The organism is Paraburkholderia phymatum (assembly GCF_038900715.1).
GTDB lineage: Bacteria > Pseudomonadota > Gammaproteobacteria > Burkholderiales > Burkholderiaceae > Paraburkholderia > Paraburkholderia phymatum_A.
This window is the reverse complement of the sequence record NZ_JAYMRZ010000023.1, coordinates 57,672-144,103: the sequence shown is the minus strand read 5'-3', so window position 1 is coordinate 144,103 and position 86,432 is coordinate 57,672. Positions and strand designations below refer to the sequence as shown.

Here is an 86,432-nt window from a genome sequence, read left to right as displayed (position 1 = left end):
AAGAGTACGCATCTCTTCGAGCGTGTTGTGAGCCAGGCTCCGGCCATCTCGTTTCATGGGCGACGCTCTCAATAGCAATCGCTCAAGCATAGGTCATCTGTCCGCAAAATTCCTGACTTATGAGTAATTCCTTATCGCGACAGAACCGACAAAAACGCCACACAGCAGGAAAGCTTCTACGCGAAGCTGCCGCTACCCGACATTGCCGACATCATCCGGTTTGTGAATGAGCGTTGCGGCTTCCTGTCGACGATGACGCCCCTGCAACCCCGTTACGCGAAGAAGATCGCCGACGCGGACAGCTTGATGGCGGTGATTATTGCGCAGGCCACCAATCTCGGCAATCTCGCCATGTCCCAGACCTGCGATATCCCGTATCACACACTCGACGAAACATATCGCCAGTACTGCCGTCTGGCCACACTGCGGGCTGCCAACGACCGGGTTGCCAACTTCATCGCACAATTACCGATCTTCGAGTACTACATTTCTATTTAGCGGAAACCCGACATTTCTATTTGGGACCTACAGCCGTTGTCTCCGCCAAGTTCAAATGTCGCGTCTCCCGCTAAATAGAAATGTCGGGTTTTGCTGTGCTTTTTCTTATGTTTCTGGGGTGGGGCGGCGCAGCCGCCCCCCGTTCCCGCATTGATTTGGCACTGACTTCCAGAACAGCATGATTGAGGTCGGCAACGTCAATCGCCCGCTGTTTCTTCAGCCCGATGAGTGCCTGCTTCGCCCGAACCTCTTCACCGCAATGCGTACGTGATGGCGAGCCCGATGCGCGACGCTCGTCACGCAGGGCCTGAATCTGCCGTGCCACCTCGAGCGCGCTAGCCAGTCGCTTGTTCTCCAGCTCCGCACCCTGATCGATGCGCGTGATGCGATCGTATTGCCGGTACGGCAGCGCGACACCGCTGGCCTGGATCTCGATCACGCCATCGGGATATTCAACGACCTCGACGTACTCATGGATCAGCCCACGGCAATCAGGCGTGTCATCCAGCAGGTACATCACGCGGTCGTACTGCACGGTCAGCGCACTGGAGACCTTGCGCGGCACGCGATACGCGAGGATCTGGCGCAGATCCTCGTCGGCCCGCAGCAGCCGGTGCGCGTCATGATCGCTCCTGGGTGGCTTGCCGAACCGCCGGTTGAAGTCTGCGATGAAGGAGGGCGCATACGCATTGGCCGCCTCCCGGGTGCTGATGCCGCGCAGCCGCAGCTCCTTCACGAGACGATCCTGCAGCGTCAGGTTGGCCCGCTCGACGCGTCCCTTGGCCTGGCTCGTGTTCGCACAGAATGCGTCGACGTTCAGTTCGTACAGGGCCCGGCCGAACTGCGTGACGCCTTTGCCCGCCGTCTGCGCGCGCTGCTTCACGTAAAAGACGCTGGCCTTGTCGCTGTAGAACGCCACCGGCTTGCCGTGCGCGTCCAGATACTTCGCCAGCGCCTCAAAGTAGCTGAAGGTCGACTCCGTCGCCGTGAAGTGCAGCGCCATCAGCCGTCCCGTCGCATCGTCGATGAACACCAGCAGCGTGCACGCCGGCGCCCGGTCCTCGAACCAGCGGTGATCGCTGCCGTCGATCTGCACCAGTTCGCCCAGGCACGCGCGGCGGTTACGCGGCTGGTAGACCTTCGGTGGGCGTTCCCGGCGCGGTACCCACAGCCCCGCGGCCCGCATCAGCGTACGCACTGTCTCGACGGCCAGCCCGATGCCATGACATTCGCGCAGCTTCTCGCACGCCAGCGTCGGCCCAAAATCCGTATAGCGCTCGCGGATCAGCGCCAGCGCCCGCTGTGCCTTGCCGGGTGGCAGCTGATGGTTGCCCGGACGGCCACGCTTGCCCGACACCAGTCCGGCCACGCCGGCCGCCTCATAACGCCGCACCAGCCGCTCGACCTGGCGCACGCCCAGTCCCAGCCGCTGAGCCGCCTGGCCCGGCTTGAGCCGGGCCTCGGTCACCGCCTGAATCACCTTGAACCGGTCTACCTCGCGCATCGTCATCGTGATCGTCCCAGTCGCGTTCATCGCCGGCGCTCCCTGATGGCTGTCCGGCGCTCAAACTACCCGGAACACGACATTTCTATTTAGCGGAAACCCGACATTTCTATTTGGGACCTACAGCCGTACCGTTGATAATTCGCTTTATGTAAAATCGCGAAGATATCCTAAACATATAAGTTCGCCCTGTTATTCGACCTTGATTGTTCCTCGCATCACCAAGGTGTCAAAGTCGGCACGAACCTGACGGAGCAGCGCCCTGACACGATCCACGTCCGACGACGAGAACACACTTCGACCTTTCATTACCCCGCTCCGGTGTTTTCCAGTGCTTACTGCGACGCGGCGAATCGCCTGCGCAAGTGGGCGCGCAGTTCACTTTCGGTCGAGGCATCGACGTCCTTGCCCGCGTCAAACCAGACATCTGCGTAGGCCTCCGCTCGCGCCTCATTGACCCCTTCCTCTGAGGCGAATTGGCGAGCTATACGCCGTGCGTGGTCAATGTCCTGCACTTCGTTCGTCATCTGCTTCTCCCGTTTTCCGAGTGTTAGTCGCTCAGTTCCAACTTGCGCGAGAGGTGCGCCGCTAATCGGGGGGCGTTCGTGCGATGCTCCACGCCTGAAGCAGTCCATCAAAGGACGGGGCCGCAGGCGCGGTCTTGAGCGCCGGTAGGGCCTGTCCGGTCAGCCGGTATTGAACTCTCTCGTTCGGTCTGGCGCCCGGTCGCTTGATTCGCTCCAGCACTCCATGCCGTACACCGTACTGAACTGCATCTGATGCATCGCGCGAATTCATCACGCCATTGGCCACGATCTGAGCAACAGTCGCGGGTTGATGCTCACGCAACCAGCGAACAAGTTTCTCAACGTTGCCGTGTGCTTTCATCGTTGCGCTCCGTACGACAACCGGTTTTCCTACCCGACGAGTTGCAAAACGGTGAGAAGCGACTCGAGCGCTTGAATGCCAACAGCAGCAGCTGCGAACCCAGCTCCGCACGCGTTATATCGGCCAGCCTTGGCGAACGCCTCCGCTTGCTGCATGCCCGTATCCCAACCGGTCGGGATCTTTATCCGAGCCGAACAGCCCCAAAAGAATGCTGACAGTGCCCCGAAGGCCATCGTAGAGATTGCAAATACCGTTTGCATGTTGTTTTCCCCGAATTTTCCTAACCACCGGCAAGAACAGACTTCATCTGTTCGAAGGTCGTACGTACCAAGCCCGTGACGTTCGTCAAAATATCGCGGCCGGTATCCTGCCCGAGGCGACGAACCCCAATGCGAGCCTCGTAAATTTCATCTTGCGCAGCGCCATTAAACTCAATGTGCTTGATCCACTCTTCCTCGTCATCGAGCACAGGCCGAACGTCATCTCTTTTGCTAAGGTAAGCCACCAAAGCCTCCATAGCGACGAACCGCATTTTCGTCTTGCCTCCCTCTTTGAGCACTTCGAGAAGCCGTTCATTTGCGATCGCATTCGGGATAAGGGCGATTTCCGTCAAAACGGTGTAGGGCTGATCCTTGTCTTGCTGAACATAAGTTAGAAATATCCCTATTTGCCCGTCACGTTTTCCGCTCCGAATTGACCAGTCTGTGTGATTATCGGCGCTTACTGATCGTGCCAGCGATGCGTTCGAGATTTTGGCGACCCCTTCGAGTACGGTACGCAATCCCGCGTCAAAATCCGTTCTGAAGTCCGCGTAAAATTTATCGCGGAGAAACATCGGCACAGCGCAGTCTTCTAGGAGAATTGGCATCACTACAACGCGCTTCTCGTCCAGTTCTCGAAAAAGTCCAGCTGTTAGTTCCTTTTTGCACCACTCCGATTCCACCGAAGCTTTCGACAGGACAACCAGCAAGGCACTAGCGCCTTCAACCGCACTCTGAACCTTATCGATCAAGGAGTCGCCGAGCGACAGTTCCCAGCGATCCAGCCAAACATGGACTTTCTCACGGACCAACTGGCCGGCCAAATCATCGACGAACTCGCGGTTCGCGTGGGAGTAGCTGATAAAGATTGGCATGTGTTTTCCGTGGTATTTCGACCCGAACTAGACACCTTCAGACCATCGCAAGCATTTCGCCCAGAATCGCCTGACGCTTGAGTCGGTCAGTGGACACCTCTCCCAAATCTTGACAAACACGGACGATCTTTTCAAACACGTCCGTTGCTGGTTGGCCGTGTTGTCCCATTACGTCGATAATCTTTTGGGCCGCCTTCTCAACCTGCTTTGAGTTTAACGGCAGGATCTCTGCACCACACAATATCGCGCGCACCAACGGCATCATGTGCCACTTAAAGCGCTTCATGTTTTGCGGGACAGTGCTATTTCCTACCAGCAAGTTAAACCTGTACATCGTCACACAAGCGGCATAGAACACCACTTCTTTCGTGGAGTCTGCGAAGATTACCTCTGTTAGCTCCTCGTACATTTGCTTGGGATACCGCGCGGCTAGTTCGGGCCGGTTGCAGAACATGGCTGCGACGCACTTGGCCGCGTTATGCAGGGAAAAAATTCTGGTCGCCGGAATGTCTTGACCGACGTACTGCCGGTCCCTACGTTCCAAATACAGGCGACTCTCAGCACGGTCATAGGTGTTGTAGTACTGCTCGACTCGCTTGATAATCGGTCTCAACGACAGGAATTGCGTGTCTTCGACTTTTGTCTGGCTGTTGGTCGCGCGCACCAGTTCGGAAAACACGTCCTCAAGCTGTGTCTTTACGACCTTGATGTTTACCATGATGTCACCGAGAAAATCACGGTTCTCAAAGAGGACGTTCGACGTCTGACAGCCGTTCACAATCTGATAGTTCGTCAGATGCAGCGTTGTGCCCTGAAGCTTTACGTCGGGGCAGACTATTGTGATGCCATTGTTAAGTACCGGGAAGCGGCTTGCTGCGTCTGAGGCGAGTGTTGCAGCTATCGACTGGTTCACTGGGTTATCGTGGCCTAAGAACGAGCGAACGTTTTCCTCGAAAACCTGAGTTCGTAGGTTGCCATCCTCAGTTACAAGCAAGTTGCTCACGAAGTCACTGGCGCGTACCACGGCGAGATAAGCCTCATCAATCCCGGCGATGTTCGGGAGCGCTGCAGTGCTGAACGCCGGCAAGCTTGAGTTGATACCTGAATATGTCCCGACCCATAAACGGGTCAGTTCATCGCGATCAATGAACCGCACGTCGATATCATGAAACAGGCCGAGCGCTGCAAGCTGGGCCAGAAAATCGGTGAGGGCCGTCTCAAGCGCATGAGGCTTTTGATATTGTCCAGTGGTGACGAAGCGCGCCGTAAGCGATGGTTTGCCGTTGCGCACCTTAGGTACTTCTTTCAGGACAGTGTCGAACATCTGTCGGGCTTCGGACAGCACTTCATCAGTCGCCGCATACGGTGTCTGCGTCGCAAACCGAAGGATCCCCTCTTTGAATTTGAGAAACTCACCAAGATCAAAGCTCTCAGAGCGTTTCGCCTGCACGAACAGAACATCGACGTCGTGATTTCGGCGCTGGGATCCGAAGATCGCTTGCGCATCCTCGACGGATGCCGTCACTACTTCATCGATCACGATCGCCACGCCGTCCATTCCTTCGTCACCCGGCCCCGTACATACGTCATCTAGATCAAATGCGGCACTGAAGCGACTGGAAAGCACGCAATAGGTCGCGAACTTCTCGAACTGTGTAGCTTCTTCGTCCGCCTCGAGTCCAAAGCTCTTAACGAAGCTTTCCAAGTGCGCTTTCACGATCCGATGCATATGTGTCTCCACGAGAAGCAAGAATGTTTACTGGAGCCGGTTGATCGGCTGACGCGATCAGCAGGTGCGGACAGCATGACAAGTCACATGTCCATTTCGGTACTATTTATCCACGCTGCTAAGTCAACTGCCCGGGACCGCGTTCGTCATACTTCTTCATGTTGGTGTTTTCCTAAACCTTTCTACTGAAGACGGCATCACACCCCTTCCACGTGCCGCCGTCAGGCCCCAGCTCATCCGTGTAGCCGCGATCGAGGAACCATTGCAAGGTATCGAGCCATTCACCCATTCCGTCAATGCCAATGGTCCGATAGGCGTCTCCGGCTTCATTGCGCAGCGCGATTTGCATGCGCGGGTAGGTGGCCCATTCTGCAACGGTGGCGATCTTCAAGCCGCGTACAATCTCATGATCGAATGACGCGACCGCGACCCCAGCCACAAGTCGACTTTCCAACGCTGCTTCTCGCTTTGGAATGCGCTCTTCCGAGACAAACCGTGTGGTCATTTGCCCCCATCGAATATCCATAAGTAGCGCTTCGGCATCATCGAGCAGTTGCTGGTCAACGGTAGGTTCGGACGCAATCTTATTAATTGCTTCGAAGACGACTTGGTGACTACGTTCGACAACTTTGCGAGTTGCTCGTACCTTCCCTGTTGCAACAGCTTCGTTGTACTCCTTTGCCAGCGCCAGAAGCTGTTCGCGTATTTCTGTCATCTCTTCACCTTTTCCCGTAATTTTCCGATCTAACTTGCTGCTGGGGGCCCCTGATCGGCTGGATATGAGGGTGACATATGCTCGCCCGTCACACGCCACCGAGCCGCGATCGCGGCTGCACGAGAGTCTGCGTCTAGCAACGCTGCACCATTCGGAAACAACCTGACGTGATCAGCGACAAAAAAGCTAAGTATAGTAACAAGCATGCTCATCAACCCTCGCACCATTCGACGCTGTTGGTCTAGTTCAAGCGTCTGTGAGATTTGCAGAATGCTCAGCCAACTGGAATGCGAATAACCGCAGAGATACCCATACGCATTGCGAATATATTGCGGATGGAATCCGGCTCCGACACCGATCTCGACCCAAGATTTCCCCCCTCGCCACTCTCCGTTGAGGATCCGCTTTTGCGCCTGCTTATCACATGCCTTCCAGCGTATGTGGCTCTCAATTGCTGCCTTCAACTCTGCTTGTGAGACCCTCTCGTCAGCGATTTTGCGCCTGCCTTGTTCCGTCGTCGGAACCATCTTCTGGCGATCCGCAAACCCACCGTACTTCCACAACAGATGTCGAAATCTTCGCACGTCTGGGTCGTCTTGCCCGTACACGTGAGCGAATGTCAGGTACGTCTCAAGAGCTGCGCGCGTGAGGACGAAAACCGAACTGTGATCGACATAAGACTCGGAATCTAGTCCTCGCGATACGTACGGGACTGGATTTGCTGCGTTTCGAATCGAACATAGATGCCGGTAAAACTTGATGGCAAGAACTTGGGCATCATTCATCCAGACAAGATTTGAAGGGATTGGCACCCCCGCCATCGCGTGGATCAGACTGGCAAAGAAGTCCAGTAATCTCTCGAAGTCATCATCGACGTCGAAGTGCACGGTCGCCCTCCATATGCGCGAGCAATAATGTTTTCGTAAATACCGTAAGCCCACCGTCGGCCACCTGCGATTCGCGGATTTTTCTAGCTGTTTTCCCTAGCCGTCCTGCGCTGGCGATCGCGCCGCGTTCACGACACGTCGAATTTCGCTATCTGCTGGCTTTTCAGAATAGTGCGACAGATTGATCACTGTGACGCCCTCCGTCACATCCTCGAAATTTTGTGCGTCAAGCGGGCCGAAATGGCTCACGCCGAAGGGCGTGATATCAGCAAGCATCCGCCCCCCTGGAGTGCTGTATGCCACCATGTAAGCCTTATCTTCCATGCTTTCCTTGTTTTCCGACCAGTCTAATTAGTGACGGCAACGATAGCGCTACATGCCGCCCTGACGTTATCGATTTGCTTTTCAACTTCGTCGCGAATCCGTGAATCCGCCAGTTGCGCGCTATCCGAGGCCATTTGGGTCACCTGAGCCTGACAAAGCATCAGCATGGGCTCGCCAACCGCTTTTAAATCAACTGGCTTGCCACTGCCACGATGAACCAACCCTAAAACACCTTCTAGCGCCTGTAGCGCATACTCGACTGTTAGCTCAGAACCATTGATGGACGCTAGCTGAACAGAATCGTCGTTATGACCAACAAAGTGAATGCGATCGAGCATCGCGTTCCGTGCGGTGATCGCATTGTCGATATGCAACCGTTGCTGTCGCAGCACTTCACTTGGCGAAGCGGCAACAGCGCCGTTAGCGATGAGTGCGAGCAACGCCGCGAATGCGATAGCCTGATTGCGCATGGGTTTTCCTGGTTATTTCGATGCGGCGGCCTCAGCGGCACGCACGTCATGCAGTGTCTTTCTTGCAGGCTCGAACGCTTCGAGACCATTCCCGGCCCCGTCCGTCCCGTACAGAACGATTCGAAGCACGTCGAGCGTGCGAGCGGTCGTCGTCGTATCCCAGCCCTCGTTCACAAGCTGACTTCCCAAATCGCAAAGCTCGTCCTCTGCTTCCTTGAGAGCCAAGCGCAAGATTTTTCAATGTCGTTAGAGCCTGCCATCGCTTTTTCCTGTCCTGTTTATCGACGTACATGCGCCGACCTTGAAACAGACTATGCCGTAACCGGCTACGGTGTCAAGCTTTTATACCCGGCTCGGGTAGCTGCTGCACAAGGTACTTCAGTGCAGCCCGCCGCGAACCTTTAAAGCTCGTCGCGGCCAGCGCATCGAGCTTCGCCAGTTCGTCGGCGTCAAGATGCGCCTCGACGCGTCCACCGCCCGCCTCGGCCAGCGCCTTGCGCTGCCGCTCGACGCGATCCTTGCCCGTATAGTCGTAGTTCGTCGGAACCTGCTTTCTCGAAACCATTTCGTACCTGCAATAAAGGCCTCAGACGCGGCCTGAGTCGATTCACGGTTGCCCGGCACGGCGGGCAACGATGAAGCGGCTACTCAATCACATCCATCTTCGCGTGGACCGCGTTTGCGAGAGCCAAACTGAGCTTGCGAAGGAATTCCGCCTGCTCATCTGGCACGACGCAGTTGCTCCCGTAGAACCCTTCAGAATTCATGCGGGTATTGCCGAGTTCGTCAAAAAAGGCGGCGCACACGACTTCCCCATCTTCTCCGCTGTACGTTTTCTCAATGAATCGGAGTCGGCCACCGAGTCGGGTGACGGATGTACCATCCTTCAGCCACACGTGGTCATAGCGCATCACGAGTGTTCGTCCATGCAGATCGGCATACACGGCCCCATCCGTTTCCCGAAAACGAAGTCCGATATTTTGGAGTCCACCAGGCAATGCAAGCGAGAGTAGTGTCTGCCTGGCCGAGGCATACGCCTTGTCCAAAGTCAGCGCGCGTTGAGCTGCGGCGACCGTTCGCGAATACTGTAGATCCAACATGAGCGTTTTACGTCCTATAGCGAAAAGCCGGCTCCCGGCCGACCGTGCGGGGCGCTCGCGCGCCGGTTAATTTTCCGTTGTCAATTGACACGGTTCCACTCGGCGTAGATCGCGCCAAACACCGTGGGAACCACCTCGTGTCCCTCAAGCGAGACCGGCCGATCGTCTTTGGGATAGCCCATCGCGGGCGACGCCCGAAGCATGCCGAGCATTCGAGCGCTGTGTTTGCCCGTGGCGGCGACCTCATCGAGGATTTCCGCCTCGATCTTATGAATCAGCGCCCATGTGAGTGTTCCAGCCGCCCGGTGGCGTCGCACGGCCGCAGGCACAGCCGCTTTAAGATCCGCGTCAGCGGCGTACATCGCGTCCATTCTTTCTCCCTCTTATGTCTGGCCCACGCGACAAGCGCGAGCGTTTTCCGGTGTTAGTCGCTCAGTTCAAACTTGCGCGAGAGGTGCGCCGCCTGCGCCACCCGTAGCTGCGACTGGCGATCTCCTTCCGTCAATGTCGCAGGGCGTCCTCGACCCCGTTTCGCTTCTGCCATCAAATCACCCCACTAACAATCGACGCCAGCCGCACAGGATCGCCCTCAATCAGCTTTTTAACGGCAGCTAGGCTGGAAACTCCAATCAATTCTTGGATCAGCTTCAACGAGCGCCCGTCGCGGTGCAGGCGGACGGCGAACGTTCGCCGGGCAGCCGATGCGTTGCCATTTTCGATCCCAGCTTGTTGGTGCAATCGCCGCATGATTTCGGCCAACGTTTCACACGAGTAGCTGACGGCACCTGTGCCGGTCACGCGTCTCGTGAATGCGAACGGCTCACCCCTCACCGGTCAGGAAGAGAGGGCTTTGTGGATCAAGGCCCCTGAATGCGGCGCGACTGGTCGTGATAGCTTGGCGCTTCGCGAGTCGGAGCGAGAGATATTCGTCAATCGCCGCGCACGTCTTTTGACTCGCCCATACGAGCGGTCGGCCCTTCCCGTTGAAGGCAATTTCTGGCCGCACTGTTGACTCGACCCGAACCTCACTGTTCGGCTGCAAGTAGTCGCTAACAAGGAGCTTCGCCGCCTCGTTAGGCATAACGCCCGTACCGTAGAACACAAGCAGAAGCGCCACGTCTCGAACCGAATTTTGGCCTGTGATGCTCGCGACTTTGAGAGCATGCCGAAGCTGATGAGACTCGATAACGGGTGGTTTCGGCATCCTGTAATAAACACCAAAAGCGGTTTCATTACGAGACAGTATGCCCGCTCCATATGGCCCGTGCAATCGGCAAGCCTTCGCCGTTGCAGACTTCCTCGGAAAAACCGGCAGGCGAAAGAAAGCCGGCCCGCAGGGGCCGGCGAAGTGATCCTGCCCATTCCGAGGGGCCGGGGCAGAACCTGAGAGAGGTGACAGGATACCGGCAACCATCGGACGGCAATCCGTCGAAAAGACGGTCGATCTGATGCCGTTTCTCTTCATTACCAGCCGGGCCGCTGCGACCCGCGCGCCTTAATTCCGCCCTGCCCCCGCGAAGACGCGCCGGCATTGATGCGCACCGCAATCTCGCTCGTGCGGTCGCCCGGTTACGCTCGAATGGGACGGCGGTGTGACCTTTGAGACTTCGAAGGACTAGCAAGCCTGTTGCGCGGCTCGAAGTCCCGGTTGTGTTGCGCGAAATCGGGCCACGAGCCTTTAGTCACCGAGTCCGGATATCATGACCGCCTCACTCTGAGGCAACCTATGTGCTATTCGGCCCAGATCGAGGCGGACTACAAGAAGTACGTCAGGACGTTCGGCGCGCGGATCAGCATCCGCGAGTTTGCGCAGCTCTACTGGCAGCGATTGCAGGACAGCACGATCCGCATCCCAAAGGCAGTGGACGCATGGTTTGCCGCGCCACAGAGTGACGAAGAACTCCGCATCGTGGAGCTGATCGATTCCTTCAACCAGGCGCAGACAGAAAAGCTCGAGCAGGAACTGTTTGAGCAGCGCACTCGCCTCGCGAAGGCCGAACGCGCGTTGCAGGCGAAGACGACCAAGTCGGCCGCTGAAAGCAAACGTATTGCAACCAACAAGATCGACGCGACGCTTCGGCGCATCGATGATGTTCAGCGGAAGGACCTGCAAGAGCGCGACGCACGCTTTTTCCCAAGCGGATATGCGCCGGTGATCGTCATGGAGAACGGTGAGCGCGTGATCAAGCCGATGCGATACCTGTGTCGGCCAGCAGGCAAGCCTGCATCCTATGACAAGCGATACCCCGGTTCGTACAACGCTCGCTCCGACAACCTTGAAGGCTACTGGAAAGGACTCTTCGGCCGCTCTCACGGCCTGCTGGTAGTGAATGCTTTCTTCGAGAATGTCCGCCGTGCTGCGATGGAACACCGTGAGTTAAGGGATGGCGAGCAGGACGAAAACGTCGTTTTGGAATTCAGGCCAAACACGTCAGAATGCATGCTGGTTGCCTGTCTCTGGTCGCACTGGCAGTCACCCGGCGAACCGGACCTCTTCTCCTTTGCCGCGATTACCACTGATCCACCGCCCGAAGTGGCAGCAGCTGGTCACAACCGCTGCATCATCCCCATTAAGCCGGAGAATGTCGACGCGTGGTTGAGTCCACAACCGGGCGACCTTGCGGCGCAATACGCGATCCTCGACGATCGTGAACGGCCCTACTACGAACACCGACTGGCAGCCTGACGTCAACGGTGCGATCTGGGCGTGCAGCGTGGTCCGAGCGTTAGACCCATATCATCCGAAGCTGGGCAAGCCTTTGGTCTCGACGGGCATGCAGGATGCATGTCGGCCGCCCTATGGATTACGACGGTCAATTGATCAGTTTCTACGTAGAAATTCAATCATTTTTGCACAGACACATTGGCGTCGTACCCACAGCCCACGACGGTCCACTCCTTGACAGGCTCGAACTAGATGGAGCGCGAAGCACAAGGTAAGTATCTATGCGTAACCAGATCGTCTCGCGAGAAACCTTGGCCAAAAATCTTGGGCGCTTCTCCGGATGATCCGACCAGTGCCAGCGAACCCAAAGTTGTAGAATCGGGCGATCGCTTATTACATCCAGCTTTATGTTTGATATCACGGACGATCACATTGCCCGCCTAAACGATGTTGACCTTCGCGAACTCGTAGCTCGCCTATGTGAAGCGGAACTCGAAAGTCTGGAACTTTCGCCGGCGGCAGTCACTTGGGGCGGCAATCAGACTGCATCTGATGGTGGATTGGACGTGAGAGTTGCACTGCCGAACTCCGCAGCGATCGATGGATATATTCCTCGCTTGCAGACGGGCTTCCAGGTTAAGAAGCCGGACATGGCCCGTGCGTCTATCCTCCAAGAGATGCGACCGGATGGTGAAATCCGCCCCGCCATTGCTGAACTCGTGCGCGCAGCGGGAGCCTACGTCATCGTCAGTTCCGCGAGTTCGGTGTCAGACAGCGCATTGCGGAACAGACGTAATGCCATGATCGAAGCGCTGGACGGCGTCGCCGACGCTGCAAATCTTGCGACGGATTTTTACGACCGCCGACGGATGGCCTCATGGACGAATCGTCACCCTGGGCTCGTTGCGTGGGTTCGTGAGCGTGTCGGCTCGTCTGTAAGCGGCTGGCGTCCGCATGGAGCATGGAGTGCCACGGCTAAAAGTGCCGGCGCCGAATACCTTATGGACGATACGTTGCGTGCTGATCTCGACACGGCGGAAGGGTTTCAGACTTCTGCCAGAGACGCGCTCGATGCCATCAGTAAGGATCTTGCGGCGCCTCGAGCGGTCGTTCGACTGGTAGGACTTTCCGGGGTCGGCAAGACACGATTTGCACAGGCGCTGTTCGATCGACGCATTGGCACTTCGTCGCTACCAGCGTCGCTCGCCATCTATACGAATTTGACGGACGAGCCCGATCCCCCGCCCGTGGCGCTGCTCACCAACCTAATAGCAAACGGCAAGCGCGCCGTACTTGTCGTTGATAATTGTCCGCCTGATCTCCATGAGCGCTTGACCGAAACTTGTAGGCGTGAGAACAGCAAGGTGAGCCTCCTGACCATCGAGTACGATGTCCGCGACGATCAGCCAGAGGGGACGCACGTCGTTCGACTCCATCAGGCGTCGGCCGGTCTCATCACCGATCTTATCCAAGGGCAATTTCCACACCTTTCTAGGGTGGATTCCGAGACCATTGCCAGAGCCGCCGGTGGAAATGCCCGGGTCGCGCTTGCACTCGCAGAAACTGTCGAGAGAGGGGGGTCGGTTGCTGGCTTGTCCAATGAGGCGCTCTTCGATCGTCTTTTTCGGCAGCGCCAAGATCGGGACAATGACCTCCTGCGCACCGCACAAGCCTGCGCGATGGTGTATTCCTTCGACGGAGAATCGCACGACGGGGAGTCGGCCGAACTCCCTCGCGTCGCAGCCCTCGCTGGACAGACATCCGAACAGACCTATCGGCATGTGAACGAGTTGCTTAGGCGGGAGCTCGTGCAAAAGCGCGGCGTGTGGCGCGCCCTCCTGCCCCACGCTTTGGCAAATCGGCTCGCATCTCGCGCAATTGAAGACACGCCCTACAGTCTTATCGAAGAACACCTTCTGACTCATCCGCGTCTGGCCCGGTCGTTCTCGCGCAGACTGTTCTATCTTCACGAACAGCCAAAAGTTGTCGCAATCGCAGACAACTGGCTTGCTCCTGACGGATGGCTCGGAAGTGTCGCCGAGCTGAACGATCTCGGCCGCGCAATGTTCGAGAATATCGCGCCGATCAGTCCTGAGGCTACACTCACTGCACTCGAGCGCGCGATGGGCGGAGGCGCATCGACACAGTTGCGCTACTGGACGCGCCGAATCAACATACTTCGGGCCCTCGCCTATGAGCCCGCGTTTTTCCGCCGAAGCGCAGAACTTCTTGCCAGGATTGCGACCGAGCCGGACAAGACCGCTGCGGATGCCTTCCTCTCGTTATTCCAGATCAGATTGTCAGGTACATGCGCGCCGATTGAACTGCGGCTCGAAGTTATAGCAACACTTCTGCACTCGTCAGAGGAAGCTGCACGCAAGCTTGGCCTCGATGCGTTGAACCGAACACTTCAAACGGAGCACTTCAACTCGTTTGGCCAGTTCGATTTTGGCTCGCGCTCACGCGGCTACGGACTGCATCCCTCAACAGTCGAAGATATCGCAGGATGGTTCCACCTCGGCCTCCGATTGCTGGATGAGGTTGCGTCGACCACTCCCAGTTTGGCGACCCCGCTGCGTACTGTACTCACACAGCGGCTACGCGGCCTCTGGAAGTACGGATACGTGCATCTTGAGGTCGATGCACTTATGCGCAAATTCGCAGTCGGCACCTTTTGGCCTGATGGCTGGGGCGCCTGCCGCCAAGCGCTTCACTTCCTAGCCGACTCGTCCGATCCGCACCTCTCACGCCTGACGGCGCTCGAGCAAGCCCTCCGTCCCATCACGCTCTCGGACAAGGTTCGTGCGATCGTTCTCCACGAAGGCAACACGATTCACGTCGACGCCTTGCTCGACACGGATGGTCCCACTGAGACATCGCACGATCGGATCAAGGCAGCGGCGTCCAGTCTCGGTGAGTCTGTTGCAGCCGACCGCGCAACGTTCGAAGAGTTGCTGGCAGAGATGTTGACGAAGGGCCGATGGGCTTTCCCTTTCGGTCGGGGTCTCGCGGCCGGTTCGCGCAACCGGCGCCGCACGTGGATTTGTTTCGTTGAGCAGCTCACTGAACTTCCGGCGGAGCGCCGGCGGATCGACGTGCTCTGTGGATTTCTGGCCTGGCTGTGGGAAAACGAGCGATCGCTTGCCGACGAGCTGCTCGATGCAGCGGTGGACGATCCCACACTACGCACTGCGTTTCCTTATCTTCAAGCTTCCGTCCAACTTGATGAGCGCGCGGCAAAGCGCCTCGGCACCGCTCTGGATCTCGACATCGCAGAGATCGGCTCGTATTCCTGCCTTGGACTCGGGCGAACGACAGCCGCATTGCCCGCGGATGCGCTACGCGATCTTCTGCTCGAGATCGCCGCACGCCCCGGTGGACCAAACACGGCGTTGAACGTACTGTTCATGCACATCTGGGGAATCGACCGCACGGCGGCGCTTCCGCCCGAACTCGTCGACGCTGGGAAGCGGATACTTCCGCAAGTCGAGTTCAGCGAAGATACAGCGCACCGCGACATGGAGATTGCGCATGTTGCGAAGAATGTGCTCGGCATGCCTGACGCCCATACCTCTGCCGTCGATTTTATGGACCGGTTTGGTAAGGCTGTTTCGCAACGACGAGCCTCATGGTCAGACTACACCGACACATTACGCGTGTTCTTTGAGCTACATCCTGAAGCAGTTTTGGATGTCCTTCTCCAAGCCCCGCTGATTCAGTACGCAGTCGAGACCTTTGCAGAAAGTTCCAACCGACCAAACCCGGCAGACGCGATCTCCTCTGAGCAGTTGATCGCGTGGTGCGAAAAGGAGGCCGAGCTCCGCTATCTGCAGGCTGCTCGTATTATCGGCTACTCAAAGAGCGACGAGGACGTAGGCGGACTAACTTGGTCAGAGCAGGCGGCGGCCCTTTTGAAGCATGCCCCAGACCCCATCGCCGTGCTTCGAATTTTTGTTGAGAAGATGAGCCCGTATAGCTGGTCTGGTTCGAGAGCCTCGATCATCGAGTCTAATGCAAAGCTATTGTGCAAGCTTGACGATATCTTGCCCGAAACCATAATGCCCTCGGTAAGAGAAGCACAACGTCAGTTGAATGAACACATTGCCGTCGAACGAAGAAGCGAAGCAAACGAAGCGCGCATCCGAGATGAGACGTTCGAATAGGATGGCGTGTCTTTCCAGCCCACGGCGCGAGCTAGGCCGGCCCCTCTGACGAAGCACTCTGCGAGGCCGCCTGTCCTTCCGTACGACTCGATAGGTCGACGTTACCCGCCGCGATTTGCTTCGAGGCCGCTGTCGCCGTTGCAGCTGACCACATATCAAAGAAAGGAAGAGCCATGCAGGAAAGCCAGAGGGACACGATCGAGCACTGGATGCGCCGAAGCACGCGCCTCGCGATAAAAAAGCTGGCACGAAATGACTGCCAGTGGGCCGACAGCCGAGACAGTCATCAAAACGGTTTTTATGTACCACGTTCGTTGATGGACCAATCATTTTTCCCGCCAACGACGCAGCGTCTGGACAAGCCGCATATCTGGGAAACCGCACTGCCAACGCTATGGATTGCCTCCGGTGAGACGAGGCGGTCGCGACTGGTCCGCTACACGAACAAAGGGCGCGAAACTCATTTCACGGGCGTGCCGAAGGAAGAATTTGCAAGCCTCAACCCCGCATCGTTGCTACTGGCGGGCATGCTCGTCGAACCGCAATCTGGCGCAACGTACTGGTTTGTCGTCGTCGACTCGTTGACAGATGACGCAGAATGGCTAGAGACGCTGTACAACATCGGCGCCGATTTTGAGGCCGATATATTCGACGTCGCTGACCCTGCCGCGCAGGAAGCGAACAACACTCTGGCACTGCAGCACGAACTTGAGGCGGCAATCGCGTCCGGGACCCTCGACGAGTTCATCCGAAGCGCCGCCGTGATGCCGCATCCTGCCGCCATGGCGCATAGCGCACAAGAGGAATGGAAGCGTCGTACTGGCGTCGCAACGCTCGATCCTTACCAGCTAGCCGAACCCGGTGACGCCATCATGCAGATTAGCCGTGACGTCGAATTCGAGTTATTCAAGAAACTGGAACTACGACACCGCGCGGCACAGGTCATCCAGCTACTTGGCACCGATGGGCCTGGTGGCCTCGCCGGCGCGGTGGTGCGGGGCTTTGCGCAGTTGAACGCGATCTTCCTCAGCGCCAGTCAGGTACGCAAGTCGCGCGCTGGTCGATCGTTCGAGCACCATATTGCGGCCATGCTGTCGGAAGGCAATATTCACTTCCTACCGCAAGCTGTCCGCGGCTCAACTCGACCAGATTTCGTTTTGCCCACGCTTGATCGTGTCCTCGCGGCCACGGGCATCAACGACGAAGCAATGATCCTGTCCGCGAAAACAACACTGCGGGAGCGTTGGAAACAGGTGAGTCTCGAACAGGTGAACTGCGCCTTTTTCCTTGCGACGGTTGACGACCGTGTTTCCGCCGATGCAATCGACGCGATGGCCGCGCAGGACATAGTCCTGGTTGTGCCCGAATCGCTAAAGCTTTCCAACGACACTGTCTACAAACCAAAGACGAACGTCATCACGTTCAACGACTTCTTCCGCCACGAGATACGCCAGCGGCGTTCGTCGCTGATCCGCTCGGCGTAACGCTTCACCGGAACAGCCGGTCGACGCAGATCGGCCTACCCGCTGGGTCAAATGAGTGATAGGATGTCACGCATTTGACCCAGCATAACGAGAACATGAAGAACGCCAGCGACGACCTTGATTTGATCCGCCGGATCCTTGAGGTCTACGACCAGAAACAAGTTGCCGAAGTTTTGAACGGTGTTTCACCTGACAGCTGGTGCCGCGAAACGATCAACCGCTGGATCAATGGCAAAGCATCACCCAAGCTCGACCGCAACGAATCTGCGGCTCTGCAGAGCCTTTTACCCAAAGCTTCGTCGAAGCTCGCAGCACCCGGGTTTGATTTCATTGACCTCTTTGCTGGCATCGGCGGCATCCGGCGTGGCTTTGAGGGGATTGGCGGCCGTTGCGTGTTCACGAGTGAGTGGAACGAGCAAGCGGTACGCACCTACAAGGCGAACTATTACAGCGACCCGAAATTTCACCGCTTCAATTCCGACATCCGTGAGGTCACACTCAGCGATCGCGAGGACGTCAGTGAAGCTGACGCGTACCGCCATATCGACGAAGCGATCCCCGATCATGATGTTCTGCTCGCGGGCTTTCCCTGCCAGCCATTCTCGATCGCGGGTGTCTCAAAGAAGAACGCGCTAGGTCGCGCTCACGGGTTCGAGTGCAAGACCCAGGGAACTCTATTCTTCGACGTCGCACGAGTACTTGCCGCCAAGCGTCCAGCAGCGTTTGTACTGGAAAACGTGAAGAACCTCAAAAGCCACGACAAGGGGCGAACGTTCAAGGTCATCATCGAAACGCTCCACGAGCTTGGCTACTGGATCAGCGACGTCGATGCGAGCGGTGCTGAAGATCCCAAAATAATTGATGGACAGCACTTCGTACCGCAGCACCGTGAGCGAATCATCCTCGTCGGCTTCCGCAACGATCTGGGCATCCACGAAGGATTCACATTGCGGGACATCGTGCGCCACTTCCCAAAGAAGCGCCTTACGCTCGGCGACCTCCTGGAGCCCGAAGTCGACGACAAATATGTCCTAACGCCCAAGCTTTGGGAGTATCTGTTCGATTACGCGATCAAGCACAAGTCGAAGGGCAATGGTTTCGGATATGGTCTCGTCGGGCCGGACGACGTCACACGCACCCTCTCGGCCCGCTATTACAAGGACGGCTCAGAGATCCTCGTCGATCGCGGCTTCGACTCGTCGCGTCCAGTGCGTGACTCGCAAAACCTACTTCATCGGCCGCGTCGCCTCACGCCGCGTGAGTGTGCCAGACTGATGGGCTATGATCGCCCCGATGGAAGCGCGTTCCGCATACCAGTGTCCGATACCCAAGCCTACAAGCAGTTTGGCAATTCGGTCGTGGTGCCAGTCTTCGCTGCCGTCGCCAAGCTGATGCGCTCGCGAATTCTTCAGGCGCGCGCACGCGCTGCTCTCGCCGAAGCAGCCTGAAAAAACGGGCCAGCTAGGCCCGTGGCCCATATCGACCAGTTGCTGCCAAGGAGCGGCCTTTGAAAATCAGCCAACTGACCCGCCGCGACGTAATCGACGCGATTATTGCCGAGAAAATGAACTGGTCCGGGCGCTTGGAGGAATCTGAATTTCTGTCGCGCATCTACGTTCTCGAGAACGTGCCATCTACAGACGGCCGCTTCAAGAATGCGGCTGGCGATATCTGGCAGCATCGCGTAAACAATTTCGATTGGGATGATGACTGGGTGTTCTACGACAGCCGCTTCGGCCTTATGAACGGCGACGATGAAATCTTCCTGCGATTCTTGTGCGAGACTCTACACCCGGTAGTCCGCTCAGATGCAACCGAAGCCGACCGCATGTGCCAGCTGTTCAATCAACATCTCCAGGCAGATGGCTTTGAGCTAGTCGAGCGTACGCGCCTGTCGGGTCGCCCGGTCTACGTTGGACGCTTCGTGGGAATCGTATCTACCCCAGGTGTGTCTGCTGCACGTGATACTTTGGCAGGTACGGACCCGAGTTACGTGGCGCAACAGATCACTCGCATGGACGCGGCGGTACTCAACGATCCCGGCCTCGCAATCGGGACGGCCAAGGAACTGGTGGAAACTTGCTGCAAGACGATTCTTAGTGAACGTGGCGTTGCTCACTCCAAAAACGCCGACCTTCCTGAGCTGGTGAAGCTGACCAGTAAGGAGTTGGAACTGACACCTGACGACATTCCGGAGAGGGCAAAAGCCGCGGAGACCATCAAGCGGTTACTGAGCAATCTCGCGACAATCACCCAGGGCGTTGCAGAACTGAGAAATCATTACGGCACAGGTCACGGTAAAGCCATGGGAGCGAAAGGGCTACAGTCCAGGCATGCGAAGCTCGCTGTTGGCGCAGCGTCCACACTAGCCGTGTTTCTCGTTGAAACACACGGCCATCGACCAAAATAGGAATGGTGCGAAGACGTCACGCGATCTGCTTTTCAGGGCCAAGTGACAGGTAGGTCACGTTGAGGGTCTTGATCTCTTCGTACCGGAGCACGAAGACGTCACCTGCGATCGGATAGAAGCGCGCCTTTGCCTTGTCTTCAACGTACTTTGCGCTGTCTACGTCGTACTCTCGGTCACTTTCGAGCTTGCGACGCTGGGCCTGCACGAGAAGTAACCGATCGAGCTGACCATCGGCGTTCACTTCATAGTCGTCGAGGACGCCGGTGTACAGATAGGAGCCTTCCTTGAATTCGACCACTGCAGCCACCGTCGCACCGTCAATAGCGTCTTCTTTCGGGTGGTCGAGGCCGGAAAAGAGGTAATACCACGGAGCATCGCCGCGCGCCCAACCCGCGAGTGGATGGCCCGCACGGTCAAGCTCCAGCCATTGAACCGCCAAGCGCCAAGCCATCGCGGCTACAAGCGCGATTACACTCGTCAGGGCGAAATACCCGGCGCCAGCCATCGGATGCATGTTGAGCCATGCAAGGCGACCGTTCAGATCCGACAGCGCACTCGCACCGCCAACGAGCAGGCGAATCACATCGCCGAACTCGATCTCATAGCCGAACTGCTGAACGCTTAACGCGACGACCGCATTGAAGACTGCCGCGCACAATAGCGCCTTCAGCACGACCGAACTGAAAGGCGCGTGATCGAACGTGTGGACTTCGTTGCGCTGGAAAAACTGGCGGAAGATGAAACCGGGGAGAACAACGAGAAAGAGGAATACAGCGGGAAATGCTACGTTCATGCTCCCGACCCGGCCACCCGGACGAGCTTGGGCTGATAGTAAACAGAGTTACCCTTCGAATCCTTGACGGTGATTTCGACGTTGCTCGGTTCGACAAGTGAAGCTGACGCCAGAAACACGCGCAGCTGCTCGGCGGCCTTCGGGTCCTTCAGGACTTTTTCGAGACGCTTGCTGCGGACGACTTTCATGGATAGCTCCCTACGCGGATGACTGTAATGGTATATGAGGCCGCCGGAAAACGCAGCAAGAGCGAGAACGAATCCGATAAATGGGGTTGCTACATTGCGACGCTGCGGCCGTCGACGTCGCCACTGACTCCGTCGCCGGGCCTCCGCTAGCGAGTAGTTGTCGCCGAACTCTGGCGCCCCGGAGCATCCACGCCCCGGCAAACCGACGATCTGGTTTCCGCTCGCACGCCCATGCTATCGCAGCCTTCAGGCGGCAGCCCGCTGTTACGCGGTTGCCTAGGCGCAGACGCCCTCCCTTGGCGCTTTGGCCGACGTCAGATTACACCCCGCGCGCCCACCGCTCACCAACAAAAGTTGCGTGAGCGAATTTGATTGACGCGTCAATGAATGTCCGGAAATGAAGGGGTAGCCCCAATAGGCACCCCTTCATTTGGGCAAGGTGTCGTCGCATTGATGAATGTGGGTATGAAAGCCACAACTTTCGTGCCCCTTCATTCCTGGACAAACGGTGAGCGAGTCTGCCCGCACTCGTGTTACCCCGCTTCCGTGACTGGCGAGCCTGAAAGCGGTCTCCCGTGGGGACCCCCGGAAGTGACCGCGCGTGAGCACACACAAAATCGCTTTGGGGACGGCAAAAAGGTGAGCTAGAATCAGGTGCATTCTTCACCAGCGGATGGCTCACCATGCAAATGGAAAGCTGGGTCGGGACGATTGAGCGTGAATGGCACCAGTTGCGTGGCGCCGACCCGTCCCTCGATGTTGAAAAGTTTTGCAGGCATGTGCTCGCCGCAAACAAGACCGGATTCCTGTCACCCGAATCGCTCGCCGCAATCGCAAATGCGCTTCTTACCAGCACGCTGGATGGAGCAGCTTATTCTGGGCCGCTGGTTGCTCGAGCGCATTGGTGTGAACCGCCACCCGGCGTGGCGGGTAGCCATGGCCATTTCTCTCGTGACGCCCACAGGCGGTGAGGCGGACTTTGAGACTGGAAACGCGATTCTTGACGATGTGATGAAAGATGAAACCGCGGACAGTCGTCTGCGCGGCATGGCTGCCGCTGCGCTGGCCGATAGCGCACGGCTAGGACGGGGAATGCAGATTGATGTGAGTCGCGCGCGATCGCTCTACGAGCAAGCCATTGAACTGGGACACAAGGCCGCGGCACTCAATCTCGGGCTTTTCTGGGAAGGCCTGTGGGGTGCCGTCGACGACAGATCCGTCCCGGACCGCACGAAGGCCATGCAGAGCTATCGACGCGGCGGAGATGACAAACATTGCCAGCGCCGCCTGGAACTGCTTCGTTGAGGTTTGACGGCCCGCGAGTCGTGCGGCAGGCGGATTTCAGGCTGCACCCGGCGTCAATTGATAAAGGCAAGATTACGGAGAAGAGACTCTCCGTCCTCCGTGATGCGAGGGCGTACTGCTCCTCCCGCGAGTCGCTCCAGTGCGACAAGCTGGTGTTCAAGCAGCGCACCAAGTTCTTCCCGATCCGCGATGTGATCGACGGAATGCTTGGCCAGCATCAATGTTGCAAATTCGTGGGCACTCAGCACGGGATGCTCCTGATGCAACGAGAAAAACGCCCCGCTCAGGTTTTCCAGCGACGGGCGCTGCACGATCACCCACGACCGTGGGCTGACTACCGAGGGCGGAAAGCTTAATCCCGAAATGTGACAGCATGAGGACGGCGTCAAATGCCGACATCGCCTCATCTATAATCAACATGTCCAGAATCAACGTCGCATGGAGTCCTACTATATGAGTCAAACCCGCAGGCGATATGCGGGATCTCGTGACAGCGGCCAACGCCCACCCCGCCACGAGAAAAAATCTCCAGCTAACCGGCAGGGGCGACCGTATGTGAAGGCGCCCTCTCAAGACACGACCGATACTGCCTCCATTTTCAAAACACGATCCTTCCGGTTTCTGGTCGATGCGGTGGGCGCAGAGAATATCGCGATTGCACTTGAATCCAGCATGACGCGCGTGACCGAGCTGATGAACGGCGAGAGATTCACGCCCGAGACCGCGTTTCACATGGAAACCGCGCTTGGGTTGCCGCATGGCTTTTTTGACCAGCCCAACCCTGCGCTCGCGGACGAGACCATCGTTCGTCTGAAGTCACCGCTCGACTTCGTTCAGATCGATGAAGGATTCGACGCAGAGTCCGAAGCACTTGAGCCGGCTCCTGCAGGGACCGTCAACCAGCAACCAGTTCCTGAGAATGGTTCGTCCAAGGAAGGGCAAATGCCAAAGAAAGCAACTGGCGGTTCGTCGAGAGCCGTCAAGAATAGTCGAAGCGAAATGCCTGAACCGCTGAAGGCTTCGCGTCTGAAAGATAAGACGTCTGTTAAAACACCGAAACAGCAACCGCTGGCATTGAGCGACAGCGCCGAGGCGGAGAATATCCGACGCGCTAACCTCCGCCTTCTCACCAGTCGCAACGGATCGAAGGTGCGACTTGGCGTGGTCATGGAGATGAGTGGGTTCAACATCGCCGATCGGCTACATGGCAAGAAGCGCATGGACGCTGTCGAAGCAAACCGGTTCACCCAGCGGCTCGGTTTGCCGACCGGGTGGCTGGATACACCACGCTCCGAAGGCGAAATTCCAGAATCGGTATCGCATATGCTTGCGCCTGCTCCGCGTGGTCGTGTGCCCGCTAAGGAAGATGAGCCGCTTGCGGCCGATGCGAAGCTGGATGCACAGGCGAACGTCCCGCGCGTTCCAGATGATCCGTTGCAGACCGATACGGCAAACGGGAACGAGACGATCGTCGTCCGCCCGCAACAACCGGTCTATGCCATGCCCGGCGACCACGCTGGTCACTCACTTGAAGCAAATGGTGCCGTGGCCGCGGCAGATGCACCGGCGAACCCTGAAGCGCCTGTCGTTTCAGGAATGCCTCAGCAAATGCCTGCGCCACTTGCCTTTGCTCCCGTGACGAGCCTGGAGAATCTTCATGGCATAAGGCCGATCGCGGAAGCATTGCTCAAGACGCTGGCAGGTAAAGCACGCACGGGGCGATTGGACGAACTCAAGGCCCTGGAGCTTCTGCAGCAAGCGGTCCTATTGTGACAAGCTGTTAGCGTCCACGGGTCCGCGCACTGGCCACGAAAATCGCCCGGGACTCAGGGGTTGCAACCGGGCCCTCTTTGGGCGGGCAGGACGCACCCTGAACCGCTTGATACTTTCATTTCGGAGAAGCGTCGACTCGCGGCGCAGACCCATGCCCGGCCCCTGCAAGCCGGATCGTCGCTGCAACGACCTTTTCGGTACCGATCATCGGCGGCATTCAAAAAACAAATGGCCTAAACAGGCCATTTGTTTCGCCGCAACCTGAAGACCTTATTGTGGCTGGATGTTCGCTGCCTGCTTGCCCTTCGGGCCTTGCTTTACTTCGAACGACACCTTCTGGTTTTCCTGAAGCGACTTGAAGCCGCTCGACTGGATTTCCGAGAAATGTGCAAACAGATCTTCCCCGCCGCCGTCCGGCGTGATAAAGCCAAATCCCTTCGCGTCATTGAACCACTTCACAATCCCTGTTGCCATTTCCTGAATGTCCTGGTTTGATGTTACGCGTCAACGGCGCACTGCCTAACGCGAACGGCTCTTTTATCACGACTTCTGCTCCGCTCAAAATCACGAACGTGGCGCACCGAACATATCGCGCGGCGCCACGCCACCAGGGTCGTTTTTCTCTACCCGCTTTCGTCGCCAAGTTATGGTCAATCGAGATGCAGATTGCATATCAACCGGCGCGTCGGTTTCGCAAACTGCGCCAGAAACTGACGGCGACAACAGATACCATGGCTGCCATCAAAGGACGTGAGATACACAGCGGTTTTTTATGTCAAGCGGCGGCACGTCCCCTGCCCTCTGCCAGACAGGCCATGGCGGCTGATCGGCCTTACACAAAGCTTTCCATAAGGCCGACGACCTGCCCGTCAGCTCACGCCTGATGTAGAAGTCTTTGATCTACCCCCTCACTTGCTAGCGGGAACTTGTCCCGCCAGGGCAGCAAAGCGTTAAGCGCGCGCACAACCCTCGTCACGGAATTTTCAATATCGTAATCTGCACAGTGCGTGCATTCGATGCGCGACGCAAGACGTGAAGAGCCAAGGCACTCGCGCTCGCATAAGGCAGCGTTTGCGGGATTCTGAGAGGCACAAGCGCCAGCTTGTCCACTCTGACGGCCCCGCCCACGGGCCGCCGCGAATGCCTTGGCGGCAAGGTGCTCGCGTTCGCATCAGGCAGCGTGGTTTGAGAGAGACCAATGCAGCCGCGCCCACCGACTGCCGCGAACACCTTGACGAGGTCTACACGATTACCCTGTTCAGGGCCGATCGCTCAAAGCATAAAACCCTGCCGAAGCAGGGTTCTGATACTTCGCGCCGAGGCCGTGTCTTATTGCGCCGCCTCCTTGTGCGTCACGTGGTGACTCACTTTATGCATGTGCTTCGTCGTCTTGTGTGCAGGCGCCGGCGTCGTGGCGGCCGTGGCCGGAGCCGTAGCGGTGGCTGCCGGTGCGGTCGCAGCAGGTGCGGAAGCCTGGGCGAACGCGACAGTAGCAAACAGCGATGTAATCAAGGCGGCAGCAAGCTTCTTCATTGGAGTCTCCAGTGGGGGGAACGCGACGAATCATTGCGTCGTCCACTGTCAAAACGCATCGGGCCCGGGTTCGTTGACGTCAGGGAAACGGATTGTTTTGGGAAAGTCACACGCCTCTCATAAAGCGACGCGACCGGGAGCGCCGGGCGGCGTCTTCCCTGATGCCGGGTCTCTCGCGCTGCCCAGGCCGGGCAACAACCGTGGAGACGTTATCCGTTCTCCGCATCGCCGAGCGCTTCGATGGCATCGACGAGGTCCGTCAGGTCTTCAATTTCATCGAGCGCACAGATGGCCGTGTCGAGGTTGTCGATGGACACTTCCGCATTTTGCCCGGGCTCGCCGGATTGCCTGCTCGCGGACATGTTGTCGAAAGCTTCCTATTCGTCGTCGCGTACGGCTTCCAGTTCGCTCCGGATACGTTCGGCTTCCGCCTTCAGTTCTTCGACCTTGACTTTCAGCGCTTCGAGGCGTTGCCTCTGCGCATGGATGATCTTTCGCCGCCTGTCGTTCATGTCAGGTCACCACACGATAGCGGGGCGGGCTGTCCAGTCACGCGCGGGGTGATGAAACCCCGCTTGCCCAAGGATCTCCATGATGAGGACAAGTAGCCGCGTGTGAATCTTGTGGTCGCGGAAACTGCAGGCTGCACTTACCCGATGATCTCGCCGCTCCACCGGTCACGGTTGCGCCAGAACGGACAGAGCGGACAGGCTTCGCCTTCGGGATAGTCGATGCCTTCCTCATGCGGACACCCGATGATGCGATCGACGGTTGCGACCGATCGGGCACCCTGCTGTTCAATGAACCGGACGACCGCTTCGATGGTTTCCGGATCGGTCCTCGCATCGCGAGTTTCACAGAACCATCGCTCAACAGGATCGGCATCCGCACCGTCGTGCGCGACGATGCCAACCGACACCTTTGTCGCCCGCATGTCGTCGGGCCCATAGAAGGCAACGGTTGCGACCGGGTAGCCACAAAAACCCCTGCGCGCTTTTTTCGCAAGCCTGTCGCGGTACCACTGGGCCTTCAATGTCATCTCGCCTCCGTGCCTGTGCCCGGCTCATCGGTGCGACAACGGCGTCAGCGATGGTCCCAGGTCCCCGATCGTCGTGCTCACCGGTGCTGCACTTTCCGCGTCGCCATGTACACTTCGAACAGAGGCGCATGCAGCCGGCTGAACTCCTGGCGCAGGATAATCAGTTCGTGCTGGTCGCCTTCATGCTCCCGGCGCAGGATTTCCCCCAGCAGGGCCATCGCACGCGAGGCCGCCTGGTCGCGCTGCACCCGCGCCTCACCCAGCCGGCCCGCCAGCGCAGGCTTCACCAATACCAGCCACGCGGCAAACCAGGCGTAGTCGTCGACTGCACCGGTGCCGGGAAACTCCGCATCGAAGCGCCGGCGCAGCGCGTCGAGCGAGGCGTCACCCAGTACGGGCAGCAATACCGCGAACCGTGCGGGCGCCAGCCACGCCAGTTCCGCGAGCAGGGGCCATGCGGCATCCAGCCCGTCCGTCCGGTAGCGCGCCTCGGTCATCCACGCAAGCGGTGCCGGGATGCGCGACCATGATTCGATGCGCTCGACGGCAGTACACGCGGCCGCTGCGTCTCCCGCCAGCAGCCACAGCGGCGCGGCATGGTTCAGGGCATGATCGCCGGCGTCGGCGCCGCGAAACGGCAGTGACGCGGCCCGCCGGGCGAGCGTCCGCCAGCTCGGGGCAAGCCAGGACTGAACCGTCTGCGCGGGCAGCACCCGCCTTGCCGCGGGCACTACCTCGCCCTCCAGATGACGGCAGGCCACGGCCAGTGAAGCGTGATCGGCAAAGGGTGCCGTCGATGCGTGTTCGAGTTCGCCAACCAGCACGGTCAGCGCGCGCAACGCACCATCGTCCGGATAGTCGCCCGCCAGCCGTTCGAGGGCCGTGCGCGCGGCCGCCGCCTCACGCCGCTGCAGCGGCGCCAGCACGTCGTTGCGCAACATCACGTCGCGGCTGTCAGCGAAGATATCGAGCTGCTGCATGGTCGGCTGTATCGTCATCGCGCTCAGAAAAGCTGCCCTTCAAGAGCGGCCAGATTAGACCACTTCACGACGCTGCGGAAGGTGCGGCCGTCCTCGTCAACCGACTCGATGATCACGCGCTGGCCGCTCGCCTCGGCGATCACGCGCACGGTCCGCTCGCCGTAGCGCATCAGCGCGCCGATCGGCGGACAGGCTGGGGTTTTCCGTCTCCTGCGCGGGCGGGGGCTATTTGCCATCGGTCTTGCCCCGCTTGCGGCGCGCCGCCGTCTTGCCGGCGGGCGCGGACGCGACGCGCGGCGCACGCGCGGAACGTGCGGGGCGTGTCGCCACGGGACGCGCCGCGGTGGACCCTGCAGGTGCGCCCTTGGTACGGCCCGGCCGGGCCGGCCGGGCCTCGCGGGCGTCCGCCTCACGCAGGGCGGCCAGTTGCTGCTGCAGCGTCACGTTCGTGGCCTGCACCGCATCGAGCCGCCCCTGCAGCACACCCGCCTGATGGCGGGCATCCCCGAGCTGCGCCTGCAGCGCGTCGACCGCACGGCGATGGTCTGCTTCCCGCTTATCGGCGCGCTTCGTCGTCTCGTCGACTTCCTTCTGCAGCTTCGCGGCCGCGCCCCGCTCGCGGTCGATCTCGAGCAGCGCGCGCTTTTCCGTCGCGCGCAGGCGCTCGTCGGACTGCGCCACCGTCTCACGCAGTTTCTCCAGATCGCGCGAGAAGCCGTCGCGCACCTTCTCCAGTTCGCGGTCGCGTGCCGCCGCCTCGTTTTTGAGGCGCACGATGTCGGCTTCCATCGCCTGGCGTGCCGCGTGCCCTTCCGCCTGCGCCTTCTCCAGTTCCCGGACCTCGACCTGCGTGGCCAGCAGCGCCGCGGTGCGCTGCTCGAGCGCCGTTTCGGTGCGTTCGAGCTCGGCGCGTGCCGCGGCGACGCGCTGATCCGCTTCTGCCCGATGACTCTCGACTTCCGCGCGCAGCGCGTCGAGCTCCGCCCGCGCCGACGCCGTCGCCCGCGTCCACAGCGTCGCGACCAGTTCGCCCGCCGCGGCACCGAGATCGGCCGGCAGGTCCGGATGCTCGATGCGCACGCGGCTCTTTTCGCGCAACTCGGCCCAGAACTCGCCGAGCACCGCCGCGGGGGTGCCCATGCTGCCGCGCCTGACGAGCTGGTACAGGCGGTTGGCGGTGGGCGTCTGCCCGAAGCGGAAGAACAGTAGCGCACACACCTCGCGGTACAGCTCGCGCGTCTTCGGAAACGCGGCCTTCAGGCGGTCGATCTCGGCCGCGAGGCGGACTTCGTCGGAAAGAACGTCCGTCATCGGACGGGAAACTGGGTATCGGCGATCAATAATACAACGTAAAACGATCGATAATTGACGATATTTTCGCGCTACACGACATTACGCCCATAATGTCGTCTGGTTGGCGTAGAATCGACAACATGTCCGTCCGGAGCCGCCGATGCCGTCCGCCCTTCCCTCCGTCTCGCCCGTGGAGACGCTGGTGTTGCCTGCCACCCTGGATGGCCGCGCCGACAGCAACCGCGCCGGCGTCGCGCACTGCCAGCTGGCCGCCCGGCACGACCTCGACGCGGTGCGCGCGTGGCTGGCCAACTACGCGATCACGAAAACGACCTTCGACAGCTACCGCAAGGAAGCCGAACGGCTGCTGTTGTGGGCCGTCGTGCAGCTCGGCAAGCCGCTGTCGTCGCTCACGCACGAGGACCTGCTCGCGTTTCGCGCCTTCCTCGCCGATCCGCAGCCCGCGTCCCGCTGGGTCTCGACCGGCCGCGGTAAATATCCGCGGCGCGACGCGCGCTGGCGGCCGTTCAACGGTCCGCTGGGGCCGCACAGCCAGCGGCAGGCACTGGTCATCCTGAACACGATGTTCATCTGGCTGGTCGACGCGGGTTATCTGCGCGGCAACCCGCTGGCGCTGCTGCGCCAGCGCACGACGCGGCCGGCGCCGCGTGTCACGCGCTATCTGTCCGTCTCGCTGTGGGACGACGTCAAGGCGTTCGTCGCGCAACTGCCGCAGGCGACGGAGAGGCAGCGCGCCTGGGCTGCGCGCAGCCGGTGGCTGATGACCCTCTTCTACCTGCAGGGGCTGCGCATTTCCGAGGTGGCCGGCGGCCGGATGGGCGACTTCTTCCGGCGCGTCGGCGCCGATGGGCAGGAGCAGTGGTGGCTGCAGACGCTCGGCAAGGGCGGCAAGCTGCGTACCGTGCCCGTGTCCGGTGAGCTGTTGCAGGAGCTGCGCCGCTACCGGCTCGCGCACGGCCTCCCCGCGCTGCCCGCGCGCGCCGACGAGCTGCCGCTGCTGCTGCCGTTCCGGGGGCCGCCCCGCGCGCTGTCCCGGTCCGCCGTGCACGATGCGATCAAGGCGATCTTTGCGGACGCTGCGGCCTGGCTCCGGTCGCGCGGGCCGGCCTTCGCCGATCGCGCCGATGAACTCGGACGCGCGTCGGCGCACTGGCTGCGGCACACGGCGGGCTCCCACCAGGCCGACGGCGGCGTCGACCTGCGCACCGTGCGCGACAATCTCGGCCACGCATCGCTGAACACGACTAGCCTCTACCTCCACGCGGAAGACGACGCCCGTCACGCCGCAACGGTCGGGCGTCACCGGATGAACTGGGCGCGGGCGACGGAACGTGGGACGCCCGACGACCGCGATCCGCCTGACAGATAGACCGGCCGCGCCATCGGGTCTATTTGCGACGCCGATGTCTTGCCTGCCGTCCACGCCCGGCGCCCGGGCCGATCGCCGATCCGCCGCCACCTGGACACGGCACGTGTTGAGGCGGACGTCGCAACGGGCATTTTCGGCCACCCAGTCCTTAAAACGGGATGCGCTGCCCGCAGGAAGAGCTGACGACGGTGCGCGACAACCTGCACCGTGCCTCAATCGCGACGGTTGCCAGGGCAGAGAGATGAAGTCAAAGGGCTTGCCAGATGGATCGGGCTTTCACCGCACGGTAGCCCGCTGGATTCCCCCGGCAGTTGTCGCAGTTCGGCCCTCAACAGCCAACTCCAAAGTCCTTCGGACGTCCCTCTCCGTGACACGTAACCGACCGTGCGAGCGTCTCGCGGCCACCAAATCCCCATCTAACCGCCAACGGCTCCTGTACACCGAAGAACTTCCCTCGGGGTAGGGCGCATAATGTTCAAACGGCCCCGTAGCAAGGGAAATGCTGTTATGCACTGCGCAAACTGCGGATACGACAACCTCGCCGGAGCCAAATTCTGCGAAGTGTGTGGAGCCATTCTGCCGCGCGCATGTCCTCGCTGTGGGCACGAAGCGACGCCTTCCGCCAGATTCTGCAATGAGTGTGGCTGTCCCCTGACCGAGGCGCCTGCCGCGTCTACTCCGCGTCCGCAGCCTGCTCCAGGACCATCCCCAGCGCCGGTTCATTACACGCCACACCACCTTGCCCAGCGCATCCTCGCCGAGCAGGCGGCCATGGAAGCGAGAGGCGAGACGGCCGGTGAACGCAAGACCGTTACGGCGCTATTCGCCGACATGGCCGGTTCCACCGCGTTGATCCACGACCTGGACCCGGAAGAGGCCCATCGACTGATCGAGCCTGTCATCGCGCTGATGATGGAGGCCGTGCACTACTACGAGGGCTACGTGGCCAAATTGCTGGGCGACGGCGTCCTCGCCCTGTTCGGCGCGCCCATCGCGCACGAAGACCATCCGCAGCGTGCGCTCTTCGCGGCGCTGCGCATGCAGCAGGCGATGCGCCGCCACGGCGATCGCATTCGCCTGGAGAAAGCCATTCCGCTGCAGATCCGCGTTGGCGTCCACACCGGGGAGGTCGTGGTGCGCTCGATCCGCACGGACGACTTGCACACCGACTACGATCCGGTCGGACACACGATTCACATTGCGTCCAGGATGGAAGGGATCGCCACGCCCTCGTCGATCCTCGTGAGCGAGGCGACCCACAAGCTGGCTGAAGGTTATTTCGAGTTCAGGGCCCTGGGGGCGACCCAGGTCAAAGGCATTCCCGAACCACTCCCGGTGTACGAGGTGCTGGGTCTTGGCGCGCTGCGCACGCGGCTGCAACTGGCGGCGCACCGTGGTCTCGCCAGGTTCGTAGGCCGCGAGGCCGAACTGGAGCACCTGAACCGGGCGCTGGATGAGGTCAGGACGGGCCACGGGCAGGTGGTTGCAGTGGTCGGCGAGGCCGGAGTCGGGAAATCGCGGCTGTTCCATGAATTCAAGGAGCGCTCCCGGCGCGGCTGTCTGGTGCTGGAGACGTTTTCGGTATCACACGGCAAGGCTTTTGCCAATTTGCCGCTCATCGAGCTGTTGAAGAACTATTGCCAGATCACCGCCCAGGACGACGAGCGACGTTGCCGGGAAAGGGTCATGGGCAAGGTGCTGACGCTCGAGCGCAGCTTCGGGGATCTCGTGCCTTACCTGCTCCATCTGCTGGGTGTTGGCGAAGCCGGTTCGGCGCTGGCAGAAATGGATTCCCGGATCCGGCGGGACCGCACCTTCGACGCGATCACGCAACTGCTGACGCGCGAGAGCCGCGATCAGCCCATCGAATTGCTCTTCGAGGACCTGCAATGGCTGGACCGCGAGACGGAAGCCTTCCTCGCATACCTGATCGAACACGTGCCAGGCGCCCGGATCCTGCTACTCCTGAACTACCGGCCCGAGTATCAGCCCGGCTGGCAGCACGCGGATCACTGCAGCTCGTTGCGACTCGAACCGCTGGGGCCGGCCGAAGCCCAGGGACTGCTCACGGCGCTGCTCGGGGACGACCTCTCTCTCGTGCCCCTCAGGCAGCTCATCCTGGAAAAGACCGAGGGCAACCCGTTCTTCATGGAGGAAGTGGTCCAGACGCTGGCCGAGGAAAAATCGCTGCTCGGCGATCCTGGCCGTTACCGGATCGAGCAGACCCCGGCGTCGCTGCATATTCCCACTACCGTTCAGGGCGTGCTCGCCGCCCGTATCGACCGGCTCCCTGTCGCGGAGAAGGAATTGCTGCAGACGCTCGCCGTCATCGGCAAGGAATTCCCGTTCAGCCTGATCCAGCGTATCTGCGCTGCCCCCGTTGCGCACACGGATGACGATCTGCGCCAGCTTCTTGCCCACCTGGAAGCCGCGGAGTTCATTTTCGAACGGCCCGCGTTTCCGGAGGTCGAGTATTCGTTCAAGCACGCGCTGACCCAGGAAGTCGCCGGCCATTCGCTGCTCACGGAGCGCCGTAGCGCACTGCATGAGCGCACCGCGCAGGCGATCGAGGCGCTCTTCCCGACCCGCATCGCGGATTACTGCAGCGAACTGGCACATCACTACGGCCTGAGCGGCAATATCCCGAAAGCCGTCGAGTATCTGCATCGTGCCGCGCAACAGGCCCTTCGACATGCGGCCCACCTGGACGCGATGCACCACCTCGGCGTCGCGCTCGAGTTGCTCAAGCGTCTGCCGGACACCCCTGCACGCATGCAGTGGGAACTGACGCTGCTGCTTTCGCTGGGTCCGGCCTTGATGGACGTGAGAGGCTATGGCGCGCCGGAGGTGGCGGCGACCTATACCCGCGCGCTGGCGTTGTGCGAGCAGATCGGCGAGACGTCACAGCTTTTCGCGGTGCAACTTGGACTGAGAATCCACTATGTGTCGCGCGCCGAGTATGCCACTGCGCGCGAACTGGCCGAACGGATGCTCCACACGGCGCAGCGCGCCCAGGATCCGGCCTTGCTCGGTTACGCACATGACGCACTCGGTATGTGTCTCCTCCTCCAGGGGGAGCTCGAAGCCGCCCGCACGCACGCGGAACAGGCGCTTGCCCTCTACGACCCTGAGCAGCATCAGGCACATGCCATTGCTCATGCGCTGGATCCCGGCATCTGGGCGTTGAACATCCTGGTTCTGACCTTGTGGCTTCAGGGTTACCCCGATCAGGCGTACAAGCGAAACCTCGAGGCACTTGCCCTCGCACAAAAGCTTGCCTTTGGTCCAACCCTGGCGAACGCGCTGGCTTACGCGGCCGAGTTGCATCAGCTCCGGCGGGAGTCATTGCGGGTCCTCGAGCACGCCGATGCGCTCCTCACGCTCGCGTCCGAGGAGGGGCTGCCATTGTGGGTCGCGTGGGGAACCTATTTTCGGGGCTGCGCCCTGACCGGGCGCGAAAGCCCCCTGGCGCGAATCGCCCAGATGCGCGAAGGCCTGGCCGCCGCCCGGGCTGCCGGTTCCGAGGACCATCGATCGTACTTTCTGGCCCTCCTGGCCGACGGCTATGGGCGCGCGGGCAACGGCGAAACTGCCCTCGGCACGCTCGAAGAGGCGATGGCGTTCGTGGACAAAACCGGGGAGCGCTACTACGAGGCGGAGTTGTATCGGCTCCAGGGCAGCATACTGCTCGGTGCAATGGACAAGGATGGTTGCCTGTCCGCGTGCAGCGACGAAGCGGAAACCTGTTTTCGCAAGGCAATGGCGGTGGCGCGCCATCAGGGCGCGAGATCGCTGGAATTGCGCGCGGCGTCAGGTCTGGCCCAGCTGTGGCAGCGCAAGGGCAAAATTGCAGACGCCCGGCAAGCGCTGTCCGAGGTCTACGGCTGGTTTACGGAGGGCTTCGACACCGCTGACCTGCGAGAGGCCAAGGCATTGCTTGGTGCACTTGCCCCGATTTAAGGCCGATGGCGGCGTCGATCTGCGCAACGTCGTGCGCGACAAACCCGGTCACGCGTCGCTGACCACGACGAGCCTCTACCCGCACGTCGACGACGACCGCCGGCACCGCGAGACAGGAGAAAAGCATCGCATTGACTGATGACGGGTACGATTGCGCCCGCCGCGCCGCCCTCGGACACCCTGAGATAACCGTGCGCCGTGCAGGCGGGCATCGTGGTCACGTCGCACGCTCCTCGTGGTTCGCCTCCCTCGCTGCTGACGGATTGCTGGCGAAGCCGGCTACGACCGATAACGTCACTGACGGTTAGTTGCAGACAAGATGGGCGGAACTGTTTGATTCGCGCATCGCGCCTCGACATGCTACACGTGCCTCTGCACAGCTGCCGCGCGCCTCAGAAGAAGTCGCTTGCAGCGAAGGCCTGCGTCCGTTGACCTCGACCCGAACTGATCGGTGCCTGCCATCGACCGAGCCGCGCCTTGACAGCCTCGTGTGTCAGAACCGCGTGCCTGCCGCCATGCCAATTGTGATCAGGTTGCCGCCAATATCGCCTTTCCAAGCCGATCGACAATTGATATGCATGCCTAATTATTATGTCGCGACATCGCTAAATTGATTTCTGTAAAATTTAGCGAACGTAGCTGCTCTCAGCTCCGCAGTGAGTGAACGTCAACCAACGAACCGCGGGACGTTTCCTCCAGATCCGCAACGATCCAGTTCAGGCAGCGCTGCGCCAGTTCGTCCAGCTGTCGTCCAGCCAGTGTGATCACCTGAAGCCGGCGCTGCGTCAACAGCGGATTGTCAAACGGGATCGCGGTCAGGCCGTCGATGCCCAGTCGCTTCGCGACGGATACATACCCCGAGGGCATGATCGCCTGCGGTACAGCCTGAGCGAAACGATAGAGCGCGGCGACATAGCGGCTTGTCATCATGGGCACGATCTCGATGCCCTCGACATTGCATGCGATATCAAACAACTGCCGGTTGGTCGTGCCCTTGTCCTGCAGCACGACGGGATACGCAGTGAGATCCCTGAGCGAAACTTGTTGCCTGGTGGCGAGCGGATGATCGACATGCATCAAGGCCATGACCGGCGCTTTCTGCGTGAACTGCACGACGACACCCGGCTCGGGCTTGAAGCTGAATGCGAGCGCGATCGACGCTTGCCCCGACAGTAACAGTTGGCTCGCCCTTTCGGACGACACCACCTCCAGTTCAATGGCGATATCGGGATGCTCGCTGCAAAAGGTACTGAGCGATACGGGCAGAAAGTCGAACGCAAACCCTTCGGTGCACGCGATCGTGATCGTTCGCGCGCGCCTGCGCTCCTCCCCCTGGATTTCATCAAAGACCGCCTGCGCATCGGATAACGTGCGTTGCGCGTGTCGCAACAGCAACCGACCGGCGTGGGACAGCACCATCCCGCGAGCGTGGCGCTCGAAGAGCGGCACGCCAATATCGCCTTCCAGCTTTGCGATATGGCGGCTCAACGCCGAGACCGTGAGGCCAAGCTTTTCCGTTGCGGACGACAGCGAGCCCGCCTGCGCGACGACCGAAAAATAATAGAGAGAGGGCTCGAGCAGTTTGCGCATCTTGAACTCGGGCGACGAGCGAGGTTTGATTTCCACGCAAATGTACCTTGTTTGATTGCGAATACCAACATACCTTGATACGGCTAATCTGGACACACCTGATCGAACACCACGCAGCAGATATGTCCCGACAAAGCGCAATCGCCCGAGTCCGCTCGCATTTCGACAGCGGCGCCTTCTTTAGCACACTGAGCCGCCGCGTCGCGCTCGCAACCGAAAGCCAGCAAGCCGATGCCGCGCCACTGCTGCGCCGATATCTTTCAGAGGAGATCGAAAGCCAGCTTGTCTCGCTCGGCTTCGTCTGCGAGATACTGGAAAACCCCATCCCGGGCATGCCGCCGTTTCTGGTCGGCGAGCGCATCGAGTCGCCGAGTCTGCCGACGGTGCTGCTATACGGCCATGGAGATGTGATCGGTGGCGACGCGTCCAACTGGACGAACACGCGCTCGCCGTGGCAAGTGAAAGTCGAAGGCGAGCGTTGGTACGGCCGCGGCATCGCGGATAACAAAGCCCAGCACTCGATCAATCTCGCCTCGCTCGCGACAGTCTTCGCGGAACGCGGCGAGCTCGGCTTCAATGCGAAGATCATCTTTGAGATGGGCGAGGAAGTCGGCTCGCCGGGGCTCGACGTCATGTGCTCGATGTTGCGCGAACGCCTGCGCGCCGACTTGCTGATCGCCTCCGACGGCCCGCGACAACGCGCGCCCTCGCCCACGGTGTTCCTCGGCTCACGCGGCGCGCTGCATTTCCGCCTCGCGCTGGTCAATGCGTTCGGCGCGCGCCATTCGGGCAACTGGGGCGGCGTGCTCGCCAATCCGGCGACGGTGCTCGCGAATGCGCTTGCGAGCCTCGTCGACGGTCACGGGCGCATCCGTATCAACGGGCTCCTGCCGCCGGCGATTCCGCCGCAAGTGCGCGAACGCGTCGCGCATCTGGAAATCGGCACGGACGAAGGCGATCCTCCCTTGTCACCGAACTGGGGCGAACCGGGGCTGACACCCGCCGAACGTGTATTCGCCTGGAACACGCTTGAAGTGCTCGCGATGCAGTCCGGCAACATCGCCAATCCCGTCAGCGCGATTCCACGCGCGGCGGAAGCGGTCTGCCAGTTGCGCTTCGTCGTCGGCACCGACTGGCATCGCGCGAAAGAACTGATCGAAGCGCATCTCACCCGCGAAGGCTTCGACGGTATCGAAGTGACGATCGAAGCGTCGGGCGCCGCAACGAGGCTCGATCCGAACAACCGCTGGGTCGCCTTCACGGAGCGCTCGATCGAATCGACAACGGGCAAGCCCGTGACGCTGCTGCCCAATCTCGGCGGCACGATCCCGAACGAATGCTTTGCGGACACGCTCGGCCTGCCGACCATCTGGATTCCACACTCGTATCCCGGCTGTCGTCAGCACGCGCCCGACGAGCACGTGCTCGCTCCCGTCATGCGTGAAGCACTGGAGTTGATGACGGGCGTCTTCTGGGATCTGGGCGAGCCCGGTGCGCCGTACAGCAGTTGACGCCGTACCGCAGTGGAGCCGTTTTAGCTCTCCTTCCGACCTCTTGCACGGAACACACACCATGGATTCGACCGTCATCGATGAAGGCGTACCCCGCCCCGACGCCAGGCCAATGCGGCGTCTGATTGTCGCGACGAGTATCGGCAACGCACTCGAATGGTTCGACTTCGCGGCATACGGCTTCTTCGCCGTCACACTGTCGAAGCTGTTTTTTCCCGCGCACGACGAGACCGTCTCCCTGCTGATGACGTTCGGCACCTTCGGTCTCTCCTATGTGTTCCGGCCGCTCGGTGCGTTGTTGCTCGGACGTTATGCGGACCGTCGCGGACGCAAGGCGGCGCTGCTCGTGTCGCTTGCATTGACGACAATCGGCACGCTCATCTGCGCGGTCATTCCGACGTATGCACAAATCGACCTTGCCGCGCCTGTCGGCCTGATGACAGCACGCATTCTCATCTCCTTCTCGACGGGCGGCGAGTTCGGCAGCGGCACCGCACTGATGATCGAGCAGAAGAGCAAGCGCAAGGCATTCCTCGCGAGCTGGCAGTTCTCGAGCCAGGGCATGAGCACCGTTCTCGCGTCGTGCACGGGGCTCGCGCTCAGCACACAACTGTCGCCCGAGCAGATCGAATCGTGGGGATGGCGCGCGCCTTTCATCTTCGGCTTGCTGGTCGCGCCCGTGGGTCTTTATATCCGCAAGCATATCGACGACACACTGCCGGATGCCGCTACCCGCGCAAAGCGCAACGCCCCCGTGCGCGAACTGCTCGCGCACAGTAAGGGCCGCATCCTGCTGGCCGCGGGCATCATGGCCGTGTCGACGGCCGCGAGCTATCTGATGATCCTCTACATGCCGACCTATGCAGTGAAGCAATTGCACTTGCCGGCATCGACGGGCTTCGCCGCGACGGTTGTGACGGGCGCAATCCTGATGATCTTCACGCCGCTCATGGGCCATCTCGCGGATCGCTACGGACGCAGCCGCATGATGGTGATCTCGGCCGTGGTTACGCTCGTTACGATCTATCCGTGCTTTGCGTGGCTGCTGTCGAGCCCGTCGTTCTCCGTGTTGATGGCGATCATGGTGCTGGCCGGCGCGTTGAAGGCCATCTACTTCGGTCCGCTCGCTGCCGTGCTCTCGTCGCTCTTCCCGACCAGCGTGCGCAGCACGGGTCTGGGATTCAGTTACAACATCGGCGTCATGGTGTTCGGCGGATTCACGCCTTGGCTCGTGACCGCGATGATCGGCGCGACGCACAATCCGCTGTCACCCGCGTTCTACCTGATGGCGTGCGCTGTGTTGAGCCTCGCATGCGTCGTGGTCTATCACAACAAGCTCGTCAAGCACATCTGAGCCATGAATCATCTCACCAACGATTTCAGCGGCTGGCTGATGTATCACTCGGTCGGCGTGTATCCGGGCCATCGCGAAGCGATGACGGCAGCGCTCGCGAATTTTGCCGCAACGTGGTGCGCGCCAGACGACACGCGCTGGGACGCCGCGCTTGCCGCACGCGCGCAGCTGCTTTCCGACTGGGCCGCGCTGATCGGTACGCAAGACGCGAACGTGTTTGGCGCGCAAAACGTCACCGATGCCTTTGCCCGCTATCTCGACGGCCTCGCTGACGACGTGCTGCGCAATCGCACCGTGCTCGTCGCGGCGGATTGCTTCCCGAGCCTCCATTTCCTGCTGTCGGGCCTTGCACAGCGACGCGGCTTCACGCTGCGTACCGTGCCCGTACGCCAGGGGGAAAGCTATGTGCGCGACGAAGACTTCATCGACGCATGGACCGGCGATGTCGCGCTGGCGCTCGTGACATGGATATCGTCGCTGACATCGAAGCGCGTGACTCTTGCCGCGATGTGCGAGCAGGCGCGCCGGCGCGGCAGCCTCGCGGCGCTCGATGTCACGCAGGGCATCGGCATCCTGCCGTTCGATCTGAACGACACGCCCTTCGACTTCGTCTGCGGGTCGACGCTCAAATGGCTGTGCGGCGCGCCGGGGACCGGCCTGGGCTATATCGCGCCGCATGCGCTCGAAGCGGGCGCGACCCCTGCCGTGCGCGGCTGGTTCAGCCAGGAAGATCCGTTCAACTGGAACATCGACGCCTTCACCTATGCATCCGACGCGCGCCGCTTCGATACAGGCACGCCTTCGGTGCTGCCTTTCGTCGCGTCGCAGCCGGGAATGTCATGGATGCGCGCGCAGCCTGCAGGCAGCGCGCGGGCGCACAATCTCGCGCTGTGCCACGAACTGATCGCACTCGTCGACGACAAAGGTTATCGCCTGCTCTCCCCGCGCGCCGATGACGAACGCGGCGCGAGCATCATGGCCGAAGTCCCCGCTCATCTCGATGCCGCGAAGATCGTCGTGCAACTGAAGGACGCGGGCCTCTTCGTCGATTCGCGCAGTCGCACGCTGCGCTTGTCGCCGGGCATCTGCACGACCCGCGCGGGACTCGACAGGCTCGCGCGATGTCTGCCGCGATGATCGCGGGCGATAACTTCTCGCGCGCGCCGCGGCGCATGGGAATCGCCTGCGTGCTGACAGGGCCGCCGGTGCGCACGAACATGATGCGCCACCGCTTCCCTTTCCTCACCGATGCGAATTCCCATGAACACTACTTCCGTTACTTCCGCACCAACTGACGCAGCGATCGAAGGCGTGCGAGGCATTCTCGTGTCCATGCCCTGCACCGATCTTCCCGCCACGATGCAGTTCTTTATCGCGCGCATCGGCTTCCGGCTCGACGCGATTTTTCCCGCGGATGGGCCACGCACCGCGATCCTCTCTCGCGACGGCTTCAAACTGCGACTCGGCCTCGATATACGCGACGGCATCAAGACGCTGGACGTCCTCTGCGACGACCCTTCCCAAATGCCCGGCGAAATGCGGGAGCTGATCGCACCGAACGGCGTCACCGTTCGTCTCGTTCACGCCAATCCGCCGATGGTGCTGCCGCCAACGCGCCAGCAGCTCGTACTCGCCCGCGCAAACGACGATGCACACTGGAGCATCGGACGCGCGGGCATGCGCTATCGCGATCTGCTGCCCGAACGACACGGCGGCGCGTTTATCGCCTCGCACATTCGCATTCTCGATGGTGGCCCGGTGCCGGATTACGTGCACTTTCACAAGATCCGCTTTCAGACCATCTTCTGCCGCAAGGGCTGGGTGCGTCTCGTCTACGAAGGGCAAGGCGATCCATTCATGCTCGAAGCGGGCGATTGCGTGCTTCAACCACCCGAGATCCGTCATCGCGTGCTGGAAAGTTCGGCGGGTGCGGAGGTGATCGAACTCGGCAGCCCCGCCAAACACATCACGATGGCCGATCACGACATGGCGCTGCCCTCGCCTGTCTATGATCCGGACCACGATTTCAACGGTCAGCGCTTCGTCCGGCATGTCGCAAAGCAGGCGGTGTGGAAAGCGTGGCAATCGCCGGGCTTCGTCGTGACGGACACAGGCATCGGCGCGGCGACGAAGGGGCTCGCCGGCGTGCGCGTGGTTCGTCCGCAAGGCGAGGGACAGGAAGCCTTGCGCATGCACGATACGGAGTTCTGTTTCTTCTTCGTGCTCGCGGGCAGTCTCGACGTCGTCGTCGTGCAAGGTGACGAGCAATGGCGTCTCTGCGCGGACGACAGCATCGCGATCCCGGGCATGCTTCCTTACGCGTTCAAGCATTGCAGCGCGGATCTGGAACTGCTCGAAGTAACCTTGCCGGCCGATTTCTCACTCTCATGACCCGCCGCTCATGATCGATCACAACACTGTCGCCTTCGTTTCGGGCGCGAATCGCGGGCTCGGCGCGCAGTTTGTCGCGCGCTTGCTCGCACGCGGCGCGGGCAAGGTCTATGCTGCATCGCGCGCCCGTCATGTCGATATCGACGACGCCCGCGTGATTCCCGTCACGCTCGACATCACCGACGACGAGAGCGTGACTCATGCCGCGCGCCTCGCCGCGGATACCACATTGCTCATCAACAATGCGGGCGTGAACCGTCACTCCTCGTTTCTCACGCCCCCGAGCATCGACGATGCACGCACCGAAATGGACGTCAACTTCTTCGGCACGCTGCGCATGACACGCGCGTTCGCGCCGATACTCATCGACAGGCATGGCGCGATGATCAACGTGCTGTCGATCCTCGCGCGCGTGAGCCTTCCCGCGATGGGCTCGCTATGCGCATCGAAGGCGGCGGCGTTGCGACTCACCGAATCGCTGCGTGCGGAGCTCGGGCTGCACGGCGTGCGTGTGTTGGCGGCGCTGCCCGGTGCGATCGACACTGACATGAGCCGCGATTTCGAAGGCCCGAAGCTCGATCCCGCCGATACCGCCGATGCGGCGCTCGATGCCTTGGCAGGCATGGCAGGCGAGGCCTATATCGGCGCGATGGCGCAGGGACTCGCGCAAGGTCTCGCGCTGGATCGTGCCGCCACGCACGCGCAACTTCTCTCAACATCCTGAGACGGATAACGACATGGGCTCTTACATCGACATCGACAGTCACGACGGCAAGCGCTTTCGCGCGTATCAGGCGGCGCCCGCGCACCGCTCGGGGCCAGGCATTGTGCTACTGCAGGAGATTTTCGGCATCAACGGCTACATGCGCGCGATGGCGGACCGCTACGCCGAAGAAGGCTACGTGGTGCTCGTACCGGACCTGTTCTGGCGCATGAAACCAGGCGTCGAACTGGGCTACGGCGAGATGGATTTTCATCAGGCGCTCGGTTATAACGAGAGGCTCGATATCGATCTCGCGGTGCAAGACATCGGCTCGACGCTCAAAACTTTGCACGCACTGCCGATGCAGGCGGGCAAGGTCGGTGCGATCGGCTATTGCCTCGGCGGAAAGCTCGCGATGCTGGCGGCCGCCCGGCTCGATCTCGATTGCGCGGTGAGCTACTACGGCGTGGGGCTCGACGCGTACATCGACGAAGTGCCGTCGATCCGCTGCCCGATGCTCTTTCACTTCGCGGGTGAAGATGCCTTCTGTCCGCACGATACACGCGAACGACTGCTCGCCGCTTTCGCTGACAACCCGCAAACGAAAGCGCATGTGTACCCCGGCTGCGATCACGCCTTCGCCACGCCGGAGCGCGCTCACTATGACAAGCCCGCCGCGACGATGTCCTATTCGCGCACCGTCGCGCTCCTGCGAAGCGTGCTCGGTCCGATTCATGATCTGAACAACTTGTGGGAGCGCCACTGCTACAACGAATTCGCGACGCGCGACGTCGACGCTGTCATGCCGACAATGGTTGCCGAGCCGTACGTCAATCACGTCCCGACGATGACGGGCGGCGTGGGGCATGACGAGTTGAAGCGCTTCTATCGCTATCACTTTGTCAATTCGAATCCCGAGGACACCAAGCTCATTCCGATATCGCGCACCATCGGCGCGGACCGCATCGTCGACGAATTCGTATTCTGCGCAACGCACGATCGGGAGATCGACTGGCTGCTGCCTGGCGTCGCGCCGACGGGTAAGTACTTCGAGGTACCGATGCTCGCCGTCGTGTGCTTTCGCGGCGACAAGCTCTATAACGAGCACATCTACTGGGATCAGGCTTCCGTGCTCGTGCAGATCGGCGTGCTCGATCCAGCCGGATTGCCCGTCGCGGGCATTCAGACGGCCAGGAAGATGATCGACGAAACGCTGCCCACCAATACGCTGATGCGGAACTGGGCGTCGAGCGAGGGCAAGCCGATCTGAACTGACGTTTGGAGTCGTTTTGAGGAAGCGCGATGCCCGGATTCGGCATCGCGCTTTTTCTATTCGCAGACAGAAAAGAAGCCTTGCGATTCTCGCAAACCCAGCTTGATAGATTGCGAATACAAGAACTTTTTCGTGTGGGTAATGTGGCATCAGGAGTCGACGCTGCACGCACTCCATCCGCGATAGGTTCTCCACAAATCCATTACTTCGTCATGCCAATTAAGATCAAGACAATATCTGCTGTCGCGCTTCTCGCTGCCTGCGGCGTTGCGCAAGCGAATACCAGTTCCGTCACGCTGTACGGACTCGTCGACTACGGCGTGAACTACCAGAGCAACGCCGGAGGCGGACGCGTGTTCGGCGGCGCGAGTGGCATCATGCAGGGCTCACGCTGGGGCTTCAAGGGTGTCGAGGACCTGGGTGGCGGCCTGTCGGCCATCTTTCAGCTGGAGAACGGCTTCGATCTCGGCAAAGGCTCCGCCTTGCAGGGCGGCTTGTTGTTCGGGCGGCAGGCGTACATGGGGCTGTCGAACAAGACGTATGGCACGTTGACACTGGGACGTCAGTACGATTCGCTCGTGACTTTCGTCGAATCCCGCATGAATTCGGCGAACTATGGCGGCGGCACCACTGCGCATCCGGGCGATCTCGACAACCTCAACAATAGCAAGCGCGTAAACAACTCGGTGAAGTACACGAGCCCGAGCCTTGGCGGCTTCACCGTGGGCGGCGTGTACGGCTTCGGCGGGCAGGCAGGCGATTTCGCGCGCAATCAGATCTGGTCGGTCGGTGCAGGCTACGAATATGGCAGCTTCTCGGCGGGCGCAGCCTTCATGAACGTGAGAAACCCGAATCAATCGTTCTTTACGGCAACGCCCACGAACGTCGCCGGGACGAACGTCAACAATATGACGGCAAGCCCGGTCTACAGCGGATACGCTTCAGCGCACTCGTATCAGGCCGTCGCCGTCGCCGGCAACTATATCCTCGGCCCGGCTACGTTGGGTTTCGTCTACAGCAACGTGCAATTCAAGGATCTCGGCGATACATCGTCCGGCTCCAATCCCCTCAAACTGACGGGCACCGCGAAGTTCAATACTGGCGAATTCAACCTCACCTATTTCTGGACACCGACTCTGGCGAGCGAATTCGTCTATAGCTACACGCACGGCTCGGGAGCGGGAACGATCGGCAGCTCGGAATACAACACGATTTCGCTGTCGCTCGACTATTACCTCTCGAAGCGCACGGACGTGTATGTAATCAGCAGCACGCAATTCGCAAGTGGCACAGACTCCACGGGCCACGCGGCGCGAGCGACACTCAATGCGCTGACGGCATCATCGACCAACCGGCAGACTTTCGCTCAGATAGGGATTCGACATAAGTTCTGAGTCCGCAGACCGCCGCGATGCGATCTGCGGAGCGTCGGTAGAGGAGCGTCTTGGGTAAGCCGTTGAGCCACGATAGTTGTGTAAATCCGGGGACCGAGGCGGTTCAGAACGCGGAAGGCCACATGGAGAGGCGCGCAAGCGCGAGCGTCCTGACGACACGGCGTGGTCAAAGACCCTGGCACGCACGCTCTTTGCGCGAGAACAACCAGGTTTCTGATCTGTCCAGTTGCACTGCGAACTGGGCCGCATCGAGAAGGTAAGGAGCCGTAGTCCAGGAGGAACGGGCGGAAGAAGTCAGACTCCGCCATAGTGTGGGTATGAGCAGTGCGTTGTTCAGCCCGGAGGTACGGTGCTATATCGGAACGCCTCGCAGACCGAGGAAGGTAGCCGCCAAGGCCGGGCAACGCGTTACCGTACTGCTCGGCCCTCGTTAAACGCGGGGAGCCTGTCAGATTTTTAGTGTGCCGAGGTCATGAGACGATAACGGAAATAACGTCCTATGACCGAAGCAACAGTGACCAGGAAGAGCAAGAACCCGAAGGCGCCGAAGCTGTTCCCCGATGAGCTGATCGATCAACTGCTGGCGCAGGTACAGAACAAGGATGCCGAGTCGATTCTGGGCGAATCGGGCCTGGCCGGCCAACTGAAGAAGCAACTGGCCGAGCGCATGCTCGCTGCTGAGCTGTCTCACCACCTTGAGAGCGAAGCTGAGCAAGGCAAGGATGGCAATCATCGCAACGGGACGAGCCCCAAGACGGTGATCACGCCCAATGGCGAACTGAAGCTGGACATTCCGCGTGATCGGCAAGCCACGTTCGAGCCGCAACTGGTGGGCAAATATCAACGCCGGCTGCCTGGCTTCGACGATCACGTCATTAGCATGTACGCCCGCGGCATGAGCGTGCGCGAGATCCAGGGCCATTTGCTGGAGCTGTACGGGCTGCAAGTATCGCCCGATCTGATTTCAACCGTCACCGATGAGGTGCTGGCCGAAGTCGAGCAATGGCAGCAACGTCCGCTCGAGGCGATGTATCCGATCGTCTATTTCGATGCCCTGCGACTGAAGATCCGCGACGAAGGTACGGTCAAGAACAAGGCGGTGTACCTGGCGCTGGGCATCCGCGCCGACGGCCGCAAGGAAGTGCTGGGCCTGTGGATCGAACAAACTGAGGGCGCCAAGTTCTGGCTGAAGGTCTTCAACGAACTGAAGAACCGCGGCTTGCACGACATCCTGATCGCGGTGGTCGACGGCTTGCGCGGATTCCCCGAAGCGATCGAAGCGGTGTATCCGGCCGCACAAATCCAGACCTGCATCGTGCATCTGATCCGCAATTCGCTGAATCTGGCGAGCTGGAAGGACCGTAAGCCGTTGGCTGCCGCTCTCAAGCCCATTTACCAGGCTGCCACCGCGGAAGCCGCAGCGGCGGCGCTTGAAGCGTTCTCTCAGAGCGAATGGGGCAGGAAATTCACCACGGTCACAGCGATGTGGCAGCGCCAATGGGAGCAGGTCATCCCATTCTTCGCCTATCCACCGGAAGTGCGCAGAATCATATACACGACCAACGCGATCGAGAGCATGCACATGCAGTTGCGCAAGATCGTCAAGAATCGCGGCCACTTCCCCAGCGACGAAGCGGCCAGCAAACTGCTGTATCTGGCCTTGCGCAACCTCGGAAAGGATTGGAAGATGCCACCTATCACCTAGCGGCAAGCAGTCAATCAGTTCGCCATTCTGTTCGGCGAGCGATTCACGAGCGCCATGAGCTGAGATCTTTTAACCCGACCTCAGCACACGAAATTCCTGACACCTCCAACGCGGGGCTTCTGCGCACGCCTTTGCTGGAAATAGCAAATGCATTCCCGCACAGCGCTAAAGCCCAATGTCGCAACGACTTCCTGGCGATGCGCGTCTCCACTCACCAAGACCACAAGCGCGCCCACAATCAGGAACACGACGAACAGTCCAAGGAACAGGCACAGCTACATACGAACCCTGAGTTTCGGCGAAGAAAACAACTGGCTCCGCAGGCGCAACTGGCTAAGCGCGATGACGAGGTAGACCAGCAAGGCAATCGCCCTTGTCGTCGGCAGCCATGACTCGAAGACGTACTTCGGTGCCAGGTTGTTGGCAGCGCAGCCAGCGAAAGCTGGCCATGTCCATCCCCGAGCGTCCCACTGCGTTCAGACAGGTCAGAGGCCTCATAAAACAGCGGTTCGCTCATCGCATTGCATACGACGCGAAATCTGCTGTTCGGATACCTGCCGCGGCTTCGCCGCGACGTAGACTCTGTCGAGTCTCGTCCATGTCTTCTCCCGGATCTTTTGAAAGTGCAGCGGACTTTTGTGTCCGCCTTATCGAAGGGGATGGTCAAGATTCGACGGCGTGTACCCTTGTATCGTCGATTGCGATGCACGTGGCAACGGGTCACGCGTCGAGTTTTTCCACCAGATCGGGCACGGATTCAAAGAGGTCGCCGACGAGGCCGACGTCCGCAACCGAGAAAATCGGCGCTTCCGCGTCCTTGTTGATCGCGATGATGGTTTTCGAATCCTTCATGCCAGCAAGGTGCTGGATGGCGCCAGAGATGCCCACAGCAATGTAGACGTCGGGAGCGACGATCTTTCCGGTCTGTCCAACCTGATAGTCGTTGGGCACGTAGCCAGCGTCGACGGCTGCACGCGAAGCCCCGAGCGCAGCCTGGAGTCTGTCGGCAAGAGGTTCCAGCACGGACTTGTACTGGTCGCTCGATCCCAGTCCGCGGCCGCCCGACACGATGACCTTTGCGGCCGTCAGTTCCGGGCGCTCGAGTTTAGTCAGCTCGCGGCTGACGAGCGTCGAAAGGCCTCTGTCGGGCACGGCCGCAAGGGCTTCGACGGGCGCCGTTGCCGCCGTTTCTGCGCTGCTCGCTTCGAAGGCTGAAAGACGGATCGTCAGAACCTTCACCGGGTCCAGCGACTGCACCGTTGCGATTGCGTTGCCCGCATAGACAGGACGCTCGAACGTGTCTGCGCTTATTACCGCAGTAATGTCCGAGATCTGTCCGACCGCCAGTTTCGCAGCAACGCGCGGAGCGATGTTCTTGCCATAGGCAGTCGCCGGAAAGACAAGATGCGAATACTGATTGCCGATGGCGACTATGTTGGGCTCAATGGCCTCGGCCAACCCGTCTTTCAGATGTTCTGCGTCGGCGTGCCATATCTTCTCGACATCTTCGAGCCTTGCCGCCGCCGCTGCGACCTCAGCTGATCTGAAGCCCGCGACGAGTACGTGAATGGGTTCACCAATTCGACGTGCTGCCGTCAGAGTATGAAGCGTCGAGGCGTTCAGTTCCATGTTGTCGTGTTCTGCAATTACCAATGTCGTCATGGCAGGCCCTCAATTCAGCGTGACTTCGCTCTTGACCATCTGCGCCAGCGCATCGACATCCGGCACGATCACACCCACCGCGCGTTTGGGCGGCTCACTGACCTTCAACGTTTTCACGCGCGGCGCGATGTCGACACCAAGTTCCGCTACATCGACGACGTCGATCGGCTTCTTCTTCGCCTTCATGATGTTGGGCAGCGTTACGTAGCGCGGCTCATTGAGGCGTAGATCAGTCGTCACGACGGCAGGCAGCTTGATACTGACGGTCTCAGCACCACCATCGATCTCCCGGGCAACGAGCGCCACACCACCTTCCACCTGTAGCCGCGATGCAAAGGTCGCTTGCGGAAGATCCGCGAGGGCAGCCAGCATCTGGCCTGTCTGATTCGCATCGCCGTCGATAGCCTGCTTGCCGAGAATGACGAGATCAGGCTTCTCCCGCTCAAAGATCGCGCGCAGGATTCGCGCGACACCAAGCTGCTGGAGCTCGGTGTCGACCTTCACGTGGATGCCACGATCAGCGCCGATGGCCAGTGCCGTGCGCAAGGTTTCCTGACACTGCGTCGGACCAGCCGATATTGCAACGACTTCTCTCGCGTGACCCGCTTCCTTGAGCCGCACAGCTTCTTCGACGGCAATTTCGTCGAACGGGTTCATCGAGAACTTGACGTTGGCCAGTTCGACACCCGTCTGATCGGCTTTCACGCGAACCTTCACGTTGAAGTCGACGACCCGCTTCACAGCAACCAATACTTTCATTTCCGAGTACCTCAGCCTGCTACGATTGAACTGATGAGATGGTGCCCGCTAGTACTTCGTCATATGCGCGCTTGAGCCGCTTCGCGCCTTCCATGATGTCTTCGACGCCAGGCGCTGCGAACGACAGACGCAATGCTGACGTGTCGATCTTGTCCGCGAAGAATGCCTTTCCTGGTACGAAGATGACCTTGTTCGCGATCGCGCGTTTGAGCAGCCCGGATGCATCGATGCCCTCAACGCGAGCCCAAACGAACATGCCGCCCTTCGGCTGGTGCAACTGAATGGCATGACCCAATTGCTCATTCAGCGAGTTGCACAACGCGTCACTCTTGCGCTTGTACATGCTGGTTATACGCGGCAGATGCCGTTCGAGCGCGCCATCTGCGAGGTACTGAGCGGCCGTTGCCTGCGTCCAGGGCGTGCTGCAAAGGTCGACGGTCTGTTTGGCGATCACGCAGCGGCGCGTAATTTCCGCGTGAGCAATCGTCCAGCCCACACGCAGGCCAGGCGCAACGATTTTCGAAAGGCTTGCGAAGTGCACGACCCACTCGCGCGAGTCTTCAACTTCGCTCGTGAGCGCCAGAATCGAAGGGACAGCGTCTTCCGCGAATCGCAGATCGCCATAAGGATCGTCTTCGACGATAAGAAGCCTGTACTTCACGGCCAGCTTCAGCAATGCGATTCGACGCTCACGCGTAAGCGTTGCCCCCGTCGGATTGGCAAACGTCGGGACCGTATAAATCAGCTTGGGACGCGCGACCGTGCCTGACGCAAGCAACGCCGCAAGCGCGTCGACATCGAGGCCGTGTTCGTCGACGGGCACGGTGACGATTCGGGCCTGTTGGAGCTTCATCGCCTGGAGCGTCGCTGGGTAGGCCGGCTGCTCCGTCATCACGACGTCGCCCGGCGCAACCATGATGCGAAGCAACAGGTCCAGGCCCTGCTGCGAGCCGGTGGTGACGAGAAGCTGGTCCGGCGCACATGTCACACCGCGACGAGCCATCAACGCGAGCAGTTCTTGTTTCAGCTCGGGCAATCCGTCGGTCGGACCATATTGCAGACATTGGTTGGAAGCCTGATACGCGCGTGCCTCAGCCGCGCCCAGACCTTCGACATCGAACAGGTCGCTGGCCGGATAGCCGCCCGCGAACGAAATCATGCCCGGCTCGCTCAGGTACTTGAACAATTCTCGAATCGGGGAACCGGAGGGGCTCTGGAAAGGCGCGGTGAATTCGTACATGTTGGTGATGGCCGAGAGCCGGGCGGTCGCGTCGTCCAGGCCGTCGATGCTCGTGGGCGTCAGTTGGTAATTTGAGCCTTCATTGTGGTCAGCCATTACTCGTCCATCAAACGATATCTACGCACCAGGTCATGCCGTTTTCTCATCAACCGTGGCACTACATACGCTGACAGCCAGCTTTATGCGCGTCTGGACACCGTCGGTACTTCCCCCGAATCCGCACTTTTGAAATAGAAGTTGAACCGTTTCGCGAGCAGAAAGAAAAAGACCCGACAGCGTCGGGCCCAAGCAAAAGATACCAGGGAGATTGCCACCCCGGAACGGAGCGGCGCTACGTCACAACTACACGACGTTCTTTTCGACAATGGGACGGTTTTCCAGAACACGGCACCAGCTGAGAGACGACAGATCGAGCGTCGTATACTTGCCTTCGAGAATCAGCTCACTCACACCGCGCCCTGTTGCGGGGCCTTGCTGCAAACCGTGACCGCTATAGCCATTGGCAAACACGCAGTTATCGATATCCGGGTGATAGCCGATGATGGCGTTATGGTCGAATACGTTGTACTCGTAGTAGCCTGACCAGCAGTTCTCGACGCGCAGTGCTTCGAACTCCGGTACGCGGTTAGCCAGGGTCGGCCAGATGATTTCGTCGAAAATGTTGTGGTCGACTTCGTCCAGCGGCAGATCGTCCGGGTCGTTGTCAATGCCGGGCGACGTTCCCGTGATATACGTATTGCCTTCCGGGCGGAAGTACACGCCCGTCGGGTCAATCAGCAACGGCGCATTGGTCAGGCGGGCAGGCGACGATACATTGAAGATGCTTCGACGGCGCGCATAGACAGGGATGTCGATGCCCATCATCTCCGATACCGTGCGCGTCCATGCGCCTGCAGCGTTGACGAGCGTATCGCACGCGTACCGTTCACCGTCGCTCGCAATCACATGAGTCACTTTCCGGCCGCCAAGAACGAGTCCCGTCACATCCGCTGCGATGTAACGTGCACCAAGCGATTGCGCCTTCTTGCGCAAGGCCTGAACGAGGCCATAGCCGTCGAACCAGCCTTCACCGCTGACGCCGTATGCACCAGCGACGATGTCTTCGACATTCAGCCACGGAAACCGTGCCTTCAGCGCGTCTCGCGACATCAGGTCGATGTCCGCACCGAGGCTCTTCTGCAATGCATGGTTCTCGCGCAGCGTCGATTCACCTGCGGGCGTCGCCAGGAACAGGTAGCCGCCTTCGTGTAGGTCGATAGCGGGCTTGTTCCCGCCGACTTCGAGCAGGTCACCGATGTTGCGCAGGAATTCGATGCCATACAGCGACATCTGGATCGACAGCGGCGTCGAAAACTGCTGCCGAATAGAAGCGGCCGATAATGCCGACGACGATTTCGCGTAGCTCGGGTCACGCTCGATGATCGTCACGGAAACCGTCGGGTCCGAAGCGCGCAAAAAGTAAGCGATAGAACTACCGATTACTCCGCCGCCAACGATAACGACTTGAGAACTCACGACTTGCTCCACGTTGCAATTATCTCAGGCGCTCTGTCAGGCGCCAGTAAAACGGAAGGCCGATACGTTCTTCTGTAGAAGTTCGTACCGGCTGATATCGAAGGACGACTGACTTTAATCGATGTTGAAGTCGATGCCTTGTGCGAGTGGCAGTGCCGACGAGAAGTTGACCGTGTTCGTCGCGCGGCGCATGTAAGCCTTCCAGGCATCGGAGCCCGACTCGCGGCCGCCGCCCGTCTCCTTCTCACCGCCGAACGCACCACCGATTTCCGCGCCGCTCGGCCCGATGTTCACGTTCGCGATGCCGCAGTCGCTGCCTGACGCCGACAGGAAGCGCTCGCTTTCCCGCAGGTCCGTCGTGAAGACGCAGGACGACAGGCCGTGCACGGCCGCATTGTTTGCTTCGATCGCGTCATTGAACTCGTTGTACTTCAGCACGTAGAGAATCGGCGCAAAGGTCTCTTTCAGCACGACTTCCGTCTGCGATGGCATTTCAACAATAGCCGGACGCACGTAGAAGCCCTTTTCTTTGCCAGCGACGGCATGGCGCTCGCCCCCGAACACCTTGCCGCCTTCGCGCTTTGCCTGCTCCAGTGCTGCCTGCATGCGATTGAACGACTGCTCGTCGATGAGCGGGCCCATCAACGTGCCATGTTCCAGCGGGTCGCCGATCGGGACCTTGCTGTACAGGGTCTTCAGACGCTCGACCGTTTTGTCGTAGACGCTTTCGTGAACGAAGAGACGCCGCAGGGTCGTGCAGCGTTGACCTGCCGTGCCGACTGCCGAGAACAGGATGCCGCGCAGCGCCAGTTCCATATCAGCCGTATGCGAAACGATGCCGGCGTTGTTGCCGCCCAGTTCCAGGATCGAGCGGCCAAAGCGGCGCGCAACTTCGATACCGACCGCACGGCCCATTTCCGTGCTCCCCGTCGCGCTTACGATATTCGAGCGCGGGTCGGACACCAGCTTCGCGCCGACGGCTCGTCCGCCATTGATGACGCTCGTCAGACCTTCGGGCGCATCGCCGAATTCCTTGAGTGCGTCCTGGAGGATCTTGTCGACAGCGAGCGCCGTCAGCGGTGTCTTCTCTGACGGCTTCCATATGACGGCATTGCCGCACACCAGTGCGAGCGCCGCGTTCCACGACCACACGGCCGCCGGGAAGTTGAATGCCGAAATGATTGTGCAAACGCCCATCGGGTGCCAAGTCTCGGCCATACGGTGACCCGGACGCTCCGACGCGATGGTCAGACCGTAAAGCTGGCGGGACAGGCCGACCGCGAAGTCGCAGATATCGATCATTTCCTGCACTTCGCCCAGACCTTCCTGAAAAATCTTGCCCGTTTCCAGTGTGATGATGCTGCCGAGTGCGCGCTTCTGTTCACGCAGCTTGTTGCCAAGCAGCCGTACCAGCTCGCCACGGCGCGGCGCAGGCACGCTACGCCAGATCTCGAAGGCACCCTGTGCTTTCGCCAGTGCCGCATCGACCTCCCCAACCGACCTGCTTGCAACACGGCCGATCAGTTCGCCGTTGATGGGCGAATGCACGGCGATGTCGCCAGCTTCCGCAACGTGGGAAATGCCGAGTTCCGAGAGAATGGCCGATGCTTTCACTTGATACCCCTTCAAATTTTCGATACGAAATAACAGTACGTCAGGAAACCATGCACACACGCCATTTTGGCTACAACACTCGCGCTCGCGTTTTTAAGGCCTTTAACGCACGCAGCAGCTTCCTGAAGTTTGATGCCGCCAAATCAGTCCGTCTGCAAACACGGGGCGCATTTCGCATGAAAACAGCACGCCATCTCGCATTCGATGCGGTTGCGGCAGCACGAATGCGGCCGGCCAGGCCGCACTCCTTCAATCAACGCCCGGACGAGACATCAGTCCGCCGTCTTGGTCGTCACGGGAGCCCAAGCCACATTCTTGACCTGATACATCGTCGAGCTTGGATTCTTGAGGTCACCCGTCTGCGTAAATGCAATCTTCCCGGTAATACCGTCGTAGTTCGTCGCCTTCAATGCAGCGTTGTATTCCGCCGGCTTCACTGAGTTGGCCTTCTCCATCGCCTTGATGGCAACCCAGGTGGCGTCGTAGGCAAATGGCGCATAGGCAAGCATGTCGACGCCGTACTTCTGCTTGAATTTCACTTCGAAGTTCTTGCCCTTCGGAAGCGTGCCAAGCGGTTGGCCGTACTCCCAGACCGACGCGCCATCAGCGGCGTCACCAGCAAGCTTGATGAAGTTCGCATCCATCACGCCGCCACCGGCCAGGAACTGCGCCTTCATCCCGAGTTGACGCATACGCTTGACGAGCATTGCCGCCTGCGCGTCCAGACCACCGAAGAAAACCAGATCCGGATTCGTGCCCTTGATATGCGTGAGCTGGGCGCTGAAGTCCACCGCCTTGTCGTTCGTAAACTCCCGCGCGACGATGGTCCCGCCTGCGGCCTTCGCTGCCTTTTCGAATTCATCGGCCTCGCCCTGTCCGAAAGCGGTGCGATCGTCGATGATGGCGATGCGTTTGGCCTTCGTCACCGTTGCAGCGTACGTCCCGGCGTTGCCGGCGTTCTGTGAATCCGTTGCGATGACGCGGTAGACCGTGTTCAGTCCTGCCTGCGTGATGGTCGGGTTCGTCGCCGCGGGTGTAATCATCGGGATGCCCGCCTTTGCATAGACTTTCGACGCCGGCAACGTCGTGCCCGAATTGAAGTGCCCGATAACGACTGCGACGTTGTCATCCACGAGTTGCTGGGCGACCTGAACGCCGATTCTCGGGTCGCTCTGATCATCCTGCGATTCCACGACGAATTTGACCGGCTTGCCATCAATCGTCGGATGCCCGGCATTGGCTTCGTCGACAGCCATGCGCACGCCGTTCTCGATATCTTTGCCGTACGCCGCCCCACCACCCGTAAGCGGGCTGGCGACGCCAACCTTGACCACCACCTCTTGTGCGCTCACGCCGCCCGCAACCAGCGGGAGTGACATTGCAACAGCGAGCATACAAGGGGAAGTGCGAAGACGGAAAATCATGGGCATTCCTTTGATATCTGTAGTCGGGTTTAAACGCACTTCGGCGACGATGAACGGCCCCAGCGCGCCTCTCACATTCACGTCGGAGTCGGTGCCAAAGGCATCAGCGTGAAGGCGTGAGCGGATTGTCCGTAGCCAATACCTGTGCATCAAACGATATCTATGCACGACCTGATGCACTTTTATCATCAAGCCTTTGCTGACAATGCTTCGAGGCCTATAAGGCGGTCGTTTTGAAACGTCGGTAGATTCCCGAGGCCGGGCGTTTCTGAACGGTTTGTCACTTGGGAGAGGTCGCAATGCATTGGCTCGGTACGCGGCATCGACGAGGCAGATAACGGCTCGGAGCGTTATCTGCCTGTGTTTCGCTCCCGCTTCATTTAGTTCGGCATGCAATTTATATAGACGAGTAACTCGTCGCCACGATGCGTCGACTTACGACACCGAGGCCAGGTCGCCCGTCACGCGCGGTCAAGGCGCCGACTGGATCGACGGCATATTCTCGAGTGCTTTCAACGCAAGCTGGGCGATGTGCAGTGGCGTCTTCCCTGCCCCCTGCTCGATCTGCTCGCGACAGCTGAATCCATTCGTCACGATGAAGGCGTTGGATGGCACGTCGCGCACCAGCGGCAGCAGCCTGTCTTCCGCGATTTTCATCGACAGGTCGTAGTGGCCGGCGTCGAATCCGAATGAACCCGCCATCCCGCAGCATCCCGTATCGAGCAGCTTCCAGTTCACGCCAAGCTTGTCCAGCAGCATCGTCTCGCCCTTCATCCCGAACAGCGACTTTTGATGGCAGTGACCGTGCACGACCACTTCAGCGTCGAGTTTCGGCCAGTCGAAGTCCGCGCGCGCGACGAAGTCCGAGAAGAGGAAGGTCTGCGCGGATAGTTTTCTCGCCATCACGTCATCGGGCAACTGCTTCAGCAGTTCGTCTTTGAAGACGGAGAGACAACCCGGCTCGAGCCCAACGACAGGCACGCCTGTGCGGACATCGTCGGCCAGTTCATCGACGGCGCTGCGGAGCAAGGCTTTCGCTTCGTCAAGAAGCCCGTAGTCGTAGAGCGGCCGCCCGCAGCAAAGCCGCTTGCGGGGCAGCACAACCTGATAACCGATCTGGCTCAGTACATCGAAGGCGGCCGTTGCGATTTCCGGCGAAAAATGATCGTTGAACGTGTCAACCCACAGGATGACCTTCTTCGCGTGCTTCGGAACGGTTCTACCGTTCGCCATGCCACGCCGGCTTGCCAGCGCTCTGAACGTCGTAGGCGCGAAAACGGGCAGATTGCGTTGCGGCGCGACGCCAGCGAACCACTTGCTGATACGAGCCAAGGGCGGAGTCGACACCAAAAAGTTGATAAGCCACGGAAAACGACTCGCGAATGGCGCCCATTGTCCGATCCTCCCCATGAACATCGCCTGCCTCGGCCGGCGATGCTTCTCGTAGTAGTGTGAAAGAAACTCTGCCTTATACGACGCCATGTCCGTATGCGTCGGGCAATCCGACTTGCAGCCCTTGCAGGCAAGACAGGCGTCCAGTGCTTCCTTCACTTCATGGCTGTTCCAGCCATTCGTGATGACTTCGCCCTGAAGCATTTCCCAGAACAGATGAGCACGCCCACGCGTCGAGTACTTCTCTTCTCTCGTGGCCCGGAAGCTCGGGCACATCGTGCCGCCTTCGAGTGACCGGCATTTGCCCATCCCGATGCAGCGCTCGACTGCGCGTTGCATGCCGTCGCCTTCAGGGCTCGCGAACGTGAGTCGGGTAGTCAGCTTGACCGGCTTGTACGACGGCCCCATGCGCAGATTTTCATCCGCACGATAGGCGTTCACGACCTTGCCTGGATTCAACCGGTTCGCCGGGTCCCAGATGGCCTTGAAAGCTTCCATCGCCTGCATGATTTCGGGGCCGTACATGATGGGCAGAAACTCTGCCTTCGCCTGACCGTCACCGTGTTCGCCCGAGAGCGAACCGCCGAAATCGACCACCAGTTGCGCCGCCTCGCGCAGGAAGCCCCGCCACGTCAGCACCCCTTCAGCGGTACGGACGTCGAACGTGATACGGGCGTGAACACAGCCGTCGCCGAAGTGACCGTAGAGACACGTCTCGTAACCATAGCGGTCAACGAGTGCCTGAAATTGGCGCAGATAATCCCCGAGACGCAGCGGATCGACAGCCGCATCTTCCCAGCCAACCATCGGGTCAGGCTTTGAACGATCGATTGATAGCGATACAGCAGAGGCGCCCGTCTCACGGATCGACCAGATCTTCTGCTGCTTCGCTTTATCTTCGACGACGAGGCCGGTGACACCAACGCCGCCCTCGCCCGCCGCAAACCAGGCGTGCGCATCGTTGGCCTGCTGGATAGCATCGGCAATGGTGTCGGCGCCGAATTCCAGCACGACCCACGCATCGCCAGCGGGCAGCAGCGCAATTTCCTCGGCCTTCAACCCGCGCGTCTGCAGTCCCCGGATGATGCCGCGATCCAGACCCTCGATCGCTATCGGCGCAAAGCGGTTGAAATGAGGAACCGCATCGGCTGCCGTATAGATGTCGCAAAAGCCGAGGACAAGCAGCACGCGGCATGACGGGCTGTGGACGAGCCGGACCTTCGCCTGAAGCGTAACGGCACAGGTTCCTTCCGTTCCAACCAGCGCACGTGCGACGTTGAACCCGTTCTCCGGCAGCAGCTGATCCAGGTTGAAGCCCGATACGCGCCGCCTGATTTGCGGGAACTCGTGCCGAATGCGGTCCGCATAACGATCGCGGAGATCGCGCAGCTTGCGGTAGATCTCGCCGCGACGACCGCCTTGCGCGATGATGTCTTCGAGTTCGGCGTCGGTGGTCGGCCCGACCCAGAAGCGGGCGCCATCGTACGTGACGATTTCGAGCGCTTCGACGTTTTCGACGGTCTTGCCCGCCATGACGCTATGCGCGCCGCACGAGTTGTTGGCAATCATGCCGCCAAGCGTGCAGCGGCTGTGCGTCGCCGGGTCCGGCGCAAACGTGAGACCGTGCTTTTCCGCAGCGTCGCGCAACGTATCGCACACGACGCCTGGCTCGACGATTGCCGTCCTGCTTTCCGGATCGACTGAAACGACCCGGTTCACATACTTGCTTGCGTCGGCCACCACCGCCACGTTCACGCACTGCCCGTTCTGCGACGTGCCACCGCCGCGGGTCAGAAACGGAACGTCCTTGCGACGGCACGCGCCCAGTGCTGCAACGAGATCATTGACGTCGGCGGGCACGACGACGCCTAGCGGTATCTGCCGATAGTTCGACGCATCGGAAGCATAGAGGGCCTTCGAACTGGAATCGAAACGGACTTCACCTCGAATCGACCTCCGAAGCTCCGCTTCGACTTCCTGAAGCAGACTCTTGCTTGCCTGAAACGGTGTGGCGGCTTTCACGTTACTTCGCTGCGTTGGCGGTCATCTTGAAGATACCCGTCGCGTTGCCGGCGTCGAAGCGCAGGTCGGTCTGCCAGCGGCGCTCCTTTTGATCGAACGCGCGCTTGCGCGTAATGAATTCATAGAACGAGCCCGGCACTTCCCGCGTCACGGTCCTGCCGTCGGCGGACCTGAACTCACGCCTGACCGTATCGGCACGGTACGCCGTCTGGAAAACGCGGCCCGAACGCGAACGCTCGACTTCGGGCTTCATGGGCCGGCCTTTCGCCTTCTCGGCATCCGACAATGCGAACACATCGTCCACGCGGTCCGTTGCATGGTTAAAAGCATTGCCTTCCGTCGAAATCCACGCCATCTCGGCGGACTCTAGCAGCAGCGTTGCATAGTCTGCTTCGCTGGGAATGTCGTGCTGACGGGCGAATGCGCGAACGATGACGGGCAGCAATTCCTGAGCCGCCTCGAATGGCAGCGAGCCATCGCGTTCAAGATCCGACAGTTGCGAAATCGCGAGCGGCGTCAACGGGTCCTTCGACGATTTCACGACGTTGGTGACGGCCGTTTGAAATTCCTTCGAAAACCGCTCGGGGTGCAGTTCGCTGACGAAAAACTGCGCGATCTCGTCTGGCGCGTCTTCGTGCGCGTACGCGCGGCCCGTCATGCCGAGCTTGTCCAACGGGTAGCGACCGTTCAGCCTGAAACCCAGCGGACGCAGGATTCGGGTGAAAGCACCTTCGCCCGGAGGCAGCGCTCCGTTATGCGGCCAGCGGACAGTACGAAGCGCCCCATGGTCGAAGTACACCGAGCCACCGTTGGCGATGGCGTCACTCGTGTACGTGCGTCCGTTCGGCGAGCGCTGTAGCAGGTCCTCGAAAAGCGCCATGTTCATGGCTTGCGCCAGTTCGGCACGCGTGACGGTACCGTCCTCCCAGTCCTGCAGGATAGCCGGGACATTCAGCGTCGAAAACAGGAGTTCAGTCTTTTCGTGGCCGAGCAGCTTCGTCAACAGACGTTCTACGTTCGCATTGCGCATCGCTTATCTCTCAGAGCAGACCGCCGCGAAGGCGGGAATGGGTCATCCTTCTGCCTTCCGGTTAAAGGAGAACCTGACGTGATTCGCATTATTGGAATCCTTGCGGACCTCGTAAAGCGATATAAAATTGTCACTTGATGAGTTTTTGGAACCAAGATGCGCAAGTTCAAGATTCCGAACATGGGTGCGCTAATGGCCTTTGAAGCCGCAGCGCGGCACGAGAGCTTCACGCATGCGGCCAAGGAGTTGTTTCTGACTGAGAGCGCAGTGTCGCGGCAGATAGCGACGCTCGAATCGAATCTCGGCGTGCGCCTCTTCGTTCGTGCGAAGCAGCGCGTGGTTCTTACCCGGGCCGGGCGGCTGTACGGCACGCAGGTGCGCCGGGCGCTGGAGAATCTGGACCGCGATACGCTTTCGATCATTGCGCACGGCAGCGGCGGCGGCTATCTCGAACTTGCCGTGCTTCCGACATTCGCCTCGCACTGGCTGATTCCCCGGCTGAAGGACTTCTACGATCGAACGCCCGACGTACGGGTCAACATGGGTGTGCAGACCGGCATGTTCGACTTCGAGGAATCGCACTTCGAGGCGGCCATTCACTACGGCAAGCCCACCTGGCCTGGCACGTCCGCAGATTATCTGTTCGGGGAAGAAGTCGTACCGATCTGCGCGCCGTCGCTGCTATCCAGACCGATAAGAAAAGCGCACGAGTTGCTCAACTATCCGCTTCTTCACTCCACGACTCGCCCCGACGCATGGACGCGCTGGTTTTTCAATCTGGGCATCGAGGACAATTCGACGATGCAAGGTGTGCGCTATGAGTTGTACACGATGCTGATTGCCGCCGCAGCGGCGGGACTAGGAATCGCGCTGGTTCCGAAATTTTTTGTCGATGGGCATCTGAAACAGCAGGGCCTTGTCATTCCGTTCGAAGTGGCCTCCGCGGTTGATTCAGCCTACTACCTCGTTTATCCGACCGAACTCAGCCATGGCAAGCCGCTCGAACTTTTCAGAGCGTGGCTCCTCGAAGAGGCCAGCGCGTACAACGCGATCCACAAGCCGGCGTGACAAGCGCGACACCGCGAGCTGGACACCAGCGCACATGGTCGCGACGTCTACGCAACATCGAGGGGCGCGGTGATCGCCAATGCGCGCGCAAACGGTAACCCGTACCTGCCGATAATCGAAGAACTGCAACAGCACGGGACCTCTTTGTTCGACCGGTCCGTAAATATCCTGGCCTCACACCGCGCTCCAGACCGGGAGCGGGTCTCATTAGTGAGCGCTTGGTCCACAGATCGACTTGCGCCATTGCAGTACAACCAGTTTTCACTTCCCCCGAACCGGCATGATGAACCTCGTTCGTCGCTCGAGCTGAGGTTCCCGACGGGCAGCGCGTTCTTCCTTGAATCACTACGGGTATATCCGATATCAAACCCGATAGTTCGCGCCATCACGCTCAAGCAGCCGCAGCAACGCCGTCCATTCGCGGTCAAGATGCACCGTACCGAGGTAGGCATAGTCATCGTGCTGCTTCGCGGCGTGCTCGCACACCTCGGGAGAAGGAATGACGACCTTCTGTCCCGCTGACAGTGTCGCCACCTGAATTTCGCAAGCCCTGTTCAGATAGAACATGCGTGTGAATGCCTCTGCAACCGAGCGGCCCGTAGTCAAAAGGCCATGATTGCGCAGGATCAGATAGTCTCTGCTGCCAATCGATGCGACTATGCGCTCGCGCTCATCGAGTTCCAGCGAAATGCCCTCGTACTCGTGATACGCCACGCGGTTATAGAACTGCATGCTGATCTGGTTCAACGGCAGGAGACCGCACTCCATCGCTGCGACGGCCATGCCGTACGTCGTATGCAGATGAACGACACACTCGACGTCGTGTCGCGCCTGATGCAGCGCGCTATGAATCGTGAAGCCCGCAGCATTGACTTCGAAGCGATCATCGCCGATCGGATTTCCGTTGACATCGATCTTCACCAACGACGATGCCGTGATTTCGTCAAAGAACCAGCCATGGGGATTGATCAGGAACTGGTCGGTGATGCCGGGCACGCGGGCCGAGATGTGGGTGTAAATCAGATCCGTGAGTTCGAACTTTGCTGCCAGCCGATAGGCTGCCGCGAGTTGCACACGTGTGTCCCACTCGGCTTGGGAAACGTTTCGAGGTTTTCGATTAGTATGCGGATCGGTCGTGGAAATCATGCTGGATGCTCTCCGGGTTCGATAGTCATAACGCGCAGCGATACCGCGCGCTCAGGTTTGTTGTTTCGGTTGCCGTTCAGATCCCGGCTACGAGGGCTGGCACTGCTTCAAACAAGTCGCTCACCAGACCGTAGTCCGCGATGCTGAAGATCGGCGCTTCTTCGTCCTTGTTGATCGCGACGATCACCTTCGAGTCGTTCATGCCCGCGAGGTGCTGGATCGCGCCCGAGATGCCCACCGCGACGTACAGTTGCGGCGCAACGATCTTGCCGGTCTGGCCGACCTGATAGTCGTTCGGCACGTAGCCCGCATCGACGGCTGCGCGGGATGCGCCCATCGCCGCGCCGAGCTTGTCGGCAAGCGGCTCGAGAATCTTCGTGTAGTTCTCGCCGCTGCCGAGACCCCGGCCACCCGACACGATGATGTTCGCCGACGTCAGTTCCGGACGGTCCAGCTTCGTCACTTCACGGCTCACGAACTGTGAGATGCCTGCATCGGCTGCGGCGTCGATCTTCTCGACCGATGCGCTGCCGCCTTCTGCTGCCACCGGGTCGAAGCCGGTTGCGCGCACCGTGATGACCTTGACCAGGTCTTGCGATTGAACTGTTGCAATCGCGTTGCCAGCGTAGATCGGGCGCTCGAACGTGTCCGCGCTATCGACCGCCGTGATGTCGCTGATCTGCGCGACGTCGAGCTTCGCGGCGATGCGCGGCGCGATGTTCTTGCCGTAAGCGGTCGCGGGCGCAAGGATGTGCGAATAGTCCTTCGCCGGGTCTTGCACAAGCGTCAGCACCGTCGCTTCGACGTTTTCGGCGAGGCCCGCTTCGAGTTGAGGCGCATCGGCGAGCAGCACCTTCGCTACGCCTGCAATTTTCGATGCGGCTTCAGCCGCTGCCTGTGCGTTGTGGCCCGCGACCAGCACGTGAATATCGCCACCGATCTTCTGCGCGGCAGCGACCGTGTTCAGCGTCGCGGCCTTGATCGACGCGTTGCCCCCCACGGGGACTCCCTTCGGTGCGTTGTGTTCAGCAATTACCAGAATCGTCATTTCATTCGTCTCCGCTTTCCGCAAAATTCGCGTCGATCAAAGCACCTTGGCTTCCGTCTTGAGCTTCTCGACCAGCGTTTTCACGTCCGGCACCCTCACGCCAGCGGAACGCTTCGGCGGCTCGCTGACTTTGAGCGTCTTCAGACGTGGCGTCACATCGACGCCCAGGTCTTCGGGCTTCACGGTTTCGAGCGGCTTCTTCTTTGCCTTCATGATGTTGGGCAGCGTCACATAGCGCGGCTCATTCAGGCGCAGATCGGTCGTCACCACGGCGGGCAGCTTGAGCGACAGCGTTTCGGCACCGCCATCGACTTCACGCGATACGGTCGCCTTGCCATCAGCCACAACGACCTTCGAAGCAAACGTCGCCTGCGGCAGGCCCGCGAGCGCAGCGAGCATCTGGCCGGTCTGGTTCGAGTCGTCGTCGATCGCCTGCTTGCCGAGAATCACCAGCTGCGGCTGTTCCTTGTCGACCAGCACCTTCAGCAGCTTGGCCACGGCCAGCGGCTGCAGGTCTTCATTCGATTCGATGAGGATCGCGCGATCCGCGCCGATCGCCAGCGCCGTGCGCAGCGTTTCCTGGCACTGCGCGACGCCCGCCGACACCGCGATCACTTCCGTCGCGACACCCGCTTCCTTCAGGCGCACCGCCTCCTCGACGGCAATCTCGTCGAACGGATTCATCGACATCTTTACGTTCGCGATGTCGACGCCCGTCCCATCCGACTTCACGCGGACCTTCACGTTGTAGTCGACCACCCGCTTCACTGGCACCAAAACCTTCATCGTTGTTCCTCTGCCGTCGGGCCCTCAGTGTGCCCGAATTTTACGGAAAATCCCGATTTTTCGCGTCCACTACCGTTCCACCTCCTCACTCGCAGCGCCTCGGCCGCAGACCGAGCCAAACCACGAAATCTCACGAAAACGCTTATAAAACCGTGCTTTACAAAGAAACAGGAGCAATCAAAAATGGCCTGGATACGAAATTCATTTTGTTCGTGTTGACAGCACTGTAAGACGTCACTCATCATATGTCAACGAACAAAAAAATAGCTCTTCCGACGCTTGATGGAGAAAGGAAACGAAGCACTGCCGGAGCGATCGTCGGCGGTCTTTTTCGCCGGGACATACCCGGCGCATGTCATTGGTTAAACAGGAGAATCATGGTGGCCAGTCACGACAACGCACGGGTTGGCGTTGATATCGGTGGGACCTTCACCGACGTTGCGCTCGAACTCGGTGGAACGCTGTTCTCCACCAAGGTGCTAACGGATTACACGGCGCCCGAACGTGCCATCATCAAAGGCATCGGCATCGTTGCAGACAAGGCCGGTATCGCGCTGCAGGATATCGGTGTCATCATCCATGGCACCACCCTCGCCACCAACGCACTCATCGAGCGACGCGGCGCAAAGACGGCCTTTGTCACGACGGAAGGCTTTCGCGACACGATCGAGATGCGCACGGAAAACCGCTTCGAGCAATACGATCTGAACATCAAGCTCCCTCCCCCGCTGATCGAGCGCTGCGACCGCTTCACGCTCGGTGAACGGATCGACGCACAAGGCGGCATTCTGCTCGCGCCGACGGAAGCGCAAATCAAATCGATCGTCGACCGTATCGTGCAAGGCGGCTATGAGAGCGTCGCGATCGGTTTCATTCACGCGTATGCGAACGGCGTGCATGAACGCATGATGCGCGATGCGATCGAGAAGCGTCTGCCTAACGTGTCCGTGTCGATATCGAGTGAAGTGTCGCCGCAGATTCGCGAGTTCGAGCGCTTCAATACGGTCTGCGCGAACGCCTACGTGCGTCCCATCATGAAGTCCTATCTGGATCGCCTGCTCGGCAAGGTCCGCGAAGCGGGCGCAGTGTGCCCGCTTTTTATCATCCACTCGGGCGGCGGCATCGTCTCGATCGAAAGCGCGTCCGCGTTCCCGGTTCGCCTCGTCGAATCGGGCCCGGCGGGCGGCGCGATCTTCGCCGCGCACATCGCAGCGCGCTACGATCTGAACAGCGTGCTCTCCTTCGACATGGGCGGGACCACCGCCAAGATCTGCCTGATCGACGACCTTACGCCGAAGACGGCCAACACGTTCGAAGTCGCCCGCACCTATCGCTTCAAGAAAGGCAGCGGCATGCCCATTTCGATTCCTGTCGTGGAGATGGTCGAAATCGGCGCGGGCGGCGGCTCAATTGCATCGCTCGACGTGATGCGCCAGATTCGCGTAGGCCCGCATAGCGCAGCATCGGAGCCCGGCCCCGCATGTTATCAGCGCGGCGGCACGCAGCCGACCGTGACCGACGCCGATCTGCTGCTCGGACGCCTCGATCCCGCCAATTTCGCAGGCGGCACGATCCCGCTCTCCACCGACAACGCCGCCACCGCGATGGTCGAGGAAGTGGGCGGCGCAATCGATCTCAACGCTGAGGAAGCCGCCTATGGCGTCGCCGAGGTCGTCGACGAGAGCATGAGCAATGCGGCGCGCGTACATGCTGTCGAAAGCGGCAAGGACATCGGCGACTACACGATGATCACCTTCGGCGGCGCAGGTCCTCTCCACGCGGCGCGTCTGTGCGAGAAGAGCGGTATCCGGAAGTTCATCGTGCCGCCGGGCGCGGGCGTCGGCTCTGCGATCGGTTTTCTGCGCGCGCCGTTCGGTTATGAAAGCGTGCGCAGCGCGAGCATGCGCTTCAACGACTTCGATGCCGATGCACTGAACGAGATCGTCGGTCAGTTGAGCGAAGAAGCCGTGCACTTCGCGCGGCAAGGCTCGGGCGATGCGGAACCGCTCGTCGAAATCAAGGCGTTCATGCGCTATGTCGGCCAGGGCTGGGAAATCCCTGTGACAATTCCACACCGCCGTTTCGCCGCCGACGATCGCACTACCTTCGCGGATGCGTTCACGAAAGCCTATACGCAGTTCTTCGGCCGCCCTATCGATGGTCTCGACATCGAAATCGTCAGCTGGGCCGTGAAGGCAAGCTCGCCGATGCCACCCGTCGAGCGCCTGCAACTCGTGACGTCGCGCGATGCCGTAGCCGCTGCAAAGACCCGCAAGATTTTCGACGCGGCCCTGCATCGTTTCGTCGAAGCGGCCATTGTCGAACGCGCTTCGCTGAAGGTGGGCGAATGCGTGACGGGACCTGCGATCATCGTCGAGCCGGAAACCTCGACGCTCGTGACCTCGTCTTTCGATGCGACGGTGCAGCCCGACGGATGTCTGCTCGTCGTCGCCAAAGAACCGAACGCCACCCGCTGATCAGGAGCCAAACCACATGTCCCTTGACAATCTCGACACGATCCACATGCAGGTGATGTGGAACCGCCTGATTTCCGTCGTGGAAGAACAGGCGATGGCCCTGATCCGTACGGCGTTCAGCACCAGTGTGCGCGAAGCGGGCGACCTCTCCGCGGGCATATTCGACAGGCGCGGCCGCATGCTCGCGCAAGCCGTGACGGGCACGCCCGGGCACGTGAACACGATGGCTGAAGCCGTCGAGCACTTCATGAACGACATCGGCGTCGACAGAATGTACGAGGGCGATGTCTACCTCACGAACGATCCGTGGAAAGGCACGGGCCACCTGCACGACTTCACGGTCGTCTCTCCTTCCTTTCACGACGGCGAACTGATCGGCTACTTCGCCAGCACGGCGCACGTGGTAGATATCGGCGGCCGCGGCTTCGGGCCGGACTCGCGCGAAATCTACGAAGAAGGTCTGTTCGTGCCGATCATGAAGCTGATCGAGCGCGGCGAAGTCAACCGCGATCTGATCAACATCCTGCGCAACAACGTGCGTGAGCCCGACAAGGTCGTCGGCGATCTCTACGCGCTGGCGGCATGCAATGAAACGGGCCACAAGCGCCTGCTGGAGATGCTCGGGGAGTTCGACCTGAAAGACGTCGAAGGGATCGGCGAATACATTCTGGCGCGCAGCCGCGAAGCAACACTCGAACGCATTGCCGCGCTCCCGAAAGGCACACAGACCAACGACATGACGCTCGACGGCTACGACACGCCCGTCAGGCTCAACGTGACGCTCACCGTCGGCGACGATCATCTGCTGGCGGACTTCGCCGGTTCTTCGCCGGCCAGTCCGTACGGCATCAACGTACCGCTGCTCTACGCGAAAGCGTATGCATGCTACGGCCTGAAGTGCATCATCGCGCCGGAGGTGCCGAACAACGCGGCATCGCTGGAACCGTTCCGCGTGGCGGCGCCGGCGGGCTGCATCCTGAACGCGCAACGCCCGAGTCCCGTCGCGGTTCGCCATGTGCTCGGCCACTTCGTGCCCGACCTCGTTCTGGGCGCATTGCACAAGATCCTGCCGGACCGCGTGCCAGCGGAAGGCTCCGGCGCGTTGTGGAACCTGCACGTCAGCGCGCGTCCCGTGCATGAAGATTCGGGCCTCAAGGGCAGCGAGATCCTGATGTTCAACAGCGGCGGCACCGGCGCGCGCGCGGAACTCGATGGACTGTCCGCCACTGCGTTTCCGAGCGGCGTGCATGCGATGTCCGTCGAAGCCACAGAGCAGGTCGGACCGATCGTCGTGTGGCGCAAGGAAATGCGCTCGGGCTCGGGCGGCGCAGGCAAGCTGCGCGGCGGCCTCGGCCAGATCGTCGAAATCGGGCCGCGCGCAGGCTACCACTTCCGCTTCAATGCGATGTTCGATCGCATCGATCACCCCGCGCGTGGACAGTCGGGCGGCCAGTCAGGCGCGCCGGGTCGGGTCACACTGTCGGACGGCACGAGGATGAAGGGCAAAGGGACGCAGGCCGTCGCCGAGCATGAACGCGTCACGCTGTCCCTGCCGGGCGGCGGCGGCGTTGGTTCGCCGGAACAACGCGACCGCGAAGCCTTGTTGCGCGACATCCGCAACGAGTACATCTCCGAAGCGCAACTGCGCGACGACTACGGTCTAACGCTCGATGCCCTGAAAGCACCGGCAGGAAAGTAAGGAACAGACATGACCGACATCAGCAAGCCTCCGTTCAAGAACATCCTGATCACGGGCGCCGCGGGCGCGCTCGGCTCTGTGCTGCGCGAATCGCTGCGGCCGTACGCCGAACAACTGTCGCTCAGCGACCGCGCGCCGCTCGGCGAAGTGCGCGCGAACGAGCGTCACTTCGTCTGCGATCTGGCCGACCGCGACGCCGTGTTCGACATGATGAAAGGCGTCGACATGGTCATCCATCTGGGCGGCGCGCCGCGCGAGAACACGTTTCAGATCATTCTCGATTCGAATATCGCGGGCAGCTATCACATCTATGAAGCGGCGCGCCAGGAAGGCGTAAAGCGCGTGATCTACGCGAGTTCCGTTCATGCGATCGGCTTCTACGAATGCACGCAGACCATCGATGCCAATGTGCCGCAACGCCCGGACAGCCTGTATGGCGTGAGCAAGACCTTCGTCGAAAACCTGTCGCGCTATTACTTCGACAAGTTCGGGCTCGAGTCCGTGTGCGTGCGCATCGGCTCGTGTTTCCCGAAACCCGTCGACCGCCGCATGCTGGCCACCTGGCTTTCCTACGACGACTTCTCGCACCTGTGCATTCAGGCGCTGATGACGCCGAGCGTCGGCCATATGATCGTCTACGGCAACTCGAACAACAGCGCGAACTTCTGGGACAACACGCAGGCCGGCTACCTCGGCTACCGCCCGAAGGATTCCGCCGATGCGTATCGCGCCGAGGTCTATGCGAACACGCCCATCGGCGATCCGCGCCATCCCGCCGTGCGTTTTCAGGGTGGCCAGTTCGCTGCCGACGGCCACTTCGAAGATGATCCGAACAACAGGTAAGCGCCGCTAACCCGATCGACTTTCTGGAAGCATTGAGATGGCACAGCAAGCAACAAAGAACCACTACGACGTGGTGATCGTGGGCGGCGCAGTCGTCGGCAGCGCGACCGCGTACTTTCTCGCGACGAACCCGGACTTCAACGGCTCGGTGCTGGTCGTCGAGCGGGACTGGACTTACGCGAAATCCGCGACGGCGCTGTCGAGCGCTTCGATCCGGCATCAGTTTTCGAATCCGCTGAACATCCGCATTTCGCAATTCGGCACCGAGTTCATTCGCAAGTTTCACGAACTCGTGGAAGTTGATGGCGACGCGCCCGAACTCGGTTTCAAGGAAAACGGCTACCTGTACCTCGGCGATGCCAAAGGCGCGCCGATGTTCGAGCGCAACTACGCGACGCAACGCGAAAACGGCGCCGATGTCGCGCTGCTCGATCAGGCGCAGTTGAAAGAACGCTTTCCGTGGCTGAATACCGAAGGGCTCGTGAACGGCGTCTACGGACAATGCGGCGAAGGCTGGTTCGACAGCTATGGGCTGCTTCAAGGCATGCGCCGCAAGGCACGCTCGCTCGGTATCGAATACATCGAAAACGAAGTGGTCGATGTGGTTCGCGAAGGCCCGAGCATCAAGGGCATCAAGCTCAAGAGCGGCGAGAGCATCAGTTGCGGCCTGATGGTGAACGCAGCGGGCACACGCGGCCCCGCGATGGCGCGACTCGCTGGCCTCGACATTCCTGTGGAGCCGAGAAAGCGCTGCCTGTTCGTATTCGACTGCCGCACGCCGCTGCAAGGCACCGTCCCGCTCACGATCGATACGACGGGCATCTTCTTCCGGCCCGAAGGACAGTACTACCTGACGGGCTGCTACCCCGACCCCGATCCGCTTGCGGATGTCGACGACTTCGACGTGATCCATTCCGAGTTCGAAGAAATCATCTGGCCCGCCCTCGCCGAACGCATTCCTGCGTTCGAAGCCATCAAGGTCGTCAATTCGTGGGCGGGCCATTACGACTTCTGCGTGCTGGACCATAACGCGATCGTCGGCCCGCATCCCGAGGTCACGAACTTCCTGTTTGCCAACGGATTCAGCGGACATGGCCTGCAGCAGTCTCCCGCGATCGGCCGGGGCTTGAGCGAGCTGATCGTCTACGGCCAATACCGTTCACTCGATCTCAAACCGCTCGGTTATGAGCGCGTGGTCGAGAACAAGCCCTTCCTCGAAGAAGGCGTGATCTGAACGTGTCATCACTGTTTGCAGAGGTTGAAAACATGACTTCCCATTTGTACCGGACCGCACTGGTTACGGGTGCATCGAGCGGCATCGGGCGCGCCGTTGCGCAGCGGCTCGTCAAAGACGGGCTGCACGTCTATGCACTCGGCCGCGATGCAAAGGCGCTCGATGCGCTCGCGAGCGAGTGCAACGTCACGCCGATCGCGCTGGATCTGCAGGACACGACGCCTTTGCGCGATCTGTTCGAGCGCGTCGAAATCGACGTCGTCGTGAATAACGCTGGCCTGCTGCCTGCCATTGCGAAATTCGGCGAGAGCGAGCTGACGGATATCGACCGCATGATCGATATCAATCTGCGCGCGCCGTTGCGTCTTGCTCACATGGCACTCGACGGCATGACCCGACGCAAGCGCGGTCACCTGTTTTTTGTCGGGTCGAGCGCGGGGCGTTTTCCGCATCCGAACACGGCCGTCTATGGCGCGACCAAGGCCGCGATCAGCATGTTCTGCGATTCGCTGCGTTGCGATCTGCTCGGCACGAAAGTGCGCGTCACCGAGATTGCGCCCGGCCGCGTGCAGACGAGCCTGTATCGCACCGCGCTCGGCGCGCAAGGCGCGAACGAAAAGCTCTACGACGCCCATCGCTCGATCCAGCCTGACAACATCGCGGAACTGATTGCAACGGCGCTCTCGCTGCCCGATGCAGTCGACGTCTCGCGCATGGAAGTTTTCCCGACCGATCAGGCAGCAGGCGGCTCGCAGATCGTCGCCGTCGAGTAATCAACGCATCGTCAAACAGGACATATTCGAACCATGAAGAATCAACGAGTCGTTATCGTCGGCGGTGCCTCCGGCCTTGGCTTGACCGTCGCAAAGCTGATGCTCGCGGATGGTGCTGAAAGCGTCGCGCTGATCGACAGGAACGGGCCGCTGCTCGACGAAACCGTGGGCGCGCTGAAGGCGCAAGGTCACCAGGTATTCGGCGCGGTCGGCGACATCACGCGCAAGGAATCGGCGCAGGAAGTGTTCCGCAACGCGCTGGAAGCACTCGGCCGTGTCGATTGCCTGATCAACAGCGCGGCGATCTATCCGCGCCGCCCGATCCTCGAAATATCCGACGACGAATGGGACCTCGAGAACGCCGTCAATATCAAGGGCACCTATCACATGATGGTCGCCGCGATCGACCATATGCGCAGCCGTCCGAAGGTCGAAGCGCACGTCGCGGGACGCATCGTGAACATTACGTCCGTCGATGCGTTCAAGGCTCATCCGCAGAACGCGCACTATGCGGCGACCAAAGCCGCCGTCGTGAGTCTGACGAAATCGTTCGCGCAGGAAGTCGCGAAGGACGGCATTCTCGTGAACTCTGTTGCGCCCGCAGGTTTTGCGACAGAGAAAGCGAAAAAGGCCGGCTTTCTCGGTGAACTCGCCGCTGCAAATCCACTGGGACGTGCCGCGGAACCCGAAGAGATCGCACAGTGGGTCGTCATGATGGCGAGCGCGCGCAACACCTATGCAACGGGCGAAAACGTCATCGTCAGCGGCGGCTATATCTACGCTTGAGCCTCATCAATCAGTCGGCCCGCCCGGTTAATGGGCGGGCAACGACGCATCCGCGCCTGTGGTAGAGTCATAATATGTCATACGGCGCAGGTCAGATCCGTTCCACCACGCCGGCGCGGTACGCCTGCAGCCGAGAAATGCAGAGCACTCTGATCCGGTGTGAGTACACGGAATGACTCTGGACGCTGAAACTCTACTGAAGAACGCGGCGAGCACTGGCAAGCGCCGCAGCCTGACCGAACTGGTCATCCAGGCACTGAACGACAAAATCGACCGCGGCGAATACGCGCCGGGCGCCAAGCTTCCAACCGAACCTGAACTGTGCAGTGAATTTGGCGTCAGCCGCACCGTTGTGCGCGAGGCCGTTGCGTCGCTCAAGCTGGGGCGCAGGCTGATTGCGCGCCATGGTGTTGGCGTGTTCGTTTCGGAGGCCCCTGGCCAGTCGGGCGAAACGGGTTTCATCGACACGACGACGCTGCACAACTCGATGCATGTGCTGGAACTGCGCATAGGCGTCGAGACGGAGTGCGCGGCCTATGCGGCGCAGCGGCGGTCAGAGCCTCATCTCCGTGCGCTAAAGGAAGTGTATACGCGCATGGAAATCGTCGCCGCGGATGACGACGCCGAATGCGCGCGTGCTGACTTCGAATTTCATCTGGCTGTCGCCACCTGCTCTGAAAACCCGCACTTCACTTCGATTCTCCGCTCGCTCGGCCAGGAGATCATCATTGACCTGCGTCTGAAGCACGCGAAAGCGAACCCCAAGGAACGCAAGACGTACATCAGGCGGATTCAGCGCGAGCACGCCGACATTCTCGATGCAATTGAACGGCAGGACGAGAGCGCGGCGCGGCGCGCGATGCGACGCCATCTGAATGAAAGTCTCGAACGGTACCATCATCTTTCGAGCACGCGCAGCGAGTGAATTGGCGCTCCGCGTCAGCGCCTTTGCTTGACAACAAACGCCGGACGAACGATGCGCCGTGTGCAGCTTCGTTTCATCCGGCGTATTAACCTGAGCAGGACGCTCCGTTAGTTCTGCAATGCCTCGACCTTGTCGCCAATCGCGATCGCCTGCGGCACCCACTTTCCGCCAATCACCTTATAGAACGTCGCAGCGGGGTCTTTCATGTCGCCGTTCTGCATGAAGGCGATATTGCCCGATACGCCTTCGAACGCAACCGATCTGATGAGCGGACCATACACTTTCGGGTCGGTCGAGTTCGCCTTCTGCATCGCGTTGATCAGCACCCACGTCGCGTCGTACGCGGAAGGCGAATAGGCGACGACGCCTTCGTTGTACTTCGCCTTCATCTTGTTGTCGAATTCCTTCCCGGCTTTCAGCTTCGACAAGGGCACGCCATAGTCCCACGAAACAGCGCCCTCCGCGCTATCGCCCGCTACCTTCAGGAACGTGTCGTTCTCGAAGCTGCCGCCGCCCAGCAAGGTCGCCTTGATGCCGAGCTGCCGCATCTGCTTGATCAGCATGCCCGCCTGTTGATCGAGCCCGCCCCAGAAAATGACGTCGGGACTGAAAGACTTCATGCGCGTGAGCTGGGACTTGAAATCGACTGCCTTGTCAGTGGAAAACTCACGATCCACGATCTTCCCGCCCGCCCCTTCCACGCCTTTGACAAACTCGTCTGCCATGCCTTGCCCGAACGCCGTCCTGTCGTCGATGACGGCGATGCTTTTGCCCTTCAGCGCCTGCACGGCTGAATGACCCGCGAGCTGCCCCATCTGCGCATCGGAGTTCGTCACGCGAAATACCGTCTTGAAGCCCTGCGAGGTGAGCATCGGATTCGTTGCCGTCGGCGACACCATCGGGATACCGGCGTTGTAGTAGATCCGCGAAGCCGGGATGCTGGTGCCCGAATTGAAGTGCCCGACGATTCCCGCGACCTTCGCGTCGACCATCTTTTGCGCGACCTGCGACCCCATGCGCGGGTCGCCCTGATCATCTTCCGCATCCAGTACGAAATGCACCGGCTGGCCACCTATCACGAGCTTTTTCGCGTTTGCGTCGTCGATTGCAAGTTCGACGCCGCGCTTCAGATCGACCCCGTAGTGGGCAGATGCCCCCGTCAACGGGGCGGCGAAGCCGATCGTCACGTCCCCCGCATGAGCGGCCGGAGCGACCAGCAATGCCCCTGAGGCCACGCTCGCGGCGAACACAATGCGTTTGAGTTGATGTGGGATGTTCATCTGATTCCTCTGCGAGTTTCGACAGGTTGAAAAACAGGTGTCAGTCTGGACCACGCCCGCCTCAACCCGGTCAGACCACGGGCCATGCATTGGAACCAGACGTCATGCCCATCAAGGTATTAGGTGAGACGTCATATGTCAACGGATCAAAAAGGCTCGGGAGCCAGGGTTTTCGAGGGTATTGGGCGAACAGGTCAAACGGGGGCGGGACATCCCGCGCTGATGTCGATAAAAATCGATGTAGCGCCTGTCCGGGTCGGCAACGAGGTAGGCAGCGGAGTGCAGGCCTCTGGAAACGTCGTACCCGGTTCTGCGTAAGTCAGTGCGATGGCCAGCACGACAGCCGCACCAATGACCCCATGCAACGATGGGGCCGAGCCCGCAATCCTGGAACCGTGCGAAGCCCCAAGCAGCCATCCGGAGCCGATAATCGAGCCCAAGCCTGCAAAGAGCAATGCAACCGGGCCGATACTTCGGTTGACGTTCATCAACGTGTCTCGTGAATCGCGTCCGCGGGGCGTGACTGATCCTCGCCGCCGCGGCGCTTCGTTGTCGTCCGGGCAATTAAGCCGTCATCGCGATGGAGATGACGGCGAGCGGGAGTTCGCTCAGGCTATCGCTTTGGCGCACCAGGCCAGTTGGCGCTCGAGGACGGATTCGGCGGACTCCTCGACCAGCTCCTGATAGGTCGCGGGCGCGGTCGCGCCTTCAGTATTGACGAGCAACACGCGGGAAGCGCCATTGAGGCGCACTTGCCTGGCCAGCTGCTGGTCCTGCAGCAATACGATGAGACCAGCAAGACCCGCTACACCCGACTCGCCAGCAACGATCGGTGCGTCGGTATCGCTGCCGGCAGCCAGAATACGCATGGCGTTCACTGCATCGTCATCGCTGATCGTCATGAAGTCATCGACGCCAGGTTGGAGAAACCTCCATGCGAGCGGCGAGGTCTCGCCGCAAGCGAGCCCAGCCATCACGGAGTCGACCGAGCCCGTCGCACGTGCAGCGCGTCCCGCCAATGCGCTCTGATACAGGCAGTCGGCCTGCTGCGGTTCGACGACGACAAATCGCGGACGATGCTTGCCATGGAATTCCCATAGGTAACTCGCCAATCCTGCTGCAAGGCCACCGACACCGCCCTGAAGAAACACGTGCGTGTAGGCCGGCTGATCCGGCTGGCTATCGCTCTGCTCGACGATCTCCGCTGCAATCGTGCCGTAGCCTTGCATCACATCACGCGGGATGTCTTCGTAACGGTCGTATGACGTGTCGGAAACGACGTGCCAGCCGTTCAGCGAAGCCAGGCGAGCCGCCTCTTCGACCGACTCATCGTAGTTTCCGGTGATCCGGACAATTTCGGCACCGTACGCGGCAATGGCCTTCTCGCGCTCGACGCTGACATTGGCATGCAGCACGATCACGCAATGGCAACCCAGCGTTTGCGCGGCAGCAGCCAGTCCCTTTCCGTGATTGCCGTCCGTGGCGCTCACCACCGTGAAATGCGTCAGCAGGTCCCGATAGCGTCCTTCAAAAAGACCACGCGCATCGAGATCATGATCCGGCCACAGCCGCTGGATCAGGCGCACCAGCGCAATGGGCGCGCCCAGAGCCTTGAAGCTACCCAGTACGGAGCGCGCTGACTCGTCCTTGACGCTGATGCTGCCGACCTTGAGCGTCGCGGCCAGCCCGGGCAACTCACGCAGCGGCGTCGCATCGGGCGAAATCTTGTCCCAGCAGGAAAGCCATGCGCGGCTCTCCTGTGCTTTTTCGATGCTGAGAATCTCCTTCAGCTCAGCGGGATATGAGGTGCGCGTTGCGCGCGGATTTGCTACCAGCATGACCGTGACACTCCAGTAATGAATGATGTGAATTGGCGAATGGAATCCCGCTCACTTCGCCGCGAGGCGCTGGAGCACGACGTCTAGCAGAACGTTTGCGCCATCGATGAGCTGATCGTCGTCTGTATGTTCGCGCGGGTTGTGGCTGATGTCGCCGCGGCTCGGCACGAATATCATCGCCGCGGGCGCGATGCGCGCGATCATTTGGGCGTCATGTCCGGCGCCCGACGTCATCCGGCGATGCGTGAAGCCCATGCGCTCTGCTGAAGCTTCGATCGCATCGGCCAGTCCTGCATCGAATACGACAGGCTCGAAGCGGACCAGGCGCTCGGTCGTGATCTTCACGCCTTCCTTCTCCGCGACCTCTTCGAGGAACTCAGCGAGCCGCCGCTCGGCATCCTGCAGGCGCTGTTCGTCCGGATCACGCAGATCGACCGTAAAGACTGCCTTGCTCGGAATCACGTTGATGACATTCGGCTCGATGCGCAGCATGCCGATTGTCGCCAGCGTGGTGCCGGTAGTAACGGCCAGCTCACGCAGGAACGTCGAAACGGCAGCGGCCGCCCAGCCCGCATCATGACGAAGCCGCGTTGGCGTTGTACCCGCGTGATTGGCATTGCCCTCAACAGTAATCTGCTGCCACGAGATGCCCTGGAGATTCTCGACCACGCCAATGCGGATGTTCTCTGCTTCGAGTATCGGGCCCTGCACGATGTGCAGTTCGAGATACTCGTGCGGAACGATTGCGCGTGGCTCCAGGTCGCCGGCATAGCCAATGCGTACGAGTTCGTCGCCAAGCCGCGTGCCGTCGATTCCGATAGTGTTCAATGCTGCATCAACGGACAGGCCGCCAGCGTAGACCAGCGAACCCATCATATCCGGCTGATAGCGGATGCCTTCCTCGTTGGTGAACACACCGATGATGATGGACCGCTGCGGCCCGATGCCTGCCTGACGAAAAGCTCTCACGACCGCGAGCCCCGCCAGCACGCCGTAGCAGCCTTCCAGCGCTCCGGCGCTTTTCACCGTGTCGATGTGCGAACCCATCATCAGTGGACGCTGACTGCCGTCATCCGAATCGGAACGCAGCGTGCCGAAGATGTTGCCGATACGATCGACGCGGACATCGAGGTCCAGTTCGCGCATCCATCTGACGACGAGATCGCGCCCGGCGCGCTCATCGTCTGTGAGTGCAATGCGCGTCCGTCCACCGGCTTCACGATCGGCGCCCAGTTCGCCGAGCTGGCGCAATTGCTCGATCATGGGTGTGCCGTCGAGGGTCAATGATGAAGGTACAGACGTATTCATTTATTTCGCTTTGGTCGTTAGCCGACCGGCAACTCGAGCCGGGCGATCTCAGCGAAATATCTGGCTCCCGTCAAAAGGATTTCGTCATTGAAATCGTAGGTAGCGTTGTGGAGGGGAATACCCCCTTTCTCCACCGACTCGCCGTTGCCGATGAAGATGAAGTTGCCGGGAACGACCTGCAGGAACGCGCCAAAGTCTTCCGAAATCATCATCGGCTGGATGTTGGCGTCGACGCCATCGCTTCCCGCCACATTGCGCGCCGCTGTTACCGCGACGTCCACGAACTGCTCCGAGTTCACCGTCGGAGCAAATTCGTGCGTGTACTCGAACGTGCAATCGGCACCGTGCGTGCAACAGATACCTTCGCATACTTCGCGCATGCGCGTCTCGAGCAGCGTCTGCACTTCGCGCGAATAGCTTCGCGTATCGCCCTTGATGATGACATTCGACGGAATGACGTTTCTCAGGCCGTCAGTGATGAATTCCGTACAGGAAATCACTGCCTGCAGACTCGGGTCGAGATTGCGCGAAACGACGGTCTGCAATGCCATGACGATCTGCGACGCGATGACGATCGGGTCCACCCCCATATGCGGACGGGCGGCATGTGTGCCGCGCCCCTTGATATGAATGACAAAGTTGTCTTCACTCGCCATGATGCCGCCCGGACGCGTTGCGAACGTTCCCGCACGCATGCCCGGCATGTTGTGCGCGCCAAAGATCGCCTCGATCGGGAACCGTTCGAACAGGCCGTCGGCCATCATCGCCTTCGCGCCGCGGCCATGCTCTTCTGCCGGCTGAAAGATGAAGCGGACGGTGCCGTTGAAGTCGCGCCGCTCGGCAAGGAGCCGAGCCGCTCCCAGGAGCATCGACATATGCCCGTCGTGCCCGCACGCGTGCATTTTTCCGGCGGCGCGAGAAGCATGCTGCCGGTCAGGCGCCTGCTCCACAATGTTCAGCGCGTCCATATCGGCGCGCAGGCCGATAGCTCGCTTCCTGTCTCCGACCGTCAGGTTGGCAACGAGTCCGGTTCCGCCGATGCCACGGTGAACCTCCAGTCCCAGCGTCCTGAGAATGTTCGCCACATAGTCGGACGTATTGACTTCCTCGAAGCCAGTCTCGGGATGTTGATGCAAATACTGGCGCCAGCTCTTCAACTGGCTCTGCAGCGTGCTTTCCATAGTCGGACGTCCTTGCTTATGAAGTTCGCGGAATGCGCATATCGAGCATGTCGGCTACAGAAATAGTATTGTTTGCGGGGCTGGAAAAAGTCTCTAAATCAATAGCTCTCATGCAAAAATATCTTTGTTTCGACCTTCTGGCTGCAAAACCATGACACTCAGCCTCGACGACTTTGATCTGAAGCTGTTGATGGAAGTCCAACGCGACGCGCAAATCCCTCAAAACGAACTCGGCGCACGCGTCAACCTGTCTACGGCTGCCGTCAATCGCAGATTGCGACGCCTGTCGGACGAAGGCGTCATTCGTAACTACGCCGCCATCGTCGCGCCCGAGAAGGTCGGCTATCCGCTGACGATCATCGCGACGGTCGAGGTCGAGAGCGAGCAGATCTGCTCGACTCGATGAAACGCACCTTCGCGCAGTGCCCGGAAATCCAGCAGTGCTACTACGTCGCGGGTGAATGGGACTTCGTGCTGATACTGACGGTTCGCAACATGGAGGAGTACACGGCCCTCACGCGGCAACTGTTCTTCTCAAACAACAACGTCAAACGCTTCAAGACGCTGGTGAGCATGAGCAGCGTAAAGGTGGGGCTCGGTGTACCCGTGGCTTCCGAGGGCGGGTGACGCAATCAACGGACTACTGACCTGTCGGTCCAGTTGCCCTGGTCGAACTGGCGAACGGCAATTGCGCCGTTACGGATATCCCCCTTCTCGTCGAACTGGATGGGGCCTGTCACGCCGTCCAGCTTCGAAACGCGCAGCTTCCGGAGATACACCTTCGGGTCGGTCGACCCGGCAGCCTGCATTGCGTCGGCCATCGCGAGTACCGCGTCATAGGCGTAAGGAGCGTATAGCTGCACGGGAACACCAAAGCGCTGCTGATAGCGCTTGAAGAATTCGGGTCCTTGCGGCATCTTTGCGGGCGGCACACCCGCCAGCGTGCAATAGGTATCGTTGTTCATCGACGCACCGGCCAGTTTGATGAACTGCGGGGTACACGCTTCATCGCCGGCAATGAACTTGACCTTCAACCCAAGCTTTTGCGCCTGCTGCACAAATGCCGCAGCTTGCGTGTCGCCACCCGTGAAAGCGATACCTTCTGGTTGACGGCTCTTGATGGTCGTGAGAATCGCCATCCAGTTCGTTGTCTTGTCGGTGCCAAATTCACGTGCGACTACGTTGCCTCCGGCAGCCTTGACTGACTTTTCGATCTCATCGGCAAGACCTTGACCGTACGCCGTGCGGTCATCGACGATGGCAACCTTGTGCGCGCCAAGATCGTGGACCAGATACGCGCCGATGACCGAACCCTGTCTCACATCATTCGCAACCATACGGAACACATTCGTGAATCCTTGCTGCGTGAGCTTCGGATTGGTCGCCGATTCGGTGATCATCGGAACGCCTGCATCCGAGTAAATTTTGGAAGCGGGTATCGATGTCCCGGAGTTCGCATGTCCAACAACACCCGCCACACCATCGTCCACCAGTTTCTGCGCGACGGTCACTGCCGTCTTGGGATCGGCCGCATCGTCCTGCGAGTCGAGCACGAACGTAACGTTTTGCCCGCCAATGCGGACCTTTCTGTTGTTCAGATCTTCGATTGCGAGCCGCACACCATTCTCGTCGTCCTTCCCGATGTGGGAGAGTTCGCCAGTCAGAGGGGAAACCTGCCCGATCTTTACCGTCAGATCTGCGTGAGCCGTGAGAGGTTGCAGGAAAAGCATCAGAGACGCGAGGCATATCGTCGGTCGGGATAATTGCATGGTCGTACTCACGATAGGTTGGCTGTGGATCGGATCGACAGAATCCGCGACCCGTTGGGCTCGGCAACACTGCGCCCGCCCTGTAACCATCGTAACGACGCCGCACAGTAGCCAAAATCAGGCGCGAGGACCTTTCTGCAAATTTCGATCGAGATGCGGACACTTTTCGATAATTTTTCTCGATGCGTCCTCTCCGGGCAGCCTCAGTATCCAGGCAGCCTGATCCTTTGCCCCGCTATCGAGGCGACGCAGATACCCGGGCTACCCCTCGTGCCGAAGTCAGACACCCGGAACGTGGCGCATTGATCACCCCGGTGTCCCACGGCTGCGCGCCGCAGACGAGCCAGCGAGAACGAGGACGCCAGTACGAGCGGAACAAATGACAGCCGAAGCACCGTGCCCCATCCATATGCCGTCAGCAGGCCACCCGACAGGAACGAGCCGAACGCCATCGTCCCGAATACGACGAAATCATTGAGCGACTGCACGCGGGCCTTTCCTTCCGGGTAATGACACTCGAGCACGAGAGCCGATGCGCCCACAAACCCGAAGTTCCACCCGATGCCGAGCGGGATAAGCGTGAGCCAGAAATGCGCGACATCGATGCCCAACATGCCGACTGCTGCCGAGAGGGCTGTGAGCGCCAGGCCGGCGATGATCACCCGGTGCGCACCGAAGCGCGTAATCAGCCGCCCGGTAAAGAAGCCTGGAGCGTACATCGCGATGACGTGCCACTGAATGCCGAGGTTGGACGACGCCTGTGACAGGCCGCACATTTGCATGGCCAGTGGTGCCGCCGTCATGAGGAAGTTCATCAGCAGGTACGAGACGACCGCGCAGATGACGGCAGTCACGAACCGGGGCTGGCGGGCAATGACGCCGATCGGACGGCCGCCCGCTGCCTCTGACGCCGCCGGCATTGGAAGACGAACGCCAAGCAGGATGAGTGCGGACAACGCAGCGACGGCCGCTTGCGCCAGGAAAGTCGCTGCGAACGTGTAAGGTGCCCACAGATACATGGTGTGGATGACGAGTTGTGGCCCTATTGCTCCGGCGAGCACGCCGCCCGCCATGACCAGGGACAGCGCACGAGGACGCCGCTCCGGCGGCACACAGTCCGCGGCCGCGAAACGGAAGGAAAGGACCACAGCGGCATACGCGCCGCCGAAGAACGTCGCCGCGCAGAATAGCCAGAAGGAGCCCAGCACAACCGCCAAAGCCGCGAGCAAGCCGACAAGCACGCCAAATCCGGTCCCGATCAGGAAGGCGACGCGGCGACCGTGACGTTGGGCCATGGCCCCTGCAGGTAACGAGCAGGCCGCCATCCCCACCACAAAGATCGAGATCGGCAGGGTCGCCAGCGCATGACTGGGTGCCAGCGTGTTCCCGACGATTGCGCCTGTTGCGTAGACGACGGTCGAGTTCGCGCCGGCGAGCGCCTGCGCGATGGTCAGTCTTGCGACATTGCCCCGTAAAGGGGCGACGATGCCGCCTCAGTGAGAGTGTCCGCGTTGATGTATGACATTTGATTCAAGTTGGTGCGGCTCGCCGCCGATCCGGAGCAGCGTCCGCCGGGCACTGGACTCGAAACCCCATCCGGCTTTGCTGGCATGAACGATGACCGGTTGCCACAGGTCGTCGTTAGCGCACGTCGCGCGTTTGCCCCATGGTCAGGACCATCCGGAATTTGACGTCGCCGCGCTTCATCCTCTGGTAGGCGATGAACGCGTTCTCCAGTGGCATCGTCTCGATCATCGGACGCACGCCCGTCAGCACGCTGAAGTTCAGCGTTTTCTCGTTCTCATAGGGTGAGCCGGTGATCGATCCCGCGACGCTGCGCTCGCCGGCGACTAGCTGGCCGGTCGATATGGGCAGCGGGTCTTTGCCCACACCGAGCACGATCAGCCGGCCCTGCGGCGCAAGCCCCCGCAACAGCGCGGACACTACGGCGGTGTTGCCGATGGTCGTCACGATGGCCTTCGCACCACCCATCGCCTGGAGCCTCGCTGCCGCGTCTTCCTGGTTCGTGTCGATATAGACATGCGCGCCAAGTGCCAGCGCATCGGCAGCGATGTCAGTGCCGCGTCCGACCGCAACGACCTTGAAACCCATGCGACGCGCGTACTGGATGGCCATGTGCCCGAGGCCGCCAATGCCCAATACGGCCACGACATCGCCCGCCTCCGCGCCGGACTTCCTGAGCGCATTGAAGGTAGCGACGCCTGCGCACAGGATGGGCGCGGCTTCTTCGGCGTTCAGTTCGTCGGGTATCGAAATCAGGCCTGTGCTACGGGCCAGCATCATTTCGGCATAGCCACCCTCACACGAGGCGCCGACGATCGGCTGGTTCTGGCAGAGCTGGAACTGGCCGCGGCGACATTGAGGGCATTCATTGCAGTGTCCGCCGAGACGGCCCACGCCTACGCGTTGACCGATCTTCCAGATCGATGGCGTACCCGCTCCAATGGCAGCAATGCGGCCAACCACTTCATGGCCGGGCACGCGGGGCGACTGCAGTGTCGGGGCCGCCCCTTCGATATCACTGACGTCGGCTCCGCAGATGCCACATGCCTCGACCTCGATCAGCACCTGACCGGCGTCCGGTACGGGTATCGGGCGTTCCACCAGTTCAAGAATCCCGGGTTTCGTCGCGTGCATTGCGCGGTAAGTCTTTTTCATCGTCAACTCCTGGTCGTATTCCGTTTGCCGCAAGACGCGTCCTGACGTGTCGCGGCATCCTTCAATGCACGCACCCCCAGGCTCGCAGCCTCGATGGCACCCGCAACGTAGCCGGGAAAGTGCGGCGACCATTCGCTGCCGACGCCCACGAGCCGGCCATGCCAGACGCCCGACGAGGCTTCGGCCGAAGGTACCGCGCTGTGCTGGACCACTGCATCCTGATCGGCTGCGGTGGCCGTGTATGGGTCGGCAGCCCAGTCCTTGATGAATTCGGCTGTGGGCGTTGCGGCCCTCGCGCCGAACAGCCGGATGAGCTGCGCACGGCAATGCGCGCGCATCACGTCGTCGGCAACCCTTCTTCGGACCCTGGCCGGAACGCCAAAGAAGCCGAACAGCGCCGCACTGCCGCCGGGTATCGAGGCGTCGTGGATTTCTCCCAGCGGTCCCCGCGCGCTGCGTGCTTCGCCGGACAGTCCTTCCTCACGCCAGAACGGCGCGTCGTAGACGGCGACGTACTTTGCATGTGGCGCCATCCAGGTCGCGGTACGGCGCCACGCCCGCTCCAGGGTTTCGGGCAGCGCCGGTGTGAATTCGATTGTCGCCGCGGCGAGACGTGGCGGAATGGCGAGCAGCACATGCCCGGCACACAAGGACGTGACCTTTCCACTTGGGCCCTCGATGTCCAGTTCGACGTGATGCCCAGTACAGCGCAGGCGTCGCACCGGGTGGCCCGTCATCAGGCGCGCGGGCTCGAGGCGGCTGCGCACCGCGTCGATGAGCGCAGCCATCCCTCCGACCAGGCGCGCGGAAGATGGCGAGGACGCGTAACCACGGATTCGCGCTGGCCGCTCGTGCGGCGAACGTTCAACCATCATGTCGCCCGCTTCGTGCTGCTCGAAGCGCTCCAGTCCCAGGTCGCGGACAAGTCGGTCCAGCTGAGGCTGTAACGCTAATGGGAAGCACCTCGTAATAGGAAGGAAGGGCCTGCCGCCCGATATCTGCTGGCTGGTAGGCCACACGACCTTCTCATTATGAGCGCGTGCTCTTCACAGCGATTCGAGCCAGGTCAGCAGCTCTGGATTCCGCTTCCAACGCGGCGGCCGACCGGGCTTTGTTGATGGGTCGACCTGCTCGAGCGCCTTTCGCTTGGTCTCTAGATTGGCGCGAGCGTAGTGATTGGTCGTATCCAGTCGAACGTGGCCGAGGTAGCTGCGGATCACCGTCACGTCGACACCGGCAGCGACGAGCTGAACTCCGACGCTGTGACGCCACGTGTGCGGCGTGATCCGCTTTGTCGCGAGCGATGGAACCTGCTGCGAAGCTGACTGAACGTACTGCTTGAGCTTGAAGCGAACCCCGGCTGCACTGAGCGGCTGGCCATATCGATTGACGAAGATAGGCTCGTTATCCTTACGCGGCTGTCGCCTGAGCAGCGCCTTGATTATGGTCACCGTTTCCGGCCACAAAGGACAAATACGACACTTTCGTCCTTTGCCGAATAGCTCTACTTGCGAAGGAGATTCAAAGCGGATGGCTCGTGGACACACATCCAGCGCCTCCTGGATTCGTGCTCCCGTGTTGTACAGCAACGCGAGCAACGCGTGATCTCGCTGCCCTTCCAGGCTCGATTGGTCCGGCTCTCGAAGGACCGCCGCAATCTCCTCGGCATCCATGTAACACATGGCGGGCCGGGACGTCTTCTTGACCGGGATGTGTGCGATCTCTGTGCACTGCGCGATCGCCAGTGGCTCGCGATGGGCGACGAAGGCAAAGAAGCTGTGGATAGCGGCGAGTCGACAGTTGCGCGTGCCGATGGACACCTTCCTGTCTTTCTCCAAATAGTCGAGGAACGCGAGCACCTCACTGGCCTGCAGGTCCGCTAGCGACAGCTGCGTGATCTGCCGTCGCCCACGACTGGCGGTAAATTGAAGGAACATCTTCCACGTGTCGCGATAGGAGCATACCGTGTGCTGGGAAAGATTCCTCTGCTTGCCCATCCATTCATGGAAGAATGCGTGCAGCAAAGAGGCGAATGAACTCTGTTTCATGGCAGGCTCTCCCTCGTCTGTAGCGCCGCTGCGCCATTCTTGCGGAAGCGTTCACCGGCGTCCTGCAGCAACTCCGGCGTGATGTTCAGATAAACCAGTGTTGAGCGGATGTCTTTGTGCCCGAGGTATGTTGCGAGATAGGGAAGCTTGGATTGAGGATTGATTCCCGCCTTGTACCAGTCGCGCATCCGATGGCCAACCATCGTGTGTCGCAGATCATGAACTCGCGGCCCAACTGCGCCGCGCGCGGGTTTGATGTCCGCACGTCGCAGGACATCGGTCAGAATGAGCCGTATGCCACCTACGGTGTACCCGCAATTGCGCTGTGGACTCCAGAACAAGGGGCTCTCAGGATTCGTTGGAGCGCCGGCTTGCTCACGAACAACAAGATAGTGCTTGAGGGAGGCCATGACTCCAGGAGCCAGAGGCAGCCGACGGTTCTTGAAAAACTTCGTCTCCCGGATCTCGAGAGTTTGCTCACGCAGATCGACATCGCCCAGCGTCAACCGCGCGACCTCGCCTCCCCGAAGCCCTGCACAGTATGCAAGCACGAGCATTGTGAAGAGGGTGACAGGACGCCACGAAGCCTTCGGTGAGGGATACAACAGCGCTGCGTGCAAAATCCGCTGTATCTCATCGTCCGTATAGAGATAGGGGGACCGCTGCTGTTGCCGGGCAGAACGAGCTACTCCATCGCCAATTGGCAAGACCGGCACCTGCTGGTCGATCCGGTGCATCGCTTTCGACACCATGCGGCCAGCTCTGCGAGCTTCGAACAAGTGGTACGGCGACGGTTCTTCCTGGCTCCAATGCTCGACGAGTTCAGCCAGCGTAAGCCCAGTCAGCTCAGGATGGCACTGCAGGAACCGATCGAAGCGCAATAGTCTCTGCTCTTCAGTGCGATAGCGATAACCGAGCACGCGCATGTGTGCAATATGCTGATCCATCACAACTCCAAGGAAACTTCCGAAGCGAGGAAGCCGGCGTTGATTCTGGAGGTCCGCGTCGCTGTCCTCACTGACGAGGGCTCGCACAATCGGTGTAGTGCGCGGTCCATACTGTCGATGCAGTTCTGCAAATGGGTTCGACGCGATCATCCCCTGGTCATGCAGCCACCGGACATATCGCTCGATCAGGAAGGTCCGGTGATAAAGGATGTGCGCCTGCCACTTGAGACTATGTTCCTTCAGCCATTGCTTTAGGATTGAGATGTCCGGTGATGTAATCGCGCCGTGGTCCGTGAGAAAGCTATTGAAGTTGCACAGAATGCCCGCATAGTTCTTGTGCGTTGCCGGATGGCGAAAACCTTGCGCCCGCAAAAATCGCTCGATGAGTGCTGCATCGATGAACGGTAAATGAGTCATGGCAAACTTCCTCCTGGCAGATCCAGTCCGATGGATCGCAGATCCTCGGTCGCGAGCTTCAGATAGGTTACGGTCGCGCCCGCAGACGTGTGACCCAACACGTCGCCGATGATCTTTAGCGGCACACCAGATCGCAGCAAGCTCACGGCGCGAGCGTGGCGAAAGGCGTGAGGGCCCTTCCTTCCTTGCGGAGTGACTCCGGCTGCTCGCAGACGAGCACTCGTAATGCAGTTGAGGATCGATCCGTTCTTGAACGGGCGGCGTGGCACCTGGATGCGCAGGAATACCTCTCGATGTACGCTTGGCGGTCGCGCCTTCTCCACATATCGGAGCACGGCTTCGCCAGGTTCGCGTAGCAATGGCAGCTCGGAGTAGGTCCCGGTCTTTGTGTGGCGCACACGAAGGACGTCACGCTTCCAGTCGATGTCCTCCAGGCGTAGATTGACGACTTCTGCAGCCCGCAAGCCGTAGGTCGACAACAGGGTCAAGATGGCGTAGTCGCGCAGGCCGACCGGAGAGAGATCCTTCCGAGTCACCTCCAGTACTCGCTTCACTTCTTCTGTCCGAAGAGCGACTGGGATGCCTTCGTGCTCATAGATGCGCGGCCCAATCACAGTGCCAGCGAGATCAATCGCAGTTCGGCCCGTGCGCCACAAGTAGCGAAGAAAATCACGGAGGCAGACGGTTCGATCTTCGATGGAACCGCGCCGCAGCCCATCACAACATTGCTTCAAGTGCGCGTCAAGTTCGCGAACGCTCAAGTCCGTAAGACCCTGCTGGTCTGCGCGCTGCCCGAGTGAAGCCAGGAATTGCAACGCATGCTTGGTGCGCTTGGCTCGAGTCAGTGGGTGCAGTCCGCGTAGTTCACGCAACCATGTGTCGTAGTCCCTAACGATGTCTCGATGAAACCCTTCGAGCGCGGTGCTTGGTGGGTCCGGGACCGGCCATGCACCGCGCACAAGACGCAGCATCATATTGATGGCACCGGTGTATCGATGTCGCCACTGCTGGAACGGTGGCAGCTTGCTGTACCGTTGCCGCGATAGTCGATATTGCCCTCGTAAGAACCGTGTCAAATGTTCCGAGCGAACGGTTTCGATAGACAGTCCATTGCGGTTGCAGTAATTCAGTAACTGACGCACGCGAGCCGGATACCACTGCTGGATCCGTAGGGAGTATCCCTCGGCCCTCAGGTGTGCCAGCAGTTTCTCGATCAACAACTCATCAGTTGATAGCGGAGCGGACATAGGAACCTCCTCGGACAAGACCAAGCCTGAGGATGCCACGTGCCCGTAATGGTAAGCAGAATCGCGAAAAAATAAGACCCGCCGGCGGACCCGACAGTTTCCTTCCGATTATGGCTTCCTTGAGATTA

General features: G+C 60.3%; 73 protein-coding genes and 4 pseudogenes. 31 read left to right on the top strand and 46 right to left on the bottom strand.

All coding sequences use genetic code 11. The features are described 5' to 3' along the window. Positions 1-168 precede the first annotated feature (168 nt). Positions 169-486 (top strand): annotated as a pseudogene (locus VSR68_RS32980) (Tn3 family transposase); the annotation flags it as partial. An 82-nt stretch (positions 487-568) separates the two neighbouring features. Here VSR68_RS32980 and VSR68_RS32975 read toward each other — a convergent pair. From VSR68_RS32975 to VSR68_RS32910, 14 genes are all read right to left on the bottom strand, one after another. Further along, complete coding sequence (locus tag VSR68_RS32975; RefSeq protein WP_342943769.1) at positions 569-2,032, bottom strand: ISNCY family transposase; 1,464 nt, start codon at positions 2,030-2,032, stop codon at positions 569-571. A 305-nt stretch (positions 2,033-2,337) separates the two neighbouring features. Beyond that, a complete protein-coding gene (locus VSR68_RS32970; RefSeq protein ID WP_342943768.1) occupies positions 2,338-2,529 on the bottom strand; it encodes a hypothetical protein in 192 nt (63 codons plus the stop codon). Positions 2,530-2,590: 61 nt separating this feature from the next. Beyond that, positions 2,591-2,890: a hypothetical protein gene (locus VSR68_RS32965; protein WP_342943767.1), complete on the bottom strand. Its 300-nt coding sequence runs from the start codon at positions 2,888-2,890 to the stop codon at positions 2,591-2,593. A 280-nt stretch (positions 2,891-3,170) separates the two neighbouring features. Next, positions 3,171-4,025, bottom strand: coding sequence for a toll/interleukin-1 receptor domain-containing protein (locus VSR68_RS32960; protein ID WP_342943766.1), 855 nt, complete (start codon positions 4,023-4,025; stop codon positions 3,171-3,173). 37 nt (positions 4,026-4,062) lie between these two features. Continuing rightward, positions 4,063-5,754 (bottom strand): AIPR family protein, encoded by a 1,692-nt coding sequence (locus tag VSR68_RS32955; RefSeq protein ID WP_342943765.1) that lies wholly within the window; start codon positions 5,752-5,754, stop codon positions 4,063-4,065. Positions 5,755-5,926: 172 nt separating this feature from the next. Further along, a complete protein-coding gene (locus tag VSR68_RS32950) occupies positions 5,927-6,469 on the bottom strand; it encodes a hypothetical protein (protein WP_342943764.1) in 543 nt (180 codons plus the stop codon). A 29-nt stretch (positions 6,470-6,498) separates the two neighbouring features. Beyond that, positions 6,499-7,356, bottom strand: a complete 858-nt coding sequence (locus VSR68_RS32945; protein ID WP_342943763.1) for a hypothetical protein — start codon at positions 7,354-7,356, stop codon at positions 6,499-6,501. Between the two features lie 96 nt (positions 7,357-7,452). Continuing rightward, positions 7,453-7,680: a hypothetical protein gene (locus VSR68_RS32940; protein WP_342943762.1), complete on the bottom strand. Its 228-nt coding sequence runs from the start codon at positions 7,678-7,680 to the stop codon at positions 7,453-7,455. 23 nt (positions 7,681-7,703) lie between these two features. Then, complete coding sequence (locus VSR68_RS32935; RefSeq protein ID WP_342943761.1) at positions 7,704-8,150, bottom strand: hypothetical protein; 447 nt, start codon at positions 8,148-8,150, stop codon at positions 7,704-7,706. 12 nt (positions 8,151-8,162) lie between these two features. After that, on the bottom strand, positions 8,163-8,375 hold the full coding sequence (locus VSR68_RS32930; protein WP_342943760.1) for a hypothetical protein: 213 nt from the start codon (positions 8,373-8,375) through the stop codon (positions 8,163-8,165). Between the two features lie 109 nt (positions 8,376-8,484). Then, positions 8,485-8,715 (bottom strand): hypothetical protein, encoded by a 231-nt coding sequence (locus VSR68_RS32925; protein ID WP_342943759.1) that lies wholly within the window; start codon positions 8,713-8,715, stop codon positions 8,485-8,487. Positions 8,716-8,794: 79 nt separating this feature from the next. Further along, entirely contained in the window at positions 8,795-9,250 is a 456-nt protein-coding gene (locus VSR68_RS32920; protein WP_342943758.1) for a hypothetical protein, read from the bottom strand. A gap of 80 nt (positions 9,251-9,330) precedes the next feature. Next, positions 9,331-9,621 (bottom strand): DUF2471 family protein, encoded by a 291-nt coding sequence (locus VSR68_RS32915; protein ID WP_342943757.1) that lies wholly within the window; start codon positions 9,619-9,621, stop codon positions 9,331-9,333. A gap of 172 nt (positions 9,622-9,793) precedes the next feature. After that, a complete protein-coding gene (locus VSR68_RS32910; protein WP_342943756.1) occupies positions 9,794-10,048 on the bottom strand; it encodes a hypothetical protein in 255 nt (84 codons plus the stop codon). Positions 10,049-10,976: 928 nt separating this feature from the next. On the opposite strand from VSR68_RS32910, the gene VSR68_RS32905 reads away from it, so the two are divergent. The 5 genes from VSR68_RS32905 (at position 10,977) to VSR68_RS32885 (ending at position 19,972) form a co-directional block, all read left to right on the top strand. Further along, on the top strand, positions 10,977-11,936 hold the full coding sequence (locus VSR68_RS32905; protein WP_342943755.1) for an SOS response-associated peptidase family protein: 960 nt from the start codon (positions 10,977-10,979) through the stop codon (positions 11,934-11,936). Positions 11,937-12,322: 386 nt separating this feature from the next. Then, complete coding sequence (locus VSR68_RS32900; protein WP_342943754.1) at positions 12,323-16,078, top strand: hypothetical protein; 3,756 nt, start codon at positions 12,323-12,325, stop codon at positions 16,076-16,078. Between the two features lie 173 nt (positions 16,079-16,251). Further along, positions 16,252-17,562 (top strand): type II restriction endonuclease, encoded by a 1,311-nt coding sequence (locus VSR68_RS32895; protein WP_342943753.1) that lies wholly within the window; start codon positions 16,252-16,254, stop codon positions 17,560-17,562. Between the two features lie 74 nt (positions 17,563-17,636). Beyond that, on the top strand, positions 17,637-19,010 hold the full coding sequence (gene dcm / locus VSR68_RS32890; RefSeq protein ID WP_342943752.1) for a DNA (cytosine-5-)-methyltransferase: 1,374 nt from the start codon (positions 17,637-17,639) through the stop codon (positions 19,008-19,010). A 59-nt stretch (positions 19,011-19,069) separates the two neighbouring features. After that, positions 19,070-19,972 carry an abortive infection family protein gene (locus VSR68_RS32885; protein WP_342943751.1) on the top strand — a complete coding sequence of 301 codons (903 nt, stop codon included), beginning with the start codon at positions 19,070-19,072 and terminating at the stop codon, positions 19,970-19,972. 16 nt (positions 19,973-19,988) lie between these two features. Here VSR68_RS32885 and VSR68_RS32880 read toward each other — a convergent pair whose 3' ends face one another. Together VSR68_RS32880 and VSR68_RS32875 are read right to left on the bottom strand one after the other, a co-directional pair. Further along, entirely contained in the window at positions 19,989-20,765 is a 777-nt protein-coding gene (locus VSR68_RS32880; RefSeq protein WP_342943750.1) for a hypothetical protein, read from the bottom strand. Then, positions 20,762-20,953 carry a hypothetical protein gene (locus VSR68_RS32875; RefSeq protein WP_342943749.1) on the bottom strand — a complete coding sequence of 64 codons (192 nt, stop codon included), beginning with the start codon at positions 20,951-20,953 and terminating at the stop codon, positions 20,762-20,764. Before VSR68_RS32875 ends, VSR68_RS32880 begins: the two co-directional genes overlap by 4 nt. 861 nt (positions 20,954-21,814) lie before the next feature. Between VSR68_RS32875 and VSR68_RS32870 the strand changes: the two genes are divergently transcribed. Then, positions 21,815-22,258, top strand: a complete 444-nt coding sequence (locus VSR68_RS32870) for a hypothetical protein (RefSeq protein WP_342943748.1) — start codon at positions 21,815-21,817, stop codon at positions 22,256-22,258. A gap of 53 nt (positions 22,259-22,311) precedes the next feature. On the opposite strand, the gene VSR68_RS32865 is transcribed toward VSR68_RS32870, so the two are convergent. Continuing rightward, positions 22,312-22,569: a hypothetical protein gene (locus tag VSR68_RS32865; RefSeq protein ID WP_428983640.1), complete on the bottom strand. Its 258-nt coding sequence runs from the start codon at positions 22,567-22,569 to the stop codon at positions 22,312-22,314. 142 nt (positions 22,570-22,711) lie between these two features. Between VSR68_RS32865 and VSR68_RS32860 the strand changes: the two genes are divergently transcribed. After that, positions 22,712-24,031, top strand: coding sequence for a hypothetical protein (locus VSR68_RS32860; RefSeq protein WP_342943776.1), 1,320 nt, complete (start codon positions 22,712-22,714; stop codon positions 24,029-24,031). A 270-nt stretch (positions 24,032-24,301) separates the two neighbouring features. On the opposite strand, the gene VSR68_RS32855 is transcribed toward VSR68_RS32860, so the two are convergent. After that, on the bottom strand, positions 24,302-24,505 hold the full coding sequence (locus VSR68_RS32855; protein ID WP_152765322.1) for a cold-shock protein: 204 nt from the start codon (positions 24,503-24,505) through the stop codon (positions 24,302-24,304). Positions 24,506-25,360: 855 nt separating this feature from the next. Continuing rightward, positions 25,361-25,564, bottom strand: a complete 204-nt coding sequence (locus VSR68_RS32850; protein ID WP_342943747.1) for a hypothetical protein — start codon at positions 25,562-25,564, stop codon at positions 25,361-25,363. 200 nt (positions 25,565-25,764) lie between these two features. On the opposite strand from VSR68_RS32850, the gene VSR68_RS32845 reads away from it, so the two are divergent. Continuing rightward, complete coding sequence (locus tag VSR68_RS32845; protein ID WP_342943746.1) at positions 25,765-26,172, top strand: hypothetical protein; 408 nt, start codon at positions 25,765-25,767, stop codon at positions 26,170-26,172. Between the two features lie 41 nt (positions 26,173-26,213). On the opposite strand, the gene VSR68_RS32840 is transcribed toward VSR68_RS32845, so the two are convergent. The 4 genes from VSR68_RS32840 to VSR68_RS32825 form a co-directional block, all read right to left on the bottom strand. Next, positions 26,214-26,603, bottom strand: a complete 390-nt coding sequence (locus tag VSR68_RS32840; RefSeq protein WP_342943745.1) for a hypothetical protein — start codon at positions 26,601-26,603, stop codon at positions 26,214-26,216. 77 nt (positions 26,604-26,680) lie between these two features. Beyond that, on the bottom strand, positions 26,681-27,583 hold the full coding sequence (locus tag VSR68_RS32835) for a hypothetical protein (protein ID WP_342943744.1): 903 nt from the start codon (positions 27,581-27,583) through the stop codon (positions 26,681-26,683). Between the two features lie 23 nt (positions 27,584-27,606). Continuing rightward, positions 27,607-27,753: a hypothetical protein gene (locus tag VSR68_RS32830; protein WP_428983639.1), complete on the bottom strand. Its 147-nt coding sequence runs from the start codon at positions 27,751-27,753 to the stop codon at positions 27,607-27,609. A 55-nt stretch (positions 27,754-27,808) separates the two neighbouring features. Next, on the bottom strand, positions 27,809-28,894 hold the full coding sequence (locus tag VSR68_RS32825) for a DNA-binding protein (RefSeq protein WP_342943742.1): 1,086 nt from the start codon (positions 28,892-28,894) through the stop codon (positions 27,809-27,811). Between the two features lie 142 nt (positions 28,895-29,036). Here VSR68_RS32825 and VSR68_RS32820 point away from each other — a divergent pair, with 142 nt between their 5' ends. From VSR68_RS32820 to VSR68_RS32810, 3 genes are all read left to right on the top strand, one after another. Continuing rightward, entirely contained in the window at positions 29,037-30,266 is a 1,230-nt protein-coding gene (locus tag VSR68_RS32820) for a tyrosine-type recombinase/integrase (protein WP_342943741.1), read from the top strand. Positions 30,267-30,773: 507 nt separating this feature from the next. Continuing rightward, positions 30,774-34,226, top strand: coding sequence for an adenylate/guanylate cyclase domain-containing protein (locus VSR68_RS32815; RefSeq protein ID WP_342943740.1), 3,453 nt, complete (start codon positions 30,774-30,776; stop codon positions 34,224-34,226). Further along, a complete protein-coding gene (locus VSR68_RS32810) occupies positions 34,213-34,365 on the top strand; it encodes a hypothetical protein (RefSeq protein ID WP_428983638.1) in 153 nt (50 codons plus the stop codon). Before VSR68_RS32815 ends, VSR68_RS32810 begins: the two co-directional genes overlap by 14 nt. A gap of 506 nt (positions 34,366-34,871) precedes the next feature. On the opposite strand, the gene VSR68_RS32805 is transcribed toward VSR68_RS32810, so the two are convergent. Next, entirely contained in the window at positions 34,872-35,957 is a 1,086-nt protein-coding gene (locus tag VSR68_RS32805) for a LysR family transcriptional regulator (protein WP_342943739.1), read from the bottom strand. Here VSR68_RS32805 and VSR68_RS32800 point away from each other — a divergent pair. The 10 genes and pseudogenes from VSR68_RS32800 to VSR68_RS32755 all read left to right on the top strand — a co-directional run bounded on the left by VSR68_RS32800 (position 35,939) and on the right by VSR68_RS32755 (position 46,539). Continuing rightward, positions 35,939-37,327: a M20 family metallopeptidase gene (locus tag VSR68_RS32800; RefSeq protein WP_342943738.1), complete on the top strand. Its 1,389-nt coding sequence runs from the start codon at positions 35,939-35,941 to the stop codon at positions 37,325-37,327. The genes VSR68_RS32805 and VSR68_RS32800 overlap by 19 nt on opposite strands. A gap of 61 nt (positions 37,328-37,388) precedes the next feature. Then, positions 37,389-38,681 carry an MFS transporter gene (locus VSR68_RS32795; protein WP_342943737.1) on the top strand — a complete coding sequence of 431 codons (1,293 nt, stop codon included), beginning with the start codon at positions 37,389-37,391 and terminating at the stop codon, positions 38,679-38,681. 3 nt (positions 38,682-38,684) lie between these two features. Beyond that, positions 38,685-39,818, top strand: a complete 1,134-nt coding sequence (locus VSR68_RS32790; protein WP_342943736.1) for an aminotransferase class V-fold PLP-dependent enzyme — start codon at positions 38,685-38,687, stop codon at positions 39,816-39,818. Further along, positions 39,803-39,976 carry a hypothetical protein gene (locus tag VSR68_RS32785; protein WP_342943735.1) on the top strand — a complete coding sequence of 58 codons (174 nt, stop codon included), beginning with the start codon at positions 39,803-39,805 and terminating at the stop codon, positions 39,974-39,976. The genes VSR68_RS32790 and VSR68_RS32785 overlap by 16 nt, the downstream gene beginning before the upstream one ends. Then, entirely contained in the window at positions 39,942-41,072 is a 1,131-nt protein-coding gene (locus VSR68_RS32780) for a cupin (protein WP_342943734.1), read from the top strand. Before VSR68_RS32785 ends, VSR68_RS32780 begins: the two co-directional genes overlap by 35 nt. Positions 41,073-41,082: 10 nt before the next feature. Next, a complete protein-coding gene (locus VSR68_RS32775) occupies positions 41,083-41,796 on the top strand; it encodes an SDR family NAD(P)-dependent oxidoreductase (protein ID WP_342943733.1) in 714 nt (237 codons plus the stop codon). Between the two features lie 13 nt (positions 41,797-41,809). After that, the gene (locus VSR68_RS32770; protein WP_342943732.1) at positions 41,810-43,045 is read left to right on the top strand and encodes a dienelactone hydrolase family protein; all 1,236 of its coding nucleotides are present in this window, start codon (positions 41,810-41,812) and stop codon (positions 43,043-43,045) included. A 215-nt stretch (positions 43,046-43,260) separates the two neighbouring features. Beyond that, positions 43,261-44,442: a porin gene (locus VSR68_RS32765; RefSeq protein WP_342943731.1), complete on the top strand. Its 1,182-nt coding sequence runs from the start codon at positions 43,261-43,263 to the stop codon at positions 44,440-44,442. A gap of 499 nt (positions 44,443-44,941) precedes the next feature. Continuing rightward, positions 44,942-46,144: pseudogene (locus VSR68_RS32760) on the top strand (IS256 family transposase); the annotation flags it as partial. Further along, positions 46,123-46,539, top strand: coding sequence for a hypothetical protein (locus tag VSR68_RS32755; protein WP_342943730.1), 417 nt, complete (start codon positions 46,123-46,125; stop codon positions 46,537-46,539). The pseudogene VSR68_RS32760 and the gene VSR68_RS32755, both read left to right, overlap by 22 nt. A 328-nt stretch (positions 46,540-46,867) precedes the next feature. Here the strand turns inward: VSR68_RS32755 and VSR68_RS32750 are convergent, their stop codons facing one another. From VSR68_RS32750 to VSR68_RS32715, 8 genes are all read right to left on the bottom strand, one after another. Next, positions 46,868-47,809 (bottom strand): electron transfer flavoprotein subunit alpha/FixB family protein, encoded by a 942-nt coding sequence (locus VSR68_RS32750; RefSeq protein WP_342943729.1) that lies wholly within the window; start codon positions 47,807-47,809, stop codon positions 46,868-46,870. A 9-nt stretch (positions 47,810-47,818) separates the two neighbouring features. Further along, a complete protein-coding gene (locus VSR68_RS32745) occupies positions 47,819-48,568 on the bottom strand; it encodes an electron transfer flavoprotein subunit beta/FixA family protein (RefSeq protein ID WP_342943728.1) in 750 nt (249 codons plus the stop codon). A gap of 19 nt (positions 48,569-48,587) precedes the next feature. Further along, positions 48,588-49,808, bottom strand: coding sequence for a PLP-dependent aminotransferase family protein (locus VSR68_RS32740; RefSeq protein WP_342943775.1), 1,221 nt, complete (start codon positions 49,806-49,808; stop codon positions 48,588-48,590). A gap of 342 nt (positions 49,809-50,150) precedes the next feature. Next, positions 50,151-51,323, bottom strand: a complete 1,173-nt coding sequence (locus VSR68_RS32735; RefSeq protein WP_342943727.1) for an FAD-binding oxidoreductase — start codon at positions 51,321-51,323, stop codon at positions 50,151-50,153. A 114-nt stretch (positions 51,324-51,437) separates the two neighbouring features. Then, positions 51,438-52,937: an L-piperidine-6-carboxylate dehydrogenase gene (amaB, locus tag VSR68_RS32730; protein ID WP_342943726.1), complete on the bottom strand. Its 1,500-nt coding sequence runs from the start codon at positions 52,935-52,937 to the stop codon at positions 51,438-51,440. 272 nt (positions 52,938-53,209) lie between these two features. After that, positions 53,210-54,361 carry a branched-chain amino acid ABC transporter substrate-binding protein gene (locus VSR68_RS32725; RefSeq protein WP_428983641.1) on the bottom strand — a complete coding sequence of 384 codons (1,152 nt, stop codon included), beginning with the start codon at positions 54,359-54,361 and terminating at the stop codon, positions 53,210-53,212. A gap of 471 nt (positions 54,362-54,832) precedes the next feature. Next, positions 54,833-57,775 carry an FAD-binding and (Fe-S)-binding domain-containing protein gene (locus tag VSR68_RS32720; RefSeq protein ID WP_321574750.1) on the bottom strand — a complete coding sequence of 981 codons (2,943 nt, stop codon included), beginning with the start codon at positions 57,773-57,775 and terminating at the stop codon, positions 54,833-54,835. 1 nt (position 57,776) lies between these two features. Beyond that, positions 57,777-58,805, bottom strand: coding sequence for a DUF1338 domain-containing protein (locus VSR68_RS32715; RefSeq protein ID WP_342943725.1), 1,029 nt, complete (start codon positions 58,803-58,805; stop codon positions 57,777-57,779). A gap of 156 nt (positions 58,806-58,961) precedes the next feature. On the opposite strand from VSR68_RS32715, the gene VSR68_RS32710 reads away from it, so the two are divergent. Continuing rightward, positions 58,962-59,873, top strand: a complete 912-nt coding sequence (locus VSR68_RS32710) for a LysR substrate-binding domain-containing protein (RefSeq protein ID WP_342937277.1) — start codon at positions 58,962-58,964, stop codon at positions 59,871-59,873. 363 nt (positions 59,874-60,236) lie between these two features. Here VSR68_RS32710 and VSR68_RS32705 read toward each other — a convergent pair whose 3' ends face one another. The 3 genes from VSR68_RS32705 to VSR68_RS32695 all read right to left on the bottom strand — a co-directional run bounded on the left by VSR68_RS32705 (position 60,237) and on the right by VSR68_RS32695 (position 62,853). Next, entirely contained in the window at positions 60,237-61,019 is a 783-nt protein-coding gene (locus VSR68_RS32705) for a class II aldolase/adducin family protein (RefSeq protein WP_152764984.1), read from the bottom strand. Between the two features lie 76 nt (positions 61,020-61,095). Next, on the bottom strand, positions 61,096-62,067 hold the full coding sequence (locus tag VSR68_RS32700; protein ID WP_342943724.1) for an electron transfer flavoprotein subunit alpha/FixB family protein: 972 nt from the start codon (positions 62,065-62,067) through the stop codon (positions 61,096-61,098). A 36-nt stretch (positions 62,068-62,103) separates the two neighbouring features. Continuing rightward, positions 62,104-62,853 (bottom strand): electron transfer flavoprotein subunit beta/FixA family protein, encoded by a 750-nt coding sequence (locus tag VSR68_RS32695; protein ID WP_342943723.1) that lies wholly within the window; start codon positions 62,851-62,853, stop codon positions 62,104-62,106. Between the two features lie 377 nt (positions 62,854-63,230). On the opposite strand from VSR68_RS32695, the gene VSR68_RS32690 reads away from it, so the two are divergent. The 7 genes from VSR68_RS32690 (at position 63,231) to VSR68_RS32660 (ending at position 71,590) form a co-directional block, all read left to right on the top strand. Beyond that, positions 63,231-65,330 (top strand): hydantoinase/oxoprolinase family protein, encoded by a 2,100-nt coding sequence (locus tag VSR68_RS32690; RefSeq protein ID WP_342943722.1) that lies wholly within the window; start codon positions 63,231-63,233, stop codon positions 65,328-65,330. Between the two features lie 16 nt (positions 65,331-65,346). Then, positions 65,347-67,029 (top strand): hydantoinase B/oxoprolinase family protein, encoded by a 1,683-nt coding sequence (locus VSR68_RS32685; protein ID WP_342943721.1) that lies wholly within the window; start codon positions 65,347-65,349, stop codon positions 67,027-67,029. 9 nt (positions 67,030-67,038) lie between these two features. Beyond that, complete coding sequence (locus VSR68_RS32680) at positions 67,039-67,872, top strand: NAD(P)-dependent oxidoreductase (RefSeq protein WP_342943720.1); 834 nt, start codon at positions 67,039-67,041, stop codon at positions 67,870-67,872. A gap of 37 nt (positions 67,873-67,909) precedes the next feature. After that, positions 67,910-69,106, top strand: coding sequence for an FAD-binding oxidoreductase (locus VSR68_RS32675; RefSeq protein ID WP_342943719.1), 1,197 nt, complete (start codon positions 67,910-67,912; stop codon positions 69,104-69,106). 32 nt (positions 69,107-69,138) lie between these two features. Next, on the top strand, positions 69,139-69,879 hold the full coding sequence (locus tag VSR68_RS32670; protein WP_342943718.1) for an SDR family oxidoreductase: 741 nt from the start codon (positions 69,139-69,141) through the stop codon (positions 69,877-69,879). 33 nt (positions 69,880-69,912) lie between these two features. Then, a complete protein-coding gene (locus VSR68_RS32665; RefSeq protein ID WP_342943717.1) occupies positions 69,913-70,665 on the top strand; it encodes an SDR family oxidoreductase in 753 nt (250 codons plus the stop codon). Between the two features lie 172 nt (positions 70,666-70,837). After that, the gene (locus tag VSR68_RS32660; protein ID WP_342943716.1) at positions 70,838-71,590 is read left to right on the top strand and encodes a FadR/GntR family transcriptional regulator; all 753 of its coding nucleotides are present in this window, start codon (positions 70,838-70,840) and stop codon (positions 71,588-71,590) included. Positions 71,591-71,697: 107 nt separating this feature from the next. On the opposite strand, the gene VSR68_RS32655 is transcribed toward VSR68_RS32660, so the two are convergent. The 4 genes from VSR68_RS32655 to VSR68_RS32640 all read right to left on the bottom strand — a co-directional run bounded on the left by VSR68_RS32655 (position 71,698) and on the right by VSR68_RS32640 (position 77,197). Beyond that, positions 71,698-72,870: a branched-chain amino acid ABC transporter substrate-binding protein gene (locus tag VSR68_RS32655; RefSeq protein ID WP_342943715.1), complete on the bottom strand. Its 1,173-nt coding sequence runs from the start codon at positions 72,868-72,870 to the stop codon at positions 71,698-71,700. Positions 72,871-73,478: 608 nt separating this feature from the next. Continuing rightward, complete coding sequence (locus VSR68_RS32650) at positions 73,479-74,708, bottom strand: diaminopropionate ammonia-lyase (RefSeq protein ID WP_342937266.1); 1,230 nt, start codon at positions 74,706-74,708, stop codon at positions 73,479-73,481. Between the two features lie 51 nt (positions 74,709-74,759). Next, on the bottom strand, positions 74,760-76,016 hold the full coding sequence (locus VSR68_RS32645) for a Zn-dependent hydrolase (RefSeq protein ID WP_342943714.1): 1,257 nt from the start codon (positions 76,014-76,016) through the stop codon (positions 74,760-74,762). Positions 76,017-76,033: 17 nt separating this feature from the next. Further along, a complete protein-coding gene (locus VSR68_RS32640) occupies positions 76,034-77,197 on the bottom strand; it encodes a M20 aminoacylase family protein (RefSeq protein ID WP_342943713.1) in 1,164 nt (387 codons plus the stop codon). A gap of 151 nt (positions 77,198-77,348) precedes the next feature. Between VSR68_RS32640 and VSR68_RS32635 the strand changes: the two are divergent. Further along, positions 77,349-77,824: pseudogene (locus VSR68_RS32635) on the top strand (Lrp/AsnC family transcriptional regulator). 5 nt (positions 77,825-77,829) lie between these two features. Here VSR68_RS32635 and VSR68_RS32630 read toward each other — a convergent pair. The 7 genes and pseudogenes from VSR68_RS32630 to VSR68_RS32600 all read right to left on the bottom strand — a co-directional run bounded on the left by VSR68_RS32630 (position 77,830) and on the right by VSR68_RS32600 (position 86,304). Beyond that, positions 77,830-78,966 carry a branched-chain amino acid ABC transporter substrate-binding protein gene (locus VSR68_RS32630; protein ID WP_342943773.1) on the bottom strand — a complete coding sequence of 379 codons (1,137 nt, stop codon included), beginning with the start codon at positions 78,964-78,966 and terminating at the stop codon, positions 77,830-77,832. 305 nt (positions 78,967-79,271) lie between these two features. Continuing rightward, positions 79,272-80,453, bottom strand: a pseudogene (locus VSR68_RS32625) (MFS transporter); the annotation flags it as partial. Positions 80,454-80,607: 154 nt separating this feature from the next. Then, positions 80,608-81,645, bottom strand: coding sequence for an alcohol dehydrogenase (locus VSR68_RS32620; RefSeq protein ID WP_342943772.1), 1,038 nt, complete (start codon positions 81,643-81,645; stop codon positions 80,608-80,610). A gap of 2 nt (positions 81,646-81,647) precedes the next feature. Next, on the bottom strand, positions 81,648-82,517 hold the full coding sequence (locus tag VSR68_RS32615; protein WP_342943771.1) for a flavin monoamine oxidase family protein: 870 nt from the start codon (positions 82,515-82,517) through the stop codon (positions 81,648-81,650). A 174-nt stretch (positions 82,518-82,691) separates the two neighbouring features. After that, on the bottom strand, positions 82,692-83,693 hold the full coding sequence (locus tag VSR68_RS32610; RefSeq protein ID WP_342943712.1) for a tyrosine-type recombinase/integrase: 1,002 nt from the start codon (positions 83,691-83,693) through the stop codon (positions 82,692-82,694). After that, the gene (locus VSR68_RS32605; protein ID WP_342943711.1) at positions 83,690-85,057 is read right to left on the bottom strand and encodes a tyrosine-type recombinase/integrase; all 1,368 of its coding nucleotides are present in this window, start codon (positions 85,055-85,057) and stop codon (positions 83,690-83,692) included. Before VSR68_RS32605 ends, VSR68_RS32610 begins: the two co-directional genes overlap by 4 nt. Further along, positions 85,054-86,304: a site-specific integrase gene (locus VSR68_RS32600; RefSeq protein ID WP_342943710.1), complete on the bottom strand. Its 1,251-nt coding sequence runs from the start codon at positions 86,302-86,304 to the stop codon at positions 85,054-85,056. Before VSR68_RS32600 ends, VSR68_RS32605 begins: the two co-directional genes overlap by 4 nt. Positions 86,305-86,432 lie beyond the last annotated feature (128 nt).

Coding starts and splice junctions, on each gene's coding strand:
- VSR68_RS32800 (WP_342943738.1), top strand. CDS start 35,939: ATGTCCCGACAAAGCGCAATCGCCCGAGTCCGCTCGCATTTCGACAGC.
- VSR68_RS32975 (WP_342943769.1), bottom strand. CDS start 2,032: ATGAACGCGACTGGGACGATCACGATGACGATGCGCGAGGTAGACCGG.
- VSR68_RS32680 (WP_342943720.1), top strand. CDS start 67,039: ATGACCGACATCAGCAAGCCTCCGTTCAAGAACATCCTGATCACGGGC.
- VSR68_RS32950 (WP_342943764.1), bottom strand. CDS start 6,469: ATGACAGAAATACGCGAACAGCTTCTGGCGCTGGCAAAGGAGTACAAC.
- VSR68_RS32640 (WP_342943713.1), bottom strand. CDS start 77,197: ATGGAAAGCACGCTGCAGAGCCAGTTGAAGAGCTGGCGCCAGTATTTG.
- VSR68_RS32665 (WP_342943717.1), top strand. CDS start 69,913: ATGAAGAATCAACGAGTCGTTATCGTCGGCGGTGCCTCCGGCCTTGGC.
- VSR68_RS32795 (WP_342943737.1), top strand. CDS start 37,389: ATGGATTCGACCGTCATCGATGAAGGCGTACCCCGCCCCGACGCCAGG.
- VSR68_RS32715 (WP_342943725.1), bottom strand. CDS start 58,805: ATGCGCAATGCGAACGTAGAACGTCTGTTGACGAAGCTGCTCGGCCAC.
- VSR68_RS32880 (WP_342943750.1), bottom strand. CDS start 20,765: ATGAACGTAGCATTTCCCGCTGTATTCCTCTTTCTCGTTGTTCTCCCC.
- VSR68_RS32740 (WP_342943775.1), bottom strand. CDS start 49,808: ATGTACGAATTCACCGCGCCTTTCCAGAGCCCCTCCGGTTCCCCGATT.
- VSR68_RS32905 (WP_342943755.1), top strand. CDS start 10,977: ATGTGCTATTCGGCCCAGATCGAGGCGGACTACAAGAAGTACGTCAGG.
- VSR68_RS32700 (WP_342943724.1), bottom strand. CDS start 62,067: ATGACGATTCTGGTAATTGCTGAACACAACGCACCGAAGGGAGTCCCC.
- VSR68_RS32725 (WP_428983641.1), bottom strand. CDS start 54,361: ATGATTTTCCGTCTTCGCACTTCCCCTTGTATGCTCGCTGTTGCAATG.
- VSR68_RS32785 (WP_342943735.1), top strand. CDS start 39,803: ATGTCTGCCGCGATGATCGCGGGCGATAACTTCTCGCGCGCGCCGCGG.
- VSR68_RS32815 (WP_342943740.1), top strand. CDS start 30,774: ATGCACTGCGCAAACTGCGGATACGACAACCTCGCCGGAGCCAAATTC.
- VSR68_RS32850 (WP_342943747.1), bottom strand. CDS start 25,564: ATGAAGAAGCTTGCTGCCGCCTTGATTACATCGCTGTTTGCTACTGTC.
- VSR68_RS32710 (WP_342937277.1), top strand. CDS start 58,962: ATGCGCAAGTTCAAGATTCCGAACATGGGTGCGCTAATGGCCTTTGAA.
- VSR68_RS32645 (WP_342943714.1), bottom strand. CDS start 76,016: ATGAATACGTCTGTACCTTCATCATTGACCCTCGACGGCACACCCATG.
- VSR68_RS32695 (WP_342943723.1), bottom strand. CDS start 62,853: ATGAAGGTTTTGGTGCCAGTGAAGCGGGTGGTCGACTACAACGTGAAG.
- VSR68_RS32670 (WP_342943718.1), top strand. CDS start 69,139: ATGACTTCCCATTTGTACCGGACCGCACTGGTTACGGGTGCATCGAGC.
- VSR68_RS32900 (WP_342943754.1), top strand. CDS start 12,323: ATGTTTGATATCACGGACGATCACATTGCCCGCCTAAACGATGTTGAC.
- VSR68_RS32925 (WP_342943759.1), bottom strand. CDS start 8,715: ATGGTTTCGAGAAAGCAGGTTCCGACGAACTACGACTATACGGGCAAG.
- VSR68_RS32750 (WP_342943729.1), bottom strand. CDS start 47,809: ATGACGACATTGGTAATTGCAGAACACGACAACATGGAACTGAACGCC.
- VSR68_RS32705 (WP_152764984.1), bottom strand. CDS start 61,019: ATGATTTCCACGACCGATCCGCATACTAATCGAAAACCTCGAAACGTT.
- VSR68_RS32630 (WP_342943773.1), bottom strand. CDS start 78,966: ATGCAATTATCCCGACCGACGATATGCCTCGCGTCTCTGATGCTTTTC.
- VSR68_RS32830 (WP_428983639.1), bottom strand. CDS start 27,753: ATGCGCTACGGCGAGCGGACCGTGCGCGTGATCGCCGAGGCGAGCGGC.
- VSR68_RS32915 (WP_342943757.1), bottom strand. CDS start 9,621: ATGGACGCGATGTACGCCGCTGACGCGGATCTTAAAGCGGCTGTGCCT.
- VSR68_RS32940 (WP_342943762.1), bottom strand. CDS start 7,680: ATGGAAGATAAGGCTTACATGGTGGCATACAGCACTCCAGGGGGGCGG.
- VSR68_RS32620 (WP_342943772.1), bottom strand. CDS start 81,645: ATGAAAAAGACTTACCGCGCAATGCACGCGACGAAACCCGGGATTCTT.
- VSR68_RS32660 (WP_342943716.1), top strand. CDS start 70,838: ATGACTCTGGACGCTGAAACTCTACTGAAGAACGCGGCGAGCACTGGC.
- VSR68_RS32840 (WP_342943745.1), bottom strand. CDS start 26,603: ATGACATTGAAGGCCCAGTGGTACCGCGACAGGCTTGCGAAAAAAGCG.
- VSR68_RS32960 (WP_342943766.1), bottom strand. CDS start 4,025: ATGCCAATCTTTATCAGCTACTCCCACGCGAACCGCGAGTTCGTCGAT.
- VSR68_RS32600 (WP_342943710.1), bottom strand. CDS start 86,304: ATGTCCGCTCCGCTATCAACTGATGAGTTGTTGATCGAGAAACTGCTG.
- VSR68_RS32765 (WP_342943731.1), top strand. CDS start 43,261: ATGCCAATTAAGATCAAGACAATATCTGCTGTCGCGCTTCTCGCTGCC.
- VSR68_RS32965 (WP_342943767.1), bottom strand. CDS start 2,890: ATGAAAGCACACGGCAACGTTGAGAAACTTGTTCGCTGGTTGCGTGAG.
- VSR68_RS32605 (WP_342943711.1), bottom strand. CDS start 85,057: ATGACTCATTTACCGTTCATCGATGCAGCACTCATCGAGCGATTTTTG.
- VSR68_RS32685 (WP_342943721.1), top strand. CDS start 65,347: ATGTCCCTTGACAATCTCGACACGATCCACATGCAGGTGATGTGGAAC.
- VSR68_RS32920 (WP_342943758.1), bottom strand. CDS start 9,250: ATGTTGGATCTACAGTATTCGCGAACGGTCGCCGCAGCTCAACGCGCG.
- VSR68_RS32615 (WP_342943771.1), bottom strand. CDS start 82,517: ATGGTTGAACGTTCGCCGCACGAGCGGCCAGCGCGAATCCGTGGTTAC.
- VSR68_RS32675 (WP_342943719.1), top strand. CDS start 67,910: ATGGCACAGCAAGCAACAAAGAACCACTACGACGTGGTGATCGTGGGC.
- VSR68_RS32955 (WP_342943765.1), bottom strand. CDS start 5,754: ATGCATCGGATCGTGAAAGCGCACTTGGAAAGCTTCGTTAAGAGCTTT.
- VSR68_RS32935 (WP_342943761.1), bottom strand. CDS start 8,150: ATGCGCAATCAGGCTATCGCATTCGCGGCGTTGCTCGCACTCATCGCT.
- VSR68_RS32860 (WP_342943776.1), top strand. CDS start 22,712: ATGAGTCAAACCCGCAGGCGATATGCGGGATCTCGTGACAGCGGCCAA.
- VSR68_RS32655 (WP_342943715.1), bottom strand. CDS start 72,870: ATGAACATCCCACATCAACTCAAACGCATTGTGTTCGCCGCGAGCGTG.
- VSR68_RS32790 (WP_342943736.1), top strand. CDS start 38,685: ATGAATCATCTCACCAACGATTTCAGCGGCTGGCTGATGTATCACTCG.
- VSR68_RS32745 (WP_342943728.1), bottom strand. CDS start 48,568: ATGAAAGTATTGGTTGCTGTGAAGCGGGTCGTCGACTTCAACGTGAAG.
- VSR68_RS32610 (WP_342943712.1), bottom strand. CDS start 83,693: ATGAAACAGAGTTCATTCGCCTCTTTGCTGCACGCATTCTTCCATGAA.
- VSR68_RS32970 (WP_342943768.1), bottom strand. CDS start 2,529: ATGACGAACGAAGTGCAGGACATTGACCACGCACGGCGTATAGCTCGC.
- VSR68_RS32820 (WP_342943741.1), top strand. CDS start 29,037: ATGCCGTCCGCCCTTCCCTCCGTCTCGCCCGTGGAGACGCTGGTGTTG.
- VSR68_RS32895 (WP_342943753.1), top strand. CDS start 16,252: ATGCAGGAAAGCCAGAGGGACACGATCGAGCACTGGATGCGCCGAAGC.
- VSR68_RS32855 (WP_152765322.1), bottom strand. CDS start 24,505: ATGGCAACAGGGATTGTGAAGTGGTTCAATGACGCGAAGGGATTTGGC.
- VSR68_RS32650 (WP_342937266.1), bottom strand. CDS start 74,708: ATGCTGGTAGCAAATCCGCGCGCAACGCGCACCTCATATCCCGCTGAG.
- VSR68_RS32835 (WP_342943744.1), bottom strand. CDS start 27,583: ATGCAGCAGCTCGATATCTTCGCTGACAGCCGCGACGTGATGTTGCGC.
- VSR68_RS32870 (WP_342943748.1), top strand. CDS start 21,815: ATGGAGCAGCTTATTCTGGGCCGCTGGTTGCTCGAGCGCATTGGTGTG.
- VSR68_RS32780 (WP_342943734.1), top strand. CDS start 39,942: ATGAACACTACTTCCGTTACTTCCGCACCAACTGACGCAGCGATCGAA.
- VSR68_RS32770 (WP_342943732.1), top strand. CDS start 41,810: ATGGGCTCTTACATCGACATCGACAGTCACGACGGCAAGCGCTTTCGC.
- VSR68_RS32690 (WP_342943722.1), top strand. CDS start 63,231: ATGGTGGCCAGTCACGACAACGCACGGGTTGGCGTTGATATCGGTGGG.
- VSR68_RS32825 (WP_342943742.1), bottom strand. CDS start 28,894: ATGACGGACGTTCTTTCCGACGAAGTCCGCCTCGCGGCCGAGATCGAC.
- VSR68_RS32775 (WP_342943733.1), top strand. CDS start 41,083: ATGATCGATCACAACACTGTCGCCTTCGTTTCGGGCGCGAATCGCGGG.
- VSR68_RS32875 (WP_342943749.1), bottom strand. CDS start 20,953: ATGAAAGTCGTCCGCAGCAAGCGTCTCGAAAAAGTCCTGAAGGACCCG.